At 37.0% G+C, this 115,343-nt stretch carries 100 protein-coding genes, 2 tRNA genes and 2 rRNA genes (2 of these 104 running past the window's edge); 36 read left to right on the forward strand and 68 right to left on the reverse strand.

What is annotated here, in order from left to right; genetic code table 11:
* The 4 genes from SJY37_RS00010 to SJY37_RS00025 form a co-directional block, all read right to left on the reverse strand.
* Nucleotides 1–701: ribosomal RNA gene (locus SJY37_RS00010) — 23S ribosomal RNA — on the reverse strand (it extends 2,125 nt beyond the left edge of the window).
* A gap of 279 nt (nt 702–980) precedes the next feature.
* Nucleotides 981–1,057 (reverse strand) — tRNA-Ala (locus tag SJY37_RS00015).
* Between the two features lie 174 nt (nt 1,058–1,231).
* Nucleotides 1,232–1,305, reverse strand: a tRNA-Ile gene (locus tag SJY37_RS00020).
* 200 nt (nt 1,306–1,505) lie between these two features.
* A 16S ribosomal RNA gene (locus SJY37_RS00025) occupies nt 1,506–3,029 on the reverse strand.
* Together the 16S and 23S rRNA genes with 2 tRNA genes alongside form the textbook arrangement of a ribosomal RNA operon.
* A gap of 761 nt (nt 3,030–3,790) precedes the next feature.
* Between SJY37_RS00025 and thrS the strand changes: the two genes are divergently transcribed.
* The 7 genes from thrS to SJY37_RS00060 all read left to right on the forward strand — a co-directional run bounded on the left by thrS (nt 3,791) and on the right by SJY37_RS00060 (nt 9,948).
* Nucleotides 3,791–5,737 carry a threonine--tRNA ligase gene (gene thrS, locus SJY37_RS00030; RefSeq protein WP_379952638.1) on the forward strand — a complete coding sequence of 649 codons (1,947 nt, stop codon included), beginning with the start codon at nt 3,791–3,793 and terminating at the stop codon, nt 5,735–5,737.
* Between the two features lie 59 nt (nt 5,738–5,796).
* Nucleotides 5,797–6,309, forward strand: coding sequence for a translation initiation factor IF-3 (infC, locus tag SJY37_RS00035; protein WP_262485281.1), 513 nt, complete (start codon nt 5,797–5,799; stop codon nt 6,307–6,309).
* A 118-nt stretch (nt 6,310–6,427) separates the two neighbouring features.
* Nucleotides 6,428–6,625 (forward strand): 50S ribosomal protein L35, encoded by a 198-nt coding sequence (gene rpmI, locus SJY37_RS00040; RefSeq protein ID WP_013751600.1) that lies wholly within the window; start codon nt 6,428–6,430, stop codon nt 6,623–6,625.
* 119 nt (nt 6,626–6,744) lie between these two features.
* On the forward strand, nt 6,745–7,089 hold the full coding sequence (gene rplT / locus SJY37_RS00045) for a 50S ribosomal protein L20 (RefSeq protein WP_013751599.1): 345 nt from the start codon (nt 6,745–6,747) through the stop codon (nt 7,087–7,089).
* A 217-nt stretch (nt 7,090–7,306) separates the two neighbouring features.
* Nucleotides 7,307–7,990 (forward strand): ATP-binding cassette domain-containing protein, encoded by a 684-nt coding sequence (locus SJY37_RS00050; RefSeq protein ID WP_339850382.1) that lies wholly within the window; start codon nt 7,307–7,309, stop codon nt 7,988–7,990.
* A gap of 154 nt (nt 7,991–8,144) precedes the next feature.
* Nucleotides 8,145–9,023, forward strand: a complete 879-nt coding sequence (locus SJY37_RS00055) for a glycosyltransferase (protein WP_379952639.1) — start codon at nt 8,145–8,147, stop codon at nt 9,021–9,023.
* Nucleotides 9,016–9,948, forward strand: a complete 933-nt coding sequence (locus SJY37_RS00060; protein ID WP_379952640.1) for a glycosyltransferase family 2 protein — start codon at nt 9,016–9,018, stop codon at nt 9,946–9,948. Before SJY37_RS00055 ends, SJY37_RS00060 begins: the two co-directional genes overlap by 8 nt.
* Here the strand turns inward: SJY37_RS00060 and SJY37_RS00065 are convergent.
* Entirely contained in the window at nt 9,945–10,325 is a 381-nt protein-coding gene (locus SJY37_RS00065) for an FdtA/QdtA family cupin domain-containing protein (protein WP_379952641.1), read from the reverse strand. The two genes, SJY37_RS00060 and SJY37_RS00065, sit on opposite strands and share 4 nt — an antisense overlap.
* Nucleotides 10,322–11,401 carry a glycosyltransferase gene (locus SJY37_RS00070; protein ID WP_379952642.1) on the reverse strand — a complete coding sequence of 360 codons (1,080 nt, stop codon included), beginning with the start codon at nt 11,399–11,401 and terminating at the stop codon, nt 10,322–10,324. The genes SJY37_RS00065 and SJY37_RS00070 overlap by 4 nt, the downstream gene beginning before the upstream one ends.
* A 31-nt stretch (nt 11,402–11,432) precedes the next feature.
* On the opposite strand from SJY37_RS00070, the gene SJY37_RS00075 reads away from it, so the two are divergent.
* Complete coding sequence (locus SJY37_RS00075; protein WP_379952643.1) at nt 11,433–12,566, forward strand: glycosyltransferase; 1,134 nt, start codon at nt 11,433–11,435, stop codon at nt 12,564–12,566.
* A gap of 4 nt (nt 12,567–12,570) precedes the next feature.
* On the opposite strand, the gene SJY37_RS00080 is transcribed toward SJY37_RS00075, so the two are convergent.
* From SJY37_RS00080 to SJY37_RS00095, 4 genes are read right to left on the reverse strand one after another with little or no spacing between them, the layout of a single operon-like run.
* The gene (locus tag SJY37_RS00080) at nt 12,571–13,110 is read right to left on the reverse strand and encodes a DapH/DapD/GlmU-related protein (protein ID WP_379952644.1); all 540 of its coding nucleotides are present in this window, start codon (nt 13,108–13,110) and stop codon (nt 12,571–12,573) included.
* Nucleotides 13,103–14,392, reverse strand: a complete 1,290-nt coding sequence (locus tag SJY37_RS00085) for an O-antigen translocase (protein WP_379952646.1) — start codon at nt 14,390–14,392, stop codon at nt 13,103–13,105. Before SJY37_RS00085 ends, SJY37_RS00080 begins: the two co-directional genes overlap by 8 nt.
* On the reverse strand, nt 14,386–15,492 hold the full coding sequence (locus tag SJY37_RS00090) for a DegT/DnrJ/EryC1/StrS family aminotransferase (RefSeq protein ID WP_379952647.1): 1,107 nt from the start codon (nt 15,490–15,492) through the stop codon (nt 14,386–14,388). Before SJY37_RS00090 ends, SJY37_RS00085 begins: the two co-directional genes overlap by 7 nt.
* Nucleotides 15,489–16,361, reverse strand: a complete 873-nt coding sequence (locus SJY37_RS00095) for a GNAT family N-acetyltransferase (protein ID WP_379952649.1) — start codon at nt 16,359–16,361, stop codon at nt 15,489–15,491. The genes SJY37_RS00090 and SJY37_RS00095 overlap by 4 nt, the downstream gene beginning before the upstream one ends.
* Nucleotides 16,362–16,606: 245 nt before the next feature.
* Here SJY37_RS00095 and SJY37_RS00100 point away from each other — a divergent pair, with 245 nt between their 5' ends.
* On the forward strand, nt 16,607–17,908 hold the full coding sequence (locus tag SJY37_RS00100; protein ID WP_379952650.1) for a hypothetical protein: 1,302 nt from the start codon (nt 16,607–16,609) through the stop codon (nt 17,906–17,908).
* Entirely contained in the window at nt 17,898–19,043 is a 1,146-nt protein-coding gene (locus SJY37_RS00105; RefSeq protein ID WP_379952651.1) for a glycosyltransferase family 2 protein, read from the forward strand. Before SJY37_RS00100 ends, SJY37_RS00105 begins: the two co-directional genes overlap by 11 nt.
* A 90-nt stretch (nt 19,044–19,133) precedes the next feature.
* Here the strand turns inward: SJY37_RS00105 and typA are convergent, their stop codons facing one another.
* Nucleotides 19,134–20,930 (reverse strand): translational GTPase TypA, encoded by a 1,797-nt coding sequence (gene typA / locus SJY37_RS00110; protein ID WP_339850338.1) that lies wholly within the window; start codon nt 20,928–20,930, stop codon nt 19,134–19,136.
* A 438-nt stretch (nt 20,931–21,368) separates the two neighbouring features.
* Nucleotides 21,369–21,788, reverse strand: a complete 420-nt coding sequence (locus tag SJY37_RS00115; protein WP_041295684.1) for a nucleoside-diphosphate kinase — start codon at nt 21,786–21,788, stop codon at nt 21,369–21,371.
* 232 nt (nt 21,789–22,020) lie between these two features.
* Between SJY37_RS00115 and SJY37_RS00120 the strand changes: the two genes are divergently transcribed.
* The 3 genes from SJY37_RS00120 to SJY37_RS00130 are packed head-to-tail and all read left to right on the forward strand — an operon-like array spanning nt 22,021 to nt 24,772.
* A complete protein-coding gene (locus tag SJY37_RS00120) occupies nt 22,021–23,037 on the forward strand; it encodes a bifunctional oligoribonuclease/PAP phosphatase NrnA (protein ID WP_379952653.1) in 1,017 nt (338 codons plus the stop codon).
* Nucleotides 23,034–23,585, forward strand: coding sequence for a gliding motility-associated peptidyl-prolyl isomerase GldI (gldI, locus tag SJY37_RS00125; protein ID WP_379952655.1), 552 nt, complete (start codon nt 23,034–23,036; stop codon nt 23,583–23,585). The genes SJY37_RS00120 and gldI overlap by 4 nt, the downstream gene beginning before the upstream one ends.
* Before the next feature lie 14 nt (nt 23,586–23,599).
* Nucleotides 23,600–24,772 carry a peptidylprolyl isomerase gene (locus SJY37_RS00130; RefSeq protein ID WP_013751594.1) on the forward strand — a complete coding sequence of 391 codons (1,173 nt, stop codon included), beginning with the start codon at nt 23,600–23,602 and terminating at the stop codon, nt 24,770–24,772.
* A gap of 86 nt (nt 24,773–24,858) precedes the next feature.
* Here SJY37_RS00130 and SJY37_RS00135 read toward each other — a convergent pair whose 3' ends face one another.
* Both SJY37_RS00135 and SJY37_RS00140 read right to left on the reverse strand, forming a co-directional pair.
* Nucleotides 24,859–26,322 (reverse strand): aminoacyl-histidine dipeptidase, encoded by a 1,464-nt coding sequence (locus SJY37_RS00135; RefSeq protein ID WP_379952656.1) that lies wholly within the window; start codon nt 26,320–26,322, stop codon nt 24,859–24,861.
* Nucleotides 26,323–26,365: 43 nt separating this feature from the next.
* Nucleotides 26,366–27,088 carry a phosphatidylcholine/phosphatidylserine synthase gene (locus tag SJY37_RS00140; RefSeq protein WP_298330870.1) on the reverse strand — a complete coding sequence of 241 codons (723 nt, stop codon included), beginning with the start codon at nt 27,086–27,088 and terminating at the stop codon, nt 26,366–26,368.
* Nucleotides 27,089–27,211: 123 nt separating this feature from the next.
* Here SJY37_RS00140 and SJY37_RS00145 point away from each other — a divergent pair, with 123 nt between their 5' ends.
* Nucleotides 27,212–28,279: a PorV/PorQ family protein gene (locus SJY37_RS00145; protein ID WP_379952657.1), complete on the forward strand. Its 1,068-nt coding sequence runs from the start codon at nt 27,212–27,214 to the stop codon at nt 28,277–28,279.
* A gap of 305 nt (nt 28,280–28,584) precedes the next feature.
* Here SJY37_RS00145 and SJY37_RS00150 read toward each other — a convergent pair whose 3' ends face one another.
* Both SJY37_RS00150 and folP read right to left on the reverse strand, forming a co-directional pair.
* Entirely contained in the window at nt 28,585–35,730 is a 7,146-nt protein-coding gene (locus tag SJY37_RS00150; protein WP_379952658.1) for a T9SS type B sorting domain-containing protein, read from the reverse strand.
* A gap of 134 nt (nt 35,731–35,864) precedes the next feature.
* Nucleotides 35,865–36,689, reverse strand: a complete 825-nt coding sequence (gene folP / locus SJY37_RS00155; protein ID WP_298328100.1) for a dihydropteroate synthase — start codon at nt 36,687–36,689, stop codon at nt 35,865–35,867.
* Between the two features lie 292 nt (nt 36,690–36,981).
* Between folP and SJY37_RS00160 the strand changes: the two genes are divergently transcribed.
* The 11 genes from SJY37_RS00160 (at nt 36,982) to SJY37_RS00210 (ending at nt 48,209) form a co-directional block, all read left to right on the forward strand.
* On the forward strand, nt 36,982–37,521 hold the full coding sequence (locus SJY37_RS00160) for a DUF1599 domain-containing protein (protein ID WP_298328103.1): 540 nt from the start codon (nt 36,982–36,984) through the stop codon (nt 37,519–37,521).
* Nucleotides 37,522–37,597: 76 nt separating this feature from the next.
* Nucleotides 37,598–39,346, forward strand: coding sequence for a BT_3928 family protein (locus SJY37_RS00165; RefSeq protein ID WP_298328106.1), 1,749 nt, complete (start codon nt 37,598–37,600; stop codon nt 39,344–39,346).
* Nucleotides 39,343–40,419 (forward strand): ABC transporter permease, encoded by a 1,077-nt coding sequence (locus SJY37_RS00170; protein WP_298328109.1) that lies wholly within the window; start codon nt 39,343–39,345, stop codon nt 40,417–40,419. Before SJY37_RS00165 ends, SJY37_RS00170 begins: the two co-directional genes overlap by 4 nt.
* A 244-nt stretch (nt 40,420–40,663) precedes the next feature.
* Nucleotides 40,664–41,416: a triose-phosphate isomerase gene (gene tpiA / locus SJY37_RS00175; RefSeq protein WP_298328112.1), complete on the forward strand. Its 753-nt coding sequence runs from the start codon at nt 40,664–40,666 to the stop codon at nt 41,414–41,416.
* A 102-nt stretch (nt 41,417–41,518) separates the two neighbouring features.
* Nucleotides 41,519–42,040: a hypothetical protein gene (locus SJY37_RS00180; RefSeq protein WP_298328117.1), complete on the forward strand. Its 522-nt coding sequence runs from the start codon at nt 41,519–41,521 to the stop codon at nt 42,038–42,040.
* Entirely contained in the window at nt 42,033–43,640 is a 1,608-nt protein-coding gene (locus SJY37_RS00185) for a S8/S53 family peptidase (RefSeq protein ID WP_298328119.1), read from the forward strand. Before SJY37_RS00180 ends, SJY37_RS00185 begins: the two co-directional genes overlap by 8 nt.
* A complete protein-coding gene (prmA, locus tag SJY37_RS00190; RefSeq protein WP_298328123.1) occupies nt 43,637–44,497 on the forward strand; it encodes a 50S ribosomal protein L11 methyltransferase in 861 nt (286 codons plus the stop codon). The genes SJY37_RS00185 and prmA overlap by 4 nt, the downstream gene beginning before the upstream one ends.
* Nucleotides 44,498–44,592: 95 nt before the next feature.
* A complete protein-coding gene (locus tag SJY37_RS00195) occupies nt 44,593–44,868 on the forward strand; it encodes an ATP-dependent Clp protease adaptor ClpS (RefSeq protein WP_013751571.1) in 276 nt (91 codons plus the stop codon).
* 94 nt (nt 44,869–44,962) lie between these two features.
* On the forward strand, nt 44,963–46,153 hold the full coding sequence (sucC, locus tag SJY37_RS00200) for an ADP-forming succinate--CoA ligase subunit beta (protein WP_035336256.1): 1,191 nt from the start codon (nt 44,963–44,965) through the stop codon (nt 46,151–46,153).
* A 423-nt stretch (nt 46,154–46,576) separates the two neighbouring features.
* Nucleotides 46,577–46,912 (forward strand): hypothetical protein, encoded by a 336-nt coding sequence (locus SJY37_RS00205; protein WP_298328129.1) that lies wholly within the window; start codon nt 46,577–46,579, stop codon nt 46,910–46,912.
* 97 nt (nt 46,913–47,009) lie between these two features.
* Complete coding sequence (locus SJY37_RS00210; protein ID WP_298328132.1) at nt 47,010–48,209, forward strand: DUF4105 domain-containing protein; 1,200 nt, start codon at nt 47,010–47,012, stop codon at nt 48,207–48,209.
* 2 nt (nt 48,210–48,211) lie between these two features.
* On the opposite strand, the gene SJY37_RS00215 is transcribed toward SJY37_RS00210, so the two are convergent.
* The 36 genes from SJY37_RS00215 to SJY37_RS00390 form a co-directional block, all read right to left on the reverse strand.
* On the reverse strand, nt 48,212–49,606 hold the full coding sequence (locus SJY37_RS00215; protein WP_298328135.1) for a sugar transferase: 1,395 nt from the start codon (nt 49,604–49,606) through the stop codon (nt 48,212–48,214).
* Between the two features lie 36 nt (nt 49,607–49,642).
* Complete coding sequence (locus SJY37_RS00220) at nt 49,643–50,659, reverse strand: glycosyltransferase family 4 protein (protein WP_298328138.1); 1,017 nt, start codon at nt 50,657–50,659, stop codon at nt 49,643–49,645.
* Entirely contained in the window at nt 50,613–51,974 is a 1,362-nt protein-coding gene (locus SJY37_RS00225; RefSeq protein ID WP_298328141.1) for an O-antigen ligase, read from the reverse strand. The genes SJY37_RS00220 and SJY37_RS00225 overlap by 47 nt, the downstream gene beginning before the upstream one ends.
* Before the next feature lie 4 nt (nt 51,975–51,978).
* Nucleotides 51,979–53,052: a glycosyltransferase gene (locus SJY37_RS00230; protein ID WP_298328144.1), complete on the reverse strand. Its 1,074-nt coding sequence runs from the start codon at nt 53,050–53,052 to the stop codon at nt 51,979–51,981.
* Complete coding sequence (locus SJY37_RS00235) at nt 53,049–54,161, reverse strand: glycosyltransferase family 4 protein (protein ID WP_298328147.1); 1,113 nt, start codon at nt 54,159–54,161, stop codon at nt 53,049–53,051. The genes SJY37_RS00230 and SJY37_RS00235 overlap by 4 nt, the downstream gene beginning before the upstream one ends.
* Nucleotides 54,161–55,267 carry a glycosyltransferase gene (locus tag SJY37_RS00240; protein ID WP_298328151.1) on the reverse strand — a complete coding sequence of 369 codons (1,107 nt, stop codon included), beginning with the start codon at nt 55,265–55,267 and terminating at the stop codon, nt 54,161–54,163. Before SJY37_RS00240 ends, SJY37_RS00235 begins: the two co-directional genes overlap by 1 nt.
* Before the next feature lie 6 nt (nt 55,268–55,273).
* On the reverse strand, nt 55,274–56,266 hold the full coding sequence (locus SJY37_RS00245; RefSeq protein WP_298328153.1) for a glycosyltransferase family 2 protein: 993 nt from the start codon (nt 56,264–56,266) through the stop codon (nt 55,274–55,276).
* Between the two features lies 1 nt (nt 56,267).
* Nucleotides 56,268–57,299: an exostosin family protein gene (locus SJY37_RS00250; protein WP_298328156.1), complete on the reverse strand. Its 1,032-nt coding sequence runs from the start codon at nt 57,297–57,299 to the stop codon at nt 56,268–56,270.
* Entirely contained in the window at nt 57,296–58,762 is a 1,467-nt protein-coding gene (locus SJY37_RS00255) for a glycosyltransferase family 2 protein (protein WP_298328160.1), read from the reverse strand. Before SJY37_RS00255 ends, SJY37_RS00250 begins: the two co-directional genes overlap by 4 nt.
* Nucleotides 58,759–59,613 (reverse strand): FkbM family methyltransferase, encoded by an 855-nt coding sequence (locus SJY37_RS00260; protein ID WP_298328163.1) that lies wholly within the window; start codon nt 59,611–59,613, stop codon nt 58,759–58,761. The genes SJY37_RS00255 and SJY37_RS00260 overlap by 4 nt, the downstream gene beginning before the upstream one ends.
* A gap of 37 nt (nt 59,614–59,650) precedes the next feature.
* Complete coding sequence (locus SJY37_RS00265) at nt 59,651–60,799, reverse strand: glycosyltransferase family 4 protein (protein ID WP_298328166.1); 1,149 nt, start codon at nt 60,797–60,799, stop codon at nt 59,651–59,653.
* Nucleotides 60,799–61,668, reverse strand: a complete 870-nt coding sequence (locus SJY37_RS00270) for a hypothetical protein (RefSeq protein WP_298328169.1) — start codon at nt 61,666–61,668, stop codon at nt 60,799–60,801. The genes SJY37_RS00265 and SJY37_RS00270 overlap by 1 nt, the downstream gene beginning before the upstream one ends.
* A gap of 8 nt (nt 61,669–61,676) precedes the next feature.
* Nucleotides 61,677–62,579: a hypothetical protein gene (locus SJY37_RS00275; protein ID WP_298328172.1), complete on the reverse strand. Its 903-nt coding sequence runs from the start codon at nt 62,577–62,579 to the stop codon at nt 61,677–61,679.
* Nucleotide 62,580: 1 nt separating this feature from the next.
* On the reverse strand, nt 62,581–64,014 hold the full coding sequence (locus SJY37_RS00280) for an MBOAT family protein (RefSeq protein WP_298328175.1): 1,434 nt from the start codon (nt 64,012–64,014) through the stop codon (nt 62,581–62,583).
* A gap of 3 nt (nt 64,015–64,017) precedes the next feature.
* Entirely contained in the window at nt 64,018–64,971 is a 954-nt protein-coding gene (locus tag SJY37_RS00285) for a hypothetical protein (protein ID WP_298328177.1), read from the reverse strand.
* Nucleotides 64,968–66,371 carry a UDP-glycosyltransferase gene (locus SJY37_RS00290; RefSeq protein WP_298328180.1) on the reverse strand — a complete coding sequence of 468 codons (1,404 nt, stop codon included), beginning with the start codon at nt 66,369–66,371 and terminating at the stop codon, nt 64,968–64,970. The genes SJY37_RS00285 and SJY37_RS00290 overlap by 4 nt, the downstream gene beginning before the upstream one ends.
* Nucleotides 66,372–66,950: 579 nt before the next feature.
* Complete coding sequence (locus SJY37_RS00295) at nt 66,951–67,826, reverse strand: N-acetylneuraminate synthase family protein (protein ID WP_298328183.1); 876 nt, start codon at nt 67,824–67,826, stop codon at nt 66,951–66,953.
* A complete protein-coding gene (locus tag SJY37_RS00300) occupies nt 67,819–68,982 on the reverse strand; it encodes an acylneuraminate cytidylyltransferase (RefSeq protein WP_298328186.1) in 1,164 nt (387 codons plus the stop codon). The genes SJY37_RS00295 and SJY37_RS00300 overlap by 8 nt, the downstream gene beginning before the upstream one ends.
* Nucleotides 68,983–69,091: 109 nt before the next feature.
* Nucleotides 69,092–69,955: a beta-1,6-N-acetylglucosaminyltransferase gene (locus tag SJY37_RS00305; protein WP_298328189.1), complete on the reverse strand. Its 864-nt coding sequence runs from the start codon at nt 69,953–69,955 to the stop codon at nt 69,092–69,094.
* A gap of 40 nt (nt 69,956–69,995) precedes the next feature.
* On the reverse strand, nt 69,996–71,159 hold the full coding sequence (locus tag SJY37_RS00310) for a hypothetical protein (protein WP_298328192.1): 1,164 nt from the start codon (nt 71,157–71,159) through the stop codon (nt 69,996–69,998).
* A gap of 7 nt (nt 71,160–71,166) precedes the next feature.
* Nucleotides 71,167–72,297: a glycosyltransferase family 4 protein gene (locus SJY37_RS00315; protein WP_298328195.1), complete on the reverse strand. Its 1,131-nt coding sequence runs from the start codon at nt 72,295–72,297 to the stop codon at nt 71,167–71,169.
* Nucleotide 72,298: 1 nt separating this feature from the next.
* Nucleotides 72,299–73,240 (reverse strand): glycosyltransferase, encoded by a 942-nt coding sequence (locus SJY37_RS00320; RefSeq protein ID WP_379952660.1) that lies wholly within the window; start codon nt 73,238–73,240, stop codon nt 72,299–72,301.
* Nucleotides 73,241–73,242: 2 nt separating this feature from the next.
* Complete coding sequence (locus SJY37_RS00325) at nt 73,243–74,310, reverse strand: glycosyltransferase family 2 protein (RefSeq protein WP_379952661.1); 1,068 nt, start codon at nt 74,308–74,310, stop codon at nt 73,243–73,245.
* A gap of 52 nt (nt 74,311–74,362) precedes the next feature.
* Nucleotides 74,363–75,376: an acyltransferase family protein gene (locus tag SJY37_RS00330; protein WP_379952662.1), complete on the reverse strand. Its 1,014-nt coding sequence runs from the start codon at nt 75,374–75,376 to the stop codon at nt 74,363–74,365.
* On the reverse strand, nt 75,376–76,155 hold the full coding sequence (locus SJY37_RS00335; protein ID WP_379952663.1) for a glycosyltransferase: 780 nt from the start codon (nt 76,153–76,155) through the stop codon (nt 75,376–75,378). Before SJY37_RS00335 ends, SJY37_RS00330 begins: the two co-directional genes overlap by 1 nt.
* 5 nt (nt 76,156–76,160) lie before the next feature.
* Entirely contained in the window at nt 76,161–77,015 is an 855-nt protein-coding gene (locus SJY37_RS00340) for a glycosyltransferase family 2 protein (protein ID WP_379952664.1), read from the reverse strand.
* A gap of 2 nt (nt 77,016–77,017) precedes the next feature.
* Nucleotides 77,018–77,797 carry a glycosyltransferase family 2 protein gene (locus SJY37_RS00345; protein WP_379952665.1) on the reverse strand — a complete coding sequence of 260 codons (780 nt, stop codon included), beginning with the start codon at nt 77,795–77,797 and terminating at the stop codon, nt 77,018–77,020.
* Nucleotides 77,798–77,818: 21 nt separating this feature from the next.
* Nucleotides 77,819–78,763 (reverse strand): glycosyltransferase family 2 protein, encoded by a 945-nt coding sequence (locus SJY37_RS00350; protein WP_379952666.1) that lies wholly within the window; start codon nt 78,761–78,763, stop codon nt 77,819–77,821.
* 81 nt (nt 78,764–78,844) lie between these two features.
* A complete protein-coding gene (locus SJY37_RS00355) occupies nt 78,845–79,873 on the reverse strand; it encodes a hypothetical protein (RefSeq protein WP_379952667.1) in 1,029 nt (342 codons plus the stop codon).
* A 45-nt stretch (nt 79,874–79,918) separates the two neighbouring features.
* Nucleotides 79,919–80,878, reverse strand: a complete 960-nt coding sequence (locus tag SJY37_RS00360; protein WP_379952668.1) for a glycosyltransferase family 2 protein — start codon at nt 80,876–80,878, stop codon at nt 79,919–79,921.
* Nucleotides 80,878–81,600 carry a hypothetical protein gene (locus tag SJY37_RS00365; protein ID WP_379952669.1) on the reverse strand — a complete coding sequence of 241 codons (723 nt, stop codon included), beginning with the start codon at nt 81,598–81,600 and terminating at the stop codon, nt 80,878–80,880. The genes SJY37_RS00360 and SJY37_RS00365 overlap by 1 nt, the downstream gene beginning before the upstream one ends.
* Nucleotides 81,590–82,864 (reverse strand): ABC transporter ATP-binding protein, encoded by a 1,275-nt coding sequence (locus SJY37_RS00370; protein ID WP_379952670.1) that lies wholly within the window; start codon nt 82,862–82,864, stop codon nt 81,590–81,592. The genes SJY37_RS00365 and SJY37_RS00370 overlap by 11 nt, the downstream gene beginning before the upstream one ends.
* Nucleotides 82,861–83,688: a polysaccharide pyruvyl transferase family protein gene (locus SJY37_RS00375; RefSeq protein WP_379952671.1), complete on the reverse strand. Its 828-nt coding sequence runs from the start codon at nt 83,686–83,688 to the stop codon at nt 82,861–82,863. The genes SJY37_RS00370 and SJY37_RS00375 overlap by 4 nt, the downstream gene beginning before the upstream one ends.
* Nucleotides 83,688–84,560 carry an ABC transporter permease gene (locus SJY37_RS00380; RefSeq protein ID WP_298328230.1) on the reverse strand — a complete coding sequence of 291 codons (873 nt, stop codon included), beginning with the start codon at nt 84,558–84,560 and terminating at the stop codon, nt 83,688–83,690. The genes SJY37_RS00375 and SJY37_RS00380 overlap by 1 nt, the downstream gene beginning before the upstream one ends.
* A gap of 9 nt (nt 84,561–84,569) precedes the next feature.
* On the reverse strand, nt 84,570–87,032 hold the full coding sequence (locus tag SJY37_RS00385; RefSeq protein WP_298328233.1) for a tyrosine-protein kinase: 2,463 nt from the start codon (nt 87,030–87,032) through the stop codon (nt 84,570–84,572).
* A gap of 3 nt (nt 87,033–87,035) precedes the next feature.
* Complete coding sequence (locus SJY37_RS00390) at nt 87,036–87,821, reverse strand: polysaccharide biosynthesis/export family protein (protein ID WP_013751534.1); 786 nt, start codon at nt 87,819–87,821, stop codon at nt 87,036–87,038.
* Nucleotides 87,822–88,093: 272 nt separating this feature from the next.
* Here SJY37_RS00390 and SJY37_RS00395 point away from each other — a divergent pair, with 272 nt between their 5' ends.
* The 8 genes from SJY37_RS00395 (at nt 88,094) to SJY37_RS00430 (ending at nt 98,643) form a co-directional block, all read left to right on the forward strand.
* Nucleotides 88,094–90,013 carry an ABC-F family ATP-binding cassette domain-containing protein gene (locus SJY37_RS00395; RefSeq protein ID WP_298328236.1) on the forward strand — a complete coding sequence of 640 codons (1,920 nt, stop codon included), beginning with the start codon at nt 88,094–88,096 and terminating at the stop codon, nt 90,011–90,013.
* A 61-nt stretch (nt 90,014–90,074) separates the two neighbouring features.
* Nucleotides 90,075–90,854, forward strand: coding sequence for an O-methyltransferase (locus SJY37_RS00400; RefSeq protein WP_298328239.1), 780 nt, complete (start codon nt 90,075–90,077; stop codon nt 90,852–90,854).
* A 162-nt stretch (nt 90,855–91,016) separates the two neighbouring features.
* A complete protein-coding gene (locus tag SJY37_RS00405) occupies nt 91,017–91,703 on the forward strand; it encodes an ABC transporter ATP-binding protein (RefSeq protein WP_108876699.1) in 687 nt (228 codons plus the stop codon).
* 95 nt (nt 91,704–91,798) lie between these two features.
* Complete coding sequence (locus SJY37_RS00410; RefSeq protein WP_298328242.1) at nt 91,799–92,899, forward strand: pentapeptide repeat-containing protein; 1,101 nt, start codon at nt 91,799–91,801, stop codon at nt 92,897–92,899.
* Between the two features lie 427 nt (nt 92,900–93,326).
* Nucleotides 93,327–93,902 (forward strand): cob(I)yrinic acid a,c-diamide adenosyltransferase, encoded by a 576-nt coding sequence (locus SJY37_RS00415; RefSeq protein ID WP_298328251.1) that lies wholly within the window; start codon nt 93,327–93,329, stop codon nt 93,900–93,902.
* A gap of 177 nt (nt 93,903–94,079) precedes the next feature.
* Nucleotides 94,080–94,301 carry a DUF2795 domain-containing protein gene (locus SJY37_RS00420; RefSeq protein WP_013751528.1) on the forward strand — a complete coding sequence of 74 codons (222 nt, stop codon included), beginning with the start codon at nt 94,080–94,082 and terminating at the stop codon, nt 94,299–94,301.
* Between the two features lie 96 nt (nt 94,302–94,397).
* Nucleotides 94,398–97,760, forward strand: coding sequence for a preprotein translocase subunit SecA (secA, locus tag SJY37_RS00425; RefSeq protein ID WP_298328265.1), 3,363 nt, complete (start codon nt 94,398–94,400; stop codon nt 97,758–97,760).
* Between the two features lie 64 nt (nt 97,761–97,824).
* Nucleotides 97,825–98,643, forward strand: a complete 819-nt coding sequence (locus SJY37_RS00430; protein ID WP_298328268.1) for a Cof-type HAD-IIB family hydrolase — start codon at nt 97,825–97,827, stop codon at nt 98,641–98,643.
* Here SJY37_RS00430 and SJY37_RS00435 read toward each other — a convergent pair.
* The 4 genes from SJY37_RS00435 to SJY37_RS00450 form a co-directional block, all read right to left on the reverse strand.
* On the reverse strand, nt 98,618–99,298 hold the full coding sequence (locus tag SJY37_RS00435; RefSeq protein ID WP_298328271.1) for a peptidoglycan DD-metalloendopeptidase family protein: 681 nt from the start codon (nt 99,296–99,298) through the stop codon (nt 98,618–98,620). The two genes, SJY37_RS00430 and SJY37_RS00435, sit on opposite strands and share 26 nt — an antisense overlap.
* A 90-nt stretch (nt 99,299–99,388) precedes the next feature.
* A complete protein-coding gene (locus tag SJY37_RS00440) occupies nt 99,389–101,101 on the reverse strand; it encodes a hypothetical protein (RefSeq protein WP_298328274.1) in 1,713 nt (570 codons plus the stop codon).
* 2 nt (nt 101,102–101,103) lie between these two features.
* Nucleotides 101,104–101,709, reverse strand: coding sequence for a hypothetical protein (locus SJY37_RS00445; protein ID WP_298328277.1), 606 nt, complete (start codon nt 101,707–101,709; stop codon nt 101,104–101,106).
* The gene (locus SJY37_RS00450; RefSeq protein WP_298328280.1) at nt 101,693–102,238 is read right to left on the reverse strand and encodes an RNA polymerase sigma factor; all 546 of its coding nucleotides are present in this window, start codon (nt 102,236–102,238) and stop codon (nt 101,693–101,695) included. Before SJY37_RS00450 ends, SJY37_RS00445 begins: the two co-directional genes overlap by 17 nt.
* Nucleotides 102,239–102,455: 217 nt before the next feature.
* Between SJY37_RS00450 and SJY37_RS00455 the strand changes: the two genes are divergently transcribed.
* Entirely contained in the window at nt 102,456–102,989 is a 534-nt protein-coding gene (locus SJY37_RS00455; RefSeq protein WP_298328282.1) for a DUF2383 domain-containing protein, read from the forward strand.
* Between the two features lie 71 nt (nt 102,990–103,060).
* The gene (meaB, locus tag SJY37_RS00460) at nt 103,061–104,107 is read left to right on the forward strand and encodes a methylmalonyl Co-A mutase-associated GTPase MeaB (RefSeq protein WP_298328284.1); all 1,047 of its coding nucleotides are present in this window, start codon (nt 103,061–103,063) and stop codon (nt 104,105–104,107) included.
* Here meaB and SJY37_RS00465 read toward each other — a convergent pair.
* The 3 genes from SJY37_RS00465 to SJY37_RS00475 are packed head-to-tail and all read right to left on the reverse strand — an operon-like array spanning nt 104,104 to nt 106,261.
* Nucleotides 104,104–104,664: a phosphatase PAP2 family protein gene (locus SJY37_RS00465; RefSeq protein WP_298328287.1), complete on the reverse strand. Its 561-nt coding sequence runs from the start codon at nt 104,662–104,664 to the stop codon at nt 104,104–104,106. The two genes, meaB and SJY37_RS00465, sit on opposite strands and share 4 nt — an antisense overlap.
* Nucleotides 104,665–104,667: 3 nt before the next feature.
* Entirely contained in the window at nt 104,668–104,901 is a 234-nt protein-coding gene (locus SJY37_RS00470; RefSeq protein ID WP_013751518.1) for a hypothetical protein, read from the reverse strand.
* Between the two features lie 13 nt (nt 104,902–104,914).
* A complete protein-coding gene (locus tag SJY37_RS00475; RefSeq protein ID WP_144784682.1) occupies nt 104,915–106,261 on the reverse strand; it encodes an MATE family efflux transporter in 1,347 nt (448 codons plus the stop codon).
* Nucleotides 106,262–106,377: 116 nt separating this feature from the next.
* Between SJY37_RS00475 and SJY37_RS00480 the strand changes: the two genes are divergently transcribed.
* Complete coding sequence (locus tag SJY37_RS00480; RefSeq protein ID WP_379952676.1) at nt 106,378–106,761, forward strand: hypothetical protein; 384 nt, start codon at nt 106,378–106,380, stop codon at nt 106,759–106,761.
* Between the two features lie 3 nt (nt 106,762–106,764).
* Here the strand turns inward: SJY37_RS00480 and SJY37_RS00485 are convergent, their stop codons facing one another.
* The 9 genes from SJY37_RS00485 to SJY37_RS00525 form a co-directional block, all read right to left on the reverse strand.
* Complete coding sequence (locus SJY37_RS00485) at nt 106,765–107,325, reverse strand: hypothetical protein (protein ID WP_379952677.1); 561 nt, start codon at nt 107,323–107,325, stop codon at nt 106,765–106,767.
* A 68-nt stretch (nt 107,326–107,393) separates the two neighbouring features.
* Nucleotides 107,394–107,885, reverse strand: coding sequence for a hypothetical protein (locus SJY37_RS00490; RefSeq protein WP_298328303.1), 492 nt, complete (start codon nt 107,883–107,885; stop codon nt 107,394–107,396).
* An 85-nt stretch (nt 107,886–107,970) separates the two neighbouring features.
* The gene (locus tag SJY37_RS00495) at nt 107,971–109,371 is read right to left on the reverse strand and encodes a M20/M25/M40 family metallo-hydrolase (protein ID WP_298328307.1); all 1,401 of its coding nucleotides are present in this window, start codon (nt 109,369–109,371) and stop codon (nt 107,971–107,973) included.
* Nucleotides 109,364–110,242 carry a PPK2 family polyphosphate kinase gene (locus SJY37_RS00500; RefSeq protein ID WP_298328310.1) on the reverse strand — a complete coding sequence of 293 codons (879 nt, stop codon included), beginning with the start codon at nt 110,240–110,242 and terminating at the stop codon, nt 109,364–109,366. Before SJY37_RS00500 ends, SJY37_RS00495 begins: the two co-directional genes overlap by 8 nt.
* Nucleotides 110,243–110,249: 7 nt before the next feature.
* Nucleotides 110,250–111,413 (reverse strand): sigma-54 dependent transcriptional regulator, encoded by a 1,164-nt coding sequence (locus SJY37_RS00505; RefSeq protein WP_298328313.1) that lies wholly within the window; start codon nt 111,411–111,413, stop codon nt 110,250–110,252.
* Between the two features lie 2 nt (nt 111,414–111,415).
* Nucleotides 111,416–112,312 (reverse strand): DUF6268 family outer membrane beta-barrel protein, encoded by an 897-nt coding sequence (locus SJY37_RS00510; RefSeq protein WP_298328314.1) that lies wholly within the window; start codon nt 112,310–112,312, stop codon nt 111,416–111,418.
* A complete protein-coding gene (locus tag SJY37_RS00515) occupies nt 112,305–113,300 on the reverse strand; it encodes a mechanosensitive ion channel family protein (protein ID WP_298328316.1) in 996 nt (331 codons plus the stop codon). Before SJY37_RS00515 ends, SJY37_RS00510 begins: the two co-directional genes overlap by 8 nt.
* Nucleotides 113,285–114,589, reverse strand: a complete 1,305-nt coding sequence (locus tag SJY37_RS00520) for an ABC transporter permease (protein ID WP_298328319.1) — start codon at nt 114,587–114,589, stop codon at nt 113,285–113,287. The genes SJY37_RS00515 and SJY37_RS00520 overlap by 16 nt, the downstream gene beginning before the upstream one ends.
* Nucleotides 114,586–115,343, reverse strand: partial view of an ABC transporter ATP-binding protein gene (locus SJY37_RS00525; RefSeq protein WP_298328322.1) — the 3' portion only. 181 nt of this gene lie beyond the right edge of the window; 758 of the gene's 939 nt are visible here — the last part of the coding sequence; its start codon lies beyond the right edge, outside the window; its stop codon occupies nt 114,586–114,588. Before SJY37_RS00525 ends, SJY37_RS00520 begins: the two co-directional genes overlap by 4 nt.

A 115,343-nucleotide genomic window follows, 5' to 3' on the forward strand; every position in this document is an offset into this window, starting at 1 on the left:
GGTTTCGCGTCTACTCAAACTAACTAAACGCCCTATTCAGACTCGCTTTCGCTACGGCTCCGACTCTAAAAGTCTTAACCTTGCTAGTTAAAGTAACTCGTAGGCTCATTATGCAAAAGGCACGCCGTCAGTCCGAAGACCTCCGACCGCTTGTAAGCGTATGGTTTCAGGTTCTATTTCACTCCCTTATTCAGGGTTCTTTTCACCTTTCCCTCACGGTACTGGTTCACTATCGGTCTCTCAGGAGTATTTAGCCTTATGGGATGGTCCCCACAGTTTCATACAGGGTTTCACGTGCCCCGCACTACTCAGGATACCACTATCTGTAACTGTCTTTACTTATACCGGGCTATCACCGTCTATGGCTACTCTTTCCAAAGTATTCTAATTCATAAAGCACAAAATGTCGTGGTCCTACAACCCCAGCAATGCCGTAACATTACTGGTTTGGGCTAATCCGCGTTCGCTCGCCACTACTAGCGGAATCACTATTGTTTTCTTCTCCTCCGGGTACTTAGATGTTTCAGTTCTCCGGGTTTGCCCCATTTCTGGTACTATATCTTCAATATAGTGGGTTGCCCCATTCGGATATCTACGGATCAATTCTTGTGTGCAGATCCCCGTAGCTTTTCGCAGCTTATCACGTCCTTCATCGCCTCTGAGAGCCTAGGCATTCCCCATACGCCCTTAATTAGCTTATTGTACTTATTGCTCTTTTAAGGGCTTATGTATAAAATACATAAACCTTTATATTATAATGAGTTAATCATATTATATTCATATTCTTGCGTATATAACCGGCTAGGTTACATACGACTTCTCGTATTCTTTAATTATTTCCCAATATGTCAATGAACGTTTTCCAATAATCAGTATAATATCTATGTAAATAAAAACGTATTACACTCTCGTGAATCCTGTGTTTTTAAAAACTATATCCTTTATACCTAAGGATGATAACTACTATAAAGTAACTATCTTGGTGGAGAATATCGGAGTCGAACCGATGACCTCCTGCGTGCAAGGCAGGCGCTCTAGCCAGCTGAGCTAATCCCCCATTTTTATGAAATTCCGATGATGACATCAGTTTTCGAATGACGAAGTAATGATTCTCAACTTCTAAAATTTCCTTCAAAATGCAATAAAATGAACATCGCGATTTATTAAGCTTTCGCAAAAGCGTAACTAACAATCAAATACATCTTTTAAAATATATCTACTTATTAATTAGTAGTCTCAGGCAGACTCGAACTGCCGACCTCTACATTATCAGTGTAGCGCTCTAACCAGCTGAGCTATGAGACTGTAATTAAACAATCTATAGTCGTTAAGTAATAGTCTTAAGTATAAAACTATACACTAAAGTCTAACTACTATTTACTTGTTTTATTAAAATTAAATCGACAGCTATTGAAAACTAAAACCTATTTTAACCTTTCGGTCGTAAGTCGTTTGCTGTATGTTAGAGCGCAACGCATTGCGCACTCCACAGGGACAAGCTCTAGAAAGGAGGTGTTCCAGCCGCACCTTCCGGTACGGCTACCTTGTTACGACTTAGCCCTAGTTACCAGTTTTACCCTAGGCCGCTCCTTACGGTGACGGACTTCAGGTACCCCCAGCTTCCATGGCTTGACGGGCGGTGTGTACAAGGCCCGGGAACGTATTCACCGGATCATGGCTGATATCCGATTACTAGCGATTCCAGCTTCATGGAGTCGAGTTGCAGACTCCAATCCGAACTGAGATAGGGTTTATAGATTCGCTCCTGGTCGCCCAGTGGCTGCTCTCTGTCCCTACCATTGTAGCACGTGTGTGGCCCAGGACGTAAGGGCCGTGATGATTTGACGTCATCCCCACCTTCCTCACGGTTTGCACCGGCAGTCTGGCTAGAGTTCCCGACATTACTCGCTGGCAACTAACCACAGGGGTTGCGCTCGTTATAGGACTTAACCTGACACCTCACGGCACGAGCTGACGACAACCATGCAGCACCTTGTAAATTGTCCGAAGAAAAAACTATCTCTAGTCCTGTCAATCTACATTTAAGCCCTGGTAAGGTTCCTCGCGTATCATCGAATTAAACCACATGCTCCACCGCTTGTGCGGGCCCCCGTCAATTCCTTTGAGTTTCATTCTTGCGAACGTACTCCCCAGGTGGGATACTTATCACTTTCGCTTAGTCACTCAGTCCGAAGACCAAACAACTAGTATCCATCGTTTACGGCGTAGACTACCAGGGTATCTAATCCTGTTCGCTACCTACGCTTTCGTCCATCAGCGTCAATATATTGTTAGTGATCTGCCTTCGCAATCGGTATTCTATGTAATCTCTAAGCATTTCACCGCTACACTACATATTCTAACCACTTCACAATAATTCAAGACATACAGTATCAATGGCAATTCTATGGTTGAGCCACAGACTTTCACCACTGACTTATATGCCCGCCTACGGACCCTTTAAACCCAATGATTCCGGATAACGCTTGCACCCTCCGTATTACCGCGGCTGCTGGCACGGAGTTAGCCGGTGCTTATTCTTATGGTACCGTCATCAGTCTACACGTAGACCTTATTCTTCCCATATAAAAGTAGTTTACAACCCATAGGGCAGTCTTCCTACACGCGGCATGGCTGGATCAGAGTTGCCTCCATTGTCCAATATTCCTCACTGCTGCCTCCCGTAGGAGTCTGGTCCGTGTCTCAGTACCAGTGTGGGGGATCTCCCTCTCAGGACCCCTATCTATCGTAGTCTTGGTAAGCCGTTACCTTACCAACAAACTAATAGAACGCATAGTCATCTTATACCGCCGAAACTTTAATGTCCAAATGATGCCATTCAAACATACTATGGGGTATTAATCTTCGTTTCCAAAGGCTATCCCCCAGTATAAGGTAGATTCTATACGCGTTACGCACCCGTGCGCCGGTCGTCAGCAAGTAGCAAGCTACCTCTGTTACCCCTCGACTTGCATGTGTTAAGCCTGCCGCTAGCGTTCATCCTGAGCCAGGATCAAACTCTTCATCGTGTATTGTAAATAAATTTAACTCCTCACGACTCGAAATATCTGGTCAATAATAAACTTCTAGTTTTCAAATTCTTTGTAATAATACCCGAAGGTATTAATACGCGCTGTCAATTCAATAAATCAATGAACTTTCTCTACCAATATTAATAATAGAAAACTCTTGTAAATGCTAAGGATTCGAACCCTAAATTAGACTAACTAATCTTCCAAAACATCTCAATAAATTACTTTTGAACTTCGCTAGATATGTTACTGTTTCTCTAAGCGGGTGCAAATATACAACTGTTTTTTAAACTCACAACTTAATCTTAAAAATAATTGAAAATTTAATTTTCAACCTCTAAAACTAAGCAACAATCGCAATGAACATAACTCCCAAATAACCTCCATTTGTTAGCGGCTGCAAAACTACAACCTTTTTCCTAATCACAAACTATCTTTTGAAAAATAATTTGAAGAAATAAAAACAAACTTTTGAAGACATCTAAAAGAACAACCGCTTGCTGTTAAGCGGGTGGCAAAGATACACCGAAGTTCTAATCTTACAAGAATAAATATCAAAATATTTTAAATTATCTCAAAATAGACCTCCTAAAACCACCCAAAAATCCCTAATCAAATGAAAACAAAGCAGTTATTATAATTCAAATTTTCGCGAAAGCGAAACAATCTTTCTCCTTTATATATAGTCAAACAGAATGTAATATATATTGTAAACCTTCATTGAAGATACTATCTTTGCGCCTTTAAACAATCGAACTATGATCAATATCACTTTGCCAGATGGCAATGTAAAACAGATGGACAACGGAGCTACTCCTATGGACGTCGCAAAGAGCATCAGTGAAGGACTGGCGCGTAATGTAATTTCGGCAAAATTTAATGGGCAAACGGTTGAGACCTCTACCCCACTTACCGAAGATGGTTCGATCACACTTTTTACCTGGAATGATGATGAAGGAAAGACAGCTTTTCGTCACTCTTCTTCTCACGTACTGGCTCAAGCAATTTTAAAATTATATCCTGGAGCAAAACTTACTATAGGACCAGCTATCGAAAATGGTTTCTATTATGATGTTGACCTGGGTGACCAAACCATATCTGACAAGGATTTTAAGTCTATAGAAGACAAAATGCTTGAAATCGCTAGAGGTAAGCATGACTTTAGCCTACGCTCTGTAACTAAGCAAGAGGCTTTAGATAAATACAAAGCAGAAGGAAACGAGTTTAAGGTAGAACTTATAGAGAATCTAGAAGATGGAACAATCACCTTCTGTGATCATGATGACTTTACAGATTTATGCCGTGGTGGTCACATTCCGAATACAGGAATCATCAAGGCTGTAAAAATAATGAGTGTTGCTGGAGCTTACTGGAGAGGTGATGAGAACAAACCACAACTTACTCGTGTTTATGGAACATCGTTCCCAAAACAAAAGGATCTTAAGGAATACTTAGAATTAATAGAAGAAGCAAAGAAACGCGATCACAGAAAATTAGGTAAAGAGCTTGAACTCTTTACTTTTTCTCAACGTGTGGGTCAAGGTCTTCCATTGTGGTTACCTAAAGGAGCTGCACTACGTGAGCGTCTTGAAAACTTCCTTAAAGCTGCACAGAAAAAGCAAGGTTATGAGATGGTAGTTTCTCCACATATAGGTCAAAAGGAACTTTATGAAACTTCTGGACACTATGCAAAGTATGGGGCAGATAGTTTCCAACCTATACATACACCTAACGAGGGAGAAGAGTTCTTACTTAAACCTATGAACTGCCCTCATCACTGTGAGATCTATAATAGCCGTCCTTGGAGTTACAAGGAACTACCTAAACGTTTTGCAGAATTTGGTACAGTATACCGCTATGAGCAATCTGGCGAACTTCATGGACTAACCCGTGTACGTGGCTTCACTCAAGATGATGCACATATATTCTGTACGCCAGATCAACTGGATGAAGAGTTTATGAAAGTAATAGACTTAGTGCTTTATGTTTTCGGTTCTTTAGGTTTTGAAAACTTTACAGCGCAGGTTTCTTTACGTGATCCAGAAAAACCAGAAAAATATATAGGAGCAGATGAAAACTGGGTAAAAGCAGAAAATGCTATTCTTAATGCTGCAAAAGCTAAAGGACTTAACTATGTTGTTGAAACTGGTGAAGCTGCTTTTTACGGACCTAAGCTTGACTTTATGGTTAAGGATGCTCTAGGCCGCAGCTGGCAACTGGGTACTATACAAGTGGACTACAACTTGCCAGAACGTTTTGAATTACAGTATAAAGGGAGTGATAATGAGATGCATCGCCCTGTAATGATACACCGTGCACCCTTTGGAAGTATGGAGCGTTTTATCGCAATTTTACTAGAGCACACAGGAGGAAACTTCCCACTTTGGTTAATGCCACAGCAAGCTACTATTTTGACATTGAGTGAGAAATACGAGAAATATGCTCAGAATGTTTTAACTTTGCTTGAAAATCACGAAATTCGCGCTCTTATAGATAACCGTGGTGAGACTATGGGTAAGAAAATACGGGAAGCAGAGATGCAAAAACTTCCGTTTATGATTATCATAGGAGAGCAAGAAGAGAATGATGGCACAATATCTGTAAGAAGACATGGTGGTGAGGATTTAGGTAGTATGACTATGGACGCTTTCGCGAAAATGGTAAATGCCGAGATAGCATCCACAATAAAAACATTTGAAGTTTAATTTAAAATAGAAACGCCATAGCAATACGTAGAAAAAGATCGAGAGGTCCTGCTAGGATCATTAAGGAAGACCAACACAAAATCAACCAAAAGATTCGTGCCAAAGAAGTACGACTCGTGGGAGAAAACGTGGAAGTAGGGATTTACCCTATCCAAAAAGCACAAGCACTAGCCGCAGAATTAGAGCTAGATCTTGTAGAGATATCACCTAATGCCGCACCACCGGTTTGTAAAATTATAGACTATAAGAAGTTTGTATATGAGCAAAAGAAACGTGAGAAGGTAATGAAGGCAAAAGCCTCAAAAGTGATTATCAAAGAAATACGTTTTGGTCCGCAGACAGACGATCACGATTACGAATTTAAAAAGAAGCATGCTGAAAAGTTCCTTAAAGAAGGAGCAAAACTTAAAGCTTATGTATTCTTTAAAGGTCGTTCTATCATCTATAAGGATCAAGGAGAAATACTACTTCTAAGACTAGCACAAGAGCTAGAAGAACTAGGAAAAGTAGAACAACTCCCGAGACTAGAAGGAAAGCGTATGACAATGTTCATCGCTCCTAAGAAAAAATAAGCTTGCTAGCAAGCATAAGTTGCTAGTGTATAGCAGCTAGACATAAAACCCTCCTACTCTTTTGAGTCAGGAGGGTTTAGTAAGAAAATAAGTGAGATAATTTAAAAAATAGGAACAGATGCCTAAAATGAAAACAAAATCCAGTGCTAAGAAGCGTTTCAAGCTTACCGGAACTGGTAAAATCAAAAGAAAGCACGCTTTTAAGAGTCACATTTTGACTAAAAAATCTAAAAAGCGTAAGCTTGCGTTAACGCATGATGGCCTTGTGCACGATGCAGATACGAGTAATGTTAAATTGATGCTTAATCTTAAGTAATCCGTTTAACCGGTTAAAACAAATATTTTTAAACCCTGGAGTATGGCCTTCTCTCCGCTTAAGAGAGAGAACAAAAGAGTATACAGCGTGTACCGCCTGCTACAAAAACACATTAAATTATGCCTAGATCAGTAAATTCAGTTGCTAAAAGAGCCCGTAGAAAAAAGGTGATGAAGCAAGCCAAAGGTTACTTTGGAAGACGTAAAAACGTTTGGACAGTAGCAAAAAATGCAGTAGACAAAGCAATGTCTTATGCATACAGAGACCGTCGTCAGAATAAAAGAAATTTCCGTTCATTATGGATTACTCGTATTAATGCGGGTGCTCGTATGCACGGTATGTCTTATTCTCAGTTTATGGGGAAAGTAAAAGCAAATGGAATCGAGCTTAACCGTAAGGTGCTTGCAGATCTTGCTATGAACCACCCAGAAGCGTTTGAAGCAGTAATCAATAAAGTAAAGTAAGGCGCGAGCCTCATTTAATAATACATCTCACTTATTAAAAAGTCCTGCTCTTTGAGCAGGACTTTTTGTTTTAAACAACTTTTCTAAAATTCACTAGTACTACTGAGTAATTCAATTTTCGCGAAAGCGAGATTGCACAACTTATTATAAAACTTTTGAAGTAGCTTTAAAACACTTTCATCGAAATTCCGTTACTTTGAGTGTAATAAGAAAATCTATGTCTACACCTGTTCTTGAACTCTCACATGCTGCTATATATCAGCGAGAAAATTTAATTTTATCTGAAGTTAATGTTACCATTGAACCAGGTGACTTTGTATATCTCATAGGTAAAACGGGCTCTGGAAAAAGTAGTTTCATGAAAACGCTTTATGGTGATTTACCGCTCACAGAGGGAAAAGGTAATATTGTAGGGTTTGATCTCAATGGACTTAAAGAAAAGAATATCCCTTTTTTACGTCGTAAGCTTGGTGTTGTTTTTCAAGATTTTAAATTATTAAATGACCGAACGGTTATCGATAATTTAAAATTTGTTTTAAAAGCAACTGGATGGAAGGATAAGGCTGCTATGACAAATAAAATAGATTCGGTTCTTGATAAAGTGGGAATGAAAAGCAAGGGTTTTAAGTTCCCTTATCAGCTTTCTGGTGGAGAACAACAACGTATTGCTATTGCACGCGCTTTACTCAATGACCCCGAACTTATCCTTGCAGATGAGCCTACTGGAAATCTTGACCCGCAGACAAGTGTTGAAGTCATGGAAGTGCTCCAAGAGATTAATAAGAATGGCAACACTATACTAATGGCAACTCATGATTATGCGCTCTTATTAAAATATCCATCAAAAACATTGAAGTGCGATGGCAACAAGGTTTTTGAGGTTGTTCAGAAAACAGTTTAATATCCTTTCCGAACACTCACATATCATCCAACTCACTAATAAGTTACTGTTTGATTGGTAATCAATATGTATAAAATAATGAGTTAGACTCAAGATAGATTTTGGCTAGTAAAATACCTAAAACTTCTATTTAGCGTATATTGACATTACTTTAATGCTTTCTATACTTATACCTACATATAATACTGACATCACAGATCTTGTCCAGTCTATCTGTGAGCAAGCACATCGTGCGAAAATTACTTTTGAAGTGATTTTCTGTGAAGATGCATCTTATCTATACAAAGAACAAAACGTACAACTTCTAGGAAACACTAGCGTAAAACGGCTAATAAACGCTACCAATTTAGGTAGAACTGCCACCCGTACTAATCTTGCCCATAACGCAACATATAGTTGGTTACTATTTCTAGATGCAGATGTTGCACTACCTTCAATAAATTTCATTGAAAATTATGTTTCACATCTAAATTCACCACATGATATTATTCATGGTGGTATATCATATGCTCTAGATGATAACGATGATTTCACTCTTAGGAGTACATATGGTATACAAAGAGAAACACAACTAGCCGAAAAAAGATGTAAAACTCCTTATTTTATTATTTCTCAAAATATACTTGTAAAAAAGGAAGCGTTCTTAAAGCTCAATATTATTGCTTCAAACAGGTATGGTCTGGATAACATATTCTCTTATCAAATCCTTAAACAAGGTTATGATGTCCAACACATAGATAATCCAGTAATACATCATGGTTTAGAAAAGAACGATGTGTTTTTAAAAAAGTCCATACAAGCGATAGAAACTCTTATTTATTATGAAGAGAAAGGTCTAATGGCTCAAGACTTCACACGTTTACAAAAAAGCTATCTTACTCTTAAAAAATACAGAGGAGTACTTATTTTTAGGGTTACTATAGGTAAAGGTATAAAGTACATCGAAAAAAACTTAATGGGCAAAAAGCCGTCTCTATTCCTTTTTGACCTGAACAGATTACATCATTATATAACTCTTAAAGAAAATGCCTAAGTTCTCTGTAGTCATTACGGTATATAATAAGGAGGACTTTGTACAAGCAACTGTAGAAAGTGTCTTAAATCAGTCGGTGCAAGATTTTGAGATTATTATAGTTAATGACGCTTCAACTGATGATAGTGCTAACGTCATCAAAAATATTGATCAAGCAGCCATAAATTACATTGAATTACCTCAAAATGTAGGTGCTAGTGCAGCTAGAAATATAGGTATTAAATCTACCAAGGGATCTTATATTGCACTTCTTGATGGTGATGATATTTGGGATAGCTATTACCTAGCCGAGATTGTAAGTCTCATACATGTGTTTCCGCAACATCACGTTTTCGCGACAGCGGTATTCAAAGAATATATAGGGAAAACTACAGCAAGTAATTATAGTTTTGATAATCCAAATGAAGATACTTTTCTAGATCTAAACTACTTTGAGAGCAGCTATAAAAACTCGCTATTAACGAGTAGTTCTGCGGTGATACATAAGTCCGTTTTTAATAATATTGGGTTTTATGATGAGTCCATAAAAAGTGGACAAGACACAGATTTATGGATTAGAATTGGGATTAAATATCATGTAGCTTTCAGCACTAAGCCCGCTGTAACTTATATCTATGCGCCACAAAGTCTTTATAAAAGTATACGCAGTGTTACACATAGACCTGATTATCTAAATTATCTCAATGAAGAGGAAAAGCTTGAGAGCTTAAAGAAATTTATAGATCTCAATAGATATTCATTAATACTGAGGGCTAGGTTATGGAATGAGTCACAAAAAGCGACCGTGTATCTTGATAACCTTGACCTAAATAATCTTAATAGTAGACAGCGGTTTCTACTTAATTTACCTCCGAGCGTGTTGAAAATAGCTTTTAAATCCCAAAAATTATTAGCGCAAGCAGGGATTAATCTGTCTGCTTTTTAGCCAATAAAATCTTTATATTCACGGATGTAATCTTGTTCATCATATTCATGAGAAGCTAGTACAAGACAAACAGAACCAGATGAGAAATTTTCTAGTTCGCGCCATATATTCACATCAATCAATAAGCCTTCACTTGGATTGTTAAGCATTACCCGTTCTTTAGTCGTTCCATTATCGAGTACAACCTCAAAGCTTCCGCTTACTGCAATGAGCAATTCTACACATTCTTTATGTGCATGCCCGCCGCGATATGCTCCACTAGGTACATCGTGTAAATAATAAACTCGCTTAATATCAAGTGGAAACACACCATTTTCTATAACAGCAAGGTTACCTCGCGGGTCTGTTATTCTAGGGATTTCTATAATTTTCTTCATAAGGAATTTATAAGTGCATTCCAATCATTACTAATTTGTTCTTGTGATAAGTGTGCTACACTCTCTTTGGCATTTGATTTACAATGTGCTAAAAGTTCGCCATCAAGAATAAACATACGTATAGCTTTAGATAATGCCTCCATATCATAATTAGGAGCTAATAATCCATTATGACCGTGTTGTACTATTTCATTAGGTCCAGACTCACAATCTACACTTATCACCGGAATTCCTAGTGATAATGACTCTACAAGCACCATCGGGAAACCTTCATAATGACTAGTTAAGAGCGTAAATAACGCATTTTTCACGATGGAGGACGGTTGTTTTTGATGACCTAGAAAGTAGATTTTATTGCTAACGTTTAGCTTTTTGGCCAAGATAACTAGTTTTTCCTTGTCCTGACCGTCTCCCATTATTACGAGAGGTGTTTTTAAGTTCGCTTTCGCGAAAGCGGAAATCATCAAACTAAAATTCTTAACATCATCTACGAGTCTCCCATAACCAAGAATATAGGTGCTGGGTAATGATGTAGAAGATTCTACTACTGAAAATTGAGGGATAGCATTGTAGACATGCTTTGTATTTTTTAATCCATAAATCTCTGTAATCTTATCACAAATGCGTTTTGAAACTCCGATAAACTTGGAGTTGTTGTAAAGTCTTTTTGCTATAGATATGGGCTTAGGAAAATAGGTTTCTAAGCGGGCGCTACGAACCATAAATGCAACCTTAAAATTACGATAGATGTATTGCGTATAGCAAATCTCTTTAAGTAGAGAAGGTCTAGATCTATTATCTATAATCAGATCAAAATCGTGCTGAAGTAAATAGGCTCTTAATCTTTTTAAATGACGCCATCTAGCGGTTAAAGAATCATCACTCGATTTATAACTTCCTAGATTAAAAAGTGTTCCAGTGTATGGAACTTCAATGTCATCTCTTAACGTCACAATATGCACTGTGTGCCCTAATCCCGATAACATAGTCGATAAAATTCCCAACGATCGCTCTGCGCCACCACCTGCCAAAGAGATGGTAACTAGCGCAATTTTTTTATGAGTATCTTTAGGCAACGGAAGAAATTTTGAATACCAAATATAGTCAATGCGCATCTTACTTGTAGGCGAATACAGCCGACTTCACAATTCGCTCAAAGAAGGACTCCTACAGTTGGGTCACGAAGTAACGATTGTGGGAAGTGGCGATGGATTTAAAAACTATCCCGTAGACATTAGACTTGAAAGAGGCTACACTAGCGGATGGAGAAAAAAACTAAAACTTGGTGTTCTTAAACTAACCGGGATTGATATTTCTGAAATCGCCTTAAGCAAATCATTCAACACTTTAAAACCACAACTTTCTGGTTATGATGTGGTACAGCTCATTAATGAGTCTAGTTTCAACACCACACCATCATTAGAACTAAAAATAGCTCAGTATTTAAAAAATAACAATAAGAAAGTATTTCTCCTCTCTTGCGGTGCAGATTATCCAAGTATCACACATGCGTTTACAGAGGAGCTTCCATACACTATAGTAACTCCGTTTCAAGAAGAAAAGATAGATATGAAATCTTTTGCCCCTGCGCTTAAGTATCTAGATCTTGCTTACAAGGACCTGCATGAAAAATTATATGAGCTAGTAGATGGCGTGATTGCTACAGATCTTGATTATCACATACCGCTCAAAGGTCATAATGCATATGTTGGTTTAATTCCTAATCCCATAAACACAGATACCATAAAAAACTTACCTCAGGAGAATGCAAATCCTATTATAATCTTTCATGGCATAAATCGCACAAACTATTTTAAGAAGGGAAATGATATTTTTGAAAATGCGCTTGCAATAATTAAAGAGACATATACTTCAAGAGTTGCTATAATTACCACCGAAAGCTTACCATATAAAACTTATATAGAAAAGTACAATAGTGCACATATTATTCTAGATCAAGTTTACTCACATGATCAAGGCTATAATGCACTTGAAGCAATGGCAAAGGGTAAAGTAGTATTTACTGGCGCTGGCATTCACTTTAAGGAGCACTACAATCTTTCAGGAACTGTGGCGATAGATGCTACGCCAGATGTAGATCAAATAGTGAGCAGGTTAAAGAAACTCATTGAAAATCCAGAAAGCATTGAGGAGATAGGAAGGAACGCTCGATTATTTATTGAGACGCATCATAGTTATAAGAAAGTCGCACAAAAGTATATAGACACTTGGAATAATTAATTCTTTAAGAAAAGTTAGAAAACGTTGTTCCCGCAGCTACATTTACTGTAACCGTACTTCCTGCCGCTATCACGGCATTATCTCCTATGGTAACACCTTTCCAGATACTCACATTATTCCCGATAAATACATTTCTACCTATGGTTACAGCTGCGCTAGACCCTGTATGTGATCTTCGGTTTTGGGGATTGAGACTGTGAAAATTGCAATTATAAATACTACAATTTAAACCTATTGTAGTTCTGTCTCCTATAGTTATAGAAGCCTCATTTGCAATCGCGCAAAAGTTATTATTAATCGCAACATCATTCCCAAAGATGATCTCACTACCTTCCTTCCTTGCTTCTATATACGCGTAGGTATTATAAAATAATGGCGAATTGATAACGCCTATATGTACGCTTTCGCGAAAGCATACTTTTCCTTTTCCATTAATTTGCGCAGGTTGATGAAGTACCGCCTTGCCATCAATGCTTTTATGAGATGAAAGCATTTTATACTTCCATATTCTAAAGGATTGTAATATGTTACTAAGTCTACTCACTTGCTGCAATTGTTTTACCAAATAATGGTTTCCGAAAGATAAACAGTAATACCAATAAATGTATAAAATAACTAAAGCAATGTCCCATAGACGCTCCCTCATATCCAAATTTACGCACCAAGTAAATTCCAGAACAATAGATTACTCCTAGGGATATTATCTCTGTTATTAAAAATAGCTTTAGATTATTTTTTGCGATAATTTGATATCCTATCACGATGGAGGCAACCTTAAAAAAATCTCCAAGTAATTGCCATTTAAAAAGATGTGTCATCGGGACAAAATCTTCTGTAAAAATGAGTCCTACAATAAAATCTCGTAGTAGATATATTACCACAAGTCCAACTCCAAAAAGCGGAAGAACGGTTTTGTAAAACCCAAATATCTCCTTTCTAAAGGATTCATCTGTAGTTGCCTTTGCGAGTTGAGGAAGTATATACAATGTCATAAGTGTGGCGACGAACTTCACATAATAACTAGATATTCTAGTCATTGCGTCCCAGTAACCAGCACCATCACCTATCTCTTTACGTATGGTAATATATACGAGCGGCAGCACAATCATAGAGAACAAAGCCATAAGTGTGTACGATCCTAGCTTACGTAACGCTGCCGTATCAAAGTTTAACAATGAAATATTTCTCCATACATCACCTTGCTTTCCTAATGCAATTAAGGTAATCACTAGTATCACTGCTGGACTTACAATTAGCGAAAATAATGCACCTTGCACACCGTAGTATATAATACTTAACACTGTTATAGCAAGTCCAATAAGGTTAGAAAATATTTGAATTTTAACCACCTTCTTATAAGCCGACTGCCCATTAATAACGGCAAGTAAAATACCGTTAAGTGTTATAAACGGTAAGGCAATGGCTAGCAATTTAAAAACATAGATGTACTGTGCCCCTTCTCCAAAAACCTGTGCATTAAAATAAGAAGCGCCTACGTATAACATCGATGACACAATTATAGTAGCAACAAGACTTACAATAACAGCAGTAGATAATAATTTTGATAATGGATGACTATTCTCATCACCCGTAGCTACATACTTTACAATACCGTTAGACAGGCCTAGATTTCCTGCAGCTTGAGAAGAAGTCATAAAATTGCGCAGATGTCCTAGCAATGCCATACCACGCTCCCCTAGATAAATAGCAATAAGTTTTGAAGTTATAAGCCCTCCTAAAATTTGGAGAATTACACTCACAGCATTTATTGAGCCTATCTTTAAAAGCGTATTGTCACCTATACTAGCGCGTATTTTACTTAGCATCTAAAGTTGTTTAGCGCTGTTATAATGTCCTCAACATCTATATCTGATAATGCGGGTGATAATGGAATACTGAGTACCTCTTTATGCAATTGCTCACAAACGGAAAATGATTGCATATTGAACTCGCTAAGTGCCTCTTGTTTATGAGGAGGAACTGGATAATGAATATTAGTCCCTATTCCTTTATTTTGTAAGTGTGTCCGTAATTGATCTCGATAAACACTTCGTATCACAAACAAGTGCCACACATGATTTTCCTCTTTATCTAATTGAGGTAGTAAAATATGTTTATTATCAATCTTACTGAGATATTGGATCGCAATCTCACGCCGTCTACGATTATGAATATCTAATTGCTTTAATTTTATTCTTAAGAAGGCCGCTTGTATCTCATCAAGTCTAGAATTAACTCCTGCATATTTGGCTACATAGCGTTCTTTAAAACCATAATTTCTATACTTTTTCACTACCTGAGCAAGCGCTTCATTATCTGTAGTAATTGCTCCGGCATCTCCTAAAGCTCCTAGGTTTTTAGTTGGATAAAAACTATGCGCACTCGCATCTGCTAGTGATCCGCTGCGATTTCCATTGATATCCTTTGCTCCATGTGATTGTGCGCAATCTGTAATTACGAGTAGGTTGTACGCTTTCGCGAAAGCGTTAACCCTTTCCATATCCGTAAGTTTCCCATACAAGTGTGTAGGTAAAACTATTTTCGTTTTGGGAGTGGTTTTATGTTCTAAATCTTCAAAATCAAAATTATAAGTAAGTAATGAAGCTTCTACTAATACAGGAATCAAACCAGCCTGCTTAATAGCAATAATCGTAGCGATATACGTGTTACTTGCAACTAAAACTTCGTCTCCTTCTTGAAGCTGTTCTAAGATTTTGTAGCCTTCAAAGATGAGACGTAAAGCATCGAGACCATTTGCTGTACCTACACAATGTCTCGTTCCACAATACTGAGCATATTCTGCTTCAAAAAGTTGTACCTCTTCTCCTAGCACATACCATCCTTTATCTAAAAAGGAATCGAACTTGATTTTAAACTCCTCTTCATAGGGAGCATTTATTTTTTTAAGATCTAAAAATGGGATCATACCAGTACGTTATTTAAATAGATATGATTTGCAGTGTCTATTTTGAAGCTTCGATGCACAGAGGTACGTGCGCCAAAACATTCTTTCCAGTAAGCAAGTCCTTTATTGAGTTGTTTTCCTGCATTTTCATTTGAAGTTCCAAAGTCGAAAAATCTCTTGTTTTTAAAAGTAACTTTTATAAGATGATTGAAAAGAAAGTCTAGTGTGCCTAAAGTTTGTTTTTCACTATTTGCCGAGATATACTGGACGTGTGCTGTAGTACTTGTCTCAAATATCGTAGCTCCCCCAACAATACGTCCATCATGGTAAACATTAAACTGTCTAATATTATTTGGGAATGACTTCTTTAGTAATGTTATCTCTTCTACAGTGTGTGTAGGTTCGGCGTTATGTTGCTCTTGAAGATTAGGAGTTAAAATAACGTTCCAGAAATCACCAAGATTATCTTCCTCTTTAATAACTAAATTGTGTTTTTGAGCTTTCTTTACACCTTCAAGCCGATTAGATTGAATCTGTATGTCATTTCTATAATCAATGACTGAAGCGCTATCCACTCTATAGCAAGCTGCTTGAACGAGTTGTAAAAGATAGTCTAGCCCTTCACTAGGCAAACGATTGTAAAAACTAGGAATCTGCTTTAAATAGAGTGTCTGAATACCTAGGGACTCTAAATAACTGAGTAACTTCTTAAATAGCTCTGTTAAATCTGCAATCTTTAAAGATGGTAGTATCAATAACCCTCCATAAGTAAGCCCTTGATGACTATAGATCGCTTCTCCCTCAATATTTGCAGGTAGCAGTGCAACTACTTTTTTATCCTTAAATATCATCAGCGAGTTATCTATAAAACGATCAGAATGATACTCCATAAATGCCCTATTATGGAGGAATGTTGCGTTGCATGATAGCGCGACAAAATCGTTCCAATGGACGGTATCCTTTTGCTGAAACTTATGGATGTTATAAGGTGATTTCAAATACTGGGAGTTACTCTGTTAGTACTGTAAAATACAAACATAATTATATATAATCGTTGTTTTGAGAGATGTCAATTATACTTCAAGTACTTTGAACATAATATCTATTTTAGCCAAATAAATTTAAATTATTATTGATGCAGATTATAAGGTCTTTAAAAAGTGATAAAATTTATACCATAGCAATCATTTTGATTGCTACATTAGTTCTCGTTACTACTCTTTTACGACCTGTTCATATCTTCCCTGACTCAGAAGGCTATATTACAGCTGCAATTTATAGAACTCCAATATATCCAATATTTCTTAAAATTATTGACCTATTATTTGGGAGCCATGAAGATATTGCTATAATTGGATTACAAACTCTTATGGGCATAAGTGCAGCATTGTTCATGATTACTAAGCTTAGAAAATGGACTTCACTCTCCGTTCATTGGCTTGTTATTCTTTTCGGAATGGTGCTATACCCGTATATTGCTGAAAGAGGAATAGGTAATAATATCTTAAGTGAGGCAGTATCTTATCCACTTTATCTAATTACAATTACGTTCTTTTTCAATGCATTTTTGAATAACGTAACAAGGCCATTAACCAAAGCGTTTATTTTACTCTTTGTACTACTATTAACGCGGACGCAGTTTGTCTTTCTTGTCCCAATGGGAATACTTATTTGCTTGAACATTTATTTTCGAAATAAGACTTCTAAAAAAACAGTAATCTTAGCGTTAGCATTTTTGATATTACCGTTTCTCACAAATTTTGTAGATAAAACATATCATCATATACAACATAACCATTTTGTAAGCACTCCGTGGACAGGTATTCATCTGTTTACTCCAGCAATTTTTACTGCCCAAGAAAGTGACAACTTGCTTTATGAAGATTCTCAAGAAAAACAATATTTTGAGGAGATGTTTGCAATCCTTAAAGAAGAAGGGCTCAATGTCAATCATAAAAACAATCCCAATGAACCAGATATTGATATTTATGAGGAATATTATAGTAAGATTGCAAATGCAACTTTATTTTATAAGGGACTAGAGATAGTAAGTGATGGAGAGCTTACTGACGAAAACTTTATCCTGGTTGACCAGCTAACAACATCGATGACAGCAACTCTTACTTGGGATAATAAAGTAGATTGGACTAAATTATATATTATGAATTTTATTAATGGCTTTGGTTCCATTAGTATGTTTGCTTTATTTGTAATTCTATTTTTAATAAGTCTCACAGATTTCATTAAACAGCCTGCAATTCTTAATAAAACTGTTTTATTCTTTAGTCTCTGTACAATGGCAAATATGGCTGTAGTCTCCATAGCAATGCACACTATACAACGGTTTACATTTTACAATGATTGGGTTCTATTTCTAATTGTTTTTTTCACAATGGATATGATAACTACCAAAAAAAATCTTACAAATGAAAATTGAACTTTCGATAGTGATGCCTTGTCTCAATGAGGCCGAAACGCTCGCTACTTGTATTCTAAAAGCAAATGAGTTTTTAGCAAATCAATCTATACATGGTGAAGTTATCATAAGTGACAACGGAAGTACAGATGGCTCGCAGGACATAGCAAAAAAGCATGGAGCAATTGTAGTAAACGCACTTCATAAAGGATATGGAAGCGCATTAAAGGAAGGAATAAAGGCAGCTCGAGGAGTTTACATCATTATGGGAGATGCAGATGATAGTTATGACTTTTCAAACCTTACGCCATATGTTGACGAGTTACGTAAAGGAAACGACCTAGTAATGGGTAATCGCTTTAAAGGCGGAATCAAAAAAGGAGCAATGCCCTTCTTACATAAATATCTAGGTAATCCTGTACTATCATTTATAGGGCGATTATTTTTTAAATCTAAAATTGGCGATTTTCATTGTGGCTTAAGAGGTTTTAGTAAAAATGCTTTCCAGAGAATGGAGTTACAAACTACGGGTATGGAGTTTGCGTCAGAGATGATTGTAAAAGCAAGTTTAAAAGGGATGAAAATTGTAGAAGTTTCTACCATCTTACATCCTGACGGTCGTACACGGCCACCACATCTCAATACTTGGCAAGATGGATGGAGACATCTGCGTTTTTTGCTTCTTTACAGTCCTAGTTGGCTGTTTATGATTCCAGGAGTCTTATTTATGACTGTTGGATTTATACTGTCTACTATTCTTGTTACTGGTCCATTACATTTAGGTAAAATTACGTTAGGAGTTCACACGCTACTATATAGTAGCGCCATTTTTCTTGTAGGTTTTCAGCTAGTACTATTTTACGGCTTGACTAAAATTTATACTGTAGAAAATGATTTACTGCCTAAGTCAAAAAAATATGATCAGCTCTTTAGAGTGCTTACTTTAGAAAAAGGCTTGATTGTTGGCTTTACGCTTATTATAACAGCTATAATAACAACTGTGTATGCTTATCAGAATTGGCAAGCTGTGAACTTTGGTAACATTACGGGTGTAAGTACTTTACGCGTAGTAATTCCTGCTATTACTACATTGTTACTTGGTGTGCAGACCATTCTTTTCAGCTTCTTTTTTAGCATACTAGGTCTTAGGAAGTAATAGTTTTTAGGTCTAGCCTTCGCGAAAGCCCATAAAAAAACCTACTCAGTACGAGTAGGTTTTTTCTATAATTTCTTATTTCTAAGATTCTTAAGCTATTTTAAAACGTTTACGATCTACCTCTTTAAGGTGAACTTTACGTAGTCTCAAGTGATTAGGAGTTACCTCTACATACTCATCTTTCTGAATATATTCTAGCGCCTCTTCTAATGAAAACTTGATAGCAGGAACAATCTTTGCTTTATCATCTGCACCAGATGAACGTACGTTAGATTGCTTCTTAGCTTTTGTAATATTAATGTTCATGTCATCTTGACGAGAGTTCTCACCAATTACTTGACCTTCATAAATATCTTCACCTGGTGATACGAAGAACTTACCTCTATCTTGTAACTTATCGATAGAATAAGGAATCGCATTTCCATTCTCCATAGATACTAAAGATCCAGATATACGTCCAGGAATATCTCCTTTGAAAGGCTGGTATTCTTTAAAACGGTGAGCCATAATTGCTTCTCCTGCAGTTGCAGTAAGCAATTGGTTACGTAATCCTATAATACCACGTGATGGGATTAGGAATTCAATAATCATACGCTCTCCTTTTGCCTCCATAGAAAGCATTTCTCCTTTACGCATTGTCACAAACTCGACAGCGCGACCAGATACATTTTCTGGAAGGTCAATAGTAAGCTCTTCTATAGGCTCACATTTTACTCCGTCTATTTCTTTTATAATTACTTGCGGCTGCCCGATTTGTAATTCATATCCTTCGCGGCGCATTGTTTCAATTAGTACAGAGAGGTGCATTACTCCACGACCATATACTAAGAATTTATCTGCACTGTCTGTATCATTAACACGAAGTGCAAGGTTCTTTTCAAGCTCTTTTGTCAAACGATCTTTAATGTGACGAGATGTTACAAACTTTCCATCTTTTCCAAAGAAAGGTGAATCGTTAATTGAGAAAAGCATACTCATTGTAGGCTCATCAATATCGATAGTTGCAAGACCTTCTGGGTTTTCAAAATCTGCAACAGTATCACCTATTTCAAATCCTTCTAATCCTACAATTGCACAAATATCACCAGCTTGAACGCTTGGTACTTTTAAACGACCTAAACCGTCAAAAGTGTGTAATTCTTTAATACGTGTTTTCTTGATAGTTCCATCACGCTTTACAAGAGATACTTGCATACCTTCTGTAAGCTCACCACGGTTAAGGCGTCCTATTGCGATACGACCTGTAAATGAAGAGAAATCTAAAGATGTAATTAACATCTGCGTGTTTCCTTCTTTAACCTCTGGTACTGGAATATTTTCCATTATCATTTCTAATAATGGCTCGATAGAATCAGTTGGCTTCTCCCAGTCGTCACTCATCCAGTTGTTCTTTGCACTACCATAAACGGTAGGAAAGTCTAACTGCCACTCTTCTGCACCAAGTTCAAACATAAGGTCAAAAACCTTTTCATGTACGATATCTGGAGTACAGTTTTCTTTATCTACTTTGTTTACTACAACAAGAGGCTTTAATCCAAGATCAAGTGCTTTTTGTAGTACAAAACGCGTTTGTGGCATAGGCCCTTCAAATGCATCTACAAGAAGACAAACACCATCTGCCATGTTCAATACACGCTCTACTTCACCACCAAAATCGGCGTGACCAGGAGTATCGATAATGTTAATTTTCGTTCCCTTGTACATTACAGAAACATTCTTAGAAGTAATTGTAATCCCGCGCTCACGCTCAAGATCGTTGTTATCTAAAATAAGTTCTCCTTTAGATTCGTTTTCTCTAAAAAGCTCACAGTGATACATAATTTTGTCTACCAGGGTTGTCTTACCGTGGTCTACGTGGGCGATAATCGCGATATTCCTTACGTCCATAATGGGTTGTATTAATGCCGTGTTTTTGGCGGTGCAAAAGTAAGTATTTTTAATTAAAATATTTACTATTACTATATTATATGTGCTTTCTCCTTTTAAAATGAATCAAAAAGCACTCAAATTATTGAAATAAAACAGCTTAGTTAATATATCAGTCTACTATTCAGAGCGGTTACGGCGTCTTATTATTTGGGCGTTACCCTACGGGTCAGGCTATCCGTTTTTACTCCTCCTCATTAAGAAAACCTCGCTATCATCTCACATAAAAGTGAGATGGCTCGGTGTTCTCAATTCGTGTGGGGTAACCACTACTATCCTCAACGCAACAATAGCTGTAAATAAAAATGCTTCTTCTATGTTATATAGAAGAAGCATTTAAAATAAATCTTAATGTGTAAAAACACATGTAAGATATGTATATGTTTATTGCGCTAGCAATTAAAACATCTCACGTCCAGAAAAATGGAAAGCACCTTCAATAGCTGCATTCTCATCACTATCAGAACCGTGTACTGCATTTTCTCCCATAGAAGTTGCATATAAAGCACGGATAGTACCTTCTGCAGCATCTGCTGGGTTTGTTGCTCCTATAAGCGTACGGAAGTCTGCTACTGCATTTTCTTTTTCAAGAACTGCTGCAACGATAGGTCCGCGTGTCATAAACTCTACAAGCTCTCCAAAGAATGGACGCTCGTTGTGTACTGCATAAAATGTCTCAGCGTCTGCCTTCGTCATTTGAGTAAGTTTCATTGCTACAATACGGAAACCGCTAGCAGTAATTTTTTCTAAGATTGCTCCGATGTGTCCGTTTTCAACGCCATCAGGCTTAATCATTGTAAAAGTTCTGTTTGTCATAATTCTTTAATTTCTGCAATGGCGGTATTATCTCCCTACCTTCACTTAGTTTTTAGATGCCCACGTGTTGAGCTTTTAAAATTTTCGCGAAAGCGTAAAAACTCTTTCTTGAAATCGCGTGCAAAAATACTGCTTTTTAATGTTACCACCATATTAAGTTTTCATCTCCTTGAAAAGCTAAATATTTAATCACAAGCAGAAATAGAGCACAGCAGAAATTGTATATTCGCAAACTATGAATATCTCTCAAATCTCAACAACAAAAGAGTTACTTAAAGACTCAAAAAGCATAGCTGTAATTCCTCATAAAAATCCTGATGGAGATGCTATGGGAAGTACACTTGCACTTGTAGCATATTTAAATAAAAAAGGTCATAAGGCAGTTGTAGTGGCGCCTAATGAGTATCCACATTTTTTAAAGTGGCTGCCAGGTCATGACGATGTACTTTTTTACACATCTAATACAACTAATGCAAGGGATGCAATAAAAACAGCAGACCTCGTATTTACATTAGACTTTAATCATTTTTCTAGAGTAGGAGACTTAGAAGAGGTGCTTGATAATGTCAAGGCTCCATTTATCATGATAGACCACCACCAGCAACCAGCAGATTATGCTACGGTTACTTATAGTGATACTGCCATGAGCAGTACTTGTGAGATGGTATATCATTTCATAAAAGCTTTAGGTGATGAGCAGCTAATTACTGCAGACATGGCTAGCTGTTTGTATACAGGCATCATGACAGACACTGGATCTTTTAGATTCTCATCTACCACCGCTACTACTCACGAGGTTATTGCTGCTCTCATTAAAAAAGGGGCAAATAACGATCAGATACACCAAAACATTTACGATACTAATAGCGAGTCTAGACTTCAACTCCTAGGTGTTGCTCTTAATAATCTTGTAGTCTTAAGGGAGTATAGAACTGCATTTATTACTATGACGCAGAAAGAGCTAGATGACCATAATTTTCAAAAAGGGGATACAGAAGGTTTTGTAAATTATTGTCTTTCGCTAGAGGGCATTATATTTGCTGTGATATTTATAGAACATAAAGCAGATAGTATTATAAAAATGTCGCTTAGATCTAAAGGTGAGTTCTCTGTAAACGAATTTGCTAGAGCTCATTATAATGGTGGAGGACATACTAATGCCGCAGGTGGAAGAAGCGAGGTAGCACTTGCAGAAACTATTGCTAACTTTAAAGAGTTATTGCCTTCATATAAAGACCAATTATCATCATGAGAAATTTAATATTTCTGTTTTCTATATTCCTTATTGCTTCATGCTCTGAGACAGTTGCTCGCAGACCAGTTTCTCAAAAAACAGGATCTTACGTGAAGACAGAAACTATCTCTCGTAACAAAGAGCTTATTGCCCAAGATGAAGCAGCTATTAAGAAATTTATAGCTAGCGATACTTTAAACACCTATAACCCTTCACCTAATGGTTTCTGGTATTCTTATATTGCAAAAGATACACTAGGTAAGCAAGCTCCTCAAGTAGGTGATCTTGTTTTGTTTAATTACAACCTCGCAACAATCACCGGTAAGGAACTTGTTACGCAAGAAGAACTAGGAAATACGGTTACTCAAATAGATCAAAGTAATCCAGATATAATTACGGGAATAAGGGAAGGACTTAAATTAATGAAGGAAGGAGAAACAATGACGTTTCTATTTCCTAGTTATAAAGCTTACGGCTATTACGGTTTTGAAGATAGAATACCTAGCAATACCCCAGTGCGTAGTACCGTTACTTTACTTGAAATAAAAGACCAATCAAACGAATAAATAAATCACAAACAATGAAGAAAACAAGTATGTTATTAGTTGCAGTAATTTTATCACTCTTTTCATGTAATGATAAATATCCAGATCTAGGAGATGGATTATATGCAGAAATCATCACAGATAAGGGAACCATGGTTGCAGAGCTTTTTTACAATGACGCACCTGCAACGGTTGCAAATTTTGTTGCGCTAGCAGAAGGTACACACCCTCTAGCAGATAGCACATATGCTGGTAAGCCATTTTACAATGGATTAACCTTCCATAGAATCATAAAGGACTTTATGATTCAAGGTGGTGATCCTACAGGTACAGGTTCTGGTGATCCTGGCTACAAGTTCTTTGACGAACTTACTCCTGAGCGTAGACATGATTCTGCAGGAGTTCTTTCTATGGCAAACTCTGGATATGCGACTAACGGAAGTCAGTTCTTTATTACACATAAAGCGACACCACACCTTGATGGTTATGACTCAAACGGAAATCTTAAAAACTGTGATAACCCTAGAGTAAGCTGTCATACAGTATGGGGTAAAGTAGTTACTGGATTAGAAGTTGTAGATGCTATTACAGAAGTAGAACTTGAAGATCCACGCGCTGGAAAACCAAAGACTCCAGTAATTATCCAACAAGTAAACATTATCAGAAAAGGAAGTGATGTAAAAAATTACAACGCTGGTGAGACGTTTACAAATGAACTAGCTGCCTTTGAAGAAAACAAAGCAAAAGAAGCTGCCGAAAAAGCAAAGCAATTTGCTGGAAAGAAAGCTGAGCTTGACGCAAAGAGAGAAGGAATTGAAGAACTTCCTAGCGGACTAGGAATCTATTTTGATCAAAAAGGAAAAGGAATAAAGCCTAATACTGGTCAAAAAGTAAAAGTAGAATATGCTGGTTTCTTTACAACAGGAGAGTTATTTGACACAAGTAGCGAAGAAGTAGCTGCTGCAAATAACAAGCTAGATGACCGCAAGAAAGCTGCTGGACAGTACAAACTTCTTGAAACAGTATATAGCCCAGAAGCTAGACTTATTGCTGGATTTAAAGAAGGACTACAATTGATGTCTATAGGTGATAAAGCAACACTATTTATCCCTTACCACTTAGGTTACGGAGCACAAGGGTATCCTGGTGCAATACCTCCTAAGGCAGATCTTGTATTTGAAATCGAACTTGTAGAGATCGTAAAGTAATACAAACATTATAGCACATTAAAAAAGCTAGCCATCTTACGATGGCTAGCTTTTTTTATCTAATGATTTCAAGAAACAATCAGTTGTTAAGCAACTGGAATATCTTTTAATATTTCTATTACAAAATCCCAATACTTTTGAGCACTTGAAATACTTGCTCTCTCATCTGGAGAATGCGCTCCCTTAATAGTAGGCCCAAAGGAAATCATATCCATCTCAGGATAATTCTGACCTAAGATTCCACATTCAAGTCCTGCGTGACATGCTGCTACATGTGGATCCTCATTATTGATCTCTTTATATTTTGCTTCTAGCACCTTTAAGATAGGACTCGCCATGTTAGGAGCCCATCCTGGATAATCACCAGAAAGTGCTACGTCAAAGTTTGCAAGTTCAAAAGTAGCTATAATGGCATTTGCAAGATCATCCTTTGTGCTATCTACAGATGAGCGTGTAAGACAACCTATTTTTATAGATCCGTCCTTTACAATCACTCTAGCTATGTTATTAGAAGTTTCCACAAGATTTTCTATCTCTGGGCTCATTCTATACACCCCATTATGAGCTGCACTTATCGCTTTAATAAGTTCTTGTTGAGCTTCCATGTTCATAACATTATCAGGAAGATCTGTTTTCTCTGCGGTAATGCTAAGGTTTTCTTCTAGTGAATTGTACTCTGCTTGAATAGCACTTGCCACGTCCTGAAAATCTGCTTCAAAAGCTGCCAGCTGATTCTCATCCACCGCGATGATAGCTACGCTTTCTCTTGGGATTGCATTTCTCAAACTTCCTCCATCAATACTTGAAATACGTATATCAAAATTTTCTGATGCACTGCGCAATAAGCGATTCATCATTTTATTTGCATTACCAAGACCCTTGATGATATCCATCCCAGAGTGACCTCCGTTAAGTCCATTTACAGTAACCTTATAAGCTACAAGACCATCATCTATTCCTTCTTCTGGATAATTACGAGTTGCTGTGATATCTACACCACCTGCACAACCTACTCCTATCTCGTCATCTTCTTCTGTATCCAGATTAAGTAAGATGTCGCCTTTAAGAATTCCTCCCTTAAGACCCATCGCGCCTGTCATACCTGTTTCCTCATCTATAGTAAATAATGCTTCTATAGCTGGATGCTCAATAGTAGTACTCTCAAGCACTGCCATTATTGTCGCTACTCCAAGACCATTATCTGCTCCTAGTGTAGTTCCTTTTGCACGTACCCAGTCACCATCTACATACATCTCGATACCCTGATTATCAAAATCAAACTCGGTATCATTATTTTTCTGGTGTACCATGTCAAGGTGAGATTGCATCACAATCATTTTCTTGTTCTCATGACCAGCAGTAGCAGGTTTTCTTATGATTACATTACCTACTTCGTCTTCTATCGTTTCTAAACCTAAGTTTTTACCAAAGTCTTTCATAAACGCAATGACGCGCTCCTCCTTTTTTGAAGGACGAGGGACAGCATTAAGATCTGCAAATTTATTCCAGAGCGCCTTTGGGGCTAGATTTCTTATTTCTTGATTATCCATTTTCTAAGTTTTACACAAAGATAATGGCTACATAGATGAAAGACTACGCTTGCTCTTTAAAAACGATAGAAAGAAGGATGTAGAGAATGATGATGATAGGTATTCCTAAAAACTGGAAGAATACAAGCAATAATACACTTGCAAGTAAAAAGAGGTAACGCACTTTGTTCTCTCCAAAAGACCAGTTTTTAAACTTTAGTGCAAATAATGGAAGTTCTGCATTGAGCATAAAACAACTTAATGCGGTAAGTACTATAAGGACGTATGGATTTTCTAATAACGCTTTCGCGAAAGCGTACTCTTCAAACATCAATATAAGAGGTAAACTTAGTATGAATAAGGTATTTGCAGGAGTTGGAAGCCCTATAAATGAGTTAGTCTGGCGATCATCTACATTAAACTTTGCAAGTCTATATGCCGAAGCCATCGTAATTGCAAAACCTATATACCCCAAGTGAAAGTGCTGTTCTTCTAGTGCCGCTCCCCAAGGAATACCGCTGGCATCTTCTAGCAGTTGATACATAACTACTCCTGGCACAACGCCGCTAGTAACCATATCTGCAAGGGAATCTAGCTGTAACCCTACATCACTAGAAGCATTAAGAATTCGTGCAAAAAAGCCGTCAAAAAAATCAAAGAAAATCCCAAGAGCTACAAATATCGCAGCAAGCTCTAGACGATCATTTACAGCAAAAACTACCGCTACACAACCGCTTAGCAAATTACCCATTGTGATGGCATTAGGAACGTAACTCTTTATAGACATTGTTTAATTTTTAGTAAAAGTATGGAAGAATTTTCGACTAATATAGGCTTGTGCAATATCTAGCTCGTTTTATTGTTTACAATGTGTACTAAAAGTGGGATATTTGTCCCATAAATCCTGCTATTGAAAAAATCACTTTCTATACTATTTTTACTCATTTCAGTTACTGCTGTATCACAAACGGTTCGTAAATATTCGAATGAATTTTTGAATATTGGTGTAGATGCTGCCGCTCTTGGTATGAGTAATGCCGTAGTCGCAGGTACGAGTGATGTAAATGCAGGCTATTGGAATCCTGCAGGTTTAGTAAACCTAGAAGATAACCAGATCTCATTAATGCACGCCTCCTATTTTGCAAATATTGCAAATTATGATTACATCGCTTTTGCAAAACCTCTTGATGATAGAAGTGCTATTGGAATATCAATTATACGTTTTGGCGTTGATGATATTTTAAATACTACCCAACTTATAGACGACCAAGGAAACATAGATTACAATCGTATCAGTCTATTTTCTACTGCAGATTATGCTTTTACTGTGTCTTATGCAAGAGCACTTCCGCTAGATGGTTTGAATTTAGGGGTGAATGCAAAGGTGGTGAGAAGAGTAATAGGTGACTTTGCAAACAGCTGGGGTTTTGGCCTTGATGTAGGGTTGCAATGGAAAAAAGGAGATTGGGATTTTGGAGTTATGGCTCGAGACATCACCACTACAGTAAACGCGTGGAGTATTGATGAAGATGAGTTTGCTACCATAAGCGATGCCGTCGAAGGTCAAAATCAAGATTTACCAGAAAGTACAGAAATCACCATCCCTAAACTTCAAGTAGGATTCGGTCGCCAGTGGATTTTTCATTATGATTACTCCTTACGTGCAGAACTAGATATGAATTTTAGATTTGCTCAAACTAATGATATAATATCATCGTCTGCCGTAAGTGCAACACCCGCCTTAGGACTTGAGTTTGGCTATGCAGAGCTAGTATATGTAAGAGCTGGCGTTGGTAATTTTCAAGAACTCACTGCTCTTGATGACTCCACGTCTATAGGTTTTCAACCTAATATAGGTGTAGGATTCAAGTACAAAGGGATCCATGTGGATTATGCACTTACAGATATAGGTGACCAGAGCGCTGCTATTTATTCTAACGTGTTTTCTGTAAAGTTAGATTGGGAGCTTTTTAGATAGCCTTTTTCTTTACCTCAGGGCGTGCCCCTATCCTTCATTCATTTCATTCTTGAAGTCTAGTGACCGGGCTATACGTTTATACGCTTCGTGATGCTCCGCTATCGCTCCACAACACTGCGGGGTAACCACTGCTATCCCTCACGCAAAAAATTAAACGGTATCCAAGAATTACATAGAGCTAAAGCTTGTTTAAACGCTAAGATTGCTTAGCAGATAACTGATTATTTCTATCCTAAATATCAATACACAAAAAAGCCCCCAGTAACACATACTGAGGGCTTCTATAATCAATGTATGCTCTTTCCTTATCTCTTCAACGTAAAGTGTCCGTTTACGGTTCTTTGTGTTCCTAGCTCGTCAACTTCTGTAAACTCTACGCGGAACCAGTAATCGCTTGATGGCATTGGTTGTCCATTAAAGGTACCGTCCCATCCAGCACCTACTGGGCTTATCTGTTTTAAGAGTTTACCGTATCTATCAAAGATAAAAATCTTTGCATTTAAGTTTGGTGCCACTCCTAGTCCTATGATATTCCATGTATCGTGGAAACCATCTGCATTCGGTGTAAAGAATCGTGGGTAATCAATTATCCCTATCTCTACTTCTGAGATACTACAGTTACCACTGGCCAGTCTTCCAAAAACAGTGTGTGTTCCTGGAGTTACTCCTGTAAAAGTAGTACTACTCTGGAACGGCCCATCATCAATTGCAAACTCATATGCTGAAGCGACATCTGCTCCTGTAACATTAATTACTTCTACCGTGTATAATCCGCTATTGTTAAAAGAAGATTCTACAACGACCGCTTCAAAAACGGGAGCACTCTCTGCGCTATACACCGCTTCTGCTACATAATCACAGCTTGTTCCATCTCCATAAGTAGCGGTAATCATCACTTGATACGTCCCTGCAGCGTCAATAGTCACCTCAGGGTTTAGCGATACTAATGCGCCATCACGTGTCCAAACATAACTATAAGTAACCCCAATCTGCGGACTCTCCACCGTACCATCAATGGTAAATGGATTAAGCGCTTCGCCTGTAATCTCATCTACACAAATCTGCCCGCCTTCTTGAGTTAAGTTAGTGTATGGTAACGGTTGTACAAATATCTCAAAATCTACTACCGTGCTACTCTCACAGCTACTAGCCGTGTTTACGGCTCTAGCATAAATCACTTGCGGATTCGTTATGTTTTCAAAAGCACTAGGGGTAGCAATCGCACTTGTCATCGCCTGCGCATCTGCAAGGCTAGTGTAATAACTTACGGAAGTTGCTGCGACGTTTCCAGTGATAACAGCGTTTTGCTGAGTAAGATCAAAAGTTGCCGTACTCTGCTCTGGCGCGATATTTACTCCAAAATCGTCTGCACATTGCACGATATTATCTGCTGGGAATACTTCTGGTCGTGACTCTACTGTAAAGATGATGCTAGTAAAATTCACACATCCTGTCGTCGCATTTTCTATACGCACAAATAATTCCTGATTATCTGCCACCGTGTATGGCGAGCTTAGCGCTGCTGCATTTGCAGTCGCTTGTACTTCTAGTTCGTGGTAAGTGATAATAAAATCACTGGTTACCTGCGGCGCAGCAAGTAATCCAGCTAAATCTGCGAGGGTCGTAAGATCTACACTTCCCATCGCGTCATCACCATCAAATTCTTCACAGAAGGTATAATCTACAGGTCCTGCTGCTGCCAAGATCGGTAGCGGATTTACTACTACTTCAAAAGGAACGACTACAAAACATAGATTTCCGTCGCTATCCAAGTCGCTGTTTCCTGGCACATCACGTTCCACCCTTGCGTATAATGTTTGGTTGCCAGTCACGGTATTGATAAACGCAGTCACATCTGTAATGGCGAGCGTAGTGTCTTCTGGGTTCGCTTCCGCGAAAGCGAGTTCTGTATACACCGTTATATTTACCGGTTCTGCTCCCGCAATCTGCGCGATAGCAGGTGTTAAATCAAAGACTTCAAAACCATCTGTTGCCGAACCTGAACCTGCATCAATCACTCCATCACCATCTGTATCGATATCTGTAGTCGTGTCACACACTTCTAGCGCATCTGGATTAGTATTTGGTGTTGGCAGTGGTAATACTTCGATATTAAAGGTTGTTCCATCACTACATCCTGCTGGACTTGATACTACCGCTTGGATGGTTTGAGGGTTTAATATGTTTGTATACGCCGAAGGATCTGTAATAGGAGTTCCTGCGTTCAAAGCAGCAAGACTCTCATAATACGTTACCGTAAGCAGCGGATCACCACCAGTGAGACTCGCTTGGTTTACGCTTAAGTCAAACTCCGTAAAGGTGTCTGTATCATCATCACAAATCATGAGATCTAGATCATCACCATTCGGGTTTGCCGTAGGTGGTGTCTCTACCGATATCTCAAATGAACCAATGGCAGCGCATATATTTGGAGAGCCGTCACTTACTTGCAAGCGTACCCAGATAATTTCTAGTGGTGCTATCTGTGTTGCTGTATAAGCGGTAGGGTTTACAATTGGATTGATTCCCAAATCAGCATCTGCTTGTGTATTATGGTAGGTAATGATAAGGGTTGCTGGATCTTGCGTTCCTATAATCGTAGACTCATTTTGGGTGAGGTCAATAACCTCCATTAGATCATTATTATCATCACAAGCTGCAAGGGTTGCTAGTGTTGTAGGAAGTTCTGGAATAGGGAACACAATAAGCTCAAACTCATAGATCTTCGTACAACTTGTGGCTGTCGTAGCGTCTGTATCTTGTGCAACTACATATAACGAAGTCATTCCTGAGATATTATTATAAGGAAGGGTAATATCTATCTGACCTGCTCCCGTATCTGCCGTTGCATTATCTAGTGTTTCATAAAAACGCAAGTCTATGTTTGTTACTGTTGCTAGTAAGTCGTCATTATATTGTTGCAGGTCAAAAGCTCCAAAGCCGTCATTATCCTCATCACAAGCAACTGCAGCTGGTAATGGCTCTCCAATTACTGGTAACGGATTCACTTGAAGGTCTACCGTAGTCTGAGCGCCACACATTCCTGCTTGATCGCTAGTTACTAAGATAAAAATGGTCTGCGGACTCATTCCTGTATTTACATAAGCTGTTGGAGTAGAAATCGCATTGGTTGTCCCAGCATCTAAGTCTGCTTGCGACTCATAATAGCTAACACTTAAAGTGGTGTCTCCTCCAGTAATTAAAGTATCAAGGCTTGTTAAATCAAAACTTGTAATTCCATCAGTATCGGTGCCTACCAGTGCTCCTTCGCTATCACACTCCTCAAAAACGCCGGGAGGTGTGATCGCTGGAATCATCGCTATGTTAAGATTGAAAGTGCCAACTACCGTACATCCTGTAGTTGTATTTTCTAGACGTACCCAGATTGGTGTGGTTGGTGCACTTGCTAAATAGTTCAGCGGATCGGCAACTGGCATATCACTTACGCTTCCTACCATAGCTTCTGCGCTAGCAAGGGTTTCATGATACGTTAAAGTAACATCAGCAGTAGTTTGTGTTCCTAGAACAATCGCATCATTTTGAGTAAGATCAAAAAGTGCTTGTCCATCTTCATTATCATCGCAAGAGGTAAGATCTGGAATCACCGCAGGTAGCACAGGTGCTGGTTGTACGATAAGTTCTAGTTCGATAACACGGTAACACTGGGTTGCAGTTGCTGGATCCGTATCGGTTGCTCGTACAAATATTGTTCTAGATACAGTCTCATAAGCCGCCGGTGTTGCTATCGATGGACTGCCCAGTTCCGCGGAAGCGAGTGTCTCATGAAAAGTGAGTGACATAAACGTCTCTCCATTGATGATATCTGCAGTTACTTGACCTGTAAGATCAAATACTGCGTCTCCATCATTATCTACATCACCATCATTTGCCATGGTATCACATTCTTCTACCGCTACAATAGTGGTAGGTGATGGTAGTGGGTTTACCACTAAAGTAAGCGTGGTGGTTTCAAAACAGCTAGTTACTATATTTTCTACTCTAGCAAAAATAGTTTGGTTAGCCATTACGGTGTTTTGATATACATCTGGAAGTGCTGGTGCACCTGCATCGGCATCGCCTTGGGTAAGGTGATAGCTTACTGCCCAGTCATCATTACCACCAGTAATTTCATCATCACGGCTACGTAAATCAAAACTCGCAAACTCATCGGTATCACTACCACTCTCTAGATCATCACAAAGCTCATATTCGGCAGGTTGTACCGGAGTAGGAAGCGGATTCACAACAAGAGAAAGGGTCGCTATATTACTACAAAAAGTAGCCGTGGTCGTTGGTTGCGCCGTATCTGTCACCACTGCAAAAACAGTTGCCGTATTGCTGGTGTAAGCGCTAGGAGTTGCTATGGCAGGAGTTCCAGCTTCCGCGGAAGCGAGAGAAGAAAACCACACCACACTGTGGGTTGCAGGGTCTAGACCTCCTAAAATATTTACCACCTGTGTACTTAAATCAAAAATCTGTAGTCCGTCGCTATTATCATCACACAATGCAAAAGGAGTTGCATTTTCATTAGGCATTGGAGTGTTAAGCACTCTCAAGGTAAGCGGTGTTGTGTCATAACAACCTATCGCATTAAACACACGAGCAAAAATGATCTGCTCAAAAGGGTCGTTATTGATATACATTGCTGCGTCCAGCTCTTGGCCTACAGGCGCGTTATCTGCATCTGCTTGGGTAAGGTAATAAGCAACACTTAAACTAGGGTCACCACCAGTAATTTCAGTATCTCTAGATGAAAGCACAAAAAAGTCAAACACACCATCATTATCATCATCACAAGCCTCATAGTCGGCTGGAGTGACAGCCACAGGTACTGGGAAACTACGGATGCTCATGCTTGTAGTTGAAAAACAACCTGTTGTATTATTAGTCACACGAACTCCTACAATCTGCGGATTACTCGTGGTGGTAAACATGGTACTATCTGGAATGCTTGCATCGCCAGTAGTAGCGCCAGCGGCATCTAAGTGATAGGTCACTGTAAGATTTGCATTAAAACCACTAGTGATTTCTGCATCTTTTTGAGAAAGATCAACCGTTGTAAAGCCATCGACCACACCATCTTCATCACACACTTGAAGTTCTGACGGCGTGATAGCCACAGGATTTTGATTAACAATAGTCTCAAAATTCATCGCAGTATCAAAGGTCGTACACGTGCTACTCGTACTTCTTAAACTATAGAAAATAGTCTGCGGATTACTACTGTTTGAAAAAGAAGTAGGACTTGCAATCGCCACAGGAGGTGTTGCTGTGTAAGCCGCTATACTCTCGTAAAAAGTAACTTCTAGATCTGAGTCTCCACCAGTGATCTCCGCTACATTCTGCGTTAAATCAAAAGTAGCTGCATTTGCTACAGCAGAACAAGTCTCAATACTACTGATTGTAGGAAGGAATGTTGGGTTGGGAGTCACTGTAAGTCTCACGTGCTCTCCAAGGCCTACACAACCATTATCTGTATCTGCCTCTACACGAACCCAAATATCTTGAACGCCACCAGCACTTGTGAATAACGGATTGTTGCTATAAGCAGCAGTATCTATAATAGGGTTAATCTCAGATAAGGCTTCTTGCTCTGTTTCATAATAAGCAACAGATACTACTTGTGGTGAGAAAAATGTTTCTATCGTAGCAGTAGCGCCAGAGAAATCAAATACAGCAATACCATCACCATCAGTATCACACTCAATCTCATCTGCAAAGAATGTTCCTGTTGGAATTTGAGAAGCACTCACAATTAAGTTAATAACTCCTTCTCGTGAACATCCATCTAGGTTTGTAACAGTCACAGCAATAGCCTCATTAAAAGGAGAACCACTGTTTATATAAGCCGTAGGATCAGTTATAGGTGTGCCAGAAGCGTCTACATAAGTAAAAGTCTCGTTGGCCGAATTTGTACTCAACTCGCTTTGTGACTGTGTTAAGTTTAAAGTTGTAACACCGTTTGTATCATCATCACACTGACGTAAAGTTACTGGTGTGGTTAGGACTGGGAGAGCATTAACTCTAAGATTAATTGATGTTATTGAGAAACAACCAGTGAAAGCTGTATTTTCAACTCTTGCAAAAATAGTATCGTTATTAGGGCTTGATGTATTTGTATATGCTGCAGGAAGAGGATTTGTATTACTAGATGCTTCCGGTCCGTTTACATGATAACTCACTTCAAACTGCACTGGATCTAAGCCATTTAAAACTTCGTCATCTAATGTAGAAAGGTTGAAGGTAGCCACTCCATTAGTATCATCACCGTCTATATTATCGTCACAAATTTCATAGGTAGCAGGCATTGTTGCTATAGGTAATGCAACAACCTCAATATTAAATGAGGTAGTACTTGAACATGCAGGCAAGCCATTGTTTTCTACACGAACAAAAATCTCATCACTTACAGAGTTATATATTGTGGTTCCTGCTAAAGCTCCCGCTCCTGTATCTGCGTCTGCTTGACTCAAATGGAAAGAAACAGAAAACGCTGTCGCACTCTGTCCATTTAAAATATCTAGAATTTGAGCGTCTAGATTAAAACTTGCAAAACCATCTGAATCTGTATCACACTCAAAAATATCATCTGGAGCTGTTGCTGTTGGTACTGTGAAGAATGTAACGATAACCTCGTCTGTTCCTGTGTCACCAGCAGTATCTGTGATTGTCACTTGGTACTCGCCACTTGTAGTTACGTTAAGCATCGCTGTAGTAACTTGAGCTCCACCACCGTCTAAAACAGGCATAAAACCTGCTCCAGTATCTACAGCCCATGCATAACCAGCTGCTTCTGTACTCGTAGCATCTAGTGTTACTGTTGTTCCTTCACAAGCATCTTGATCTGCTCCTAGTGAAGCATTTACAATAGAACAATCTGTACTACCAACTCCAGTATTCATTGGGTCATTAGTTTGCTCTATAAAAATCTCCGCTTGTTGACCAGAAAAATTAGTAACCATAAAAACATAGACATCACCTTCTTGCGCATTTGTAATTGTAGGAAACTCTACTGGTGCTGAAGAAAAGCTACAACTTTCAATATTAGCTGCAGTCAATTGGTCAAAAACATCAGTATCTGCAAAAGGACCCCAGATTATATAATCTACATCAAGGCCTGTTCCTGTTGGAGTTCCGTCATCATCTATTGCTGTATTCTGGGTGATTTGAAAATTTAAATTTCCTGCTTGATCAATTTGCAAGAAATACCAAGTAGGAAAAGGTTGACTACCTAAACAACCATAATTGGGACCTGCTTGTCCTGATGTAGTACAGTTTGAATCTGTACTACCTGAAAAACAAGCGTCAAATGGTGTCGCAAAAACAGGATCATTGGTACAAAATGGAACTGCATCTTGAAACGTAGAACCTCCTGCCGATGTCTGAGCAAAAAGCGACGTATTTATAAAAGAAAAAGCTATTAGAATTAAAGCTAAACGTAGGATTCTCATTATAGAATTATTTAAGGAGTGAAAAATAGCGTTTTTTTGCTAAAATCCTGTTAACGGAGACTCGTTTTCTTAAGTGAATTTTTCATAAAAACACCATCTAGCAGTAGTAATATAAGTTAACTATGAAGGTTAAACTATATGGAGCACGCTTTACAAAGAGTTACCACTTCCATAGCTTCCTTTACGTCATGAACTCTTAATATATGTGCGCCTTGATTTATCGCGATTGTATTTAATACCGTGGTCCCATTAAGTGCTTTATCTGGTGATGTCTCCAGGGTTTTATAAATCATAGATTTACGGGAAACACCTGCGAGAATAGGTAAGTCTAACTGTTTAAAGATTGCCAACTTATTAAGTAACTCAAAACTATGGCTAGCTGTTTTTGCAAATCCAAATCCTGGATCTACTATGAGATCATTTATTTTATGAGACCTTGCGACAGCAACTCGCTCACTAAAGTAATGCAGCACCTCTTTTGTTATATTCTCATAGACCGCAAGTTCCTTCATAGTCTGAGGAGTGCCTCGCATATGCATCATTATATAAGGAACACCCAGCTCCCCTACTGTAGATATCATTTCTGAATCTAACTGCCCTGCACTAATATCATTAATAATAGCTGCTCCCGCTGCTATTGCTTTTCTTGCTACGCTTGCGCGAAAGGTGTCTACAGAGATTATAATCTCAGGGAATAATATCACCAATTGCTCTATCACTGGTATCAATCTTAACTCCTCCTCCTCTACCGAAATATCTACAGCTCCTGGTCGCGAACTATAAGCTCCTACGTCTATAAATGTGGCGCCATCATCAAGCATTGTTCTTACTTGGTCAATAGCAGCGTCCATATCTTTATACCTACCACCATCATAAAAACTATCTGGAGTAAGGTTTAGTATTCCCATCACCTTAGGCTTGGAGAGATCTATTAGCATTCCTTTACAGTTTATTTTCATAGATGATTATTTATAAATCTTTGGCTATTATTCTAGGATAGTTTGACTTCTTTAGCAGCTACTTTTAATCACACACTACCTCTACTCCATAGCCCCGATTGTAGTGAAAATCCCGCTGCTGGCTGGTGCAACCGCCGCGAGGAATTGCAACAGAAAGCGGGATACTGCTTCAAAAATACACCATAAACGCTGTGCTTCAAAAGGATAATAGCTAGCATTACTTTCTAAGCAAGAACTCATTTCTTATATTGAAGATTTTAACCGAAATTTACCAAAAATCAAACAACATAGCATGCCTGACACTTCTGCCCAATATGATGCGGTAATCACACAATGTAGAGACCTTTTTATTAAAAAAATGAAAGACTATGGGAGTGCATGGCGCATATTGAGACTTCCTTCTCTAACCGATCAAATTTTTATAAAAGCACAGCGCATACGCGGGTTACAGCAAAACGAGGTGCAAAAAGTGGATGAAGGGCAGCAATCTGAATTTATAGGTATCATTAATTACTGCGCCATGGCGCTAGTAAATCTTGAGCGCGGCGTGGTAGAGCAACCAGACATGGAGCTTGAAGAGGCTACGCATGCTTATGATGAGAAAATAAAACTCACAAAACAGTTAATGATGGATAAAAATCACGACTATGGTGAGGCATGGCGTGATATGCGAGTGAGCAGTCTTACAGATTTGATTCTCCAGAAATTGTTGCGTGTGAAGCAAATAGAAGATAATAAAGGAAAAACCCTCGTTTCTGAAGGTATTGATGCAAACTATCAAGACATGATTAATTATGCTGTTTTTGCAATGATTCACTTAGGTGATGCATAAGAATTAGTATTTATGAATAAAAGTTACGCTTTCGCGAAAACGTGACCAATACACCTCCAGTACTACTGGATTATATATGAAACTACTTACACACATAGCTCGCTTTATTGTAGGAGCACTTTTCATCTTTAGCGGATTTATAAAGCTTAACGACCCTCTAGGGTTTTCTTATAAGCTTCAAGAATATTTTAGCGCAGAGGTTTTAGGGCTTGAATTCTTATCACCTTACGCTTTGCTTATTGCCATCATACTTGTGGTGGTTGAAGTGCTATTAGGAATTGCCTTGCTGGTAGGGTATCGTAAAAAAATCACCTTGTGGCTACTGTTTGCAATGATTGCATTCTTTACATTTCTCACCTTCTACTCGGCATACTTTAATAAGGTGACAGATTGTGGATGTTTTGGTGATGCTATTCCGTTAGTGCCGTGGGAGTCTTTTGCAAAAGATGTGATTTTGTTAGTGCTTATCCTTTTCTTGATGTTTAATCAGAAATATATCCTACCTCTTTTTGGAAAACTCATCAACACCTCTATTGTCTTTGTATCATTTTTAGCATGTATGTTCTTTGGTATGCACGTACTCGAGCACCTACCATGGTTAGATTTTAGAGCTTACAAAGTAGGCTCTAACATAGCCGAAGGAATGAAAATCCCAGAGGGCGCACCAGAAGCTACTTTTGAATATCAATGGAAATTTAATATTGATGACAAGGAAGAAGTTATTACCACAGAAGGAGGCTACCCACAAGTAGACGGAGAGTTTATCTCCTACGAGGTGGTACAGACAGCCGAAGGTTATGAGCCACCAGTACACGATTTTACAATAGAGCGCGGAGAAGAAAACTATACTACAGAATTTCTAGAGAAAGAAAATCTCGTTGTAATTGTTGCTTATAACTTAACTAATACGGAGCGAGAAGGCTATTATAATATTAGAACCACGGCAGAAGATGCTATTAGAAAAGGATATAACGTCATAGGTCTAAGCTCCTCGTCACAAGATGTAACAGATGAATTTGTGCAAGACTTTAAACTTCCTTTTAAGTTTTACTTTACAGATGAAACGGTTTTAAAAACTATTGTACGTGCAAATCCTGGGATTGTGAGTCTTCATAAAGGAACTATTTTACAAAAGCTTCACTATAATGACGCGAAAGACTTGCGCTTACAAACCCTAGAAAACAGTAAACCAAACCTTGATTTCACCCTCAAACATGAGCTAGATAGTATAGCCATTCTCGATCAAAAGTACAGACGGATGATGTACTTGCAAGACGGAGAAGAAAAGAATGCCGAAGCTAAAAAGCTAGGCGTAGCTCCAGAGGAATTTCAAAATTTTATATGGAAGCAACAGGAATTACTAGATAGTATTAATCTTGAACGCATTGAATATACTATAAGAACTAAAGGATATCCTGGGAAGAGTATCGTGGGCGAACCTACAAATACTGCTGCTTGGTATGTAATCCAGCATAATCCTGATAAAATACCAACCTACATAGATTTCATTAAAAAAGCTGGAAAAGATGGCGAACTGCCATACAGACTTGTTGCAATGATGGAAGACCGCTTACTTATGAGTAACGGCGAACCTCAAATTTATGGTACTCAAGGAGCAACATACCCAAACATGGCCGATTTTATATGGCCTATAGCAGATCCACAAGATGTAAATAAAAGACGTGCTGCAGCTGGATTTCCTCAAACTATTGAGCAATATGGAAAAGACCTTTTTGGTCAAGACTTTGAATACAAAGAAATAACTCTTGATGAAGCGCTTGCTGCAAAACAGCAAATGCTCGAAGGTAAGGCGGCATCAAATTGATTAAATACCTATTATATAAATTAGGTTATGCGCTTCTCACATTATGGGGAGTAGTAACCGTCATTTTCTTCTTGTTTACGGTACTTCCTGGAGATCCCGCACGTATGATGCTAGATCAAAATGAAGATCCAGAACAACTAGCTAAAGTGCGTGCAAAATATGGATTTGATAAGCCTATAAGTACGCAATACGCATACTACATTAACGATCTTTCTTTGCTCTCTCTACACGCTAATGATGAGCAAAACTATACATCTCTATCCTCTGGCAAGTACAGCGCAACTCCACTATTTAAGATTGGCAATACGACGCTAGCTGTAAAATATCCATACCTAAGAGAAAGTTTTCAAAAGACAGGCAAACCCGTCACACAAGTAATTGCCGAAACGTTACCTAACACGATTGTTCTTGCCGTAAGCGCTATTGTGATTGCCATATGTATTGGTGTTTTTTTAGGGATTATTTCTGCGCAAATGCGGGACACATGGGTTGACAAAACCATACAGATTGTAAGTACTCTAGGAATGAGTGTTCCAAGTTTTTTTAGCGCTATTCTTTTTGCATGGCTCTTTGGCTATGCGCTTCATAAATATACCAATCTCAATATGACAGGTAGCTTGTATGAGATGGATGATTTTGGGGAGCATGTTCACATCCAGTGGAAGAACTTGATTTTACCAGCGCTAGTTTTAGGTATACGTCCGCTTGCCGTTGTGATTCAATTAATGCGTAACTCGCTCCTTGAGGTTTATAATCAAGAATATATAAGAACTGCCAAAGCTAAAGGTCTCACCACCTACCAGATTATAAAAAATCACGCACTTAAAAATGCATTAAATCCTGTAGTTACTGCAGTGTCTGGATGGTTTGCATCCATGCTCGCGGGTGCTGTATTTGTAGAATATATTTTCGGGTGGAATGGCTTAGGTAAGGAAATAGTAGATGCACTCAACACACTGGATTTACCTATTATCATGGGTGCCGTACTTATTATCGCTACGCTATTTGTAATCATAAATATTCTTGTAGATTTCGTCTACGGCTGGCTAGATCCAAAAATTAGGCTACGCTAGGTTACAAGCTTCTTACGAAAACGTAATCGTGAAAACTGGGTTAAATCAAGAGTAAACCTCTCTTACTCTTAGTATATTTGGTTTTTAAGGAACTCGCTTTCGCGAAAGCGAAACACAGCAAAGTAAAACACCTACGCCTTTTTAAAACCACATGTAATGTTACATTATTGGTTTTCATCATTGAGGCTTCTGAAATTAACTACTAACGAGATCTCTTTGTATTAAGAGATGAAAAAGAACTATAATGAGAAAAAATATCGTCGCTGGAAACTGGAAAATGAATAATGACCTAGGTGCCACAGCAACCTTAATCACAGCACTTAAACAAAAGAAAAATGAAGGAAATGCAGAGGTTATTATCGCTCCTACATTTGTAAACCTATACAGTGCTTTTGATAGTCTTTCTGACTCAAACATTACTGTTGCTGCGCAAAATATGCATCAAGCAGAAAGTGGTGCTTATACTGGAGAGATTTCGGCGGGTATGCTCAAAGGGATTGGTGTAGATACTGTGATTTTAGGACATAGTGAACGCCGTGCTTATTTTCACGAAAGTGATGAATTACTTGCTCAAAAAGTAGACAGCGCTCTTAAAAATAACATGAGAATTATATTCTGCTTTGGCGAAGAACTAGAAGATCGTAAAGCAGGAAAAGAAGAAAATGTGGTGGGTAGCCAACTCAAAAATGCATTATTTCACTTAGACGCAAGCGCTTGGTCAAATATTGTTCTTGCATACGAACCAGTATGGGCAATAGGGACTGGAGAAACAGCATCACCAGAGCAAGCACAAGACATGCACGCCTTTATAAGAAAAACTGTTGCTGAAAAATATAATAGTGACGTAGCTGAAAACGTATCAATCCTTTATGGAGGATCTGTAAAACCTGCTAATGCAAAAGAAATTTTTGGGAAGCCAGATGTAGATGGTGGTCTCATAGGTGGTGCTGCCCTTAAAGCAGATGACTTTTTTGATATTGTAAATGCGTTTGCATAGTCTCAAATAATTTAAGAATTGACAATGCGCTTCCAGAGATGGAGGCGCATTTTTATTTTATATCAATTGGTATTAGTACATTAGAGCTTAATCTTTTATCACATGAAATTCTTTTTCAAATCGCTAGTCCTACTCCTTACAATCTGTAGTTGCACCTCACAACAAGCAGTTACCACAAGCACTCAAGAAGATGGCACACTCGTACTTCTCAAAAATGCTCAAGAAGCCAAGTCCATTTATATTACAACAGATGGCAATATGGGAATAGGTAAAAAGGAGCCAAAAGTTAGACTTGAGGTAAACGGGCAAATACACGCTAAATCCGTAAAGGTGGATATAAAAGAATGGGCAGATACGGTATTTGAAGATGGATATGATTTATCACGCTTACGCGAAATTGAAACCTACATTCAGAAAAATGGGCATTTGCCCGAAATTCCGTCTGCTGCAGAAGTTGAACAAAACGGTATTGAACTAGGCGCTATGAATGCACTACTTCTAAAAAAAATTGAAGAGCTAACCTTACACCTCATTGATAAAGAAAAACAAATTGACCAACTAACCAAAGACGTACAGGCTCTCAAAGAAACTATCGCTCCATCTGACACTAAGAATAATGGCTAAACTCATTATTTTCTCTCTCCTACTCTATTCTTGCCTGCTTCAAGCGCAAGAAGATCGCTTTTACATACGCACAACATCTGAAAAAGTGGAGGTACCTGTTAGCACAAACGATTCTATTGTAACCTACTTAGGTAATGATACAAGACTCAAAAAAATGTTTACTGAGCATAGGGTTAAAGTATTTAGAAAAGAATTTAAATACGCGCAGCGAGATAAACTCAAACGCACATACTTTGTTATTGCAGAGAATAAAACGTTTCAAGAAGAATTGATGAATCTAGTGCCAGATCTTTTTGAGTTTGCAGAGAGTATCTCAAATGAATCGCTACAAATTTATGAACCTAATGATTACGGCGTTACAAGTACCACTGGCAAAAACTTAGGCGCGCAAGCAGTTTTAGACTATTATGATTTCCTCGGTATACCACAAGCTTGGTATTACACCACAGGTTCTCCGGAAGTAATTATTGGAATATCTGACGGTTATATAGATCCAGAAGATCCTGAGTTTGCAGGCAAAACTACCATGTTCAAAAAAAGTAGCCTATCCAAAGGTCATGGATTTACAATCGCCGCCATAGCAGCAGCTCAAGGTGATAATGGATATGGTGCGGCGGGAGTTTGCTATGACTGCAACATATACACAACCACTTATGGTAACTTCAAAGAGTTGAACCAACTATTAGAACTATCACGAGCAGGTGCAAAAGTGATTAATTGCAGCTGGGGATCACGCACCTATTATGAAACTGCACAAGAAGCGATTAATGAGATGCGCGACCTTGGCACCGTCATTGTTTCTGTACCACATAATGCGGCATATAGTGTTACAAATGGAGAACAACTAAGATATCCAGGCGCTTATGAGCATGTGATATCTGTAGGAAGTGTGCAGCATAAAAATGATGAAATTTCAGATGGACTTCTCATTGAAGAGAAAAATGGGAAGTATTATGCAGAGAAGCAGCAATACCATTTATCACGTACAGGTGGTTTTAAAAACAATAATCCAAAAAATGAATATACGCTATACCTAAGTTCTACAAATAATCTGGATAGCTCTGTGGATATTGTCGCACCGGGAAATGATATTTTTCAATACTATAATTATAAAGAGAATGGTGAAATATTTCATAATCCGTTCCAGGCGACATCTCCTGCCGCACCACTTGTCACTGGAACTATAGGACTTATGTTTTCACTTAACCCATCACTCTCAGTAGATGAAGTGAACAGCATTATAAAATTAAGCGCGACTAATATTGATCACATAAAAGCAAACGCGCCACTCAAAGGATTATGGGGAGCAGGATCATTACACACAGGCAGAGCTGTAAAGATGACTTATGATATGCTACAACCTAATAAGTATATGATGATTGAAAATCAGCGATTTGCAAGGTGGAACTTTAAAATCAATGCCGCGCATAAAATTATGATTAAAAATGAGCAATTTATAGAGGGCGCTAGAGTAGATTTTACTGCAAAAGATGAGATTCTCATCAATGCAGAAACCGTACTTTTGCCTGGAGAAAACGGATCTATAATACTTACTATTGATCCCGATGCATCTTATAACTTAGAAACTATAAAAGAATGACACCCATTTATTTAGGATATACCTTTACTATTGAGCCACGTGACCCTGCTACAGAAATTATTATTGCAGAGCTAGGTTACGCTGGTTTTGAAAGCTTTACAGAAACTACAAGTGGTGTGATTGCATATATCCAGAAAGAAGAAGCGTTTCCTAGTGGTGAAGTTGATTTTGCCGCACTTCTTACAGATATCCAGATTCTCAAATCTGATGAGTTTAACATCACCTACACTGCCGAAGAAATTGAGCAAGTAAACTGGAATGAGGAATGGGAGAAAAACTTTGAACCTATTGAGGTAGACGGAAAATGTGCCGTACGCGCACCTTTTCACGAGAAAACTAATGTTGAGTTTGACATAGTGATTGAGCCAAAAATGTCATTTGGAACTGGTCACCATGAGACTACACACATGATGATTAAGCACTTACTCAAACTTGATGTTGCTGGCAAAAAAACACTTGACATGGGCTGTGGTACTGGCGTACTAGCTATCCTAGCCGAAATGAGAGGTGCACAACCTATAGACGCGATAGACATTGATAACTGGTGCTACCTTAATACTATTGAAAATGTAGAACGCAACAACTGTAAGCACATCACTACTTATGAAGGTGAGGCTTCATTGCTATCTGATAAAAATTACGAATTCATTATCGCAAACATAAACCGCAACATTCTTTTACAAGATATCGGCGTGTATGCGAGTTGTCTTTCTGAGGATGGAGTACTCTTGTTGAGTGGCTTCTATACAGAAGACATTCCGCTGATTTCAGAAAAGTGCAATGAGCACGGACTCTACTTTGTTAGCAATTATGAACGCAATAATTGGGTAGCTTGCAAGTTTGAAAAAAGAGGATAATTTCAAGTTATTGATGATAAATAATTGTTAGAATTATGCTTTCGCGAAAGCGTAATCTCTAAAATTTGTAAATTTGCATCATAAATCTCAACGCTATGAGTAATCAAGAAAAATATCAAGAAGACGTAGATGTACTAACAGAAGAAACTCCATCACACGAGATTATTCTGTATAATGATGAAGTAAATACTTTTGACCATGTGATAAATACGCTTATTTATGCATGTGATCATGAGGAGAATCAAGCACATCAATGTGCGTTACTAGTGCATTACAAAGGAAAATGCTCTGTAAAGTCTGGTGAGTATAAAGATCTAGAGCCTCGATGCTCAAAACTTTTACAAGCAGGACTAAGTGCAGAAATTGTATAAAATCCAATACTTATAATTAATCACAATAACTATTGCGCTCTCGTGGCGCATTTGTTATTTTTGCGAGGCAAATTAAGCATCTTAAACGAAGATTATGAATCTACACGAATATCAAGGAAAAGAGATATTAAATAGTTTTGGCGTACGTATCCAGCGCGGTTATGTAGCACAGACTCCGGATGAGGCTGTTGCAGCTGCCGAAAGACTTACTGAGGAAACTGGTACTGGATGGCACGTTATTAAAGCGCAAGTTCACGCAGGTGGTCGTGGTAAAGGTGGTGGTGTAAAGCTAGCAAAGAGCCTAGATGAAGTAAGATCTATTGCAGATCAGATCATCGGGATGGATCTTGTTACTCCACAAACAAGTGCAGAAGGTAAAAGAGTTCACCAAGTGCTAGTTGCAGAAGATGTATACTACCCAGGTGACAGCGAGCCAGAAGAATATTATATGTCTGTACTACTTAACCGTGGTACTGGTCGCAATATGATTATGTATTCTACAGAAGGTGGAATGGATATTGAAACAGTAGCAGAGGAAACTCCGCACTTAATTTTTCATGAAGAAATTGATCCTGCAACAGGATTACTTCCTTTCCAAGCACGTAAAATTGCATTTAACTTAGGATTAAGTGGTGCTGCTTTTAAAGACATGACAAAATTTGTTGCTGCTCTTTATAAAGCATACACAGATTCTGATAGTTCACTTTTTGAGATCAACCCTGTTCTTAAAACAAGTGACGATAAGATTATGGCAGTAGATGCAAAGGTATCACTAGATGATAACGCATTATACCGTCGTAAAGATTATGCAGCAATGCGTGACAAGCGTGAAGAAAACCAAGTAGAGGTTGAGGCTGGTGAGAAAGGACTTAACTATGTAGACCTAGACGGTAACGTAGGGTGTATGGTAAACGGTGCTGGACTTGCAATGGCAACTATGGACCTTATCAAGCAATCTGGTGGTGAGCCTGCAAACTTCCTTGATGTAGGAGGTACTGCAGATGCTGAGCGTGTAGAAGCTGCTTTCCAATTAATACTTAAGGATCCTGCTGTAAAGGCAATCTTAGTAAACATTTTTGGGGGTATCGTACGTTGTGACCGTGTGGCACAAGGTATTATTGATGCATACAAAAACATGGGAACTATCAACGTGCCTATCATTGTACGTTTACAAGGAACTAACGCAGATATCGCAAAGAAACTTATAGATGATTCTGGACTTGACGTTCAATCTGCTATTGAGTTTAAAGAAGCTGCAGATAAAGTACAGGCTGTACTAGCTTAATACTTTTTAATATATAGATGCTACTCGTAGCATCCTTTAAATCCCACTTTCTATAAAGTGGGATTTTTTTGTTTTATAAATGTCATTAGATGACATAATCTATAGCTAGACAACTATCAAATAGGTCATTTTCTTAACATTGACTACTCCATACTTTCTTTAAGGATTCTAAAGCTATTATAGTAAAATATCACTCCATATTTCAACTAATGCTTACTCTTGTTGTCAATACATTATGAAGTTGATAATTACGCTTTCGCGAAAGCGTTACCCCAACAAATCCCCTACGTTAACAACTCACAACCAGCATTAAACAACAGTTAAGCTTGACTATCTCTCATAGAAAAACGACAAATAAGTCGTCTATTTGCACTGTAATAATTCATTAAAAACCTCGAAAACATCGAGACAAAAAAGAAAATTATGAAAACATTAAATGTATTATTTGTAGCCGCTTTACTTACTGTAAACACAGCCTTTGCAACTGGAACCGAGCCAACATCTGACAACAAAGAAAAGACAGTAACTGAGCAGGTAGCAGTTCTTCTTAACAAGCCAGAATTTGAAGTTACTAAGGAGCTTGTTGCTCAAGTAACATTAATGGTAAATAAGAAGCAAGAAGTTGTTGTTTTAAGTGTAGACACAAATGATGAGTTTGTAGCAGATTTTATTAAAGCTCGTCTTAATTATGAAAAGTTAAGCACAAAAACAGTAGGAGAGCAATTTACATTACCAGTACGCATCGTCCCAGGAGCTTAAGGAGCTTCACCTAGTTTGTAAAGCTGAGCGTTGCTCGGCTTTTTTTATGCCCTGTATTGATTGTGAGATTTTTATACCTCCACTATCTTTACAAGGTATGAAAAATCTTATCCTTTTAATTTCTCTCTGTTTCTCTACCCTTGGGTTTGCACAGAATAAATTCATTAGCCTCTCTGATGACGCAACTATTAATCTAATCACCATAGGTCCTGGAGCTGTACTTAATGACGCCTTTGGGCACAATGCCATTCACGTACGTGATTATAAAAAAGGGTTAGATATTGTTTTTAACTACGGTAAGTTCAACTTTAACACTCCTAACTTCTATCTCAAGTTTGCAAGAGGAAAATTACTATATGAGGTCGGTGTAGATAAGTATGACGACTTTGAATATAGCTATAAGCTCCAGCAACGATGGATTGAGTCTCAAGAACTACAGCTCACTCAAGATCAGAAGCAAGACGTCTTTGAGTTTTTAGTAAATAATGCTAAAGAAGAAAACAAATATTACAAATATGATTTCTTCTACGATAATTGCTCTACAAGACCATTTGAGATTATTAAGAATGAAGCTAATGTGACAATGAGCTATGATCATCAAGAAGCTGGCATGACACACCGTGATCTGATACATGAATACGTTTCTTGGAATACTTGGGGAAGTATGGGTATTGATATCGCACTAGGATCTGTAATTGATAGAACTGCTACTCCAGAAGAGTACTTGTTTTTACCACATGAGCTTATGTATGCTTTTCAAGAAGCTACTATACAAACACCTTCAGGAACACTACCACTCGTAAAAGAAACAAAGACGGTATTCTCACCGCAAATCAAACATCGCTATAGTACTAATTTCTTACTAAGTCCATTGTTTATACTTGGACTTCTAGCAGGGCTTATCATCTACAAAACCTACAAAGATCATAAGAATGAAAATCCACTAGGCTGGCTAGACACGATTATTTTACTAATCACAGGGCTTATAGGAGTTGTAGTCTTTTTATTATGGTTTGGCACAGATCACAATGCCACTGCTTGGAATTATAATTTACTTTGGGCTTTCCCATTTCATATACTAGCAGCATTTGCTGTAAAAAGAGTACAGCCGCCACAATGGGTATATCCCTATATGAAGTTGGCTGTAATTATGATGTCGCTTTTATTCTTTCACTGGATTATAGGAGTCCAGCGATTTGCATTATCTCTTTTACCGCTCCTTTTAGCAATTACGATACGTTACGTATTTATACTTAGAAGAATTAAAGTTACAAGAACAAATGGTAATGAGGAGTAGTATTACTGCCCTCTAAAATTTACTATAGTACTAATAGTTTTAAGTACTATACTTAAATCCATAAAGAGGTTGCGGTGCTTGATATAATATAAGTCATACTGTAGCTTTTCTAGCGAACCTTCTTCAGAGCTTGCATAGCCACCCATTACTTGCGCCCACCCTGTAAGTCCTGGCTTAATAATGTGGCGTGTCTCATAAAAAGGTATCTCTTGAGAGAGTTCCTTTACAAATACGGGACGTTCAGGTCTTGGGCCTATCACGCTCATTTCTCCTAGAAACACATTAATAAACTGCGGGATTTCATCTAGCCTACTCTTTCTTAAAAATTTTCCGAATGATGTAATACGCGTATCATTTTTAGTAGACCATGCAGCGCCATCTTTCTCTGCATTTACAATCATTGTGCGTAGTTTGATAATCTTGAATGTATTACCGCCTTGGCCTATGCGTATTTGTGTATAAAACAGTGGACCGCGATTACCAATGAGATTACCAAGAAACACAATAGGTAGAACCACAACAAAGGACAAAATTCCCAAGACAGACATGACCACATCAAAAATGCGATGAATGAGTTTATAGAATTTATTTTGATTACTACGACTAAATGGAAAGTAACGGTAAAAATCTTTATCTACATATTCTACAGGAACACGCTGCGTGATATCCTCATAAACCTGCATATACTCTCGTATGGGGAAGCCTGATTTCAAGAGTGTTATAAGCTGGTTATAGAGTTCAAGCGATACTCCATCTTCATAAGTACTAGCGACAATAATTTCAGAAATTCCATTTTCTGAAATGGTTTCTTTCAGATCTTTAATAGGAAATCGTTTTGCCTCTGTTGAGATTACATCTGCAATAGACATAGGCTCTGTGTTGATATAACCAGCTATTTTGTAATTAGGATCTGCTCCTTCTAGATTCTTAATAATCTTATGAATATTAAAGGAATCTCCTACTACAATTGCTTTTCTATAAAATCTTGGTGCTGAAATTATAGACACGTATAACCACCTCCACAAAGAAATACCTATAATCATTGCCAAGAAGAAGTACACTATCTGTAGTCTATTTTCTGGAAGAATGGGAGTATAAAAGGGAGTTAGCAAGTAGAATAACACAGTAACTGCTACAGTAAGAATCACATTCTTAAGCATGGTTTGAAACTTCACCGTCTTTGGTAAGAAATAAAGTTCAAACACCGTCCCAAAGATGGACAGATACCCCACAAGCACTATGATTGCCGTTGCGTTTTCCTTTCTGATTTTTACATAATCAAATTCTAAGAATAATTCTGTGAGATAGAGTGCTCCCAGAACAGATAAGATATCAAATATGCGCAGTAATACTTTACGCTCTGACACATCAAAATGGATACTAGGTAAGAGGGACATTCGAGGTTGGTTGAGTACCGTAAATATATCACAAATTTAGCAGAGCACTTTATGCCATTGCTCTTTTACTACGCTCCAATCAAAGGATTCTACTTTTTGACGAGCATTCAACACTATTTCCTTTGTGCTATCTGTGTTTTCAAGCAACTTACTAAGCTTTTCTGAGAAAGCAGAAACATTCTCTGGACCTGATAATAGCCCATCGACAGTGTCATGAATAAGATATGGCATTCCACCTACATTTGTAGATACTACAGGTAATCCTAATGCCATTGCCTCTATCACACTCACAGGAGTATTGTCAAAGTTTGTAGTACTTATGAAAACATCATGGTCTTGCGCTAGAGACGTCCAATCCTCCTTGGATAATCTACCCGTAAAATGCACAGGGAGGCTGTTTTTCCTTGCATATTCCTCACAAAGTACTTGACTACCATCTTTATCTGGCCCAACCATCGTAAGAGTAGCTTCGGGATACCTTTGATGTAATTTCTCAAGCACTTGAACAGCCATAAGCGGATTATAAATTTCAGCAAATGAGCGTACCCATAATAAGTTGGGTTTAAATACTAATCGTTCTTTAAATGGATATTCTGCTAGTTCTATGGTATTAGGAATTAGGATTAGATTTGAGAATCCCGCTTTCGCGAAAGCGTTATATAAATAGCCACTAGGAGCAACATTAATCTGTGCACTCCCAAAAAGCTGTTTGCAAATTTTTGCGTTGTTCTTAAGCCTATGTGGCAAATTACCACCGTGTAAAATTGGAATATATGGAATACTGAACGTTCTACATAAACTAGCAATGATTACAGCATACCAAAAGTTGGATGTGCTATATGTATCTATGAGAACACTGTCTATACTTTTGCGAGAACGCAATAATGCGCGCATCATATCAAGTATGCGAAGTGACTTATTTGATATTGTTGACGTCACCTCAACATCATAGCCTTCCTGCCTCAGTAATAAACTAAGGGTCTCAATAGTGGTAGCCGTCTTCCCTTTATTGGATAACGCGTTGCCTACGTATAGGAGCTTTTTTCTTTTCATGAACAACGTTTAAAAGGGCAAGAGCATATATAAAAGCTGGTGCTGCAATACGCATTGAGGAGTGATTTATGGTCATAAACCAAAACCCTAGAGCCGCAAAAAATAGATAGTTCCTTCTATTCTTAGCTCTATATACAAGTGGATAAATAATAAGAATTCCTAGAATGATTAATCCTAAAAAGCCATGTTCAGATAATAATCTACTGACTTCGTTATGAGAAGCAGCTCCTATTCCTGTTTCATCTGCCCTTAATTCTTTTATCTTTCCAGCACCCACTCCTAGTAAAGGATTTTGATAAAAAGCCTCTAATTCTGTTTCTAATAGTTCTCCCCTACCTGTAGTAATATCACTCTTTAAACGACCTGCTGCGTCCCTATTTGTATAGCGTTTATTGATGAGTCCATTGGTCTGAAAAGAACTATAAGCACCGGCAGCCACCAGAACGCCTCCTAGTAAAATTAAGTACGTGACCATTCTTCTACGAGCAGATCCTTTAGAGCCTGCAAAATATATTACTAAAAAGGCGGCACTGCATACAAGACCTGTAATTACTCCTCCTCTCGAAAAGGTTATAATGCCTTTATAAAGTAGAAAACCCGTTAATCCTAAGTGTATAAATAAAAACAGCTTGTTCTTACTGTAAATAACAAGCTGGACGAGTGCTAGAAACATCCCTAAACCTAATACTGTAGAAACTTGATTAGGACCAAAACCACCTGTAGCAGCATAGTTGGCCCCAGTTCCACTTAAAGATTCTCTTAAGTCTGGTGTTCCTAGGGTGATGTAAACAGACATCCCTATAATAGGTAATAATATCCATCTCGTTAAGTTTGAAAGCTGTTGATATGTTAATCTTCTATCTACGCAATACAAGGCGGAAAGACCTAAACATATAGGACCACTTAAGTTAAAAAAGACAGCCTTTTTTACATCTGTACCAAGATTGAGCGTCATAGAGGCGACCAATATACTGGGAAGTAACAAGAAAACATACAGCCAGTAAATCCCTGATTTACGACTAGTACCACTCAAAAAAAGTCCGATTAACATAAAAGCTATTACCGAATATTTACCTGCTTCGTACACAGGTATAGCTTGGCTCATTCTAAAAAATACCTCAGCACCAGCCATATAAGCAGCTGCCATAAGTGCTTCGTTTTTCTTATTTCCCGTTCTGAATATTTGAACTAAAAAATAGAGAATACTTCCTGCAAAATACACGAGTGCAAGCGACCTTACGAGATACACTAAAACTCCTATGATGATATGAATCACCATAAAAGTTAAGTATGTAGATTGTTTGGATATATTCACAGCTCTAAGATATCAATCCTTTATAGATAGGCAACACCTTGTCCATAAAAGCCTTCTTACTATAATTTTTTAGTACGCTTTCGCGAAAGCGTAATCCCATCTGATCTCTTTCTTTTTGATCACAATGAAACAATTTTACTAGCTCCTTGCTTAGTTCTTCTCTTACATTATTAATCACTATACCGTTATTCCCTACGACCGCTGCACATTGCCCAACGTTTGTGACGATAACAGGCAAACTACTGTTCCCATATTCTAACAAAGAAACAGGTAATCCTTCTGAAATAGATGAAAGTACACCTATCGTACTCTGTTCTAGAATATGCGCTATATCATTACAACTACCATAGAGAAATACCTTGTCTGAAAGGTTATGTATTTCAATAGCAGTGGTTAATTCACTATAGTAGTCATCTTCAAAGGACTTTCCTACTAAATGTAAAGTCCACTCTTGAAAACTATTTTGTGTTTTTGAAAAAGCTTCAATGAGCTCTATATGATTTTTCTGTGGTCGTAAGTTTGCTAAGCAAATCACACGCTTACCTTCTTTTCCTTTTAACGAAATAACTTTGAGTTTATCACTGGAAAGTGCTGCAAAGTTCTCTAAAAAATAAGTTTGCTTGACACCTAATACTTCCCTAGACCATGTTTTAAGCTTCTCATTAACCGCTATTGTCACATCAATATATCTAGCAAGAATTTTGAGGAGTTTGCTATCACGTTTTTCTAACGCATCACTCATACCATAGTGATCATGCCAAACAATCTTTATGCTACGCTTATTGATTTTGGCTAGTACTGCTAGCATTAGCGATGTAGAATGCGCGTGGATAATGGTAATCTGTTCCTTTTTTAACCATTTAAAAAATCGGCGAAAAGCTACTAGATCTAGCTTCCCCTTCTTTCCAAGCATTAAGAAATTCACTCGGGAAGACAATTCATTTTCTAACGGACCCGCTCTTCGAGTAGCACACAAATAAGAGGTTATTCCTTCTTCATTAACTGCATTAGCAATATTTACAGCCATGCGCTCTGCCCCACCAGCATCTAATGTATCTATGAGTTGGAGGATTTTCATTGCAATAGCTTTTTGATTTCTTGAGCAAAGGTATCCATTGTGTATTGCCTAGACCACTCCGCAGCTTCTTTACTCATTTGTGCAAGAGCTTCTTTGTTAGTTAGCTGTTTTCTTAAATACTGAACATCGATATGTTCTGGATCATGTATGAGTATTCCTCGCTTATCGTTTCCAATCATCCAAGGCACACAAGATACTCTCGAGACAATAGGAACTACACCCCAAAACATTGCCTCTGCGACAACCTTAGGCCATCCTTCACTTTTGGAGAGTAATAAAAGAAGATCTGCATTTTTGTAGGCTTCTTTTACTACATGCCCAGGTTGGTTTCCTCGTAAAACGATTTGATCTAAAATTCCATTCTCTTTTCTATACCACTTGATATCTTCTACCACGGGTCCATCGCCGTACATCTCAAGCGTTATATCTAATCCCAACCTATGTAGAGATTTGATAAGGGCTACAGTTTCAAAAGGCCTTTTATTTGCTCCCATGGTACCTACATACATGGCTTTTATAGGTTCTTTAAAATCTCTATCTACGATGGGCTCCTTTTCATTATTGTAATAGCTAGCGGTAAAAAAGGGTTTAATATTTTTAGTTTGGTCCTTCCACTCTCCGTAAACCAGCACTTTCATATTCTTAGTTAATGCGGTATTAGAAAGTATCCACTTCTGCATTTTATAAGCTAGGGGTTGTTTAGATGCAGGATTCCAATTCCCAGCATACTTAGCCGTTTTACGCTTTCGCGGAAGCGTAATTTGAATCAAACATGCAAGTAAAGCAAGATTACCCGGACATCTTAGATGAATATGATCTGCTTTGCGCATGGTATTCCATAACACTATGGCTTGATATGGAATGGTAAGAAACGAGATTAATGCAGAAATAAGTGTGTGAAATTCTAACCTGCGCAGGGCTATCTGCTTAAAATCTTGAATTTCAAATGGCAGCCCAAGTAAAGGGTCTCTTATTTTATTGGGACAAATGAAGGTAGTATGATCTACTTGTGACATCCATAGGTTCATTTCTTTCACATAAGGAGCATAGGCTACTTTTTGTCCATTTTGGGTAATGAGATGCGCGTCTGTGATTACAAGTAACTTCACTAAATATTTTTTAGCTTGTTAATTAATATCATAACGTGAGAAGGCATACTCTTTAAGCTATATGTATTCTCAAAAGTTTGGATAGCGCCTTGAGAATATATTTTCCAGTGAGCTATTACTTTATCAAAGGCTTCTAGCAAACTATTTTGATTTGAATGTTTAAAGAATTCACCATTAATACCCGGTTCAAGAATATCTAAACTCCCGCTTGTTTTTGTGCATATAACGGGCGTGCCTTCTCGCAGTGCTTCAATAGTAACCATTCCAAAGGCCTCCTCATGGCTTGCTGATATATGTGCTACGCTATTTGCATACACGCTACCTATCTGGTCATTAGATTTATTTCCAGAGAATATAACGTTATTTGCAATCCCTACCCTTGCCACCTCTTTCTCAAGATGTTCTCTTTCATCACCATTACCCACAATATTCAATGTAATTTCTGGATATTTAGCAAGTAACACCTTAAACTGTGATAAGAGCTCAAAATGGCCCTTTGATTTTGCGAGCCGACCTACTATAGATAATGTATGACTTCGTTCCTTTTGTATTTTTAAAGATAGCTGTGTCTCAGGTATCAAAAAGGTATGTACAAATACTTTACTTCCTTTTACATTAAAACGCTTTATAACGTCATTTCTTGTTCCTTGGGAGTTTGCAATCAGTTGAGTATTTAATCGATAAACGATTTGTTTTCTTACGTCTAGCAAGATGCTTTTATAGCTTGCTTTTTCACCACTGTCTATGCGTATCTGCCCACCTAGTGTATGTACAAAATTCCATCTATGTGGTACGCTTTTGAGATAACTCGCCACTGAAACAATGTTAGTAGATCCGAAATTAGATAAACACATCAGTGGTTTAAACTCTCGTAGCAATTGTACAAAGAAGGTAAAATCCTTCCATTTTGTAGGTCTATGATTAGGCCATTTCCTGAAAAACAAGTTTACCTCATCTTTAGGGAGAGTGCTTGGATTATTATCTATTACCACAACCACTCGATATCCTTCTTTAACAAAGGCCTTTGCTAGATGATGAAAATAGCTCGTAATTGTACCAAAAGGCAAAGATGTCGCTATTATGATTGTTTCTTTATTGTCTTGCACAGCCCTTTATTTAGGTTTATTAATAAAAAGGCTTAGTAAGCCAACTGTGCGCCCTAAGTATTCGGTAAAAGCTTCTTTTCTTTCTGAAGTAGTAATTACGTTTATTAAACGTATTTTAGAAAGTAATGTACTAATCATGTACCATTTAATAACATTCTTAAATCCAGGATTGGGATGCATCACTCTCCATACATACCAGCCATTACGTGTTACCATTTTTCCATACTTAAATCGATTAGGTCTGCCTGAAGCTGCATGATAGTGCCCTAAATTTGCACCTGTATGGACATACAACTTCCCTAATTTTGAAATTCTAAATGTATAATCGGCATCTTCATAAAGACCATATCCTTCAAAATACTCTGAAAATTTATTTGCTTGTAATACACTAAGCGGAAAACTTGAGACTCCTCCCATTAACTGTTTTACTTCGTATATTTTTCCAGAAGGAGGTAAAAATCCAGTAGAGCGACCGTGACCAAATTTAGGCAAAACTCCAGGAACCGTATCTGCATCTAGGCCTAAACGCCTTCTTAGTTTAAAACGAGCACCTTCCGTTCTTCTATAACCATCATAATAAAAATGGTTTATATCGCTAGGGTTTTCATTATTAACTTGTTCCCAAATCACCTCATTATCTATATGTCCACCTACGCCCAAAGCTTCAGGATATTTTTGATAAACATCAAGAATTCGTTCAAAATAGGTATGTCTTAATATCGTATCGTCATCTAGAAAGCACACGATATCCATAGATGGGTCTACACAATCTATTCCGTAATTGCGTTGTTTTGTGAGTCCTCTTGCGGTTTCAGGCACCTTGTGATATATGAGATTTTCTATTTCGCTTTCGCGAAAGCGAACGCCCGTAACATCATCTGTACTTCCATCGATTATTAATATTTCGTCGGGATACATAGTCTGCTCTACCACTGATGCTAGCAAGGTAGCAAGTGGCTCAGGACGCATGTACGTACAAATGATTAGAGAAAATTTCAATTTAAAGTATTGATTTAAGGTGATTATATAGGCTGTAAAAAAAACGATCTCGCACCAAATAGTCTTGGTACAAATTACGATTAGATTCTTGTAACTTAATGAAAGAATCCTGATTGTATTTTTTGTGAAAAGTGTTTAAAGCCTTTATGAGGTTTTCGTCACGATGCACGATACACGCATGTTCATGCCAATTAATTACATGTTCTAGTGGCAATTGACAATCTGTGTCTACTAAAACAGGAATACGACCAGACGCCAAAGATTCATAAAATCTCACAGAAAAATTACCTGCACCGCGTAAACAAAACGTGTAAGGCGACTTACTAAGGTTTGTATGAAATTCTTCTGTTGTAAGTGCTCTCTGTTCTTCCGTTTTTACGCCTGCTCTATATTTTGAACGGTAAATAAAATCTGTTTCTATAGCCTCAGATTGCTCTAATAGTTTGAGATATTTAAATCGCTCTCTCGCCGCACTAAACAATGCTTGCTTATCTGATTGATCTCTATTACACAATCTATACACATTAGCTTTTAATGTAGCTGCTGTGGCTCTTAGTACTTCTTTTAAACTCCCTGTTGCAAATCCTGTAAAAGAAATTTGAGGTCTCTCTGTATATGCTATAGCTTTATGTTCCATTGCTTCTCTTTGTAAAGGATCATCTATAAATGCAGGAATAATTATGGTATGTATATCGTTTGATTTTTTAAACCCAGCATTACGCCATACGATGATAGCATCATCATTAAAAGTTTTACCATAGTCACCACCTGTATAAACCATTAATTTTTTAGCGCTTTTTTGGGCTAAGTTATACAAGTCGTTGTAGTGTAATTGATACCCTTTACTTTGAATGCTATTGTAATTAATAGGAAATAGAAATACATCTGCTATTTCCGGATTTGTTACTAGCGAGTAATGCGCCGTTACATCCTGATGGGTTTTTTCAAAATAATGCAAGTCAAATATGAGTGGATGTACTTCTCCTCTATTTTCAGGTATAAGAAGTGAGCTGTCTGTGTATATTTTAATCATAACCTAGCCGCCCATTTTTCACTTTGATTCCAAGCTTTTTTGAATCGCTTAAAGTGCTTGTAAGGATTTCTTGTGTTGAAGAAACCAAAACTCTTAAAGAACTGCATTATCTTATAACCTTGAAGTTGTTCTAATGTCAAGTTCTTTTTTCTAAAATACATAATTTGTGGAGAAGGCTTAGGCTGTACCGTCTCTTCTTTCCAAGGAAATACATGTGGATTTCTAAACCCTCCTACTGGAGCTTTAAGGTGTAGCATTTGGATTTGAGGCGCATAAATAACATCTTTACCTAAGTTACGCACTTGCATACCATAGTCTAGGTCTTCTCCATAGCCATGTTCAAGTGCCATATCAAATGAGCATTTACTAAAAATTTCTCTATGCACTATAGAGCAACCAGAGCCAAAAGATTCCCATTGCTTATAAGCTTGCATGGTTTCCTTCTCATCTTTTTGAATACACGCAAAAGTTACACACCTCGCATTTGTTTTCTGAATGAAGTTCTCCACCTTATTCATAAAATCTGTTTTTATGCGTACATCATCGTCAAAGAATAACAGCCAAGGCGAATTACTAAGGGCTATTCCTGCATTACGAGCACCACAAGCACCAGTTATATGGGTGAATTTATGAATGATTTTAAAGTTCCAATTTTCATTATTAAGATAAGCTAATTCTGAAATTTGGTTAGGGTCTGGATTTTGTTCTATAATAATTACTTGAGAAGGAGTTATTTTTTGGTTGTTCAAATCTTCTAAAACCTTTTTTAAATACTCTTTACGACCAATAGTTGGAATAATAACATCATAGTTAAGTGGGATACCATCTATAATTTCCAGAGACTGTTGCAAGGAAAGCATATCTAGAGATAAAGAACGTTTTTTATAAAACTGCGCTTTCGCGAAAGCGTACAAAGGAAACTTCTTCTCATAATAGAGATGACACAACAATAAGTGTATAGTCCACCTACGTTTATAATGCTGCTTTACAAATTTATACAATTGGCTTATACCAAAAGTTTCTGTTTTAACCGTAATGGGAAGTTGATAGTTGAGCACTCCCAAAGGTCTCGTAAGTTTCCCTAGTGAATTTAACCAATATAAATAGTCATTACTGCTAGATAGTTGGCATGACACTTGATTGAGCAAAGAAGCATGTATAAGAAACATAGCCGTCCCTTTTTTCCAAGTAGGAAATATGACCTCATCATTTGTGGGAATAAATGGTTTATCCTCTACATAACCAAACTCAGCATTGAGTGGGTTATATGATGAAATAATACTTGTTTTTGATATTATTCCTTGTGCTTGAGACAAAAAACAATCTGTATCCTTATAATCTTTATAGACAAGAAGAAACTCATCTGGATTTTCTATAGATAACACGTACAAGCTCGATACCAAGGGCTGTCCCTGGTAGGCACTGCTTGTTACTTTGTTACCGTCGTGTTCTATAAAAATCATATTTCTCGGTTAAGTACTTTTACCTTTGGAGCACCATTTACTCGCTTTTGCACAAAAGGCAAATCTCTAATGAATACCGTATTAAATTGTGTTTTATTATAAGAATCAAGCGCTGTAAAATGTCTCTTAAATGGATTATAGTCATAAGCTTTGAAACCTAGATTTTCTAGAAACCCCACTATCTGTCTATCCTCTATTTTATAACGACTACCCGAGTCATTGAGCTCTACAATAATCATCTTTAAGGTGTGATTCTTCAAGACCTTTTCTGCTCCCTGTAATGCTAGCATCTCATACCCCTCTATATCTATTTTTAAGCATGTAATATCTCTATCATCTACAAGTATATCAATGGTGGATACCTTCACCTCTATAGCATCAGGATGGCTAGACTGTACAACATGGTTCATCACTGTATTTGTGCTAGAAAAATACAAGTTCCCTTCCTCTTTAGAAACTCCGTAAGGGTGCAGGTCAATGCTACTCTCTAACTTATTCAGTAAAATTAAGTCGTTAAATTTTTCACAAGTGGCGGGTATAGGCTCTACACTAATAGAATTAGCACCTAATGAACCTGATACTAAAAGGCTGTAATGTCCTAAATTTGCTCCTACATCAAGGAATGTATCTTCTTTTCTTAAAAAATGTAGTAAAAGTAAAGATTCCTTATACTCATATAGGCCATAGTATACATTACTTACTAATCCCGCATCTCCCTTTTCTAACTCTAATTGTAGCCCGTTAATCCACTTTTTAACAACTCCTTTTTTTATTATGAATGTTCCATTGAGAATAACATATCTACATAACGCCGCTAGCGGATTACTAGCTGTAAGAGGATGACTTTTCATCTCCTTATATCTTCTATTAATTTTTGACAGAGCCACTTTAATACTCATCCTCACACAACAGTTTATAGGTGTCCAGATTTTTGTGAACTAGTTTACTTATATCAAATTTGTTTTCTACGGATTTCCTTGCTGCCTGTGATATATTATTTACAAGAACATCATCATCAAATAATTTTGAGATTGTATCTACATATGCTTCAATATCATCTGGATGATGCATAAACCCATTCTTACCGTGTTCAATAAGATCTTGAGCCCAACCTATACTTGTATTTACCACTACCTTTTGTAGCGCCATGGATTCTATGGTAACCATGCCCAGTGTTTCTGCTAAAGATGGAAACACACAAACATGTGCTTTTTCTATTTCGTTTTTAACCTGACTATAAGGTATTTTACCTAGGTATGTAATTGCTTTTTTGGCAGCTGGCGACATTAATTCTTGCATAAGTCCCCAAGTAGAAACATTTCCTGTTTTTACATCGTTACTATCTGCACCTATAAAGTAAAGCGTTGCATCAGGATGCTTAACTATAATTTCATTGAACATCTCTATTAATTGAAATACTCCTTTCTTTCTAATAAGAGTACCAATATTTAAAAGTCGCTTGGAAGAAAAATCACCAGGATTGTTATTTTTAAATTGAGCTAATTCAAGACCATAGTGTATTACATTAAGTTTTGATAATGGTAAATTAAAAAGCCGCATACTCTCCTCTCCTGCGAAAGTAGTTGGGGCTATAAAACCAATTGCTTTTTTGACTGCTTGTTTTTCAAAATAAGCATTCTTCCTCTTCTGTAAACGTCCTTCAATATGACAGAAATAGGTATCACTTCCGTGAAAACGTATCACCAACGGTTTCTTTAACTTCATAAATGCCGTGATCCCTGTCCAATCAGGAGCTTCTATAATATCTATGGTATCTGAGTACCGGTTCAAATAACGACTAATATGTTTTCGGTATAGAAAAAAACCTCCATACCCATAACTCTTCTGTTTTATGATATGAAAAGTTATCCCATCCTCAATAAACACCTCATCTGTTTTTTGACCGTAGATAAACAGACTCACAGCATGCCCTTCAGCAACGATAGCCGTTACAAGATTTTTTACACTCGTTCCCATTCCGCCAGAATTACCTAGTTTAGGGTGAGGGTACTCGGGTGTTAAATAGGCTATATGCATTAGTTTCTAAGGATATCGTCGGTTAATCTATGAGTAAATTTTTGTGCTCCTGCCATATTTAGATGACCACAATTGGCATAATTATCTTCTTGATCATCAAAAATATCAACGAAACTTTTCAATTGGGGATAATCAATCATTAACACTTCTATAAATTCATCTCTATTCAACGTATTCTTACAGTAAGGTGCCGTAAAAAGGACAACATTATCACCAGTAGCTAAAATCTCGTCTAAATCTGCATTACTTGAAGCAATTTCATCTGGAAAGTGACCACTTATATCATTCCCCACACCCACTAAAGGATTAAAGCCTGAATGCATATCTACACTAGATTCTTTTTGAAAAACTTGCAAAACCACCTCCCGAACACCGTTATACTTTTCATTGATAGCGTATCTAACAAATGGTAAATCATAAATTTTAGGAAGCGTCAAGCGCTTAGCTAGTTCTTTGGAAAATCTTTTGGACCTTAAGAAAGGTGTTAATTGAGACACAAAAGCAGGTGAATTACTACTTATATTATGCATATAATCTACTTGTAATAATAGTTTGTCGTAGGTCACTCTATTTAAGTTTAACATTTGCATCATCACATTAGAATCGGCAATTGTCCTTCCTTGTATTCCTAAATTAATACAAGATTTTCCGGTTAATTGAGTAATCAAATTACAATCTATGTGATTTTCTACTCTGGAACTGCCTAAAAAGACAAAATCTATATGTCTGTCCTTAAGAGTAGCAACCAGTTGCACTTTATTTCTAGGAATATCATTCTTAAAAGAAGCAGTATACCCAATATCTAAAAGCACACTACTTACTACAAGCAATGCGCAAATTATTATTAGGTAAATTAACATCTTTTTCATCGTTCCCTTTATTCGTTTTTTAGAGCAAGTGAAGACCATCGTCTTCTAATTATATCCTCAGCTATTTTTTCCGAAAAATTCTTTGACCCCAATCTATTCAAGTGTAAACAGTCATTAAAATATTCTTGATTACTATCATATAAGGTCGCGTAGTTTATATATGAATCGAAGAGATTATTTAATGATCGCATAGCTTCTCTATTTTTGATTTCTTCACAAAAAGGAGCCGTAAAGTAATTAAGATTTACATTAGTAGCACCTCTAGCCTTTTCATATAAATCTGAGTTGATGTTTCGTTCGTAATTATCAGGTAAGGAAACGTTTATAAGCACACCTTCCCCATCTAATGGCTTGTATCCACTTTCTGCATCTTTACCAAATAATCCTGCTATAGGCACTAGTACTTTTCTTATACCAATTACTTTATCATTAATCATATACCTATAAAAAGGAATATCCCACAGTAATGCATTGCCTTGTTCATCTTTAAGATATTGATCTACCAGTTCTCTTCCCGTAAATGGTATTAGGTCAGCTTTAAAATGACTCCCTAACGAGAAATCATTATACTTATAATCAACCTGAAAAAAGGCATCCCTAATTGCATTATTATTACTTAGTAATACTTCAAATAGAAAAGCATCATTTTTTAAGGTAGAACCCATTGACCCCATATTCAGGCAAGATTTACCTGTCAATTTTGAAATGATACTGCAATCAATGTTATTTACTACTCGTGAGGAACCAAAAAAAACAAGATCCCACTCTTGATTAGAATAACTGAAAGCTTTTTTTAATGGAGAATCTGTACTTGGTCTAGTAAGTAAAGATGAATATATTCTATCTAATCCTACCGCACTGATAAAAAGGATAGCTATAACAATTACAATATGTTTTAAAAATGAAATCATATTAAAACTGAAAATAAATAAAGTCGTTATGATTAGAATAAACACCGAGCGTGAGCAACATTAGGATAACAGCTGTAAGCTTTACCCATTTAAATCTTCCTTGAAATGGATGTTCTTCAGTTCTATTAAACCATTCTATACTTATTAAAATACCTAAGATTACAATCATCTCTACATTATATCGCTCTATGTTTAAGTACTCTAATGTAAAGGTCATATCTGTAAAAATCCTTTCTATATAAGCAAACGCAGTACTTACAGAACTTGCTCTAAAGAATATCCAAGCAAAGCAGACAAGTATAAAAGTAAACAGCATTTGACCTAGTTCCTTGAAGTTGGGTAGTAATCGATTTGTAGCAACTTGATCTAGGTTCTTCCTATTAACATTAAATAACAATACTGGAATAAAAAATAAGGAATGAAGCGCTCCCCAAAAGATAAAAGTCCAATTTGCTCCGTGCCAGAATCCGCTAACAATGAAAATGATTAATACATTGCGAAGTTGGTTAGCCTTGGATCCTCTCGAACCTCCTAATGGGATATAAAGATAATCTCGGAACCAAGTAGATAAAGAAATATGCCATCTCCTCCAGAACTCAGCAATATCTCTTGAGAAGTACGGGTAATTAAAATTACGCATAAGGTCAAAACCTAATAAACGCGCTGAGCCAATTGCAATGTTTGAATACCCCGCAAAATCCCCGTAAATCTGGAAAGCAAAGTAAAAAGCTCCCAATAATAGACTGAGGGAGTTCATACTCTCGTAGTTGTCAAATATTGCATTCACATAAGGAGCACAACTATCGGCAATTACAACTTTTTGAAACAAACCCCAGATTATAAGATTAATACCTGAGATTGCTTTTTCCTCATCAAAAGTTCGCTTCTCTGCAAACTGCGGAAGTAGGTTAGATGCCCTTTCTATAGGACCCGCCACGAGCTGTGGAAAAAATGCTACATACGCAGCAAAATTTATAAAATCAGGAGTCGCTGTTAGCTTCTTACGATATACATCTATCGTATAACTTAACGTTTGAAATGTATAAAATGAAATGCCCACAGGTAAGATAATTTGTAGGGTACTAGTGTGCATCGTTATGCCTATTGCATTGAAAGCTTCTACCCAACTATCAACAAAGAAATTATAGTATTTAAAAAAGCCTAGCAACCCTAAATTCACAGTTAAAGAGATGCCGAGAAGCAGCTTTCTATTTTTCTTAGAATCACTATTTTGGATTTTTAATCCTACCATATAATCTACAAGTGTGCTGAAGGCTATAAGCGCGAGAAATCTCCAATCCCACCAACCATAAAACACATAGCTCACTAAGAGAATAAAAAAGTTTTGTCCCTTCAGACTTTTTTTAAGACCAAACCAATAGATGATAAATACTAATGGCAGAAAGACGAGATATTCTAATGAATTAAAAAGCATTTATTAATTAAGGTTATTAATGGTGTCTACTATCATAGAACTAACAATATAGCTCCCTTTCTTATTTAAATGAAATGTATCGTAAAAATGGTTCATTTCGTCAAAATCCAATTTTTGTAAGTCAATAAAAGCAATATTGCTATTTTGAGCACAGAACTCACTTACTAAATTTTTGACTCGATGTGTAGCTCTTTCAGTTAGCCTCCATCTTCTTTCAGACTCCGGAAGCCACACTAAAACTACTTGAATATTTGCATCTAATTGATTCTTAATAAAACTTAAGGTAGTCGCTATTCCTTCTTCCTTTATAAAATTAGGCTTCTCTATGTGAGATGCTTCTATTCTAGCTAGGTTATAAGAATCTATCTGAAATGGCTTTTCAACTGGGTAGAATCCATTATTATCAAGTGAGGGTGGATTATCGAAATTATCTACAGCATATAGAAAAGCTCTTTTAAATAACCTGACGTCATAAGCATATTTCATAGTACCCTGAGATTTCCAGTAGTCGTATTCTGGTTCATATTTTTTTATGATTTCTCTTACCTCTGACACCTCTGAAACAGGCAAAATCTGTTCTCTAAATGGGATTTGTTTTAAAGTTGAAAAATGTGCTAAGTCAATATTCTGTATTAGTATTTTAGGCTTTTTATTATATGACAAGTACGTATTAAACTTATCTATCTGCAAATTATGAGGAGCAGCATCAAAGCTTAAATTGAAAGTCTCAAGCTGCAATCCTTTAGTAAAAACCTCAGGGTCATATGACACTTTTCCTCGAGAACTACCTAGGATAATAACCTCAGCATTAATATCGCCACTTACTATTTGATTCCATTCCTCAAAGTACGTATGAGTCCCGCTCACTAATCCTTTATCTACTAGTTTACCTAATAATAGATTTGTAGCATAAGCCCCTATGACAATAATCAGTACATACTTAATAAAGACTTTCATATAATTTCCCTTATCCCTTCCCAAATACGCTCACTAGCTTTCTCAGGTTGTTCTGGTTTATTTACAATTCCAAACCACTTTTTTGTGACAGGCACTGGATTAAGACTACCATTAAGTAAGCCTTTAATTCCATCATAAATCTCTTCTTTATTCATTGCCCAGGTTACACTTGTATCATAATCTGGCATCGAGCGGAAGTGGACGTATTTGTAATTTTGCCCTATGTCACGGATTCCTTTCTTAAGTTGTGGCTGCTCGTAATTGGGGTAAATAGTAGGCTTATCGTGAGCCACAAAGTCAAACACCATACTCGAGCATATGTTTACCACAAGCTCGCAGTGGTGACAGGTATTTACTAATAAAGCAAAATCTTCTTTGGTAGGCATTACTTGATTCCATTGTGAGCCCATTGGTTTCCACAAAGGATCTATAGATGTTATGACATCACTATAGTTAGCCAAAACCTCATCATATCTACCCGAAAAGTCAATAGGCACTTTTCTATACACAATGGCTATATCTTCACCTTCTTCTCTCAATTTACGTACAGCAATTGCTGTGTCTTCTAGATAATATTGATCCAATGGTGACGTGGTTTGATCATCCCCAGAAAAACAAATATATCGTGTCTCTTCACTAAGGTTATGCTCTAGACAAAATTGCTTTCGCGAAAGCAAAATACTACTATCATAATGTGGTTCAAACTGCGGAGTTCCCGTTACAAATATCTGCTCTTCGCTCGTTTTTGGATAATACTGTAAGAGCTGCTCCTTCATAAGTTCAGACCATACAAAATAGTAATCTGTCTCTATGGTGGTCATTCCCTTAGGCAGATTATCCCAACTATATATCCAGCACGCAGTTTTGATTCCTAAGTCTTTTGCTGCTAGGATAGGCGCAATGGCCTGTGTAGCGCGCTGTGTGGTGCAAAAGACAATATCTGGACGGTGTTCTTCTAGTTGTGCTTTAAGCTCATGGTAGCGAACAGTTGATCGTTCGGCAGCTTGCATTTGGTTCATTATTCGTTGCCATCCCTTTGGTGTGGCACTAAACGTTTCGTGATACTTCACAAAAGTACTTTTTAAGGCTTTCTTAATACTATTCCACTGCAATGGAAAACGATAGGTAGGATAGACATTATCTTTTTCACGCTTTCGCGAAAGCGCAAGTTCTACCCTTTTTCTTGCGTGACTAAGTGTTGGTGTTTTAGGGTGAATCTTTGTGTTCTCAATCTTCACTTCTTTATAACCCAATTCCTTTTCTAACGAAAATATGGTGTTATTCCAGTAAGTGATGTCAAATCCTTGTACCTCTCCTACTTCTTTGAACTTAGTAAAAGCAAAGTTGCGTAGACCTACGCCGTCTGGAAAAAGAATGAAAACTTTATTTTTTTTAATCATATTTCATATACAGCTACTTACTGTAATAAGGTTTCTTTTGGTTGTATTCTTTTGTCATTTCGACCTAAGGAGAAATCGCATTATCTAGCTCACATAAGAAGCTCAAATTTATTGTTCACTCTTCTTTGCTTACTCTGATGACATTTCTCGTCGCTTCGCTCTGTCGAAATGACGAGTCCTGCTATACTCACTTAATGAGATTTCACTTTGCTCTAGCCTATTGTCATTTCGACTTAAGGAGAAATCACATTATCTAACTCACGCAAAAAGCTCAAATACTTGTTTACTCTTCTCTCCTTACTCTGATGAGATTTCTGGTCGCTTCGCTCTGTCGAAATGACGAGTTCTGCTATACTCACTTAATGAGATTTCACTTTGCTCTAGCCTTTTGTCATTTCGACCTAAGGAGAAATCACATTATCAAGCTCACGTAAAAGCTCAAATACTTGTTTACTCTTCTCTGCTTACTCTTCTCCGCTCACTCTTATGAGATTTCTCGTCGCTTCGCTCTGTCGAAATGACTGCATCTATTTTAAATAAGCAATCGCATAATAAACGAGCGCTCTCCTTTAATATCTTCTAAGCCTTTCTATATTTCAACTTATCTCTTTGTACTTGCTCAATAGGTAAAATGTCTGTCGCTTTATAGTCCAATGCTTGATACACCGCCTTTAAATCTCTAGAAAGCTTTCTCATTCCCGCAGGTTCTAGTGATGCACTGTGATCTGTACCTTTCCAAGTACGGTCTAGTGTATAGTGGCGTTCTACTATGTTTGCACCAAGTGTATAAGCAGCAACATCTACTGCAATACCTAGATGGTGACCAGAAAACCCGATGTGCTTTACACGATCGCCATACTTCTCGATGAGCGTTTTAATATCCAGCAAACACACATCTGGAAAGGGTACTGGATATCCAGATGTACAGTTATAAAGTACTAGATCTTTACCTCTGTTATGCTTTTCAAAAAACTGTACTAGCTCCTCTATCTCATCTCTTGTAGTCATCCCAGTGGAGCAGTGAATCTCCCCTTTGTAATTCTCACATAACCATCCTAGCATTTCGTAATGATTATTACAAGCACTAGGTATTTTTATAAACTCTGGATGAAGCCCTGCTATTTCCTTTGCACTCGTTGTATCCCAAACCGAAGTTGCATAGGTAATGCCTAATTCCTCACAATAAGCCTTAAGCTCTGCGTGCTGATTCACATCAAATTCTAAGAATTCTCTATGGGCCCCATAAGTATCACCGTAAGAGTTTACAGGGTTAGGGTGTGGTGCTTCGTATTGTTCTTTAGTAAGAAGTTCAATATTATGTCGCTTCTGGAATTTTACAGCATCTACGTTACAGAAGATAGCCGCTACTTTAATCATCTCCTTTGCGATTTCCATATCGCCTTTATGGTTTCCGCCTATTTCAGCAATAGTATAAGGCGCTTTGTAATTACTCATATCGGTTATTGTATTTTATAATAAAGTCACAGGCTTCGCGTATTGCTCCTTCTGCGCTATTATTTTGTAGTATAATATCTGCGTGGTTCTTGATAGGCATTGTGGCATTTGCAGGGGTAAGTGACCAACCTGCAGCACAAATATTTGCCATATCATTCACATCATCACCTATATAAGCTATGTTTGAAAATGATAGACCTCTATCCGTCGCAATTCTAGAAAGCAAGCTATACTTGTCCTTCACACCTAGATACACATCGTTTATTTTTAATTTCTTCATGCGGCTGGCAACTATTTGAGAATCCTCAGAAGTCATCACCATTACCTCAACCCCATATTGACGTAGAATTTCTAATCCCATACCGTCACGCATATCAAACTTTTTCATCAGTTCGCCCTCTGCACCATAATAGATACAACCATCTGTAAACACACCATCTACATCAAGTATAAGATGTGTAATTCGGTTACTTTGCTTTTTCGTTTTTAAACGAGCGGCTAGCAATTCCTCAACGATTTTCCAGTCGGTCAGCGTGTCTATCTCTGTAAGACTATCCTCTGGCATGTGTACCGTAGCTATTTTACCGCTAATTCTGTTTCCGCTTTCGCGAAAAGCGTCATGCGTTGTCACATAGCAAGCTCCATTCTCAATAAGTAACCCATCAAAATCTTGCCTACGCGGTCGATTGAACACATCATAATTTTGAGGTGTTCCATCTGCATTCCAAGTAAATCGATGTGTATTTACCACCGTAAGAGCCGAATCATTATTCGTACCTGACGCTACTGCATCTAGGCACGCATTTATATCTAGAGAAGTTGTAAAAGGTGATGTTGCTTGAAGTAAACACAGCACATCAAAATCTTCTTTTAAACCAGCTACAAACTCCTGCATCCCCATTTCTGTTGATGCGGTATCAGTAGCACTCTCGTCGCTACGTTTTACGGCTTTTACTTTATCTGTCCAGTGATATTCTTTTTCTACAAAAGCGATGATATCCTCATCATCTGTAAAAATATAAATAGTATCAAGACGTGAAGCTATAGCTTCACCTAAGACCCAGCAGAATAGTGGGCGACCGAGAAGTTTCTTTTTGTTTTTACCTGGAATGCCTTTTGAGCCTTTACGCAGGGGTATAAAACCGATGCTTTTCATTGTGGTTGGGTTGTAGTTAAAGCTTTAACACCACCTTAACTATTCATCCGTTAAAAGTATGCATTTTTAGGTTAAAATACTTGTAGTAAACTGTACTTCTCAATTGGTTTTATTCCTGTCTATACTTACTAAGCATCTCAAAGAGTGCATTTCTATCTTGACTCAATTTACGAGCGAATAATTTTCTACTATTTATGATACTCTCAAAGTCTGTTTCATCTAGAAAAGCTGGGTTCCCACCTCTACCTGTAGTCCAATCCATGTACCTTAAGTCATCATGATTAATAGATTGCTTAAGACTTGAGTTCATAAGCACTGTTTGGAAATACATCTCTTCTGCGCAAAATGTAAAATTAAATCGTTTTAAAAATTTAGGGTTTTCTTGAGTGTGAGTTACCACATATTGGACAGCTTCTCTAGTGAGAGACCAGTACGTGTTACCTCCATACAATTGACCCATAGATTTTTTTACAGGTCTCTTAAACTTGAAGCGCAATTGTAATCGTTGAGTCAGATATATCCACTTACTAGTTTTTTTTGCGTTGAAAAGATCATAAAAGTTAAATAACTCTATCCGATCCATTCCTCCATATTTCCACACTTTATTGGGCATCGTAAAGGCCGAAAGATGGTTTTGACCATTTACTAGGTATTTTCTAAAATCCTTATTTGATTGTATGGGAAAATCTTGTCCTGTTATTAAATGGAAGAAGCCGTTTTCCTTTAATGTAAGCGCTACCTCGCTTAATTTTAGATAAGCTTTAAGGTGATTAACGCCACCCCAGTTTACTTTAAAATCTTGAGAAACATACCTTACGTTAGACATTTGTAAAAAATCATCTTTCAATGTTTCATTAAAACTACTTTTTTTATCAATATGAATATAGATATTAAAGTTATCATCAAATTCTTGCACAAGCCTCCTAAGCTGAGAGAAATCCTTGTAAGCGGTGATTAGAATGGCTTGTTTCATACGTGACCTATTGATTTAAAAAAATAAATAGCTTTATTAATTATTGTCTCTTTTTAAATAATTTCTTTGCAGTTTTTTTAAAATACAACCACCTCAAATACAAATACTTCTTATACACATCAGATGTATACAATCCATCAACAATCGATAATCGATATAGTTCAGCATTCAATACATCTACCTTTTGAGTAATCATTAATTTTGCTAAAAACAAATTGATATGATCCCTATAAATATCTTCATCAAAGACATTCTTATATAAATAATATTTTTTTTGAATATCTAATGTTAACTGTGTCCTCATACATTTATCGCATTTTGAACAATTGATGGCTTGATTTCGGAATGCACTATATGAATCCGTACATACATCTAAGTGATTGTAAGAAATTTTAAAATCACTTATACTCTTTGTTCTTTCAGCTCTAGTAAGATTGGTAAGTGTTGACTTAACTTCTAATCTACTCGTACTTAGCTTATCTACAAGGAAATTATTTATGTAAATAAAGTCAAGTATATGTTTATCCAAGTAATCATTATGCTGGCCCGAACTATAATAATATGTATCACAATACCCTGACAATAAGTGTGCACATGCTAATTGTAGAAAGGCATGATTATCTTGAAATTTTTGGTTTGTAAAATCACTTAAATTCGAATTTATGGTTAATAAAGGAAGCTTTATTTTTTTTGCTGCATTCAAGACATTTTCACGTCTGTGATTAGCTATTACTAAGGATTTATTAGTTTTATGTGGACCATGTGATCCTACATTAAAAAAGCTTACATATCTTAAATGGCTTCTTTTACTTTTAATAGTAGCAAAACTATCAACCCCACACGATAGTCCAGTGGCTGCTTCACCTTCTACTTGTCCATTATATTTATAGGTTGCTGTACATTGTATCTTAGGTATAAAATTGGTTTTATAGGCCATTTTCATAATAGGTAACAATTCACTTTTTATGGAGTGCAACAATTTTTCATCTAATGGCCCATTTAGTTTGAGATTCCAACTATTTTCAAAAGCTATTGGTAGAAAACCTATTAAAATTGCATTCCAAACATCTTCCTCCTTAAGTTTATTCAATGGAAAGTCACAGTTAAAAAACACTTGATGGTTTACTTTTTCTAATCTCAAGGCAGCTAAAACCTCACCAGAGTCAATATCACTATTAATCGTTATCTCAGATATATAAATCATAGTACAGTTAGGGTTTTATACATTCATAACATCTGAGAACTTTTTCTTGAATTAAAGAAAAATCTAATTGCACTTTTGCTAGACCTCTATTTATATCAAAAGCTTTTTGTACCATAGCTGTATCACTTACTGCAAGTCTGAGCAGTTTTGCTATTTCTTGACTATCCAGTGCGTTATTAATGAGTAATCCATTAATTTCATGATTTATAATTTCGGATGTAACATTACCTGGATTAGACTGAATAGGAAAAGTTCCACAACAAATAGCTTCTAATAAGGTATTAGGCATACCGTCAGACAGACTATTACCAATGTAGTAACCAGCTTTAAGCATTAATTTATAAAGCTCCTCATAACTCATAGTTCCTTGAATTATTAGACTGTCGTCAAGAACGATATTCTGTCGCTCTATCATTTCTAATAATTCGTTAGTAGCACCAAATACTATAGCCTTTAAATAAGGATTTACTTTCTTTATTTCTATAAATGCCTCAACTGCATTAAATGCTTTACCAAGCTTATTCTCATATCCCTTGATTATTATGAGTTCGTAATCTTTGTCCTCAATCGAAACTTTAGGAATATTGAACCCTCCTCCTCCAGGATAAACACCTAAAAATCTTCCTTTAAAACCATTTTCCTTAGCAATTATAAAATCTCTATGACAATCTGTAATAAGATAATCGACCCTTTTTAAAACTAAAGGAACTTCATTTAAGTAGTTAGGTTTATTCTCCTTATTAAATAAATCACTCCCCCAGCTAGAATAAATCCATGGTAATAAATTGAATTGATTCATTGTTGAAAGAATAGGTAAACAAGAAGTGTATAAAGCAAAACTATGAACGATATCTGGTTCAATTTCTCTTAACGCTTTCGCGAAAGCATCCTCTATAGGGTGATCAAATTTTCGAACTAAAATCTTATAAAATAAAGGGAATTTATTTTTAATAAACGTACGCCCTCTTTTCTTCAAAAAACCTTTCTTCCATCCAGTAATTTGAGTCATCCAGCTCATAGATGGTGCATAACCTTGATCTTTTACATCAAACCAATATACCTCATGACCGTTATCTCGCAACTGATCTGACCAGCGGCGGAAGTGAATAGAGTTCATGGATACGAATAGAATTTTCATTTTACGTAATTGATTTTTTTATCGAATAGAGATATTTTTTTATTAGAGCAAAAGAAAAAGACGAACTTAATATTTGAAGCAACGGCAATAGTCCATTTACATACCTTTTCTCCCTATTGTATGCCATAGTCAACTTTAATCGATGATAGTCAATACTTCTTTTAAATAATTTTTTATTAGAATTTAAAATATCCATTTTCCTTAGCTCAGCAATAATGTTCAAATTTTGTTGGCCAACTAAAATAGGATTTCTCCGCATAGTCGCAGATACACCCACAGAACTTCTATAAACAGCTGTTATTTCATTTAAGTTATAAGCCGAAGTATTAGTGAGTGACATAACAAGCAAATAAGAAGGCCAATCTCCATAAGGAAACTTTTTAAAAAAATAAGGTAATTCTATAAGTCTATATACATTAAGAAAGACGGCTGTGGGCGCTGTTATAATATTCTCACAAGATAATATTTCTAAAGAAATAGGATTAAGCATTTTAGTATTGCCCGCATTTAAAATATTATTTGCAGAGAGCTGCTTACAGCGTGTTCCTACCACACTGTAATTTGTATTTTTTTCTAAAAAATCAACTTGAAGTTGGAGTTTGTTATTATCAATCCAATAATCATCACCATCACATATTGCGACGTACTTACCTTTTAACTCCTTAGCAGTTTCAACAAAATTTGCCATTAAACCCAAATTACCTTTACGTCTTATATATTTTATATTACTATAAGCCAAAGCAAGATTTTCACATATTTCACTAGTACCATCTGTACTAGCATCATCACTAATAACAATGTCAAAAGGGAAATTCGTCTTTTGTGTAAGGATACTTTTTATAGTTTGAAGTATATAGTCTTCTTGATTATAACAAAGTACAAAAACGCTTAACGTAGGCTTTTCCTCTCTGAGAGCAGCTATAGAAACTTGTTTTATATCCATCCTTATCTATAGTGAAGTTCTAGAGCCACAGTATGTTCTCCTATAAGCTTATAATCATAATAGGAGTTTCTAGCCTTGAACACAATCCATTCTAGAACTATATTATTCACTTCTAAAATAGAAATAAAATTGATAGATTTATTTTTAACTTTTCTCTTAATCATTTTCAATACATCATTTCTCTCCGGGTGTTGACGAACCGTTAGAAAAATTCTATGCTCCCTATAATTATCCATGTAGTATAGAGCAGAGAGTACTTGATCTCTGGTAGTATAAACATCTATAGAGGCCTCTGGCATATTTACATCGTAAGGAATAGGCACGACTCCAACATCTCGTAAATGATTTGCTTTAACAGCTATTCCCTTTTTAACTCTGTTCAAATACTGCCCATTAATAAGCTCCAATGTCTCTGCAAAAGGATACTTACTCTTGACACTTCTATACATTTTAGAATGCCATTGATGTTTAAAGTACATGGAATCTTTAATAAATTCCACATCAAAACCTGCTCTTTGGAGTCTTAAATGAACATCTGTATCCTCTCCTCCCCAGCCGTGATAAAACTCATCAAATCCACCGATTGATTTGACATGCTCTGTTGGGAAAATTGTGATCCCTGTAGCTTCCACACCTGAGACTCCTTTGATTACAATCTCATTAAATGATTTGTTTTTCTCACTCTCTCCTTCAGGCATAAAGCCGACAGGAAAATAAATCGTTTTTTCTTGTTTTAAAAGTGATGTTACTTCTTGTGAAAAATTGGGATGCCATATCATGTCCATGTCTGAAACCATAAAATGAGAAGTCGTACAAGATTTTAATACCATATTGATACACCTTGACTTATTCCAGAGCTGTCCTTGAGTAGCACATAAAAATAAAACTACATTATCAAAAGTCTTTAGCAAGTTACTCAGCGCTATCTGATAAGATGGTTCACTCCCATAATCTACAACCACTAATCGGGAAACATCGTCCAGTTGTGATACTATAGAGGCTATACTACGTCTTACCGTGCTTAGATCACGATTACGATTAGGTATTACAATTGTAAGGCTACTAGACATAGATAGGTTGTGTTGTCATTTTCATTGCGTCGTAAGATAATAAAGCTACTTTTTATTTATACTGTAATGCGCGTTTTTCCACAAGATGCCACGACGTATATCCCATTATGATAGAAATCACAATAGAATAGATAATAAAATGACCTATTTTAGGATTAAAATAGTACAGCAATATTTGCTGAATAGGAAATCCATAAATATAAATACCATAAGAAGCATCTCCATAAATACTAAATTTTTGAAGTAGTTTAATAGGCACAAAACCTAGACTTAAAATACATATAGGAAAAAGTACGTGCTTTACCTCTTTATAAAACCCCAAATAAATACTTAAAACCACGAGCAACCCACTTATTAAAAATACTACCGAATGCTTCCATTTATCAAAATTCACCTGAGCAAGTACGGTCCCTGCCACAAAAAAGGCACCTAGATTTAATACGTGAAATCCTAATATCTGTATCACCTGTCTCTCATAAATGTTTCCAAGATTAAAATTATAGAGAACAATCATAAATATAAATACTAATATCGATAGGATAAGCTGCAACTTCTTGTAAGACTTAAGGAAAAAAAGCGCTATTAAAGCCACATACAAGGAAAACTCGTATTGAATAGTCCACAAAGACCCATTTACCGAATGATATGGCATTTCATTAAAGACACCCGTAACTATACCTTGGAAACCATACAGAGATAGATTATTAGGCAAATAAGTAAGGTAAGACACATTACTCAACAATGGCTCTTTCCCCTCATAAAAAAATGGAATAACCAATAATGATAGTATTAACACAACCAATAATCCTGGAAATATACGCAGTACCCTTTTTTTAAAATAGTCCTTTATAGTGTCACTCCGCATTAAGCTTTTATAGATAAAATAACCGCTAATGGTAAAAAATCCGCTTAAACCTATTGCCGAAAAACTGACCTGATTATTTGTGAGTATAGTTAGCCACTCCTGATTTTCTTCCATTCCCTTCAAGGCAAAAGAATGTGTGATAAGCACAAAGATGGCTAGCATAAATCTCAGGAAATCAAAGTTATTCTTATGCTTAACCATTAGAATTTTTCTGGTTTATTAAAAGAGAACTTTATCGTGTATAGAAAACGTTTTAACGCATACCACAAATCCAAAACAAACCCTCTTTTAAGTCTCCAGCTTGTAGCTAAAAGCCCTTTAAATGCAGAAAAAATACTGACATCTTCATGCCATAATTGATAGTTGCCAATTATATCATTTTTGAACCTAAAAAATTCTTGTGCCTTTGTTCGTTTAATTTCGTAACTGAATATTGCGGGAACGAAGTCGATTTTGTAACCAGCTTCAAGAACCCTCTTAGACCATTCTTTGTCTTCAAAAGTGGAGACATTTTCATTAAAGGGATGTTTTTGCCATACCGCTTTCGCGAAAGCGGAACCAGAAAAAATCAATCCCGATTTATTAGGGTCATCCTGTGAGCTTACATTGTTAATATAATTGCGGTAATCGTTAGGACTATGCAAACAGCGTAAGCCTGCAAGGTTATTATTGCTTTGAAATTTATCTTTTATGAGCATAAAAAAATCATGACTGACAGGATATGAATGAGCACTAAAAAGAACCACGACATCATGAGTTGCTTTTTGAGCAGCAAAGTTTGCACTACCTCCATAACTAAACTCTTTAACAGTCTCAAAGCGTGCATTATATGTGGCAGCTACTTTCTCGCTACCATCTGTAGATAGGTTATCTACAACTACTATTTCATCTATATCATCATTATAGCGTTCTCTTAGGTTTTTAAGTAAAAACGCTAAAGCTACCTCTTGATTTTTATTACGTATTACAACAGAAATCATATAATTCACTTTTTAGATCTAAGGAGCCCTTTTATTAGTTTAAAAGGTTTTGTGATAACTTTCCCTATTTTATATTCTAAGGATGTTTTCAAATTGTCTTCACTCAATCTGTGTTTTTTTATTAAGTAAAATAAATAATCCATCGTAGTGTCAAATTTATCTATATAAATCTCTCGATGTTTTTTGTAAACATATTTTGACACATCTTCTGCGTGGTGGGCTAAGGTATTTGTTAACATAGAAACCTTAGCCTTTCGATAATAGAAAAGTGATCTCTCTATTACTTTGAATTCCCCACCATCTTTCAAAATCGATATCCAGAATTCCCAATCTTCAAAACCTTTACGCATTGACTCATCGTAACCTCCTACTCTTTCCCAACTTGATTTCTTATATACTGATGAAGGCATTAAAATATTTTCAAATAATAGAGAATGATAGTCTTTTCCGAAAGGTTTGTGCTCGTAGAAGGTGTCTTCAATATGATCACTAAAAAACATTCTATAACAGGAAACTACTTCAAGATGTATGTTCTGTTCGAAATAAGGGATAATTGTATTAAGATAATCTTCATGTAAAATATCGTCAGAATCTAGCGGCAGTATAAATGTGCCTTTTGACATAGCGATACCTGAGTTCCTAGCTGCTGGGAGACCTCCATTTTTCTTATGAATATAATGAAACCTACTATCTCTATTGCTCCATTGTTGAGCCACTTCTTCGGTATTATCAGGACTTCCATCATTTACAATAATACATTCCCAACTAACAAAGGTTTGATTCACTACCGACTGTAATGTCTGATCGAGAAAATGGGCTTGTTTGTAGCAAGGAACAATAATGGAAACTTTTGGAATCATATTTAAAATTTATTGAGAAATTTTAACTTAACTAGCAATCGTATTATTCTAGATCTTCTTAGAGAATTTATTATTTGCTGATATATCAACACATTATCTAAGTCTTGCATAAAAGCCTTGTAGTTTGAAGCTAGTATTTCTTGCTTTTCAGTTTCCATACGTCGTTGGTTATTGGGATTAGAACTAATACCACCTAAATAAAAATTAACAAGCGTTTTATTAAGGTACTTATATGAAACTTGATGTTTACAAATACAGTCAATAAAGAATTTCCAATCTGCAACTATTTTCAAATCCTCATCATAAACTCCAAAATTTTCAAACAAACTTTTTTTTATAAAAGTTGCTTGATGAGGAATATTATCTTTTAAAAAGTAAACAAACGATAAAGTTTCTGGATATGTTTTCAAATACTTTTTATCTTTTCCAATAACCATCTGATTACAATAGGCAATATCAAATGGTTCTATATCATTGATTACCTTTTCTAATGATTGTTTTTTATAAAATGAATCCCCACTATTCAAAAAAAGTAAATACTCCCCTTGCGCTTGTATAATTCCTTTATTCATGGCGTTATACACGCCAGTATCTGGCTCACTTACAGAATAGTTAAATCTAGTACTATATTTTTCTATATAAACTTCACTACCATCATCTGACCCACCATCAATAACAATATGCTCAAAATCTTGATAAGTTTGTTCTTGTACACTTTTTACAGTCTTTTTGAGACCATCAAGATCGTTATAGTTTATTGTGATTATGGAGAGTTTTATCATATTTCTTTGTCTCAGGCTAATTCAATTAAAAATAAATGGAAACAATTCTTGTCTCAAACGAACTATTGGAAAATACTTAATAGATAGACTAGATAGAGCAAAATTTGGCCATCTAATCATTAATTTACCCCAATAAGCAATATAGGACAATAGACTTTCTTTTTTCCTAAATTTTATAACCCACAGTGTAGACCATAACAAATCTTGATTTTCATCTGATATATTATTTTTCAAGCCCCAATCTATTAATGATTCGTATAATTTTAGATTATATTCTTGATAGAGACTTTTATTGTTAAAAATATTAGTGTCATGTATGCCTCGTTTAGACACTATATTATTTATAGATGAAGCAGCAAGCCTCTTTTTTATAGCTAGTTTAAAAATGAAGTCAGAATCTTCTGCGACTACTAGATCTTCATTAAAAAAACCTATAGAATCGCAAACAGAACGTTTTATTGTCAAACCATTTAAATGCAAATATCCTAGTTTACTAGAAACAATATTTTCAAATAGTTCTTCCGGCACTACATCTTTTGATAAAGTTGCCGTTCTAAAATGATGTTGTTCCTCTTCTATAGTATTACGGTAAAATTCAAAACCCACAGCATTATAAGTACCATCTAAATCTTCCTGTTCCAATAATATTTTATCTCTTACAAATCTATTTTCTAAATAGAAATCGTCTGCGTCTAAAAATGTAATGTACGGTTCTTTTGCCATCAACATACCTAGATTACGACTAGCAGAGCGCCCTTTATTAAGATTGCCTTTATGATGAAATATTTTCACCCTATCATCTATGCGTTGATAATTTTTAATAATTAATCGGCTATTGTCAGTGCTTCCATCGTCTACAACTACAACCTCATTGACTTCATCAAAAAAAAGTGCGCTAGCAATTGACTTTTCGATAAACTTTTCAGCATTGTAAACAGGTATGATAACAGATACGGAAAATGACATTACTTAATTTTCATATTACAATGAGAATAAATATTATTAATTTATAAAATTCAGAAATCCTTAATCTAAAGTTATAGTGTATTAAGCACTTTTAAATGTTTGCTTTACAACTTTCTGATATTTTCTCAGTTTATTTCTTACTTGTTCCGGTAAAATAGATTTTAATAAATTTACAATATGGCTATTTCTTTGGGATATATTTGATAAATCTAATTCATAAAGACCATCTCTATTTGTTACGTATTTTATAGAATTGTTCCATTTACCACTAGATATATTCGTTATGCTCTTGAAAATTTCAATTGGCACCCAACTTAAATTTAACGTTATCACTTTTATGTATTGACCACTATCGACTCGTTTGAAATAAATTATACCTTCATCATTAAAATAAATCTTTTTTAAACGTCGATAATTAATGGGACATGAATATTGAGTAAATCCGTCTTTAAAACAGATACAATCGTCAAATGTTTCTCCATCAATAATAGTATTTAGCCGTATACTTTTGATAGATTCTTGATCTCTATAAGCCGTGTAAGCTCTCATTTCTGTAAAGGCAAATGTGGGATGATCTATTAAATTTTCTTTTTGCTCTGTTATATATTTTTGATCCTGAAACAATAAATTTACTGTATTTAAATACCCCTTGACAACATTAATTCCAGAAACATATCCATTCATGCAAAAGCTTTCACATTGCTCAGTACATTCATAAGAATTAAATTTATAGTTATGTGTATTCAAGTCATCTAAAATCATATTATCTGAATCAAAATGCCAGAACTCATTAACACCTTGTTCTTTCAAAAATGAATAAATATAAAACCAACGTTTGAAAACGAAATTTGTCCAGTGCTTTCTACCATGATTTTTACCTGCGACATGCTGGTAGACTTCATTAAAAATCTTTATTTCCGGAGTGTTGCCGTAGCTTTCAAATAACCTATGTTCAACACCAGCTTCAATAGCTATTCCCTCATTGCTCTCATCACCCAACAAAACAACTCTTGTTTTAGGATTAGAAATTCTTGCCTGTTTTAGAACAAAGAGCAAATAATCACTATCCCCATAATGACAAAAAATAAGAGGCGCTAATGTCATATTCATACTTACTGCAATATTAAAATATAGATTTTACTTAAAAGTTATTTCCTAAAGAGTTTTAAGGAAAACATCCCCTCTCCTGAACAATAAGAAAGCTGGTATGGCGAGACTCCATCTCACGATATACTTAAATTTCTGCCCATTATAATCATCTACATAATGTATTGCCATTCTAATTCTCTGAAGACAAACAAAAGCTTTTTCAAAGTCTCTCTTTAAAACCATTATTTTAAAGAAAGATAGAAAATACGAAAATAAGTAGGATTTAGTTTCGGGCAAGAGTTGGTGATTTAGTTTTTTTAATGTCGAGTAACGTACGTTAAGATTAGATTTAAATTTATCCATTCTATCAGTCCTACTTATAGACATATTATCAAAATGGCTTATAATTGTAGTAAGAACTTCATCTGTAGCATGATATTCGTTATATTTTGCAAGTATGCGTATATGATAATCATACTCTTGTGATTGTTGTAATGACTCATCAAACCTATAATTTTCAATCACGTCTCTTTTCCATAATGGTGCTTGAATACTCCAGAAAATACGAAACTGGATATAATCATCTAAAGGTGTTGGAGATATAATTGCTAAAGATCGTAGTCCCTGATCCTCTTGAATTTGTTCATTCCAAATATTAGTCTGACAAATTGAAAATGGATAATCAGAAACCTGTAGAGCTTTAACTTGTAATTGTAGTTTTTGCGGAAGAAAAATATCATCACTGTCTAAAAAATTTATGTAGGACCCTTTGGATTTAGAGAAACCAAAATTTCTACAAGCATTAGCCCCCTTAGGTTTTGATAATGGCCTACGAAAGAAGCTAAATCTTTTGTCTGACTCTACGAATTTGTTCACAACATCTTCTGTATTATCTGTACTACCATCATCTACAACAAGACATTCCCAATTTTGATATGTTTGCGACATAACACTTTGTAGTGTCTTAGATACAATATTACCTCTGTTATAAGTAGGAATGATTATTGAAATTAAGTCTGAATACATTATTGATTTTTATAAGGCGCTAAGTCGTAGTTATTACTAGAGTAGAGTAAACTATATCTATCAAATGTTGACACTTGTAAATTTGATAGCTTCTGCCATTCTTTAACTATAAAATCTTCATCATTTCTACCGGTATCATCTAATAACCAAAAAATATCAGAGGTTGATTTTGCTTTAAAAAATGGATAGGCGCTATAGCGAGAAAAAGAAGATGCGCCTCCGTAAGGGCCGTCTACAATGACAAAATCAATTGCAGTATAATCTTTAGTTTTGTCCTCCAATATTGTAGTATCATACCACAAATCTTGATTTCTAAACTTAAATCTGCTTGATACTTTCGTTAAAGGAGCCAATATTAAATTTACATAATCAGTTAATCCATATGTTTCAAGTTGTATTTTTAGCTTTTCAAACCACTCAGGATCTGACTCAATACAAGTTAACTTACCATTAGAATTAGTGATTTTTAATAATTGTGCTATATATAACGTTGTAGCCCCTCCTCCTAATTCAAGTATATTTTTTCTATCTGTTAGTACGATAATATTTAGGCAATGAACTATCGCTCTAGGTGACATTGACCAGCCAGTCATTGGAATAAAATTACCACATGAGAACATACTTTTTAACTCAAAAAGGGCAGTCTGTTGGTTTTGATTTTTTAAAATAGCTCTCTGATTTTCCTTAAGCTTCTTAAATAATCCTTTAAATCTATTTATCATTATAAGATAGTTTAAAATCAATTAAAACTTGACTTTGATTCAGTGGTACATTTTCAAATTTTTCGTAGAAAAATCCTTCAGCAACAACTAGGCTAAAAGCATTAATTGACCAATCTGAAACTTTATTTTTATGGCTTAAATGGGTTGTTATAATAAATGTACCCTGGTTAAGAGGCAGCTTATCAAATTTAAAATTAATTTTTTTCGCAATATTATCAGAATTAACATCTTCAACTGTATTACTAAACCAAAGAAGTCTCTGCCCCATTTGGTTATCAATTCGAAAGTCAAGTTGCAAATCTCGAGCTAGGAATTCTCTTGGATTATTAAGATGAAAAGAAAGTTCTAAAGGTTTACCGGTTCTTACTATATCATCATCACAATTCAGAACAACTTTCTCTATAGAAATATCCATACTTCCAGTCCGTTCTTTATTACTGATTGATTTTTCCAAAGAATTCTCCGTTATTTCAGACACTTTCAAATATCTCTCTATAGTATTTGGCACCTCTCCATTATATATTACCTTTCCATTTTCCATAAGTATTGCTCTAGTACATAGACTTTGAATAGCTGCCATATTATGACTCACAAAAAGCACTGTACGGCCATTCGTATTTGATATATCCTGCATCTTACCAATAGCCTTTTTCTGGAACTCAGCATCTCCTACTGCAAGCACCTCATCTACAACAAGAATATCTGGCTCTAAGAATGCCGCTACCGCAAACCCTAATCGCACACGCATACCACTTGAATAACGCTTTACAGGAGTATCAATGTACATCTGACAGCCTGAAAAGTCCACAATCTCATCAATCTTAGCCGTAATTTCAATTTTGGTCATTCCCAAAATAGCCCCGTTTAAAAAGATATTTTCTCGTCCCGTTAATTCTGGGTGCATCCCAGTACCTACTTCTAGTAAGCTCGCAATTCTACCTTTAGTCTTTATGCTACCTGTAGTTGGGCTTGTTACTCTTGATAATAACTTTAGTAACGTTGATTTTCCTGCGCCATTTTTTCCAATAATGCCGAGAATTTCTCCTCTCTTAACTTCAAAATTAATATCCTTTAATGCCCACACATAATCAGAACTAGCGCTAGCACTTCGATCATTTACAGCTCCTATCTGTAAGTACGGGTCATCTTTCCCCCTTAACTTTGCCCAAAACCGATTAATGTCATGGCCCAAAGTTCCAGTCCCTACAACACCTAGACGATATTGTTTTGATATATTTTGTGCCTTTAATATTATATCGTTCATTGATTTAATGCTTTAAAAGGACATACCTCAAGAAGTGTCTTTTGTAAACTTTCTATAACTCCTATATCTGGAAGTGCATTTTTATGATTTTCAACGAAGGAAACCCAATGATTTACATCTTCTGGTGTATGTACTGTCAATGCTATGTAGGGATCTAAACCTACAGATATAAAATAATCATGGTATTTTACACCATCACCAAAAATTTTATCTGAAAAAATTACTTGAACTGTAGGTATTTGATAAGCGTGAGCTACAATTACACCGTGTAACGATGATGCTATAATACGCTCACAAGAGAGAATTTCTTTAGTTGTAGACTCTATGTCATTTGTTCTAAAATCTATAACCTTCACCTCTGGAATATTAGCAAACATTTGTGCTACAGCTACATAATCATTGATGTGAGGTATCACTCCAATTTTTGTTTTTTTAGCAAATGTATTCTCAAAGAAAAGTGGCAATAATAGCGCTGGATCACCATACACTTCTGGACATGCATAGCCCATACTAAGTAATCGCTTTCGCGAAAGCGGGCCTCTCACTGCTAGAAAAGTGGCGTTAGAAATCACAGAATCTCTATGGTTTATACCACTACCCCAAACAGTACAACGAGGACCTATATGCTCTAAAACACTCCCAATGGTTACATATAAAGGTTCCCATAAATTTTTAAGATGAAATTTATTTGCGCGTACCCACTTAACAGATTTTCTTGAAATCTTTTTTACAAGGTATTTTCCTAAGAGATCTCCATAGTTCTCTTTTTTCTTCTTTTGGATATGTATCTCACTCCACCAATATAGTCGTATCGAATTTCTCATTAGACAGTATCGATAAAGGTTTTTTCTGTTTTATTAAACACAATTAATCCCATTAAAAGAGATACTACTGCGACAACACTACTTATAATAAGTCCATTGAAATTTAAGTATTCACTACCTAACAAAAGATTCCTATACAACTCAATAGTTTGTGCGAGTGGGTTTGCTTCAATGAGCCATGCGTACTCAGAGCTCTTCTTTTTGGCTTCTGCTATCGGATACATTACTGCACTCAAATACATCAACAAATTGATTCCAAAAGAAACTAATATAGTTAAGTCCCTATATTTTGTGGTGAGAGAACTCAAAATCATTCCCACTCCTAAGCCTAACAGTGCCATGTTTAGAACACAAATAGGCAACAACCATATATAAACAGAGGGAGCAATAGAGGCGTCTTTTGCCAATACGAAATACAAGTAGAAAATGAAAAATATAAATAGCTGTATAATGTATTTAAATAGCCCTGAAATAACCTTAGAAGCCGGAACAATAAACCTTGGGAAGTACACCTTACCAAATAGTCCTGCGTTTGCTGTAAAAGTAGTACTACTTGTACTAAGACATTCTTTAAAATAATTCCACAAGGTAACTCCAGCAAGATTAAATAAAAATGGAGGAACAGCCCCAGTATCTATATTAGCAAATGTGTTGAAAACAAGCGTAAAAACCACACTAGTAAATAATGGTTGTATGAGATACCATAAAGGTCCAAGAACAGTTTGTTTATAAACAGTTACAATATCACGCTTTACAAAAAGAACTAGCAAATCCCTATACCGCCAAATCTCTTTGAGATTTAGATCTATGAGCTTCCCCTTAGGTTTGATTTCGTAAAGCCAGTCTTCGTCATCTTTCATTTTATCAACCATAAACCCTCTCTACTTACGACCTCTTATCAGTCTACCTAACTTACCTAACAAGCCTCCTTTTCTTTCCTCCTCATGGTACCCGTTATTATAAGTACCATAGCCGTATCCATAACCGTAGCCTGCGCCATAACCGTAGCCATAACCATACTTACGCTTCTGTTGGAAATAGTTGAGTACAAAACTTACATGTTTTATTTCTCCTTTTTCATACTTATCTGTAACCAGGCCAAGCATATCTTTTCTAGTATACCCTTGACGCACCATATATAAAGACGCATCCACATAAGGCATTAACTCAAATGCATCAGAGACAAGGCCTAATGGAGGTGTATCAAAAACAATATAGTCATACTCTTCCTTAAGCTTATTAATAAATTCATGCATTGCGTCACTTATAATAAGTTCCGACGGGTTAGGTGGTATAGGTCCAGAAAGGATAACATCTAGATGATCAATACCTGAAGGTTGTTTTACTTCGTCTAGCGTTGCATCCCCTATCAAATAATTAACTACTCCCTTATCATTCTCTAATTCAAAATCGTCAAATATCTTCGGCTTACGTAAATCAAGTCCCACTAGCACTGTTTTCTTTTCGCTCAAAGCGAAAACGGAAGCAAGATTCATAGAGGTAAATGTTTTTCCTTCCCCACTCACACTTGATGTTACTAATACCGTCTTTGCACCCGTAACTCCCTTCTTCTTGTACATAAACTGCAGGCCAGAACGCAAGCCTCTAAAAGCCTCTGCCATTGCAGATCGAGGGTGATCACGCACTACGAGTCCTGAGGTACGCTTACTTTTACCTATCACTCCAAGTACAGGAATGGAAGAGCGCTTCTTAACATCTTCAGGAGTACCTATTTTTGTATCTAAAAAGAAGATAATCAATACCAAGGCTAAAGGAACCACAATTCCAAAGGTGGCTGCCATCACCTTATTGAGTTGTGTATTCGGACCTATAGGTCCTCTACCTACGTCTTTTGCTTTGTCTATAAATAAGATGTCTGAAACGTTTGAGGCTTTTATTATCTCTGCCTCACTGCGTTTTGTGGTGTATAAATTATATGCTTCCTGACTTATGGTAAAACGACGTTGTATTTCTGCAAGTTCTTGTTCTTCTTTTGGAAATTGCCTAAGCTTCCTTTCGGCTTGACCTATTTCTCTATTTAAGTTTGAAATTTGCGAATTAATCTGAGATTTACTGGATCTTATATTTTCAAACAGGACTGCTTTCTCTGCATCTATACGTCTATCAAGATCTCTAAAAGCTGGGTTACCTTCCTTTGCTGTATATGCAAGATTACTACGTTGTAATGCAAGCTGGATAATACTTGACACCCCTGATGTTATACTTCCTTCATTAATAAGAGAGACAGAAGGTGCAGGCACGTTTGTATAATCTGTGCGTGTTCTTAAATATTCTTCTAACTGCTTGTAATAAACAAGTTGTCTTGCTAAGTCATCTTTTTCGTTATCTATCGTCTGTAGTTCTTCACTTATTTGCTCCGCTCCTCCAGATAGTGTAATAGCACTATTTTTATTTTGGAACGAATTAAGATCATTCAATGCCTTATCTAAATCAACATTACTTGACTTAAGACTACTATCGATATACTTTATAGTTTTTGTAGCAAATAGATTCTTCTGGCGCAATTGCTCTTCCGTACGCACCTCAATACTTGCATTAAGGTAATCTATGAGTCGTTTTTTATTAGTCCCTACAAGGCTTAACTCTAAAGTAGAACTTCCTCGCGGAGTTTGGGTAACTCCCATCCCACGATATCTTCCTGCGGTTCCATTAAAATTACCCATACTCACAAAGTACTCCTGACCTGCGGTAGGATAAACATCTGTGGCTAGTAATTGCCCTTTCAAAAATGGAGTGTCTATAGTGTCACCTAACTTAAAAACCTGATCAAAATCTGTAGATGGTGCAGGTACCGTTGATGGTTTAAGCGTGTTATAATTAAATAATGAAGCATTCCCTCCACTAAAGGGTATCGTAAGCCTCATGCTACCATCTCCTTGATCTACTACAGTAATTCTCTTTCCATATAACTGCGGAAATGAGTCATTAAGTTTTAATTGAAAAGGAGTGTATCCATACACATCCTCAATGGCATATTTGCCTTGTTTTTGGTAATTAATGTAGTACTGTAAGTATTGAACAACACGCTCTGCATGTGTTCTAGATTTAAGCATGATAATACTAGTTTGTACCTTATCTGTAGTGCCACCCCAGTTAAAAACCAAACTTGTATTCCCTCCAAACATTTGATTTTGATCGTCTTTTATAGAGATCATACTTGTCTCTCTATAAATAGGCACTTTACGCACGTTAATATAATGCGCTATAGAGAAGGCAATAAGCAATGATATTACAAATAACCACCAAAAGCTTAAGAGCCTAAACAGGAATCCCTTAAAATCAAAAAAACCTCCGGAGCTTTGTACGTCAAATTCTTCTTCCATCACTTATCGGGTTGCTAGTAATATTACAGAGGCTAGCGTTGTTACTAATCCTAATATGGTAGTAAATGCTTGCAGCCCGGTTGTACCAATACCTATAGCTTTTTGAGGTAGCGGATTTACCGTTATAATATCATTAGGTTGTATGTAGTAGTAAGGTGACTGCATCACATCTATGGTTGTAAGATCCACATGGTGTACACGTTGCCCTCCTGGATATTGTCTTATAATAAGTACATCTGTAAGGTCACCCGTAAGTGGCACACCTCCAGCATTTGCAATTGCTTCTAGTATAGAGACTTTCTCTGCAAGCACATTTTGAGTTCCAGAGGCTCCTATCTCTCCTACTAGCGTATATCGTATTCCTGGTAGTTTTACAGTAACAAATAAATCGGCCTCGTCTTTTATATAATCGGCTAGAAGTCTTTTTTCTATAATTTCTCTTATTTCGTCGGTTGTCCTGCCTAGCACGTTAATTTCACCTAGCTCTGGAACACGTATATTTCCATGAGTGTCTATGGCAAAACCGTCATAATAAAAACCTTCGTCAAGGGATACGCCTCCATTGCTGGAAGGATTAAAAAAGTCAACCAATTGTTGATCCAATGCTTTCAGGCGAATACTCAATATATCGCCTATTTGCACTCGGTATGGTGGTTGCTGTTGCTGTAGAGATACAATACTGTCTGTAGCGCGCTCTGTCTCGCGCAAATAGGTAATGTCTTTAAGGGGCACACAAGAAGCTGTACTCGCGATAATTACGAGTAAAAGCAGTATAATTGGGTATCTCATTTATGTAAAGTTAGGCATCACAAATATAGCGTTTCATCGATAAAAATAAAACGTTCACAGATGGATGCTCAGTTATTAGCTTAAAATTATCAGAAATTAATTAAAAACAATGCTACGCAACGACTTAAAATCAAGTTATTTCTATTTGTAAGCGTTATTTTTGCTTTCGCGAAAGCGTAAACGCATACCCATAATACTAAAAAACTGGTTGAGCACTCATGTGACCAACTAATCGTAAATGGTGCAACGTATTGCATCTACACTATTTCCTGATGAATTACCTCTCTGTAGAAAACGTATCAAAATCTTTTGGCGAACACCATCTTTTTAAAGACATCGCGTTCGGTATTAATAAAGATCAAAAAATAGGCTTTGTTGCCAAAAATGGAACAGGTAAAACCTCTCTCCTCAACATCATAGCAGGACTAGAAGCTCCAGATAGTGGCCAAGTAGTGAGCAGGAAGGGAATTGTAATTTCGTTTCTACCTCAGGAACCAGATCTGGATCCTAATCTTACGGTAGAGGAAACCATATTTGCTCACGATAACCCTATTCTTAAAACCATTGCAAACTACGAGAAGGCGCTTCTCAATATGGAGGATGCAGATGCGTACCAAAAAGCATTTGATGCCATGGAAGCTGCACAAGCATGGGATTTTGAGACACAATACAAACAGATCCTTTTCAAGTTAAAACTTGACGATATGGATCGTAAAGTTGAACTCCTCAGTGGTGGGCAAAAAAAGCGTCTTGCGCTAGCTCAAATGATGCTTACCAAGCCAGATCTAGCCATACTAGATGAACCTACTAACCACCTTGACCTTGAAATGATAGAGTGGCTAGAAGAATATTTCCGCTCAGAGAATATCACCTTATTCATGGTGACACACGACCGTTACTTTCTAGAAAATGTATGTAATGAGATTGTAGAGCTTGAAGGTGGCGTGCTTTACAGCTACAAAGGAAATTATGCCTATTACCTAGAGAATAAAGATGCTCGTGTAGCAGCATGGGAGACAGAGACTGGAAAAGCAAAGCAACTTTATAAAAAAGAATTAGAGTGGATGCGTCGCCAACCTAAGGCTCGTACCACAAAATCAAAGTCTCGTATAGATGACTTTGCAGAAATTAAATCTCGCGCACATGAGCGTCGCAATGATCACACTGTACAACTAGAGATTAATATGGAGCGTATGGGGAGTAAGATTCTCGAGTTTCATAAAATCAGCAAATCTTTTGGAGATCTTAAATTACTTGATCAATTTGAGTATGTATTTAAAACTGGGGAGCGTGTAGGGATCATAGGTAAAAATGGAACTGGTAAAACCACCTTCCTTAATATGATTACTGGCGAGCTAGCTCCAGATTCTGGAAAAGTGATTGTAGGAGAAACTGTAAAATTTGGTTACTATACGCAGAAGGGAATTAACATCAAAGAAGGTCAAAAAGTAATTGATGTTATAAAAGAATACGGAGATCACATTCCTCTTAAAAAGGGAAGAACAATTTCTGCTGGGCAGCTATTAGAGCGTTTCTTATTTGACCGCAAGAAGCAATATGATTTTGTAGAGCGATTAAGTGGTGGAGAGCGCAAGCGCCTTTACTTATGTACCATTTTTATCCAGAATCCTAACTTCTTGATTCTCGATGAGCCTACAAATGATCTAGACGTTGTAACACTCAACGTACTTGAGCAATTTTTACTTGACTTTCCTGGGTGTCTTGTCGTAGTTTCTCACGACCGTTACTTTATGGATAAGATTGTAGATCACCTTTTTGTTTTTAAAGGAGATGCCGTGGTAGAAGATTTTCCAGGTAATTACTCAGATTTTAGAGCTTACGAGGGTGGGATAAGTAACGCTTTCGCGAAAGCAGAAAAAGAACAAGCACAGCTAGACAACAAACTGAAGTTTAATGAATCTATGAGTGCCGTTGCCACCGAAACTAAGTCTTGGAAAGAGGAACAGCATACAGGAACGATAAGCTTTAACGAGCAGAAAGAGCACGCAAAGTTAGAGCGTGAGATTGCAAAACTAGAACGTGAGAAAGAAGACAAGCAAAAACTCTTTTTAAATCCTGATCTTACTCAAGATCAAATCACCGAAGAAAGTCTGAAATTGCAAAAAATCATAGATGCGATTGCCTTAAAAGAGGAACGATGGTTTGAATTATCGTCAAAAATGGAAGGATAACCAATTATAAACGACAATCTTTATTATAACTAATACCATACAATAGCTCACATTCTATAAAGTGAACCAGTACAAACACTCCATACTCGCTTACCTAAAATGGTTTCCTAAGACCTTCCACCTTCATGGGATACACTCTCCGTTTATTTTTAAACTAGAGAAGGAAGTATTGAGAGGAAAGTCGGATCCTGCTATTTCACAAAAAATAAATACTTATAAAAAAGCATTACTAGATAACGAGACTAGTATTGAGGTGATGGACTATGGCGCGGGTTCTAGAGTATTTAAATCTGCGCAACGAGAAGTAAAAGATATTGCTAGGTACGCCGGTGCTACGCATAAAAGGGTATTGTTATTACAGCGCCTTATGGCATACTTTCAGCCTAAAGAAGTATTAGAACTAGGCACTTCGCTTGGTGTTGCTACTGCAGCACTAGCGATTCAGAACACGGCACATGTCACTACTATAGAAGGTTGCCCCAATACTGCTGCCATAGCAAGGAAGGAGCTAGATGCAGCAAATGTGACTAACGTAACGCTTTGTGTAGGAGATTTTAATGATGAGATTGTAAAACACAATCACAAAAAGTTTGAATTTATTTATTTTGATGGAAACCACTCTAAGCAAGCCACGCTAGATTATGTGTCATCACTCCTAAGCACAACAACAGACGATACTGTCTGGATGTTTGATGACATTCACTGGTCACCAGAAATGACAGAAGCTTGGAATACCATTAAGAAAATGCCAGAAATATCTGCGACCATAGACGCTTTTCATTTTGGGATGGCATTCTTTAGACCACAACAGGCTAAAGAAGATTTTTATATTAGATTATAATTACACAACAAAATAATCTTGACCTGTTTTTACACGCACAGCGTTCAAACATCTCTCTTCGCTTTTCTAAAAACCTTATGGTTGTTGCGCCCTAGATAAATTTTTACATAAATTGTGTAACATTTAGACGTTTACCTCTTCTAATAGCAAACCAAACACTCTATGGGCAACCTTATTAAAATTAGAAATATCATTCGTGACTTCCCACTAGGGACAGAGATTGTTCACGTACTCAAGGGTATAGACCTTGATATTGATAAGGGTGAGTATGTAGCTTTTATGGGACCTTCTGGCTCTGGTAAGTCTACGCTTATGAATCTTTTAGGCTGTCTTGATACACCTACCGCTGGATCATATGTTCTTAATGGACGTGACGTGAGCCAGATGACAGATGATGAGTTAGCCGAAGTACGTAACACAGAAATAGGTTTTGTCTTTCAAACCTTTAATTTACTTCCTAGAACCACCGCTCTTGACAACGTAGCATTACCAATGGTTTATGCCGGAATGTCAAAGTCTGCGCGTAATGCTCGTGCAGAGGAAGTACTCACAGACGTTGGTCTTGCAGATCGTATGGATCACAAACCTAACCAACTATCTGGAGGACAACGACAGCGTGTTGCAGTAGGTCGTGCACTGGTTAATAAACCATCCATCATCCTTGCAGATGAGCCTACAGGAAACCTGGACTCAAAAACTGGTGTCGAGATCATGGCGCTTTTTGATGCAATACATGCCGCAGGTAATACCGTTATTCTTGTTACACACGAGGAAGATATTGCAGAGCATGCACACCGCGTGATTAGATTGCGTGATGGAGTCATTGAGAGTGACACTAGAAATAAATAATTTGCTTATTTCGTGAGTGAATTATTAATCATATTTATTCTCAACATAGGGGCTCCTTTACGAATTTGATAGTATTTTGGTGAAAAATTGCAACTATGAGTTTAATGAATGACGAGCTTAAACAAGCACTCAGTAAAAATGAGTTATTAAGTCAAGAAAATGATTTTTTAAAAACGCAGCTTAAAGAGCAATCTTCATCAAATAAAAAAGTAGTTTTTACAACCACACTCAAAGGTATTCACCTCTGGGCTGGCGCTGACTTAAAGGAAAGTTTTGACCAAGTCTATCATGAGCTACCTAATGTATCAAAATCTTCATTTGCCCAACTCTCTGCTAGTTTAGTAAAGCGTATCACTCGCATAGGTCTATTTACATTACTATTTGCTGTGATACCTGTATTCTTAATCTTAATACAAACAGGTATTTTATTCCAGCAGAACAAAAAATTAGATATTCAGAATGATAGAATACAGCAACAGGTGTATCTAGAAGAGGCTAGCAGAAGGAATAATCTTGTTTTTTTAATGGATAATGTGCTCGATCAAGTGCATGATGAATTACAAATCTCAACATCCATATCTAAGCCTCTTATAGCTCGTACTCAAGCATTGCTCTATGGCTTTAGACCTTATCGCTTTCTAGAAGACGAAATCCTCACAAAACCGCTGAGTCCAGAAAAAGGACAATTTCTACTAGCTATTATTAATAGTGGGATGAACAAAAAGAGTATTCAAAATGTTTTTGCTGCGTCCTTTAGTAACGTGTATTTAAAAAGAGCAAATCTCTTTGGAGCGCAACTTGCCAATATTGATATGCCAGATGCAGATCTATCTTATGCAGATTTATGGAATGCAAATCTCACAGGAGCAAATCTCAAAAACAGTGATTTTACGGGATCACAATTAAACAACGCCATTCTTACAAATGCAGACCTTAAAGGAGCACAACTTAATGATGCTACACTTATTAAAGCAGTACTGGACGGTGCTTTCTTAGAAAAAACACAATTAGCTAACAGTGATATGAGAGGCGCCTCTCTTGTAAATGTTCATGTAGATAGTAAAGACTGGCTACAAGAATTAAAAGACGCAAATGTTTTAGGTGCAGATGAGCTCATTGCAACCTATCAAGTTCAAGGACCCGAAAGTGATGAGGACAATAAACAGTACTTTGTCGTATCTTTAAAACAAAAATAAGCGTGTGTAGTGTCTACATAAACACTACCACTCTGAAACTACATGAATATGGATTTCTTTAATAACCTCTCCCCTACCACACAGATAATTGTAAGCATTATTGGGGTCTCAGTTCTATTTCTTCTCGTATTTGCAAATAGCAAACGTAATACTACAAATCAACGAGGGAGGAGAACACGCAAATTTGGAGAAGGCCTCAGTAAGAAAATGAAGGAAAGAGAAAACAAATAACGCTTCTATTTTAGACTAGTAGATTTCGCAAGACCTTAATTATACAAATCAAAATTCAAGAACACTGATGAATCCTATTTATAAAGCAATGCTATTTGGAATACTTATGGCAATAGGTTACATCATCATGAACACCATAAAAAGGAAATCTCAATCTTAAACACCAGTATCATATACTGGCTCACAATAAAAGATAATGAAAGTATATACAAAGACTGGAGATGCAGGAACGACCGCTTTATTTGGCGGAACCCGTGTCCCAAAACATCATATTAGAATAGACAGTTACGGCACAGTAGACGAGCTTAACTCATTTATAGGGCTAGTACGCGATCAAGAAATCGATGCACGTAGCAAAGAAATACTCACGCATATCCAAAATAAACTATTCACCGTAGGTGCTGTACTGGCAACAGATCCAGAAAAAATGGTGCTTAAAAACGGGAAGGATAGACTTAATATCCCAAAAATCAATGAAGAGGATATTGAGCTACTAGAAAAGGAAATAGACTGGATGGAGACATCACTACCTCAAATGACACATTTCGTACTACCTGGAGGGCATACCACCGTGTCATATTGTCACGTAGCACGCACCGTATGCAGACGCGCAGAACGTTTAGCAACAGCACTTTATGAACTAGAGCCTTTTGACGCACATACCCTTAAATATCTCAACCGTCTTTCTGACTACCTATTTGTGCTGGCACGGAAGTTGTCTAAAGACTTACAAGCAGATGAGGTTAAATGGATACCTACAAAGCTAGATTAAGAGTACAGATTACAGAAACATCAATATAAAGAGGAAGGAATATTTTCGCGAAAGCGAAATTCACCACTTTACAAGGTCTGAAAGCCACGTTCTTACATTTATTTTGAAATAATCACCAATTCACTTGCATTTCTGCCTAGAAAAATTATTTTTGCACAAATTAAAAACACAAATGCTATGTACTGGACACTTGAACTAGCTTCTTACCTAAGTGACGCGCCTTGGCCTGCTACTAAAGATGAGTTGATCGATTATGCGATTAGAACAGGAGCACCACTTGAGGTTGTAGAAAATTTACAAGCTATCGAGGATGAAGGTGACTCTTATGATTCTATCGAAGAGATCTGGCCAGACTATCCCTCAGACGAGGACTACCTCTGGAATGAAGACGAATATTAAAAAATATACCCGTTAAAACACTAAAAAGTCTCTCTATGAGGCTTTTTTTTTGATTAAATTTACGGGTTCAAGATTGACATAAAACAACACCATATTATGGGATTTTTAGATAATGTATTAAAGATTTTTGTAGGCGATAAGTCTAAACAAGATGTAGGAGCAATTACTCCTATTGTAGCCGAAATCAAAGCCCACGAAGCCGCTTTAGAAAAATTATCTCTAGATAGCTTACGCGAAAAAACGAACGAATTTAAAAGAACGCTAGCCGCTGCGCTTAAGGAAAATACAGACGCTGCCGAAGCTTTAAAAATTAAAGCCGAAGCTACCGAAGATATTGATGAGCGTGAAGATGTTTACACAGAGATTGACAAGCTTAAAGATGAAGCTTACGAAATATCTGAAAAGACACTTACCGAAATACTTCCAGAAGCATTTGCCGTTGTAAAAGAAACTGCAAAACGCTTTACAAATAATACCTCGCTTCAAGTTACCGCATCAGAATATGACCGTCTTCTTAGTGCTACAAAAGATTATGTAACACTAGAAGGTGATAAAGCAATCTGGGCAAACAGCTGGGACGCTGCTGGTAAAGAAGTAACATGGGATATGATTCACTATGACGTACAGCTCATAGGTGGTATCGCAATGCACCAAGGAAAAATTGCAGAGATGCAAACGGGAGAAGGTAAAACACTTGTGGCTACCTTACCGGTATATCTTAATGCACTTACTGGAAACGGTATACACTTAGTAACTGTAAATGATTACCTAGCAAAACGTGATAGCGCATGGATGGCTCCTATATTCCAGTTCCACGGGATGACAATAGACTGTATCGATTATCACAGACCTAACAGTCCAGAACGTCGTGCCGCTTATGCTGCAGATATTACATATGGTACTAACAATGAATTTGGTTTTGATTACCTACGTGATAACATGTCACATAAACCGGAAGATCTTGTACAAAGACCTCCTAACTATGCTATTGTAGATGAGGTAGATTCTGTACTTGTAGATGATGCACGTACACCACTTATTATTTCTGGACCTGTTCCTAAAGGAGATGTGCATGAATTTAATGCGCTAAAGCCACAGATTGAGAAAATCGTAAACATACAGCGTCAAGAGCTTGTAAAAGTACTTCCAGAAGCAAAGAGATTAATTGCTGCAGGAGATACAAAAGAAGGAGGAATCCAATTACTACGTGTTTTTAGAGGATTACCTAAAAACAAAGCACTTATTAAGTATTTAAGTGAGGAAGGAATACGTCAGTTATTACAAAAGACGGAGAACTTCTATATGCAAGATAACAATCGTGAGATGCCTAAGATTGACGAGGCACTTTACTTCACGATTGATGAAAAGAACAACCAGATTGAACTTACTGATAAGGGTATTGAAACACTTTCTGGAAAAGAAAATCCTGATTTCTTTACCATGCCAGAAATTGGTCTTGAGATAGGGAAAATAGAAGCAAAAGGATTATCTCCAGAAGAAGAGGCTGCAGAGAAAGAAGAGCTCTTTAAAGATTTTGGAATTAAGTCTGAGCGTATTCACACTATGAACCAATTACTCAAAGCATACACTTTGTTTGAAAAAGACACGGAGTATGTAGTAATGGAAAATAAGGTGATGATTGTAGATGAGCAAACGGGTCGTATTATGGACGGGCGTCGCTACAGTGATGGACTACACCAAGCGATTGAAGCAAAGGAAAATGTAAAAATTGAAGATGCTACGCAAACATTTGCAACGGTTACACTTCAAAACTACTTCCGTATGTACCGCAAGCTATCTGGTATGACGGGTACAGCGGTAACAGAGGCTGGCGAACTTTGGGAAATCTATAAACTTGATGTTGTTGAGATTCCTACTAACCGCCCTATTGCTAGAAAAGATAAAGATGATTTAGTTTATAAAACTAAACGCGAGAAGTATAATGCAGTAATTGATGAAGTAACAGAGCTTTCTAAAGCTGGACGTCCGGTTTTAATTGGTACGACTTCTGTAGAGATTTCAGAATTGTTAGGGAAAATGCTTACGCTACGTAAGATTCCTCACAACGTCCTGAACGCAAAACTTCACAAAAGAGAAGCAGATATTGTTGCAGAGGCTGGTAATCCAGGCGTAGTAACAATTGCTACAAACATGGCAGGTCGTGGTACAGATATTAAATTATCTGACGAAGTGAAAAAGGCCGGTGGTCTTGCCATTATAGGTACAGAGCGTCATGACTCTCGACGTGTAGATAGACAATTACGTGGTCGTTCTGGACGTCAAGGAGATCCAGGAAGCTCGCAGTTCTATGTATCTCTTGAAGATAACTTGATGCGTTTATTCGGGTCTGAGCGTATTGCTAAGATGATGGATAGAATGGGTCTTAAGGAAGGTGAAGTAATCCAACACGGAATGATTTCAAAATCTATTGAGCGTGCGCAGAAAAAAGTAGAAGAAAACAACTTTGGTGTACGTAAGAATCTTCTCGAGTATGATGATGTGATGAATATGCAACGTGAAGTGGTGTACAAGCGTCGTCGCCATGCACTTTACGGAGAGCGTTTACGAGTAGATCTCGCAAACATGATTTATGATACTTCTGAGGTAATTGTAGAGTCAAACAAGCAGGCTTCAGATTTTAAGAACTTTGAATTTGAGTTAATTCGTTATTTCTCAATGACGAGCCCAGTGAGCGAAACTGAATTTGCAAGTAAATCTGCAAAGGACCTTACAGATATCATTTACAAAGCCTCTTTTGAGCACTACAGAGAGAAAATGACTAAGAATGCAGACCTTGCATTCCCTATCATTAAGCGAGTATATGAAGATCCTGCTGCAAAATTTGAACGTATTGTGGTTCCTTTTTCTGATGGAACTAAAGAGCTACGTGTAGTAACAAATCTTAAAGAAGCTTACGAGACTGATGGTAAGCAACTAGTAACAGATTTTGAAAAGAATATTACTCTTGCCATAATAGATGACGCTTGGAAAGATCACCTTCGTAAGATGGATGAACTTAAGCAGAGTGTTCGCCTTGCTGTACACGAGCAAAAAGATCCTCTATTAATTTATAAGTTTGAAGCTTTTGAGCTTTTCAAAACGATGATTGATAAAGTAAACAAGGATGTAATTTCTTTCTTATTTAAAGGAGAGATTCCTCAAGGTAATCAGCAGCAGGTAAGTGATGCTTCTCAAGTGCGAGAAACTCGTGAGCAAACGCAGACGCAAAAGGAAGAAATTCCTAATCTTGATGAGCGTTCTACAGAAGCTAGAGCAGCTGGAAACACACAGCCACAGCAGCAGCAAGTAACAGAAACCATCGTAAGGTCTCAACCTAAAATAGGTCGTAACGATCGCGTTACTATTAAAAATGTGATGAACGGTGAGACTAAGGAGGTAAAGTTCAAACAAGCAGAACCACTTTTAGCTAAAGGACAGTGGGTAATTGTACAAAACTAATTTCCACTTTTGATTATATAATAACGGCGAACTTTTTAAGTTCGCCGTTTTAGTTTCTTACATTATGGAAAACACTATAAAAATACTCTGTTCAGATATAGACGGCACTTTATTAAATAAAGAACGCTGGCTAAGTGATGAGACTGTTTACGCTTTCGCGAAAGCGGGATTACCCCTTATTCTAACATCCTCAAGACCGCCGCAAGCTATGCGGTACTTACAAGAAGGTCTGGGCAACCTAGGTGAGCCTCTTATAGCTTTTAATGGCGGGCTTATCATAGGCAAGGATAACGCGGTTATAGAAAGTAATACCTTCCCTACTTCGCTACTTGAAAATTTAGTAAGTCATCACGCTAAACATACCTACAACCTAAGTATTTATAGTCATGAACACTGGTTTACAGATAAGGAAGATGAGTGGAGCTTACGCGAAATAAACAACACACGAGCGACTCCAGTATATCAAACAGCCTTAGAAAGTCTTGATTTTTTAAACAAAGAGCATCTTGGAATCCACAAGCTCATGTGCATGGGAGATCCAGCGCAGCTTGATGAAATTATAAAACTTCTAACGCCAGATTACGGAGATACCGTACACTTTTACCGCTCTAAGGATACGTATATAGAGATCACTCCAAAAAACGTAGACAAGGCAACCGCTTTGAGAAAACTTCTAGTAGCCGAATATAACTATGAGATGAGCGAAGTAATGGCTTTTGGCGATAATCATAATGACGACGAACTCATAAAAAATGTAGGTCTAGGTGTTGCGGTAGCAAATGCTACAGACACCTTAAAGTCACTAGCAGATTACGTGAGTCCTTTTACAAATAAAGAGAACGCCGTTGCACTAGCGATTAATAAATTTTTAATAGCAGATTAGGGTCTGGGCAGTTTTTCTTGTAGAAATCTAAGGTGTTCTGACTCCCTACGCCAGCATAATCTCCCTCCTTGCCTTCCATGTCCATTACAATTTGAAAATGTAGGTGTGGGGCATAATCACCATTCACATCAGGATTTCCTAAGGTTGCTATAACCTCACCCGCTCCTACCTTTTGGCCTACTTCCTTACCTTCAAGAGAAGCAAGACTCAGATGGCCATACAAGGTGTGCAAAGTGTGCTCCCCTATCTTATGCTTTAAGATTATGGTAGGACCATAGTCACCAAAGTTCTCGTTGCGTTTAAAACTATGTATCTCACCCTCTAGAGGACTTAATACTTCTGTACCTTCATCACACCACAAGTCTATTCCTAGGTGGATATTGCGTTTGTCTTTTGGGTCTGTAGCTTGAAAATAATCGGATCGATCATATAATGGACGCTGTTCTAAGTAGCCACCATAAGCAACTTTAGCATCATTCTTTGCGAGATACGATTGTAAAAACACATGATGCTCATACGGACGTGTGAGCATATCAATATCTAAATCCTTATTAGCTGTAGACAAATCTAATGGAAAGTAATCCTCCTTTTTAAAGATAGGATTTATGATGGGTGTGAATTGCTGTGTGAGCGAACTTAAAACATTGTTATTCATAGAGGGTCAATTACACTATAAAAGTACTTAATCTAGTGTGAACACAAAAAGCAGCCATAGCTGCAAAATATTTTATTATGTTACCTTTATTTACTGTAGTACTACGTCACTATACTTTGCATTGATAGTGATAGTATTTGCACTACTGCGTGATTTATGAAAACCATTTACCATCTCTGTAGATCCGTTTTTCATAGACTTTGTTTCCAGTTGTTTTGGAATAAAGAAGTCGTTATGATCTCCGCTATAATTAAAGTTAAATGCAGATTGTGGTAATCTTAACGTAAGATCACTATTCTCTAGAAAGATAGTAAGTGACCCAAAGTTATCACTCACCTGTGGTATAGATAGCTTCCCAAAAGAGCCAGATATCATCCCAGCTCCATTAATACGATTTATATTTACATTACTAGAGTTTGAAGTTACCTCAATATTATTTGCAGTTGAGATATTACATTCTTTTACGTGATTTACATTAAGAGTTCCTTCATTCCAGTTTGCAACAGCCACTGGGCTGTAAGAAACATCGAAGGAGGTTTGCCCTCCATCGATATTTGTTGCTACAAGACTTCCATGTGAGATTGTAGCTTTTGCATTATAAGCATCTACCATTCTCACTTTACCATAACGTACATTTAAGTCCAGCTCAGCCTTTTTAGGCATTTTGATGATTATTATACGTTTTACATTTTTATTTGGCTTTTTAGATCCATTACTTTCAGAGTCCCAATTAAGGCTAAAGTGGCTACTCTTGTTCCCCCTTTCGTCCTTAGTATGTTTTTCTTCCCACTCTCCTTCGTGATTTTCTGCCCAGCGCTCCATTTTCTTTCCAAAATTTTCACCCCACTTTTCCATGTCTTTCCCAAAAGATTCTCCCCACTTCTCCATAGACTTACCAAAGTTCTCTCCAAAAGATTCTCCCCATGCTTCCATAGATTCACCAAAGTTTTCTCCCCAGTCTTCCATCTTTTTTCCAAAATCTTCTCCCCAAGCCTCTACATCATCCAGCCATTTATCAACCTCACGCACACTTACCCTTGTGTTGTACTTTCGGTTTAGCTTGTTTACATATGCTTGTTTGTCCTTCTCATACTCATCACTATCAAAGGTCATATTACCTCCGCTTTTAAAAGGCCATCTAGGTATCCCAGAGCGATCTATAAGGCGTTCACTCCAATCCTCAGAGTTGCGCTCAAATTCCTTCTCCCATTTCTCCATTTTCTCTTCAAACTCTGGTCCATAGCTTTTATCCATTTGCTTCTCCCATCTATCTAGATAAGCCCTTCCTTCTTTCTTGTATGCTTCATGATCAAACTTCATCTTTCCCATTTCCTCATAAAACTCATCTGGTAATCGCTGTCCAGATATTCCTTCTAATAGAGGCCCCACAAGACCATTCATTACTGGCTCAACCAGGCTAAGCGATTGACCTATAATTTCTCCAAGGTCTAAATCAAGATCGAGATTGAGGTTACCTATATCATTTCTATCATACACCTTTGCATCGCTATAACCACCTTTACTGGTGATTCGCACATTATTACTATTACCCGACACATTTAAATCCCATGATCTTAAAGCATCGCTAGCATCTTTACCTTCTACATAAGCCTCAACAGATACTTCATTTTTATTCCATGTTTCAAAAACCACATCTGCATAGCGTGTGTCTACTATGATAGACACATCCTTATTAACTGAGAAGCGCTCGTTTAATTTTTCTTTTTTGCTCTGTGCAAATACACTTCCAGAAGCTACAAAAAGCAGTGCTAGGAAGGTCCAAAATATGTTTGACTGTTTCATTTTTATACGGTTTGAATGGCTGCTTCTTGTTGAGCAGCGTTTTTCATTTCTTTCAATTTTGACTTGAGCTTTATCATAAGCTCTACTCGTAATTTGAGATTCTCAATCATCGCACTTACCATTTCATCACTTACTCCACTTTCGGTAATCTCACGATTGAGGCTCTTATACTCTTCATCTAGATCAGACAGTTGCTTCATAAAAGCATCTATAAGTTCTTTGTTATCATCTGTAATTTCTAATCTCGCAATCTCAAGATTCACACTTGCGAGGTAATAATCCTCCACTCGTTTAAATTCAGGTGAGATGGCGCTTAGTAATACTTCTGGTTCTGCACTTTGTTTTTCAATTGTCTCTACCTCTACTAGTTGTTGATCTCCCGCTTTCGCGAAAGCGTTATTATACACCATAAATACAATTCCACCAGCTACAATAAGTACTGCTGCAATTTTCATCCATAAATAGATACCTCCTTTAGCCGAAGTTTTTTGCTCCTGAATAGGCAAGCGTTCTTCAAGTAAATTCTCAAAGCGACGTGTATGTCCCTCGCGCAGTGATTGCTTACTGTCGCTATCATTCTTCATGAGCTCTCTAATATCCTGTGCCATAATTAAGCGTCTTTAATTGTTCTTGAAGTTTTTTCTTCCCGCGGTGCACCAGCGTTCTTGAAGCCACTTCTGTAATCTGTAATATTTCTGATATTTCCTGATGATCATAACCCTCTATTAAGAATAGCATAAGAGGAAATTTATAGTTCTCAGGAAGTTCGCTGATAACGTTTTTTACATGTTCTATAGTAACGTCGTCTCCTACATCCCAACCGTCATCATCATCAACTTTGCCCATTACTTCTTCATTAAGAGGGATAATCACTGCTTTTTTTGCCTTGATCATATCGAGACTTTTATTAATCACGATACGCTTAAGCCAGGCTCCAAAGGTGACTTCTCCAGTAAACTGGTGCAACTTTGCAAAGGCGTTTATAAAACCCTCATGCATCGCTTCCTCTGCTTCAAATGAATTTTTTAAGAACCTAAAGGCGACGTGGTACATACCATCACAATACTTATTGTACAGCTGCAGCTGTGCCTTGCGATCATTAGTTTTACATTTTTCTATGATTTCAGTAACTAGCAAAATGGTTGGTTGGTTTTGATGGTTGTGATTGCTATTCTGTCTAAAGACGACGCTATTTTCTCAATGTTGCAAATGAGCTAAAAAAATACGACATTAACAGAAAATTAAGATACTCTATGATTTTTGAATAAACTATTCTTAAATATAGAGGTATTAACAGTAAGTTAGTAAACCTACGTTTAATACTGAATTATATTTGACATCAATAATTAGCCCTATGAAGCACCTTGACTTATCGTACGAAAAATTAAATGATCTACTAGATGAATGCTTTTGGGCAGAGCGACGCTACTTTAACGCCGCCGAAGATATCCAGATTACAGAATATAAGCGCTTTCTGAGTCATGAAAGTGTGAATAGAAATCGCTTTTGTCATAAAATAGTAGAGCGTATGTCACAAGAAGGCATAGAACCTAGTAGATTAGACATCGTAAAGGGAAATTCTAACCGTGATTGGATTGAAGTTAAAGCGGCTCTTGAAAATAGTAAGCCTAAATATCTCATAGGAGAATGTATGGTACAAGATGAAGTTGTACTTAACTTACTTAAAGATATTATAGATGATGGATGGCTTCCAGTGAATATTCTAGAAGTACTTGTGCCTATGGAATTCCAGATGAAGCAATCACACATTGACCTCTTGAAGCTTAAAAAGAAAATGAAAAAAAAGAAGCAAAAGGCTAAGGAGAAGATGCTAAAGAAGAAAAAATCAGGGGTTATAGACATTAAAAGAATGAACGCCTCTAAATAATACAAACCACCAAATGGTGGTTTTTTTTTGATGTAGATGTTTGTAGAAAGTAGTAATTTGGTATCACCATTGTGAGCGACAAAAACACACCCATAAACAAGAGTATTAATCCTGCATTTTACAAAAAAAGTAAAAAGCAAGGCGCTATTGATGTATCACAACTGGCCCAGCGATTAATTACTGGTAATATTACTGCATTATCACAAGGAATCACGTTAATAGAAAGCTCGGTTCAAGAGCATCAAGTAAAGGCGCAACAACTTATAGAATTGTGCTTACCTCATGCCAATAAGTCTGTTAGATTAGGAATCACAGGTGTTCCTGGTGTAGGTAAAAGTACGTTTATAGAAAGCTTAGGAAACTATCTTACAGACCAAGGGAAAAAAGTAGCCGTACTTGCGGTAGACCCTACGAGCTCTGTTTCACATGGCAGTATCTTAGGAGATAAGACAAGAATGTATGAATTATCTCAAAACCCAAATGCCTTTATACGTCCTAGTGCTTCTGGAGATTCTCTAGGTGGCGTAGCTCGTAAAACGCGAGAGGCAATCATATTATGCGAGGCTGCAGGCTTTGATACTATTATTATTGAAACTGTAGGTGTAGGACAGAGTGAGACGGTAGTACACTCTATGGTTGATTTCTTTCTATTACTAAAGCTAGCAGGAGCAGGAGACGAATTACAAGGAATCAAACGCGGAATTATAGAAATGGCAGATACCATTGTAATCAATAAAGCAGATGGTGGTAATGAAAAGGCAGCACGTCTTGCTAGATCAGCTTTTGCAAAAGCATTGCACCTTTTTCCACCTAAGCCTAGTAACTGGTCACCAAAGGTTATTACTTGTAGTGCCTTAGAACATTCTGGAATTTCAGATTCTTGGGACTTAGTTTCAGATTACTGTAATCATACAAAGGCCTTTGGATATTTTGCTAAGAAAAGAGCAGAGCAGAACAAATTCTGGCTATTACAAACTATAGAGAATACTCTTAAGGATACATTTTATAATAATAAGGACGTGAAGTCAACGCTTCCCGAGATACTTGAAAAAGTTGCTCGCGGTGAGGTATCACCTTTTAAAGCTGCAAAATCACTAATCGCAACCGCCGATTCTTAAGCCCACTTTGCTACAGCCCACTGCTGTAGTCTATATATTGCAAAGCCTATTATTGCTCCTATTACCCAACCTGTAAATACATCACCTGGATAATGAACTCCTACATAAATACGGCTATAACCCACCATCGCAGACCAAAACAGCAGTATAAAGATTAAATTTTTATGTGTAGATCTTAAGGCAAGTCCTGCAAATACAGCAACCGCCATACTATTACCTGCGTGCGCAGAGTAATAACCATAACGCCCACAACGCTCTGCTACATATCTTATAATTCCTTTAAAGTCTTCTACTCTACAAGGACGTGGTCTTTCAAAACCATGCTTAAAAGCATTTGCTAATTGGTCTACACACGTAATGAGTAACGCAACTGCAACCACTGTTATCAAGGTTCCTTTTACACCAAACTTTTTATAAATAAAGAAGAGTAGCAATGCATATAAAGGAATCGAGCTGAGCTTATTTGTAACAATAAGCCAGAATTGATCCCACGCAGGTGATCCTAATCCGTTGAGGAAAAGGAAAAACTCTTGATCATATTGGATAAGTTGGTCCACCGTTTATTGCTCTTTGTCAAATTTTTCCATCTCTGCATCATACCACTCGGTAGCATCTTTGATGGCATTTTCTGTTTCTGAGGCTAGCTCATCTTCGTCTTGACGATCAAACTCTTCAAACCATTCTATCTCATCTATTGTAAGGTCTATAATAAACCTTGGGAACTCAGTATGTATCACAAAAATATGATCTGAAAAATCTGAATTATCGCCTAAAAGGAACTTAGGTACTTTCATAAATATCGTATTATTACTGTTGGTCTATTAATTTCTTGCTAAGGTAATTAAATCTAAAGTACAACATCACTGCAGAAGCCGTAAGCCCTGCTAGCAAGCCTACCCAGACGCCTTGCACACCCATTTGCTCATCTTTACCCATATACCACATGATAGGGAATCCTATGATCCAGTAGGCTATAAAACAGATTACTGTGGGAATATTTACATCTTGCAATCCGCGCAATGCTCCAAGTATGGTTACTTGCACTCCATCACTTAGTTGGAATAACGCTGCCACAATTAATAACTGAGCTGCTAGAAAAATCACTTCTGGATTATCTATATAAAATGGAGGAAGCCAGTCTTTAAGCAATATAAATCCTACTGCAAATACAGCTTCAATTAAGAAACAGAGTATAAAAATAGAAAAAGCGATACGTCGTAGGTTAGGAAAATCGGCTTTACCTTTTTGATTTCCTACGCGTATGGTTGCCGTTACTCCTAATCCTACAGCAATCATAAATGTCATAGAAGCTAGATTAAGCGCAATTTGATTTGCCGCTTGTGCATTCGTTCCTAGTATTCCAGATAAAAATATAGCAGCTGTAAAAACGCCTACTTCAAAAAGCATCTGTAATGCTGTTGGAAATCCTAATTTAAATAAGGTTTTAAACTCAGCAAGTTGGATGTGCTCCTTACTTCCCCAGTGGAAATAGGGTTTGAATTTACGCTTTCGCGAAAGCATAAAAATCAGCAGCGCCACCATAAAGAAACGAGAAATTAATGTTCCCCAGGCTGCACCTTCTACTTCTAATCTTGGGAAAACCCAGATTCCGTAAATCAATACATAGTTAAAAACAACATTGACCACGTTTGCTACAATGGTCGCATACATTGCATATTTGGTTTGTGACAGGCCATCTGCAAACTGCTTGAAACCCTGAAATATCATAAGCGGAATCATAGACAGTGCTACAATCTCAAGATATGGAATTGCCAGTTCTACCACCTCTGGCGGCTGATCAAGCATGTACAATAAAGGCTTTGCGATCAATAGCGTAATAAATAGTAGCACACCATTTATGGTACACATAATGACACCATGATGAAAGTGCAAGCGACCTTTTTCTATATCACCTTTACCATCTGCCTCTGCGACAAGTGGAGTGATGGCAAACGAAAATCCGATACCTATAGAAAGCGCTATAAACACCAAGCTATTGCCTAGACTTACTGCTGCAAGTTGAGCTGCACCCAGCTGTCCCACCATCAAATTATCTGCCAGTGCTACAAGAATATGACCCAGCTGCCCTAACATAATAGGATATGCTATTTTAAGATTGATGCCAAATTCCTTTGTGTAGTCTGAGAATCTCATTAATTAGATTTGATACGCTTTCGCGAAAGCGCAAAAATACTTCATCCCGTAGAAAGAGCGTCTAGATTTCAACCAATTTACTATCTTCAAGCTTGTAAATAATACTGGAACCGTATATGATAACAAATCCCATCGAAATAGACCTCGCACTTCGTGCTATTATTAAACGCCACGAGCAACATTTACAATTAAGAAAAGACGATAGCGCAGGCTTAGAAGTGGCTGGTACCATACCTACCATGCAAGGAAAACAGAAAGTAGATGGTTTTTATTTTGCCAGTGTGATCCCGAAGCCCAAGGACTGCAGGTTGTACTTCTTCCCTATTTATACTGACGTAGCTGCATTTACAGACATAGATCCTGCCTTAAGAAAATGTTTGAAAGGCAAAAGCTGTTTTCATATCAAAAAAATGGATGCCTCACTCGAGGCATCCATTAATGCTATGATAGACAAAGGCATTGCCATTTACCAAGAAAAAGGGCTGCTGACTTCTAGCTAAAAGTTAGAATAAAACGTATTGCAGCTTAAATTCTAATAATGGATAAACAGTGGCATCCTCATCTGTAAATAAATATCCTAGTCCGAATTCGCATTCGTAATTTAAATTTCTTGTGATGTTTCTGCGTAGACCATATTTTGCTCCTACAAGATAAGTTGTCAGATATCTTACATTACGTTCTTCTGTTGCAACGGTGAAATCAGGAATAACTTGAAACTCTGCAGCCCAAAAGTTACCTGCATTCTGTGTGAGCTTTTTTCCTTTTTCAAAGCGGCGTTCTCTGTTATAATAATAACGTGCACCTACAGATAGATTACCTGCAAAGGTTAAGTCAACATCTTGATTACTGCCACCACTAACTCCTACAAGTTGATATGAGGCATTGAAATGGGTGGTAAACTTATTACCAAGAACGCGCTCATAAGTTACTCCCGCGCCTATAATATTGAGATTTGCGCTAAATAAATTTTCTAGTGGTGCAACTGTATCTTCTTGAGAATATACCGTGAGCGAACAGAACAAGAGGGTGATTGAGAGGTACGTGAGTTTTAAATTTATTTTCATTTTAAGATTGATTAATTGATTGAATGAATCCTTAAAAGTATTTAAAACATTGGAATTAAATCAATTATCTACAAGTATATTTTCATAGACAAGCCTATCCCATTAATGGTTAAGTTTTGTCTAGACTCGACGTCAACAATTTCTTTAAATTTTAAGGCTTGGTAAGAGTAGATAAACTCTGTTTGTGCGTTAAGAAGTTTAAAAAGATAAAATTTAAAACCCAATCCAAGTCTTCCTAAAAATCCTCCTTCTCTTAAGTTATTTCCAACGTGGCTACCAAGCTTCATACTTGCTGCCCAACCGTTTTTCTGAGGTTCTGTCCCAAAGTTTGCAGCTACTGCCCAGCCATTATAATTAAGATTTCTTGACAATACTTTTTCACTACTCAAAAAAGCTCCAATCGATAGATATTTACTCACATTGAAGCCGACATTGACTCCTAAAGCCTGTACAAAATCACTATCTCTCGGTTCAAAATCTGATGCTTCTATATCGTCTTTGTTCTCTATGTTATTGTCATAGAGATACATTACCTCTGGAGCGATATGTAAAAGCGGCATCCTCTCCGTTTTCTGAGCGATACAATTCATTGTCACTAAAAGGAAAAGTATTCTTAGCATAATCTAGCCCATGAATAAAAGAGTATTATTTCCCTGAAGTCTGTATATAATTATCCATCAAATATAACAGGCTAGTCATTGTGGCAGCGCCTAGTTCAAGTTCTCTTTTATTTACTGCATCAAAGGTATCATTTGCAGCATGGTGATGGTCAAAATAGCGTTGTGAGTCTGGACGTAGTCCTGCGAGTACAATACCATCATTAGTTGCTTTAAGCGGACCAATATCTGCACCGCTCCCTCCTCTTGTGAAGTCGTGAATTAAGTAAGGCTCAAATAATGATTTCCAAGTAAGCACTTTATTGAAGTTACGATCATCACTATCAAAAGAAAAACCTCTTGGTGTAAATCCGCCAGAGTCACTTTCTAAAGCAAAGACATGGTTTTCACCTTTTGCCTTAGCTTCTTGTGCATATTTATTACCTCCTCGAAGGCCATTTTCTTCATTCATGAATAATACTACACGAATACTATGCTTAGGCTTATAACCTATTGCTTTCATTAATCGTAGCGCTTCCATACTTTGTACTACTCCCGCACCATCGTCATGCGAGCCGTCTCCTAGATCCCAAGAATCTAAATGACCACCTACGACCATATATTTATCTGGATATTCACTTCCTGTTATTTCCGCTATCACGTTATGCGACTCTACATCTGCGAGATTCTTACAAGACATTTTATAGAAAAACTTGGTGTCAGGATTTAATTTCAAGGATGTACTTAAAAGCGCTGCTCCTTTGGTACTTATTGCAGCTGCAGGAATACGTTTTGAATTAGGCAAATCACCATAAGACATCGATCCTGTATGCGGGTAATCATCAAGACTGTGTGTCACAGATCTTACAATCACACCTACCGCTCCTAGCTTTGCTGCTTCCATCGCTCCAGCATAACGCTGGTCTACACAACCGCCATATGCTTGAAATGTCAAGATAAGCTCGTCGTCCATAGGTCTGTTAAAGAAAACAATCTTTCCTTTTACTTCGTTTGCATCAAGCGCTTTCAATTCTTCTATTCCCATCACCTCAACTACATTTGCTTTGAGTCCAGTAGTTTTTGTAGCAACAGATCCTCCAAGTGCACAAATAGGGACAGACGTAATGCTTGCATTATCCCCTTCTATAAATGCTCTTTCGGCTTCACCACGTATCCATTTTGGCACCATCACTGGTTGTAACCACACCTTATCAAGACCCACTTTTTCTAGTTCGCTTTTTGTCCAGGTCACGGCTCTTTCGGCTCCTAGGCTTCCGCTTAGTCTCGATCCAATTTGGTTAGACAGATGATCTAGCCACTCGTAGCTTTGCCCTTCTGTAAGCGCTGCCGAGTATATTTTTCTCACAGTAATTGAATCATTTTGCGCTTTCGCGAAAGCGGAAACAACTACTAGTGCAGTCGCAAGTATATAATGTAAATTTTTATTCATTGCTCAACTGTTCTTTATAATCGGCAAGATTTGCCTTTGTTTTATCGTCTAATTCTGGCTCTTGGATATCGTCATATTGCGACAGTGTCTCTAGTAATATGGTTGCTACAGCAAGTCTGGCTGCTGGCTTGTTATCTGCCGGAATCACATACCACGGAGCCTTCTCTGTCGATGTACGATTTATGGCGTCCTCATAATATTCTTGATAAGTATCCCAAAGCTTGCGCTCCTTTAAATCTCCAGCCGAAAATTTCCAGTTCTTCTCTTTCTTATTGAGTCTGCGTAATAATCTATCTTTCTGCTCATCTTTAGATAAATGCATAAAAAATTTATAGATGATGGTTCCGTTCTCTGAAAGATGCTTTTCGAAGTTTTTGATTTGCTCAAATCGCTTATCCCAGAATGCTTCGTTGACATCATCTACACTGTGAACGTCAGGCAATTTTTCTCCTAAAATATATTCTGGATGAACCCGAGTGACAAGTACATTCTCATAATGAGTACGGTTATGCACGCCAAATTTACCGCGCTCTGGCAGTGCCAAGTAATGACGCCACAAGTAGTCATGACTTAATTCTAGCTCTGTAGGCACTTTAAAACTTTGTACCTCAACACCGCGTGCATTAAAATCCTTAAAGACTTCACGTATGAGACTATCCTTACCAGAAGTATCCATCCCTTGAAGACAAACAAGCACGCTATATTTATCATGCGCGTACATAGTGTCTTGAAGTTTGCCTAATTTCTTACGTATTTTCTTGAGCTTACTTTCTAGCTCCTTCTCTTCTACGTCTGGAAACAAGGTGGTCTCTCTATCTGAAAGTGTCACACCGTTAGTGATTTTATAGTCTTCTGGTTTAATGTCACTCATAATTATATTATTTACTAGCAAATAGTTTTACATCCCCTTCTGACACTTCTGGGCCACTTAAGATAATAAGTCGTTCCACTACATTGCGCAGTTCACGTATGTTTCCAGTCCAGTCATAAGCTTTAAGTAAATCAATAGCTTTGTCTGAAAATGATTTTTTTGCGGTTCCTTGCTCCTGTGAGATTTTCTTTGCAAAGTGCTCTATGAGAATTGGGATATCATCTCGACGATCATTGAGCGCTGGCACTTTAATTAAAATTACTGCCAGTCTATGATATAAATCCTCACGGAATCTTCCCTCTGCTATTTCTTTTTTCAGGTTCTTATTAGTTGCCGCCACTACGCGTACATCTACTTTAATATCCTTATCGCTTCCTACACGTTGTACACGGCTTTCTTGCAAAGCTCTAAGTACTTTGGCTTGTGCAGAAAGACTCATATCTCCTATTTCATCTAGAAATATAGTTCCGCCATTGGCAGCTTCAAACTTTCCTGCGCGATCTTTATTTGCACTAGTAAAAGCACCTTTCACGTGGCCAAAAAGTTCACTTTCTATAAGTTCTGAAGGTATCGCAGCACAGTTTACTTCTATGAGAGCTCCTTTTGCTCGCTCGCTTTTCTCGTGCAACCAGTGCGCTACAAGCTCCTTACCAGTACCGTTAGGACCAGTAATCAAAACTCTAGCATCTGTAGGAGCTACTTTTTCGATCATTTCTTTGATTTGATCAATCTCCTTACTCTTACCTACCATCTCGTATTTTTTACTCACCTTTTTCTTAAGCTGAATATTTTCTACGACAAGGGTTTTTCTGTCTAGCGCGTTGCGTACGGTATTAAGTAATCTATTGAGATCTGGCGGCTTAGATATATAATCAAAAGCTCCTAGGCGCATCGTGTTTACGGCAGTATCTAGGTCACCATGTCCTGAGATCATTACCATAGGAGTTTCCGGCTTGAGCTTACGTGCAGCTTCAAGTACCTCTACTCCGTCCATTTTTGGCATTTTAATATCACACAGCACTAAGTCATAGTCTTCCTCGCGTATCTTATTGATACCTTCAAGTCCATTTGCAGCTTCTTCTACTTGATAATCCTTACTCTCTTCTGATAAAATTTTGGTAAGTACACGACGTATCGCAGCCTCATCCTCTATAATTAAAATCTTTGCCATTGTTATATTTTAAATTTTATACCTGAACGACCGTAAAACGTGTTTCTGTCGTTTATGGTAAATACATCATCTCTATCGCCATCACGTAATCGTATGTCATTTATAATCGTATGTCCAGCATAAATGTAGAACACTAAGTGTTTTGTAAAACAGTATTCATAACCTACGCCAAATAGTGCTACAGTCATAGAGATACTCTCTGCCGTTTCAAACTCTCCTGCAGGTATTGCAACATCTACATTATCTTGAATATTTGCATAAAACCCATCAAGCGTCACAAAACTCTGGAGTATGTGACTACGATCTTTCCCAAAATAGCGTTTTATATTTGATTTTGGAACACCCAGTGTATAAGACCAGTCTGGGTGAAACTCTTTATAATAGTTTATAAAAGGTAATGGAAAAGGTCTTCCAGATTCTGTATCATAGCGCCCACCTACTATGAGTCGCCACGGTTTATCTAGACCTTCGTTAGTCTTATCATTTATAAAATACAAAGCCCCAGTATGCACATAATCATTACTAGTGGCAGATCCTGTACTAAAATTAGACGTTACCGTAGTACCTAGTTTTGCTCCTATGCGCCATTCCTCACTTATTTTCTGAGTATATCCTAGAGACAGACTAAACGATTGAAATCTATCTAAGTCTTCACGGCTAAAAGGCACAACATCTTCAAACTTCAAATTGACATTGCGATATTCAAATCCAGGAACTAAGTATGTATCTTCTTTAAGTTTTATAGGAACATTAATAAATGTTCTAAACCTCCTAAATGAATTATCAGACTGCTCCTGCGGGAAGTATGTATACTCAATCCTAGCCAAATCTGTAAGCTGAGCAAAACAAGTACCACTCAACAGTAGTAATACTATAATAATGTTAGTCTGTTTATTCATCAATCATATCATTTTTAGGGGGTTCAATATTGGTGTTAACTGCTGTTTTATTAGGTGTATATACTGGATTTGCCGTATTAAAAAGATGTACATCTCTCTGAGGAAAGGGGATGGTAATCCCGCTTTCGCGAAAACGGTCGTCTATAGCATACCTAAGCGCACTTTTAATCCGTGGGTCTACAAAACTGTCTCTCACAAAAAAGTATAGACCAAAATCAAGCGAACTATCACCAAAGTTTTCAAAAAGTGCAAAAGGCTTTGGATGCTTTAAAATCTCAGGATGTGCGACTGCACATTCTAGTAATATTTTTTCTACTTGTCTCGTATTACTTCCATAAGCAACGCCCACCTGTACATTCTCTCGGGTGGTTTTATGGTTTTGAGTGTAATTATAGACAGTGTCTGTTATAAACTTATGATTAGGGATAATAATTACTTTATCATCTCTAGTTAATGCTCTTGTAGTACGTAATTTTATTTCAAACACACGACCTACTCTACCATCCATTTCTATAATATCTCCTGCGGATATAGACTTATCTATCATAATAAGGATACCACCTATTACGTCTTGAAATACCTCCTGCAAGGCAAGACCCAGACCTACAAATAATGCTGCAGAGGCTGTGAGCAGCACCGTAATATTAATCCCTGAAGCACTCATCGTAGCAAGCACCACCACTATATAAGCGATATACTTGATAAACTTAAAAACACTTACAAACTTAAGTTTGTCATCGCCCTCCATTTTACGTGTCATTAACACACGTATCCACTTAAGGAGAATGCTTGTGAGTATAAAAGCTATTATTAGAATGATAAGGTGACCCACTGTAAAACCTATATGATTAGGCTCTTTACCTACACTTATAAGTTCGAAGCCTAACCATTCCTTAATGGTTCCCCATACGTCTTGTTCAATAATATCTTTTACCTTCTCTACAGTCTCTTCCTGCAGAACAAGAAGGAGTGCTAGTATCTTAACCATTTTATTAAATCTTTATAAGTAGGCTTCTTACCATACATCAATATCCCTACGCGATATATTTTTGACCCAAACCATACTGTAAACACGAATGATGCCACTAGTAAGGTAATTGATAGCGCTAGTTGCCATACTGGAACCTCAAATGGTATACGCATTAGCATCACTATAGGTGAGGTAAGCGGTATAATAGAAAAAACTGTCGCTACCGTTCCATGAGGATTATCTATCACTGCAAAAAAGCCAACATAAATTCCCAACATTAATGGCATAATGATAGGTAACATAAACTGCTGTGTATCTGTTTCATTATCTACTGCTGCACCTATCGCTGCATATATAGAGCTATACAGGAAATATCCTCCTATAAAATATATAAAGAAACCTACTACAAGTTGCAATAACGGTAGCTTTGGTATTTCAAATAGCACCTCTTCAATTAGCGTTGGATCTTCAGCCATTTGTTGTGCTTGTGAACCTACGGGGCTAGCGCCCGCTACACCTGTCAAATCTACTCCAAAAATCACACCTAAAACTATTAGAAGTACACCTCCTACAATTACCCAAATTAAAAATTGAGTTACACCGGCTAGCGTAGTACCTAATATTTTACCCATCATTAATTGGAAGGGCTTTACAGAAGAAATAATCACTTCAATGATTCTATTGGTCTTTTCCTCAATCACAGAGCGCATCACCATATTACCATAGATGATAATAAACATCATCAATAAGTAACCTGCTCCACCTCCAAAAGCGGCTTTGACCAGATTACTCATTTTAGTACTCTTATCTCCAGAAAAATTCTCAATATTTACTTTAACTTTACTTTTAGAATCTTCTAAAACCTCAAGATCAACACCTTGAGATATGAGGTTTTCATCTTCTACTTTTTTTATTAGTCGCTTTTCTATATCCAAGATATAATCACGCGAAGGAGCATCATTTCCATAAAAGGTAACAGTATTTTCTACTACAGCAGGATTATTATTAATATGGATAAGCCCATAATAACCTTCACCTTTTGCAACCTCTTTTCCAGCTTCCAATCCTTGATCACTTAAATTGAGATACGTGGTTTGGTCTGTATTAAAAAATACAGTTTCAAATTGCCCAGAATCGTCTACTACTACAATAGTGCGTTTATCTTCGCTATTGAGCTGAGTAAGGTAAGAGATTAACAAAATCATCCCCACAAGTATAAGCGGACTCAAAAATGTCATTATTAAAAATGACTTATTACGCACTCTGGCAATGTATTCTCTTTTTATAATTAAGGTAAGAATGCTCATTTGTTTTGGCTAACTGTTTGAATGAAGATATCGTTTACACTTGGTATCACTTCCATAAAATGGGTGACTTGTCCATGATTTTTTAAGGTAGTAAGTAATTCGTTTGGCGTAGACTTATCGCCCATTTCCACACGAAGCTTACGTTCATTACCAAGACTTTTAAAATGCGCTGGAGTTACTTTAAAAGCAGCTTTGAGTTCTTGTTCTGCTTTCGCGAAAGCGGTCTCATCTACAACCTGTACTCCTACATCAAACGTATTATTCTGGTATGCTCTCTTGATGCTGTTTACTTCACCATCGAGAATCTTATTAGATTTATTAATAAGTGCTATATGGTCACAAAGCTCCTCTACAGATTCCATACGGTGCGTACTGAAGATAACTGTAGCTCCCTCATCACGCAATTGTAAAATCTCGTCTTTAATGAGGTTTGCGTTTATAGGGTCAAAACCACTGAAGGGCTCATCAAAAATGAGCAACTTAGGCTGGTGCATTACGGTCACCACAAATTGGATTTTCTGTGCCTGTCCTTTAGAAAGCTCTTGAATTTTTTTATCCCACCAATCTCCTATTTCTAGTTTTTCAAACCAATGTTTGGCTCGTTTTTTTGCATCTGCTTTAGATAAACCTTTAAGTTGGGCGAGGTAAAGCACCTGCTCCCCTACTTTCATAGATTTATATAAGCCACGCTCCTCAGGCATGTAGCCTATGTCGCGTATGTGATGTTGTTGTAATGGCTCACCTCCTAGCATTA

This window comes from Dokdonia sp. R78006 (assembly GCF_042466145.1).
Lineage (GTDB): Bacteria > Bacteroidota > Bacteroidia > Flavobacteriales > Flavobacteriaceae > Dokdonia.

Coding starts and splice junctions, on each gene's coding strand:
- thrS (WP_379952638.1), top strand. CDS start 3,791: ATGATCAATATCACTTTGCCAGATGGCAATGTAAAACAGATGGACAAC.
- rpmI (WP_013751600.1), top strand. CDS start 6,428: ATGCCTAAAATGAAAACAAAATCCAGTGCTAAGAAGCGTTTCAAGCTT.
- rplT (WP_013751599.1), top strand. CDS start 6,745: ATGCCTAGATCAGTAAATTCAGTTGCTAAAAGAGCCCGTAGAAAAAAG.
- SJY37_RS00050 (WP_339850382.1), top strand. CDS start 7,307: ATGTCTACACCTGTTCTTGAACTCTCACATGCTGCTATATATCAGCGA.
- SJY37_RS00055 (WP_379952639.1), top strand. CDS start 8,145: ATGCTTTCTATACTTATACCTACATATAATACTGACATCACAGATCTT.
- SJY37_RS00060 (WP_379952640.1), top strand. CDS start 9,016: ATGCCTAAGTTCTCTGTAGTCATTACGGTATATAATAAGGAGGACTTT.
- SJY37_RS00065 (WP_379952641.1), bottom strand. CDS start 10,325: ATGAAGAAAATTATAGAAATCCCTAGAATAACAGACCCGCGAGGTAAC.
- SJY37_RS00075 (WP_379952643.1), top strand. CDS start 11,433: ATGCGCATCTTACTTGTAGGCGAATACAGCCGACTTCACAATTCGCTC.
- SJY37_RS00085 (WP_379952646.1), bottom strand. CDS start 14,392: ATGCTAAGTAAAATACGCGCTAGTATAGGTGACAATACGCTTTTAAAG.
- SJY37_RS00090 (WP_379952647.1), bottom strand. CDS start 15,492: ATGATCCCATTTTTAGATCTTAAAAAAATAAATGCTCCCTATGAAGAG.
- SJY37_RS00095 (WP_379952649.1), bottom strand. CDS start 16,361: ATGGAGTATCATTCTGATCGTTTTATAGATAACTCGCTGATGATATTT.
- SJY37_RS00100 (WP_379952650.1), top strand. CDS start 16,607: ATGCAGATTATAAGGTCTTTAAAAAGTGATAAAATTTATACCATAGCA.
- SJY37_RS00105 (WP_379952651.1), top strand. CDS start 17,898: ATGAAAATTGAACTTTCGATAGTGATGCCTTGTCTCAATGAGGCCGAA.
- typA (WP_339850338.1), bottom strand. CDS start 20,930: ATGGACGTAAGGAATATCGCGATTATCGCCCACGTAGACCACGGTAAG.
- SJY37_RS00120 (WP_379952653.1), top strand. CDS start 22,021: ATGAATATCTCTCAAATCTCAACAACAAAAGAGTTACTTAAAGACTCA.
- gldI (WP_379952655.1), top strand. CDS start 23,034: ATGAGAAATTTAATATTTCTGTTTTCTATATTCCTTATTGCTTCATGC.
- SJY37_RS00130 (WP_013751594.1), top strand. CDS start 23,600: ATGAAGAAAACAAGTATGTTATTAGTTGCAGTAATTTTATCACTCTTT.
- SJY37_RS00135 (WP_379952656.1), bottom strand. CDS start 26,322: ATGGATAATCAAGAAATAAGAAATCTAGCCCCAAAGGCGCTCTGGAAT.
- SJY37_RS00140 (WP_298330870.1), bottom strand. CDS start 27,088: ATGTCTATAAAGAGTTACGTTCCTAATGCCATCACAATGGGTAATTTG.
- SJY37_RS00150 (WP_379952658.1), bottom strand. CDS start 35,730: ATGAGAATCCTACGTTTAGCTTTAATTCTAATAGCTTTTTCTTTTATA.
- folP (WP_298328100.1), bottom strand. CDS start 36,689: ATGAAAATAAACTGTAAAGGAATGCTAATAGATCTCTCCAAGCCTAAG.
- SJY37_RS00160 (WP_298328103.1), top strand. CDS start 36,982: ATGCCTGACACTTCTGCCCAATATGATGCGGTAATCACACAATGTAGA.
- SJY37_RS00165 (WP_298328106.1), top strand. CDS start 37,598: ATGAAACTACTTACACACATAGCTCGCTTTATTGTAGGAGCACTTTTC.
- tpiA (WP_298328112.1), top strand. CDS start 40,664: ATGAGAAAAAATATCGTCGCTGGAAACTGGAAAATGAATAATGACCTA.
- SJY37_RS00180 (WP_298328117.1), top strand. CDS start 41,519: ATGAAATTCTTTTTCAAATCGCTAGTCCTACTCCTTACAATCTGTAGT.
- SJY37_RS00185 (WP_298328119.1), top strand. CDS start 42,033: ATGGCTAAACTCATTATTTTCTCTCTCCTACTCTATTCTTGCCTGCTT.
- prmA (WP_298328123.1), top strand. CDS start 43,637: ATGACACCCATTTATTTAGGATATACCTTTACTATTGAGCCACGTGAC.
- SJY37_RS00195 (WP_013751571.1), top strand. CDS start 44,593: ATGAGTAATCAAGAAAAATATCAAGAAGACGTAGATGTACTAACAGAA.
- sucC (WP_035336256.1), top strand. CDS start 44,963: ATGAATCTACACGAATATCAAGGAAAAGAGATATTAAATAGTTTTGGC.
- SJY37_RS00205 (WP_298328129.1), top strand. CDS start 46,577: ATGAAAACATTAAATGTATTATTTGTAGCCGCTTTACTTACTGTAAAC.
- SJY37_RS00210 (WP_298328132.1), top strand. CDS start 47,010: ATGAAAAATCTTATCCTTTTAATTTCTCTCTGTTTCTCTACCCTTGGG.
- SJY37_RS00215 (WP_298328135.1), bottom strand. CDS start 49,606: ATGTCCCTCTTACCTAGTATCCATTTTGATGTGTCAGAGCGTAAAGTA.
- SJY37_RS00220 (WP_298328138.1), bottom strand. CDS start 50,659: ATGAAAAGAAAAAAGCTCCTATACGTAGGCAACGCGTTATCCAATAAA.
- SJY37_RS00230 (WP_298328144.1), bottom strand. CDS start 53,052: ATGAAAATCCTCCAACTCATAGATACATTAGATGCTGGTGGGGCAGAG.
- SJY37_RS00250 (WP_298328156.1), bottom strand. CDS start 57,299: ATGATTAAAATATACACAGACAGCTCACTTCTTATACCTGAAAATAGA.
- SJY37_RS00255 (WP_298328160.1), bottom strand. CDS start 58,762: ATGATTTTTATAGAACACGACGGTAACAAAGTAACAAGCAGTGCCTAC.
- SJY37_RS00260 (WP_298328163.1), bottom strand. CDS start 59,613: ATGAAAAGTCATCCTCTTACAGCTAGTAATCCGCTAGCGGCGTTATGT.
- SJY37_RS00265 (WP_298328166.1), bottom strand. CDS start 60,799: ATGCATATAGCCTATTTAACACCCGAGTACCCTCACCCTAAACTAGGT.
- SJY37_RS00270 (WP_298328169.1), bottom strand. CDS start 61,668: ATGAAAAAGATGTTAATTTACCTAATAATAATTTGCGCATTGCTTGTA.
- SJY37_RS00275 (WP_298328172.1), bottom strand. CDS start 62,579: ATGATTTCATTTTTAAAACATATTGTAATTGTTATAGCTATCCTTTTT.
- SJY37_RS00280 (WP_298328175.1), bottom strand. CDS start 64,014: ATGCTTTTTAATTCATTAGAATATCTCGTCTTTCTGCCATTAGTATTT.
- SJY37_RS00285 (WP_298328177.1), bottom strand. CDS start 64,971: ATGAAAGTCTTTATTAAGTATGTACTGATTATTGTCATAGGGGCTTAT.
- SJY37_RS00290 (WP_298328180.1), bottom strand. CDS start 66,371: ATGATTAAAAAAAATAAAGTTTTCATTCTTTTTCCAGACGGCGTAGGT.
- SJY37_RS00295 (WP_298328183.1), bottom strand. CDS start 67,826: ATGAGTAATTACAAAGCGCCTTATACTATTGCTGAAATAGGCGGAAAC.
- SJY37_RS00300 (WP_298328186.1), bottom strand. CDS start 68,982: ATGAAAAGCATCGGTTTTATACCCCTGCGTAAAGGCTCAAAAGGCATT.
- SJY37_RS00305 (WP_298328189.1), bottom strand. CDS start 69,955: ATGAAACAAGCCATTCTAATCACCGCTTACAAGGATTTCTCTCAGCTT.
- SJY37_RS00310 (WP_298328192.1), bottom strand. CDS start 71,159: ATGATTTATATATCTGAGATAACGATTAATAGTGATATTGACTCTGGT.
- SJY37_RS00315 (WP_298328195.1), bottom strand. CDS start 72,297: ATGAAAATTCTATTCGTATCCATGAACTCTATTCACTTCCGCCGCTGG.
- SJY37_RS00320 (WP_379952660.1), bottom strand. CDS start 73,240: ATGGATATAAAACAAGTTTCTATAGCTGCTCTCAGAGAGGAAAAGCCT.
- SJY37_RS00325 (WP_379952661.1), bottom strand. CDS start 74,310: ATGTCTAGTAGCCTTACAATTGTAATACCTAATCGTAATCGTGATCTA.
- SJY37_RS00330 (WP_379952662.1), bottom strand. CDS start 75,376: ATGGTTAAGCATAAGAATAACTTTGATTTCCTGAGATTTATGCTAGCC.
- SJY37_RS00335 (WP_379952663.1), bottom strand. CDS start 76,155: ATGATTTCTGTTGTAATACGTAATAAAAATCAAGAGGTAGCTTTAGCG.
- SJY37_RS00340 (WP_379952664.1), bottom strand. CDS start 77,015: ATGATTCCAAAAGTTTCCATTATTGTTCCTTGCTACAAACAAGCCCAT.
- SJY37_RS00345 (WP_379952665.1), bottom strand. CDS start 77,797: ATGATAAAACTCTCCATAATCACAATAAACTATAACGATCTTGATGGT.
- SJY37_RS00350 (WP_379952666.1), bottom strand. CDS start 78,763: ATGTCATTTTCCGTATCTGTTATCATACCTGTTTACAATGCTGAAAAG.
- SJY37_RS00355 (WP_379952667.1), bottom strand. CDS start 79,873: ATGAATATGACATTAGCGCCTCTTATTTTTTGTCATTATGGGGATAGT.
- SJY37_RS00360 (WP_379952668.1), bottom strand. CDS start 80,878: ATGTATTCAGACTTAATTTCAATAATCATTCCTACTTATAACAGAGGT.
- SJY37_RS00365 (WP_379952669.1), bottom strand. CDS start 81,600: ATGATAAATAGATTTAAAGGATTATTTAAGAAGCTTAAGGAAAATCAG.
- SJY37_RS00370 (WP_379952670.1), bottom strand. CDS start 82,864: ATGAACGATATAATATTAAAGGCACAAAATATATCAAAACAATATCGT.
- SJY37_RS00375 (WP_379952671.1), bottom strand. CDS start 83,688: ATGAGAAATTCGATACGACTATATTGGTGGAGTGAGATACATATCCAA.
- SJY37_RS00380 (WP_298328230.1), bottom strand. CDS start 84,560: ATGGTTGATAAAATGAAAGATGACGAAGACTGGCTTTACGAAATCAAA.
- SJY37_RS00385 (WP_298328233.1), bottom strand. CDS start 87,032: ATGGAAGAAGAATTTGACGTACAAAGCTCCGGAGGTTTTTTTGATTTT.
- SJY37_RS00390 (WP_013751534.1), bottom strand. CDS start 87,821: ATGAGATACCCAATTATACTGCTTTTACTCGTAATTATCGCGAGTACA.
- SJY37_RS00395 (WP_298328236.1), top strand. CDS start 88,094: ATGAATTACCTCTCTGTAGAAAACGTATCAAAATCTTTTGGCGAACAC.
- SJY37_RS00405 (WP_108876699.1), top strand. CDS start 91,017: ATGGGCAACCTTATTAAAATTAGAAATATCATTCGTGACTTCCCACTA.
- SJY37_RS00410 (WP_298328242.1), top strand. CDS start 91,799: ATGAGTTTAATGAATGACGAGCTTAAACAAGCACTCAGTAAAAATGAG.
- SJY37_RS00415 (WP_298328251.1), top strand. CDS start 93,327: ATGAAAGTATATACAAAGACTGGAGATGCAGGAACGACCGCTTTATTT.
- SJY37_RS00420 (WP_013751528.1), top strand. CDS start 94,080: ATGTACTGGACACTTGAACTAGCTTCTTACCTAAGTGACGCGCCTTGG.
- secA (WP_298328265.1), top strand. CDS start 94,398: ATGGGATTTTTAGATAATGTATTAAAGATTTTTGTAGGCGATAAGTCT.
- SJY37_RS00430 (WP_298328268.1), top strand. CDS start 97,825: ATGGAAAACACTATAAAAATACTCTGTTCAGATATAGACGGCACTTTA.
- SJY37_RS00435 (WP_298328271.1), bottom strand. CDS start 99,298: ATGAATAACAATGTTTTAAGTTCGCTCACACAGCAATTCACACCCATC.
- SJY37_RS00440 (WP_298328274.1), bottom strand. CDS start 101,101: ATGAAACAGTCAAACATATTTTGGACCTTCCTAGCACTGCTTTTTGTA.
- SJY37_RS00445 (WP_298328277.1), bottom strand. CDS start 101,709: ATGGCACAGGATATTAGAGAGCTCATGAAGAATGATAGCGACAGTAAG.
- SJY37_RS00455 (WP_298328282.1), top strand. CDS start 102,456: ATGAAGCACCTTGACTTATCGTACGAAAAATTAAATGATCTACTAGAT.
- SJY37_RS00470 (WP_013751518.1), bottom strand. CDS start 104,901: ATGAAAGTACCTAAGTTCCTTTTAGGCGATAATTCAGATTTTTCAGAT.
- SJY37_RS00475 (WP_144784682.1), bottom strand. CDS start 106,261: ATGAGATTCTCAGACTACACAAAGGAATTTGGCATCAATCTTAAAATA.
- SJY37_RS00480 (WP_379952676.1), top strand. CDS start 106,378: ATGATAACAAATCCCATCGAAATAGACCTCGCACTTCGTGCTATTATT.
- SJY37_RS00485 (WP_379952677.1), bottom strand. CDS start 107,325: ATGAAAATAAATTTAAAACTCACGTACCTCTCAATCACCCTCTTGTTC.
- SJY37_RS00490 (WP_298328303.1), bottom strand. CDS start 107,885: ATGCCGCTTTTACATATCGCTCCAGAGGTAATGTATCTCTATGACAAT.
- SJY37_RS00495 (WP_298328307.1), bottom strand. CDS start 109,371: ATGAATAAAAATTTACATTATATACTTGCGACTGCACTAGTAGTTGTT.
- SJY37_RS00500 (WP_298328310.1), bottom strand. CDS start 110,242: ATGAGTGACATTAAACCAGAAGACTATAAAATCACTAACGGTGTGACA.
- SJY37_RS00505 (WP_298328313.1), bottom strand. CDS start 111,413: ATGGCAAAGATTTTAATTATAGAGGATGAGGCTGCGATACGTCGTGTA.
- SJY37_RS00510 (WP_298328314.1), bottom strand. CDS start 112,312: ATGAATAAACAGACTAACATTATTATAGTATTACTACTGTTGAGTGGT.
- SJY37_RS00515 (WP_298328316.1), bottom strand. CDS start 113,300: ATGGTTAAGATACTAGCACTCCTTCTTGTTCTGCAGGAAGAGACTGTA.
- SJY37_RS00520 (WP_298328319.1), bottom strand. CDS start 114,589: ATGAGCATTCTTACCTTAATTATAAAAAGAGAATACATTGCCAGAGTG.